Annotated in this window: 107 protein-coding genes and 1 pseudogene (2 of these 108 running past the window's edge); 55 read left to right on the forward strand and 53 right to left on the reverse strand. The window is 72.3% G+C overall.

Annotation, left to right across the window (positions count from 1 at the left end; translation table 11 throughout):
- The 4 genes from OO68_RS06570 to OO68_RS06585 form a co-directional block, all read left to right on the forward strand.
- A protein-coding gene (locus OO68_RS06570) for a cytochrome P450 (protein WP_078625211.1) crosses the window boundary here: on the forward strand, window positions 1-1088 show its 3' portion. Its footprint begins 397 nt before the window's first position; the window shows 1088 of its 1485 coding nt (coding positions 398-1485); the start codon falls outside the window, past its left edge; its stop codon occupies window positions 1086-1088.
- A complete protein-coding gene (locus OO68_RS06575) occupies window positions 1072-2079 on the forward strand; it encodes a (-)-alpha-amorphene synthase (protein WP_033307174.1) in 1008 nt (335 codons plus the stop codon). Before OO68_RS06570 ends, OO68_RS06575 begins: the two co-directional genes overlap by 17 nt.
- Window positions 2080-2285: 206 nt before the next feature.
- A complete protein-coding gene (locus OO68_RS06580) occupies window positions 2286-5189 on the forward strand; it encodes an ATP-binding protein (protein ID WP_033307175.1) in 2904 nt (967 codons plus the stop codon).
- Between the two features lie 200 nt (window positions 5190-5389).
- A complete protein-coding gene (locus OO68_RS06585) occupies window positions 5390-6457 on the forward strand; it encodes an SGNH/GDSL hydrolase family protein (protein ID WP_245236915.1) in 1068 nt (355 codons plus the stop codon).
- Window positions 6458-6475: 18 nt separating this feature from the next.
- On the opposite strand, the gene OO68_RS06590 is transcribed toward OO68_RS06585, so the two are convergent.
- Together OO68_RS06590 and OO68_RS47480 are read right to left on the reverse strand one after the other, a co-directional pair.
- The gene (locus OO68_RS06590) at window positions 6476-7957 is read right to left on the reverse strand and encodes an MFS transporter (RefSeq protein WP_033307176.1); all 1482 of its coding nucleotides are present in this window, start codon (window positions 7955-7957) and stop codon (window positions 6476-6478) included.
- A 124-nt stretch (window positions 7958-8081) separates the two neighbouring features.
- Window positions 8082-8387: a hypothetical protein gene (locus tag OO68_RS47480; RefSeq protein ID WP_245236916.1), complete on the reverse strand. Its 306-nt coding sequence runs from the start codon at window positions 8385-8387 to the stop codon at window positions 8082-8084.
- Between the two features lie 21 nt (window positions 8388-8408).
- On the opposite strand from OO68_RS47480, the gene OO68_RS42160 reads away from it, so the two are divergent.
- Window positions 8409-8783: a response regulator transcription factor gene (locus tag OO68_RS42160; protein ID WP_245236917.1), complete on the forward strand. Its 375-nt coding sequence runs from the start codon at window positions 8409-8411 to the stop codon at window positions 8781-8783.
- Window positions 8784-9034: 251 nt separating this feature from the next.
- On the opposite strand, the gene OO68_RS06600 is transcribed toward OO68_RS42160, so the two are convergent.
- The 7 genes from OO68_RS06600 to OO68_RS06630 form a co-directional block, all read right to left on the reverse strand.
- The gene (locus tag OO68_RS06600) at window positions 9035-10438 is read right to left on the reverse strand and encodes a cytochrome P450 (protein WP_033307177.1); all 1404 of its coding nucleotides are present in this window, start codon (window positions 10436-10438) and stop codon (window positions 9035-9037) included.
- Between the two features lie 134 nt (window positions 10439-10572).
- On the reverse strand, window positions 10573-11679 hold the full coding sequence (locus tag OO68_RS06605) for an NAD(P)/FAD-dependent oxidoreductase (protein WP_033307178.1): 1107 nt from the start codon (window positions 11677-11679) through the stop codon (window positions 10573-10575).
- A gap of 164 nt (window positions 11680-11843) precedes the next feature.
- Entirely contained in the window at window positions 11844-13007 is a 1164-nt protein-coding gene (locus OO68_RS06610; protein WP_033307179.1) for a substrate-binding domain-containing protein, read from the reverse strand.
- Between the two features lie 46 nt (window positions 13008-13053).
- A complete protein-coding gene (locus tag OO68_RS06615; RefSeq protein ID WP_033307180.1) occupies window positions 13054-14109 on the reverse strand; it encodes an ABC transporter permease in 1056 nt (351 codons plus the stop codon).
- Window positions 14106-15656 carry a sugar ABC transporter ATP-binding protein gene (locus tag OO68_RS06620; protein ID WP_033307181.1) on the reverse strand — a complete coding sequence of 517 codons (1551 nt, stop codon included), beginning with the start codon at window positions 15654-15656 and terminating at the stop codon, window positions 14106-14108. Before OO68_RS06620 ends, OO68_RS06615 begins: the two co-directional genes overlap by 4 nt.
- A gap of 79 nt (window positions 15657-15735) precedes the next feature.
- A complete protein-coding gene (locus OO68_RS06625; RefSeq protein ID WP_033307182.1) occupies window positions 15736-18777 on the reverse strand; it encodes a SpoIIE family protein phosphatase in 3042 nt (1013 codons plus the stop codon).
- A gap of 145 nt (window positions 18778-18922) precedes the next feature.
- Window positions 18923-19345, reverse strand: a complete 423-nt coding sequence (locus OO68_RS06630; protein ID WP_033307183.1) for a YjbQ family protein — start codon at window positions 19343-19345, stop codon at window positions 18923-18925.
- A 90-nt stretch (window positions 19346-19435) separates the two neighbouring features.
- On the opposite strand from OO68_RS06630, the gene OO68_RS06635 reads away from it, so the two are divergent.
- Complete coding sequence (locus tag OO68_RS06635) at window positions 19436-20512, forward strand: NAD(P)-binding domain-containing protein (RefSeq protein ID WP_033307184.1); 1077 nt, start codon at window positions 19436-19438, stop codon at window positions 20510-20512.
- Between the two features lie 72 nt (window positions 20513-20584).
- Here the strand turns inward: OO68_RS06635 and mltG are convergent, their stop codons facing one another.
- Window positions 20585-21436: an endolytic transglycosylase MltG gene (gene mltG / locus OO68_RS06640; protein WP_033307185.1), complete on the reverse strand. Its 852-nt coding sequence runs from the start codon at window positions 21434-21436 to the stop codon at window positions 20585-20587.
- Window positions 21437-21479: 43 nt separating this feature from the next.
- Complete coding sequence (locus tag OO68_RS06645; RefSeq protein WP_033307186.1) at window positions 21480-23282, reverse strand: ABC transporter ATP-binding protein; 1803 nt, start codon at window positions 23280-23282, stop codon at window positions 21480-21482.
- Window positions 23283-23368: 86 nt separating this feature from the next.
- On the opposite strand from OO68_RS06645, the gene OO68_RS06650 reads away from it, so the two are divergent.
- Entirely contained in the window at window positions 23369-23818 is a 450-nt protein-coding gene (locus OO68_RS06650) for a MarR family winged helix-turn-helix transcriptional regulator (RefSeq protein WP_033307187.1), read from the forward strand.
- 76 nt (window positions 23819-23894) lie between these two features.
- On the opposite strand, the gene OO68_RS06655 is transcribed toward OO68_RS06650, so the two are convergent.
- Together OO68_RS06655 and OO68_RS06660 are read right to left on the reverse strand one after the other, a co-directional pair.
- Window positions 23895-25307 (reverse strand): cation:dicarboxylate symporter family transporter, encoded by a 1413-nt coding sequence (locus OO68_RS06655; protein ID WP_033307188.1) that lies wholly within the window; start codon window positions 25305-25307, stop codon window positions 23895-23897.
- 174 nt (window positions 25308-25481) lie between these two features.
- Window positions 25482-27086: a peptide-N4-asparagine amidase gene (locus OO68_RS06660; protein WP_209442551.1), complete on the reverse strand. Its 1605-nt coding sequence runs from the start codon at window positions 27084-27086 to the stop codon at window positions 25482-25484.
- Between the two features lie 198 nt (window positions 27087-27284).
- Here OO68_RS06660 and OO68_RS06665 point away from each other — a divergent pair, with 198 nt between their 5' ends.
- The 4 genes from OO68_RS06665 to OO68_RS06680 all read left to right on the forward strand — a co-directional run bounded on the left by OO68_RS06665 (window position 27285) and on the right by OO68_RS06680 (window position 31847).
- Window positions 27285-29105, forward strand: a complete 1821-nt coding sequence (locus tag OO68_RS06665) for an ABC transporter ATP-binding protein (protein WP_033307189.1) — start codon at window positions 27285-27287, stop codon at window positions 29103-29105.
- On the forward strand, window positions 29102-30883 hold the full coding sequence (locus OO68_RS06670) for an ABC transporter ATP-binding protein (RefSeq protein ID WP_033307190.1): 1782 nt from the start codon (window positions 29102-29104) through the stop codon (window positions 30881-30883). Before OO68_RS06665 ends, OO68_RS06670 begins: the two co-directional genes overlap by 4 nt.
- 212 nt (window positions 30884-31095) lie before the next feature.
- The gene (locus tag OO68_RS06675; protein ID WP_033307191.1) at window positions 31096-31566 is read left to right on the forward strand and encodes a DUF5709 domain-containing protein; all 471 of its coding nucleotides are present in this window, start codon (window positions 31096-31098) and stop codon (window positions 31564-31566) included.
- A gap of 35 nt (window positions 31567-31601) precedes the next feature.
- Window positions 31602-31847 (forward strand): type B 50S ribosomal protein L31, encoded by a 246-nt coding sequence (locus OO68_RS06680; RefSeq protein WP_033307192.1) that lies wholly within the window; start codon window positions 31602-31604, stop codon window positions 31845-31847.
- Between the two features lie 23 nt (window positions 31848-31870).
- Here OO68_RS06680 and OO68_RS06685 read toward each other — a convergent pair whose 3' ends face one another.
- Window positions 31871-32665: a metal-dependent hydrolase gene (locus OO68_RS06685; RefSeq protein ID WP_033307193.1), complete on the reverse strand. Its 795-nt coding sequence runs from the start codon at window positions 32663-32665 to the stop codon at window positions 31871-31873.
- Window positions 32666-32811: 146 nt separating this feature from the next.
- Here OO68_RS06685 and OO68_RS06690 point away from each other — a divergent pair, with 146 nt between their 5' ends.
- The 4 genes from OO68_RS06690 (at window position 32812) to OO68_RS42165 (ending at window position 38049) form a co-directional block, all read left to right on the forward strand.
- A complete protein-coding gene (locus OO68_RS06690) occupies window positions 32812-35325 on the forward strand; it encodes a DEAD/DEAH box helicase (protein WP_033307194.1) in 2514 nt (837 codons plus the stop codon).
- Between the two features lie 37 nt (window positions 35326-35362).
- Window positions 35363-36235 carry an acyl-CoA thioesterase gene (locus tag OO68_RS06695; RefSeq protein WP_033307195.1) on the forward strand — a complete coding sequence of 291 codons (873 nt, stop codon included), beginning with the start codon at window positions 35363-35365 and terminating at the stop codon, window positions 36233-36235.
- A 109-nt stretch (window positions 36236-36344) separates the two neighbouring features.
- A complete protein-coding gene (locus OO68_RS06700) occupies window positions 36345-37298 on the forward strand; it encodes a DMT family transporter (protein ID WP_245236918.1) in 954 nt (317 codons plus the stop codon).
- Window positions 37299-37314: 16 nt separating this feature from the next.
- The gene (locus OO68_RS42165; RefSeq protein ID WP_329503448.1) at window positions 37315-38049 is read left to right on the forward strand and encodes an SDR family NAD(P)-dependent oxidoreductase; all 735 of its coding nucleotides are present in this window, start codon (window positions 37315-37317) and stop codon (window positions 38047-38049) included.
- 121 nt (window positions 38050-38170) lie between these two features.
- Here OO68_RS42165 and OO68_RS06710 read toward each other — a convergent pair whose 3' ends face one another.
- The 4 genes from OO68_RS06710 to OO68_RS06725 all read right to left on the reverse strand — a co-directional run bounded on the left by OO68_RS06710 (window position 38171) and on the right by OO68_RS06725 (window position 40972).
- Complete coding sequence (locus OO68_RS06710; protein WP_033307196.1) at window positions 38171-38956, reverse strand: Fpg/Nei family DNA glycosylase; 786 nt, start codon at window positions 38954-38956, stop codon at window positions 38171-38173.
- A 10-nt stretch (window positions 38957-38966) separates the two neighbouring features.
- The gene (locus OO68_RS06715; protein ID WP_033307197.1) at window positions 38967-39338 is read right to left on the reverse strand and encodes a VOC family protein; all 372 of its coding nucleotides are present in this window, start codon (window positions 39336-39338) and stop codon (window positions 38967-38969) included.
- A gap of 99 nt (window positions 39339-39437) precedes the next feature.
- On the reverse strand, window positions 39438-40376 hold the full coding sequence (locus OO68_RS06720; protein WP_051814516.1) for a DUF6397 family protein: 939 nt from the start codon (window positions 40374-40376) through the stop codon (window positions 39438-39440).
- A 182-nt stretch (window positions 40377-40558) separates the two neighbouring features.
- Window positions 40559-40972, reverse strand: a complete 414-nt coding sequence (locus OO68_RS06725; RefSeq protein WP_033307198.1) for a roadblock/LC7 domain-containing protein — start codon at window positions 40970-40972, stop codon at window positions 40559-40561.
- A gap of 104 nt (window positions 40973-41076) precedes the next feature.
- Here OO68_RS06725 and OO68_RS06730 point away from each other — a divergent pair, with 104 nt between their 5' ends.
- Window positions 41077-41505 (forward strand): PPOX class F420-dependent oxidoreductase, encoded by a 429-nt coding sequence (locus OO68_RS06730; protein WP_033307199.1) that lies wholly within the window; start codon window positions 41077-41079, stop codon window positions 41503-41505.
- A gap of 24 nt (window positions 41506-41529) precedes the next feature.
- Here OO68_RS06730 and OO68_RS06735 read toward each other — a convergent pair whose 3' ends face one another.
- From OO68_RS06735 to OO68_RS06755, 5 genes are all read right to left on the reverse strand, one after another.
- The gene (locus OO68_RS06735) at window positions 41530-42135 is read right to left on the reverse strand and encodes a GTP-binding protein (protein WP_033307200.1); all 606 of its coding nucleotides are present in this window, start codon (window positions 42133-42135) and stop codon (window positions 41530-41532) included.
- 126 nt (window positions 42136-42261) lie between these two features.
- Window positions 42262-42672: a DUF742 domain-containing protein gene (locus OO68_RS06740; protein WP_033307201.1), complete on the reverse strand. Its 411-nt coding sequence runs from the start codon at window positions 42670-42672 to the stop codon at window positions 42262-42264.
- 22 nt (window positions 42673-42694) lie between these two features.
- A complete protein-coding gene (locus OO68_RS06745; protein ID WP_033307202.1) occupies window positions 42695-43132 on the reverse strand; it encodes a roadblock/LC7 domain-containing protein in 438 nt (145 codons plus the stop codon).
- On the reverse strand, window positions 43129-45741 hold the full coding sequence (locus tag OO68_RS06750; RefSeq protein WP_033307203.1) for a sensor histidine kinase: 2613 nt from the start codon (window positions 45739-45741) through the stop codon (window positions 43129-43131). Before OO68_RS06750 ends, OO68_RS06745 begins: the two co-directional genes overlap by 4 nt.
- Window positions 45742-46102: 361 nt before the next feature.
- Window positions 46103-46876: an MHYT domain-containing protein gene (locus OO68_RS06755; RefSeq protein WP_033307204.1), complete on the reverse strand. Its 774-nt coding sequence runs from the start codon at window positions 46874-46876 to the stop codon at window positions 46103-46105.
- A gap of 152 nt (window positions 46877-47028) precedes the next feature.
- Between OO68_RS06755 and OO68_RS06760 the strand changes: the two genes are divergently transcribed.
- Window positions 47029-47628, forward strand: coding sequence for a class I SAM-dependent methyltransferase (locus tag OO68_RS06760; RefSeq protein WP_033307518.1), 600 nt, complete (start codon window positions 47029-47031; stop codon window positions 47626-47628).
- A 9-nt stretch (window positions 47629-47637) separates the two neighbouring features.
- Here OO68_RS06760 and OO68_RS47485 read toward each other — a convergent pair.
- Window positions 47638-48538 (reverse strand): annotated as a pseudogene (locus tag OO68_RS47485) (oxygenase MpaB family protein).
- Between the two features lie 99 nt (window positions 48539-48637).
- Here OO68_RS47485 and OO68_RS06770 point away from each other — a divergent pair.
- Together OO68_RS06770 and OO68_RS06775 are read left to right on the forward strand one after the other, a co-directional pair.
- Window positions 48638-48934, forward strand: coding sequence for a hypothetical protein (locus OO68_RS06770; protein WP_033307519.1), 297 nt, complete (start codon window positions 48638-48640; stop codon window positions 48932-48934).
- A 135-nt stretch (window positions 48935-49069) separates the two neighbouring features.
- The gene (locus tag OO68_RS06775) at window positions 49070-49933 is read left to right on the forward strand and encodes a hypothetical protein (protein ID WP_033307205.1); all 864 of its coding nucleotides are present in this window, start codon (window positions 49070-49072) and stop codon (window positions 49931-49933) included.
- Between the two features lie 91 nt (window positions 49934-50024).
- Here OO68_RS06775 and OO68_RS06780 read toward each other — a convergent pair whose 3' ends face one another.
- Window positions 50025-50207 (reverse strand): tail-anchor membrane protein, encoded by a 183-nt coding sequence (locus OO68_RS06780; protein ID WP_010040978.1) that lies wholly within the window; start codon window positions 50205-50207, stop codon window positions 50025-50027.
- Between the two features lie 158 nt (window positions 50208-50365).
- Here OO68_RS06780 and OO68_RS06785 point away from each other — a divergent pair, with 158 nt between their 5' ends.
- Genes OO68_RS06785 through OO68_RS06795 form a run of 3 tightly spaced genes read left to right on the forward strand, consistent with a single transcriptional unit; the run spans window position 50366 to window position 55109 of the window.
- The gene (locus OO68_RS06785) at window positions 50366-53296 is read left to right on the forward strand and encodes an SCO1167/SCO6262 family helicase (protein ID WP_245236919.1); all 2931 of its coding nucleotides are present in this window, start codon (window positions 50366-50368) and stop codon (window positions 53294-53296) included.
- Window positions 53293-54567, forward strand: coding sequence for an SWIM zinc finger family protein (locus tag OO68_RS06790; RefSeq protein WP_033307206.1), 1275 nt, complete (start codon window positions 53293-53295; stop codon window positions 54565-54567). Before OO68_RS06785 ends, OO68_RS06790 begins: the two co-directional genes overlap by 4 nt.
- Window positions 54564-55109, forward strand: a complete 546-nt coding sequence (locus OO68_RS06795; RefSeq protein WP_033307207.1) for a GNAT family N-acetyltransferase — start codon at window positions 54564-54566, stop codon at window positions 55107-55109. Before OO68_RS06790 ends, OO68_RS06795 begins: the two co-directional genes overlap by 4 nt.
- A gap of 27 nt (window positions 55110-55136) precedes the next feature.
- Here the strand turns inward: OO68_RS06795 and OO68_RS06800 are convergent, their stop codons facing one another.
- Window positions 55137-55487: a hypothetical protein gene (locus OO68_RS06800; protein ID WP_033307208.1), complete on the reverse strand. Its 351-nt coding sequence runs from the start codon at window positions 55485-55487 to the stop codon at window positions 55137-55139.
- Window positions 55488-55677: 190 nt separating this feature from the next.
- Window positions 55678-56844, reverse strand: coding sequence for a xylose isomerase (gene xylA / locus OO68_RS06805; protein WP_033307209.1), 1167 nt, complete (start codon window positions 56842-56844; stop codon window positions 55678-55680).
- A 131-nt stretch (window positions 56845-56975) separates the two neighbouring features.
- Here xylA and xylB point away from each other — a divergent pair, with 131 nt between their 5' ends.
- The 6 genes from xylB (at window position 56976) to OO68_RS06835 (ending at window position 63597) form a co-directional block, all read left to right on the forward strand.
- Window positions 56976-58421, forward strand: coding sequence for a xylulokinase (gene xylB / locus OO68_RS06810; RefSeq protein WP_033307210.1), 1446 nt, complete (start codon window positions 56976-56978; stop codon window positions 58419-58421).
- A gap of 15 nt (window positions 58422-58436) precedes the next feature.
- Entirely contained in the window at window positions 58437-59645 is a 1209-nt protein-coding gene (locus OO68_RS06815; protein WP_033307211.1) for an ROK family transcriptional regulator, read from the forward strand.
- Window positions 59646-59914: 269 nt separating this feature from the next.
- Entirely contained in the window at window positions 59915-60565 is a 651-nt protein-coding gene (locus OO68_RS06820) for an N-acetylmuramoyl-L-alanine amidase (protein ID WP_033307521.1), read from the forward strand.
- A gap of 94 nt (window positions 60566-60659) precedes the next feature.
- On the forward strand, window positions 60660-61058 hold the full coding sequence (locus tag OO68_RS06825) for a luciferase domain-containing protein (protein WP_033307212.1): 399 nt from the start codon (window positions 60660-60662) through the stop codon (window positions 61056-61058).
- Between the two features lie 3 nt (window positions 61059-61061).
- On the forward strand, window positions 61062-62234 hold the full coding sequence (locus OO68_RS06830) for a bifunctional class I SAM-dependent methyltransferase/NUDIX hydrolase (protein WP_033307213.1): 1173 nt from the start codon (window positions 61062-61064) through the stop codon (window positions 62232-62234).
- 127 nt (window positions 62235-62361) lie between these two features.
- Window positions 62362-63597, forward strand: a complete 1236-nt coding sequence (locus OO68_RS06835) for a phosphodiester glycosidase family protein (protein ID WP_033307214.1) — start codon at window positions 62362-62364, stop codon at window positions 63595-63597.
- Between the two features lie 3 nt (window positions 63598-63600).
- On the opposite strand, the gene OO68_RS06840 is transcribed toward OO68_RS06835, so the two are convergent.
- The 6 genes from OO68_RS06840 to OO68_RS06865 all read right to left on the reverse strand — a co-directional run bounded on the left by OO68_RS06840 (window position 63601) and on the right by OO68_RS06865 (window position 68917).
- Window positions 63601-63795, reverse strand: coding sequence for a hypothetical protein (locus tag OO68_RS06840; RefSeq protein WP_033307215.1), 195 nt, complete (start codon window positions 63793-63795; stop codon window positions 63601-63603).
- 123 nt (window positions 63796-63918) lie between these two features.
- On the reverse strand, window positions 63919-64803 hold the full coding sequence (locus OO68_RS06845) for a phosphatidylinositol-specific phospholipase C/glycerophosphodiester phosphodiesterase family protein (protein WP_033307216.1): 885 nt from the start codon (window positions 64801-64803) through the stop codon (window positions 63919-63921).
- A gap of 198 nt (window positions 64804-65001) precedes the next feature.
- The gene (locus tag OO68_RS06850) at window positions 65002-66075 is read right to left on the reverse strand and encodes an acyl-CoA dehydrogenase family protein (RefSeq protein WP_033307217.1); all 1074 of its coding nucleotides are present in this window, start codon (window positions 66073-66075) and stop codon (window positions 65002-65004) included.
- The gene (locus OO68_RS06855) at window positions 66072-67253 is read right to left on the reverse strand and encodes an acyl-CoA dehydrogenase family protein (RefSeq protein WP_033307218.1); all 1182 of its coding nucleotides are present in this window, start codon (window positions 67251-67253) and stop codon (window positions 66072-66074) included. Before OO68_RS06855 ends, OO68_RS06850 begins: the two co-directional genes overlap by 4 nt.
- Entirely contained in the window at window positions 67250-68215 is a 966-nt protein-coding gene (locus OO68_RS06860; protein ID WP_033307219.1) for an NADPH:quinone oxidoreductase family protein, read from the reverse strand. The genes OO68_RS06855 and OO68_RS06860 overlap by 4 nt, the downstream gene beginning before the upstream one ends.
- Window positions 68216-68344: 129 nt before the next feature.
- On the reverse strand, window positions 68345-68917 hold the full coding sequence (locus tag OO68_RS06865; RefSeq protein WP_033307220.1) for a helix-turn-helix domain-containing protein: 573 nt from the start codon (window positions 68915-68917) through the stop codon (window positions 68345-68347).
- A 77-nt stretch (window positions 68918-68994) separates the two neighbouring features.
- Here OO68_RS06865 and OO68_RS06870 point away from each other — a divergent pair, with 77 nt between their 5' ends.
- Window positions 68995-69936, forward strand: a complete 942-nt coding sequence (locus tag OO68_RS06870) for an NAD(P)/FAD-dependent oxidoreductase (RefSeq protein WP_033307221.1) — start codon at window positions 68995-68997, stop codon at window positions 69934-69936.
- Between the two features lie 31 nt (window positions 69937-69967).
- Here OO68_RS06870 and OO68_RS06875 read toward each other — a convergent pair whose 3' ends face one another.
- A complete protein-coding gene (locus tag OO68_RS06875; protein ID WP_033307222.1) occupies window positions 69968-70408 on the reverse strand; it encodes a GNAT family N-acetyltransferase in 441 nt (146 codons plus the stop codon).
- A gap of 161 nt (window positions 70409-70569) precedes the next feature.
- On the opposite strand from OO68_RS06875, the gene OO68_RS06880 reads away from it, so the two are divergent.
- The 4 genes from OO68_RS06880 (at window position 70570) to OO68_RS06895 (ending at window position 74287) form a co-directional block, all read left to right on the forward strand.
- Window positions 70570-72108, forward strand: coding sequence for an ATP-dependent DNA ligase (locus tag OO68_RS06880; RefSeq protein WP_033307223.1), 1539 nt, complete (start codon window positions 70570-70572; stop codon window positions 72106-72108).
- On the forward strand, window positions 72105-72563 hold the full coding sequence (locus OO68_RS06885) for an NUDIX hydrolase (protein ID WP_033307224.1): 459 nt from the start codon (window positions 72105-72107) through the stop codon (window positions 72561-72563). The genes OO68_RS06880 and OO68_RS06885 overlap by 4 nt, the downstream gene beginning before the upstream one ends.
- Window positions 72564-72639: 76 nt before the next feature.
- A complete protein-coding gene (locus OO68_RS06890) occupies window positions 72640-74025 on the forward strand; it encodes an NADP-dependent succinic semialdehyde dehydrogenase (RefSeq protein WP_033307225.1) in 1386 nt (461 codons plus the stop codon).
- A 25-nt stretch (window positions 74026-74050) separates the two neighbouring features.
- On the forward strand, window positions 74051-74287 hold the full coding sequence (locus OO68_RS06895) for a DUF6213 family protein (RefSeq protein ID WP_033307522.1): 237 nt from the start codon (window positions 74051-74053) through the stop codon (window positions 74285-74287).
- 25 nt (window positions 74288-74312) lie between these two features.
- On the opposite strand, the gene OO68_RS06900 is transcribed toward OO68_RS06895, so the two are convergent.
- Window positions 74313-74969 (reverse strand): TenA family protein, encoded by a 657-nt coding sequence (locus OO68_RS06900; protein WP_033307226.1) that lies wholly within the window; start codon window positions 74967-74969, stop codon window positions 74313-74315.
- A gap of 133 nt (window positions 74970-75102) precedes the next feature.
- Window positions 75103-76329: an acyl-CoA dehydrogenase family protein gene (locus tag OO68_RS06905; protein WP_033307227.1), complete on the reverse strand. Its 1227-nt coding sequence runs from the start codon at window positions 76327-76329 to the stop codon at window positions 75103-75105.
- A 172-nt stretch (window positions 76330-76501) separates the two neighbouring features.
- Here OO68_RS06905 and OO68_RS06910 point away from each other — a divergent pair, with 172 nt between their 5' ends.
- Window positions 76502-77146, forward strand: coding sequence for a TetR/AcrR family transcriptional regulator (locus OO68_RS06910; RefSeq protein WP_033307228.1), 645 nt, complete (start codon window positions 76502-76504; stop codon window positions 77144-77146).
- A 70-nt stretch (window positions 77147-77216) separates the two neighbouring features.
- Here OO68_RS06910 and def read toward each other — a convergent pair whose 3' ends face one another.
- The gene (gene def / locus OO68_RS06915; protein ID WP_033307229.1) at window positions 77217-77756 is read right to left on the reverse strand and encodes a peptide deformylase; all 540 of its coding nucleotides are present in this window, start codon (window positions 77754-77756) and stop codon (window positions 77217-77219) included.
- Between the two features lie 158 nt (window positions 77757-77914).
- Here def and OO68_RS06920 point away from each other — a divergent pair, with 158 nt between their 5' ends.
- The 5 genes from OO68_RS06920 (at window position 77915) to OO68_RS06940 (ending at window position 82532) form a co-directional block, all read left to right on the forward strand.
- Complete coding sequence (locus OO68_RS06920) at window positions 77915-79153, forward strand: MurT ligase domain-containing protein (protein WP_033307230.1); 1239 nt, start codon at window positions 77915-77917, stop codon at window positions 79151-79153.
- Window positions 79154-79176: 23 nt separating this feature from the next.
- Window positions 79177-79905, forward strand: coding sequence for a type 1 glutamine amidotransferase (locus OO68_RS06925; RefSeq protein WP_033307231.1), 729 nt, complete (start codon window positions 79177-79179; stop codon window positions 79903-79905).
- 202 nt (window positions 79906-80107) lie between these two features.
- On the forward strand, window positions 80108-81133 hold the full coding sequence (locus tag OO68_RS06930) for a 6-phosphofructokinase (protein ID WP_033307232.1): 1026 nt from the start codon (window positions 80108-80110) through the stop codon (window positions 81131-81133).
- 189 nt (window positions 81134-81322) lie between these two features.
- Window positions 81323-82273: a cytochrome c oxidase assembly protein gene (locus tag OO68_RS06935; RefSeq protein WP_033307233.1), complete on the forward strand. Its 951-nt coding sequence runs from the start codon at window positions 81323-81325 to the stop codon at window positions 82271-82273.
- 79 nt (window positions 82274-82352) lie between these two features.
- On the forward strand, window positions 82353-82532 hold the full coding sequence (locus OO68_RS06940) for a hypothetical protein (protein WP_033307234.1): 180 nt from the start codon (window positions 82353-82355) through the stop codon (window positions 82530-82532).
- A 4-nt stretch (window positions 82533-82536) separates the two neighbouring features.
- On the opposite strand, the gene OO68_RS06945 is transcribed toward OO68_RS06940, so the two are convergent.
- From OO68_RS06945 to OO68_RS06960, 4 genes are read right to left on the reverse strand one after another with little or no spacing between them, the layout of a single operon-like run.
- Entirely contained in the window at window positions 82537-83751 is a 1215-nt protein-coding gene (locus OO68_RS06945; RefSeq protein ID WP_033307235.1) for a sensor histidine kinase, read from the reverse strand.
- Complete coding sequence (locus OO68_RS06950) at window positions 83748-85463, reverse strand: sodium/solute symporter (RefSeq protein WP_033307236.1); 1716 nt, start codon at window positions 85461-85463, stop codon at window positions 83748-83750. The genes OO68_RS06945 and OO68_RS06950 overlap by 4 nt, the downstream gene beginning before the upstream one ends.
- A 10-nt stretch (window positions 85464-85473) precedes the next feature.
- Window positions 85474-85839 carry a hypothetical protein gene (locus OO68_RS06955; protein ID WP_033307523.1) on the reverse strand — a complete coding sequence of 122 codons (366 nt, stop codon included), beginning with the start codon at window positions 85837-85839 and terminating at the stop codon, window positions 85474-85476.
- 2 nt (window positions 85840-85841) lie between these two features.
- Complete coding sequence (locus OO68_RS06960) at window positions 85842-86591, reverse strand: LytR/AlgR family response regulator transcription factor (protein ID WP_033307237.1); 750 nt, start codon at window positions 86589-86591, stop codon at window positions 85842-85844.
- A gap of 56 nt (window positions 86592-86647) precedes the next feature.
- Here OO68_RS06960 and OO68_RS06965 point away from each other — a divergent pair, with 56 nt between their 5' ends.
- The 5 genes from OO68_RS06965 to OO68_RS06985 all read left to right on the forward strand — a co-directional run bounded on the left by OO68_RS06965 (window position 86648) and on the right by OO68_RS06985 (window position 93287).
- Window positions 86648-87166, forward strand: coding sequence for an Lrp/AsnC family transcriptional regulator (locus OO68_RS06965; RefSeq protein WP_033307238.1), 519 nt, complete (start codon window positions 86648-86650; stop codon window positions 87164-87166).
- A 126-nt stretch (window positions 87167-87292) separates the two neighbouring features.
- The gene (gene ddaH / locus OO68_RS06970; protein ID WP_033307239.1) at window positions 87293-88123 is read left to right on the forward strand and encodes a dimethylargininase; all 831 of its coding nucleotides are present in this window, start codon (window positions 87293-87295) and stop codon (window positions 88121-88123) included.
- Window positions 88120-89373, forward strand: a complete 1254-nt coding sequence (rocD, locus tag OO68_RS06975) for an ornithine--oxo-acid transaminase (RefSeq protein WP_033307240.1) — start codon at window positions 88120-88122, stop codon at window positions 89371-89373. Before ddaH ends, rocD begins: the two co-directional genes overlap by 4 nt.
- Before the next feature lie 149 nt (window positions 89374-89522).
- Window positions 89523-91982, forward strand: a complete 2460-nt coding sequence (locus OO68_RS06980) for a SpoIIE family protein phosphatase (RefSeq protein ID WP_033307241.1) — start codon at window positions 89523-89525, stop codon at window positions 91980-91982.
- 66 nt (window positions 91983-92048) lie between these two features.
- Complete coding sequence (locus OO68_RS06985; RefSeq protein ID WP_033307242.1) at window positions 92049-93287, forward strand: PP2C family protein-serine/threonine phosphatase; 1239 nt, start codon at window positions 92049-92051, stop codon at window positions 93285-93287.
- Window position 93288: 1 nt separating this feature from the next.
- Here the strand turns inward: OO68_RS06985 and OO68_RS06990 are convergent, their stop codons facing one another.
- Entirely contained in the window at window positions 93289-93744 is a 456-nt protein-coding gene (locus tag OO68_RS06990) for an RpiB/LacA/LacB family sugar-phosphate isomerase (RefSeq protein WP_033307243.1), read from the reverse strand.
- A 354-nt stretch (window positions 93745-94098) separates the two neighbouring features.
- Here OO68_RS06990 and OO68_RS06995 point away from each other — a divergent pair, with 354 nt between their 5' ends.
- Together OO68_RS06995 and OO68_RS07000 are read left to right on the forward strand one after the other, a co-directional pair.
- Window positions 94099-94818, forward strand: coding sequence for a lysophospholipid acyltransferase family protein (locus OO68_RS06995; protein ID WP_033307244.1), 720 nt, complete (start codon window positions 94099-94101; stop codon window positions 94816-94818).
- A gap of 59 nt (window positions 94819-94877) precedes the next feature.
- The gene (locus tag OO68_RS07000; protein WP_209442552.1) at window positions 94878-95909 is read left to right on the forward strand and encodes an NAD-dependent epimerase/dehydratase family protein; all 1032 of its coding nucleotides are present in this window, start codon (window positions 94878-94880) and stop codon (window positions 95907-95909) included.
- Between the two features lie 50 nt (window positions 95910-95959).
- Here OO68_RS07000 and OO68_RS07005 read toward each other — a convergent pair whose 3' ends face one another.
- From OO68_RS07005 to OO68_RS07040, 8 genes are all read right to left on the reverse strand, one after another.
- Window positions 95960-97561 (reverse strand): alpha/beta hydrolase, encoded by a 1602-nt coding sequence (locus OO68_RS07005; RefSeq protein ID WP_033307246.1) that lies wholly within the window; start codon window positions 97559-97561, stop codon window positions 95960-95962.
- Window positions 97562-97691: 130 nt separating this feature from the next.
- A complete protein-coding gene (locus OO68_RS07010) occupies window positions 97692-98465 on the reverse strand; it encodes an urease accessory protein UreD (RefSeq protein WP_403548409.1) in 774 nt (257 codons plus the stop codon).
- A complete protein-coding gene (gene ureG / locus OO68_RS07015; RefSeq protein ID WP_033307247.1) occupies window positions 98462-99139 on the reverse strand; it encodes an urease accessory protein UreG in 678 nt (225 codons plus the stop codon). Before ureG ends, OO68_RS07010 begins: the two co-directional genes overlap by 4 nt.
- A gap of 112 nt (window positions 99140-99251) precedes the next feature.
- Window positions 99252-99926, reverse strand: a complete 675-nt coding sequence (locus tag OO68_RS07020) for an urease accessory protein UreF (RefSeq protein WP_033307248.1) — start codon at window positions 99924-99926, stop codon at window positions 99252-99254.
- A 10-nt stretch (window positions 99927-99936) separates the two neighbouring features.
- Window positions 99937-101658: an urease subunit alpha gene (locus OO68_RS07025; protein WP_033307249.1), complete on the reverse strand. Its 1722-nt coding sequence runs from the start codon at window positions 101656-101658 to the stop codon at window positions 99937-99939.
- Window positions 101651-101962: an urease subunit beta gene (locus tag OO68_RS07030; protein ID WP_033307250.1), complete on the reverse strand. Its 312-nt coding sequence runs from the start codon at window positions 101960-101962 to the stop codon at window positions 101651-101653. Before OO68_RS07030 ends, OO68_RS07025 begins: the two co-directional genes overlap by 8 nt.
- A 13-nt stretch (window positions 101963-101975) precedes the next feature.
- On the reverse strand, window positions 101976-102278 hold the full coding sequence (locus OO68_RS07035; RefSeq protein WP_033307525.1) for an urease subunit gamma: 303 nt from the start codon (window positions 102276-102278) through the stop codon (window positions 101976-101978).
- A 113-nt stretch (window positions 102279-102391) separates the two neighbouring features.
- Entirely contained in the window at window positions 102392-103039 is a 648-nt protein-coding gene (locus OO68_RS07040; protein ID WP_033307251.1) for a TetR/AcrR family transcriptional regulator, read from the reverse strand.
- A 123-nt stretch (window positions 103040-103162) separates the two neighbouring features.
- On the opposite strand from OO68_RS07040, the gene OO68_RS07045 reads away from it, so the two are divergent.
- Complete coding sequence (locus OO68_RS07045) at window positions 103163-104155, forward strand: ABC transporter permease (RefSeq protein ID WP_033307252.1); 993 nt, start codon at window positions 103163-103165, stop codon at window positions 104153-104155.
- Between the two features lie 79 nt (window positions 104156-104234).
- On the opposite strand, the gene OO68_RS07050 is transcribed toward OO68_RS07045, so the two are convergent.
- Window positions 104235-104522, reverse strand: a complete 288-nt coding sequence (locus OO68_RS07050; protein WP_033307253.1) for a type II toxin-antitoxin system Phd/YefM family antitoxin — start codon at window positions 104520-104522, stop codon at window positions 104235-104237.
- Between the two features lie 89 nt (window positions 104523-104611).
- Between OO68_RS07050 and OO68_RS07055 the strand changes: the two genes are divergently transcribed.
- The 4 genes from OO68_RS07055 to OO68_RS07070 all read left to right on the forward strand — a co-directional run bounded on the left by OO68_RS07055 (window position 104612) and on the right by OO68_RS07070 (window position 107299).
- Window positions 104612-105247 carry an ATP-dependent Clp protease proteolytic subunit gene (locus OO68_RS07055; protein ID WP_033307254.1) on the forward strand — a complete coding sequence of 212 codons (636 nt, stop codon included), beginning with the start codon at window positions 104612-104614 and terminating at the stop codon, window positions 105245-105247.
- Window positions 105248-105253: 6 nt separating this feature from the next.
- Window positions 105254-105562: a hypothetical protein gene (locus OO68_RS07060; protein ID WP_033307255.1), complete on the forward strand. Its 309-nt coding sequence runs from the start codon at window positions 105254-105256 to the stop codon at window positions 105560-105562.
- A 552-nt stretch (window positions 105563-106114) separates the two neighbouring features.
- A complete protein-coding gene (locus OO68_RS07065) occupies window positions 106115-106588 on the forward strand; it encodes a C40 family peptidase (RefSeq protein ID WP_033307256.1) in 474 nt (157 codons plus the stop codon).
- Window positions 106589-106669: 81 nt separating this feature from the next.
- The gene (locus tag OO68_RS07070) at window positions 106670-107299 is read left to right on the forward strand and encodes a DUF6328 family protein (RefSeq protein WP_033307257.1); all 630 of its coding nucleotides are present in this window, start codon (window positions 106670-106672) and stop codon (window positions 107297-107299) included.
- A gap of 136 nt (window positions 107300-107435) precedes the next feature.
- Here OO68_RS07070 and OO68_RS07075 read toward each other — a convergent pair whose 3' ends face one another.
- On the reverse strand, window positions 107436-107894 hold the full coding sequence (locus OO68_RS07075; RefSeq protein ID WP_033307258.1) for an ATP-binding protein: 459 nt from the start codon (window positions 107892-107894) through the stop codon (window positions 107436-107438).
- Window positions 107895-108106: 212 nt separating this feature from the next.
- Between OO68_RS07075 and OO68_RS07080 the strand changes: the two genes are divergently transcribed.
- Both OO68_RS07080 and OO68_RS07085 read left to right on the forward strand, forming a co-directional pair.
- Window positions 108107-108967: a helix-turn-helix domain-containing protein gene (locus tag OO68_RS07080; RefSeq protein ID WP_033307259.1), complete on the forward strand. Its 861-nt coding sequence runs from the start codon at window positions 108107-108109 to the stop codon at window positions 108965-108967.
- 9 nt (window positions 108968-108976) lie between these two features.
- Window positions 108977-109207: a DUF397 domain-containing protein gene (locus OO68_RS07085; protein WP_033307260.1), complete on the forward strand. Its 231-nt coding sequence runs from the start codon at window positions 108977-108979 to the stop codon at window positions 109205-109207.
- 51 nt (window positions 109208-109258) lie between these two features.
- Here the strand turns inward: OO68_RS07085 and OO68_RS07090 are convergent, their stop codons facing one another.
- On the reverse strand, window positions 109259-110386 hold the full coding sequence (locus OO68_RS07090) for an 8-amino-7-oxononanoate synthase (protein ID WP_033307261.1): 1128 nt from the start codon (window positions 110384-110386) through the stop codon (window positions 109259-109261).
- Window positions 110387-110536: 150 nt separating this feature from the next.
- Here OO68_RS07090 and bioB point away from each other — a divergent pair, with 150 nt between their 5' ends.
- Both bioB and OO68_RS07100 read left to right on the forward strand, forming a co-directional pair.
- Window positions 110537-111712, forward strand: coding sequence for a biotin synthase BioB (gene bioB / locus OO68_RS07095; RefSeq protein ID WP_033307262.1), 1176 nt, complete (start codon window positions 110537-110539; stop codon window positions 111710-111712).
- A protein-coding gene (locus tag OO68_RS07100; protein WP_033307263.1) for an adenosylmethionine--8-amino-7-oxononanoate transaminase crosses the window boundary here: on the forward strand, window positions 111705-112126 show its beginning. It continues 859 nt past the right edge of the window; 422 of the gene's 1281 nt are visible here — the first part of the coding sequence; the start codon lies at window positions 111705-111707; the stop codon falls past the right edge of the window. The genes bioB and OO68_RS07100 overlap by 8 nt, the downstream gene beginning before the upstream one ends.

Below are 112126 nucleotides of genomic sequence, written 5' to 3' on the forward strand. Positions count from 1 at the left end.
GCCACGCGTGGCGGGCCGGGCAAGCGGTCGACATCAGCGCGACCATGCTGGACCTGTCCACACGCGTGGTCAGCCGCGTCCTCTTCTCCGACTCGCTCGGCGCCGCGACGGCCGCCGAGATGCGCAGCTGCCTGGCCACCGTGGTCCGCGGCATGTTCGTCCGGACGGTGATGCCGGTCGACGCCCTGTTCCGTGTTCCCACGTCGGCGAACCGGCGTTACCGGCATGCTTCCGACCGACTGCGCGCGATCGTCGACGCCGCCATCGCCAAGCGTCGGCGAAACTCTCCCCACGACAACCGCGACGACCTGCTCGGCACCCTGCTGGCGGCCACGCGGGCCGACGGCGGCGGAACGCCGATCACGGACCGGGAAGTCCACGGCCAGGTGATGACTCTCCTGTTCGCCGGCGCCGAGAGCACCGCACTGTGCCTCTCCTCCGCCCTGGAGCTCCTGGGGCGGCATCCCGAGGAGGAACGCCGCCTGCACTCCGAAGTCGACGCCGTGCTCGCATCAGGGCAGCCGCCCGGCTCCGACGACCTGCCACGCCTCGTCCGCACCCGCTGCATCCTCACCGAGACCCTTCGCCACCGCCCGCCCGGCTGGCTCTTCACCCGCGTCACCACTCAGGAGACGGAGCTCGCCGGATACCTTCTGCCGAAGGGCGCCACCGTCATGTTCAGCCCCTACCTCCTGCACCACGTCCCCACCCTTTTCCCCGATCCCGATCACTTCCTCCCAAACCGCTGGCTGCCCGGCCAGGCCGTCGCGGTTCCCCCCGGGGCGATGATTCCGTTCGGTGCGGGCAGCCGGAAATGCATCGGAGAGACACTCGCCCTCGCGGAGGCCACGGTGGCCGTCGCGTTCATCGCCCGCCACTGGCGGCTGCGCCATCTGCCCGGCCACACGGAACGGCTGCACCCCGCGGCGTCGTTGGGGCCGAGGCGACTGGTGATGGTCAGCGAACCGCGAGCGGGGCGCCCGGTGGGCACACCGCCTCGGGCGGACTCCCACGTTCCCGGGACAACAGCCGTACCCGTCGTCCACGACTCCCGAACGGCAGGTGGCAACGATGTCCGCGACACATGAGGAAGTCACGCTCGCCGCGCAGGACGGGGTACAGGTCGTCGATCTGAGGGAATTGATCGACGCGAACCTCTACATGCCCTTCCCCTTCCAGCGCAGCCCCCACGCGTCCGAAGCGGCGCTGGGCGTCGAGGAATGGCTGAGGACGTGGGGGCTGACCGACAACCCGGCGGTGGCGGCCATGATCTCCCGTACGCGCCCCGCCGAACTCGCGGCCTGCAACAGTCCGACCATGGACCTCGGGCTCCTCCAGATCGTGGCCAACCAGATCGCCTACCAGTTCATCTACGACGACCGCGCGGAGGACGTCGGCCGGTACACGCCGGGCCGGCTGCTGCCCATGCTGTGCGAGAGCATCGCGATCCTGCGGGACGACCAACCACCCACCACCTCGCTCGGGGCGGCCCTGGCCGACCTTCATCGACAGGTACGCGAGCGGTGCACACCCGCTCAGGCCGCACGGTGGGCCTGGAACAGCCGTGAGTACGTCCACGGCCTGCTGTACGAAGCGGTGGCCCAGAACCATGCCGCCCCCGTGGGAAGCGGGCTGTGCCGGTCCGTACGCTCCCTCATCGCGGGCGTCGAGCCGTTCTACCCGCTGTGCGAGGCCGCGCAGCCGTGCGAACTGACTCCGGAGGAGATCCATCACCCTGTCATGCGGCGCTTGAGCCGGCTGTCGGCCGACGCGGCGGTGTGGATACCCGACCTCTTCTCCGCGGTGAAGGAACAGCGGGCGGGCGGCCTGATCAACCTCGCCCTCGCCTACCAGCGGACACACCGGTGCTCTTTGCCGACGGCCGTCGCACTCGCCACACGGCACATCAACAGCACGATCCGCGAGTTCGAGCGGCTCTACGCTGAGTTCAGGCCGGAGTTGACCCCGTCCGGAGTCGGCTATGTCGAGGGCATGGCCGGCTGGATCCGCGGCTGCTACTTCTGGTCCCGCACCGTGCCCAGGTACGCGGACGCGTTGGCGGCACCGCCCTTGCTCTGATCCGCTCCGACCGGTCGTTTCCACCGCAGGGGCCCCCGAGAGGGGCGGAAATACAGCAGACTACCCGAAAGGCTGAGGCTCGAACCGCTCCTGCGGGAAATTCACCCGCTCTGTCTACCTCTACTTCCGACCCGGCCAAGGGGCGTGCACCAAGGCGTACGCTCGCCCCGTCCGGCGGGGAGCAACAACAGGAAGCGGTAGGCCACATGGCCCATGGGCTGCGGCAATCGATCAACGAACACCGGCCACTACTCGAACGTGACGAGGAACTCCGAGCCGCCGAGCACGCGTTGGCGCGGCTCCGCGACACGGTAGACGGCGTGCCCCAGGTACCGCACGGCGGGTTTCTCGCTTTCACCGGTGAGGCCGGGCTGGGCAAGACGACACTCATCGCGGCGGTCCGCGCCCGCGCCGTCGCCCTCGGGTTCACCGTGTTCTCCGGCAAGGGCGGCGAGAACGAGCAGGGGATGGCGTTCCGCGTCGTCCGCCAGGCCATGCAGCCCATCCTGGCCAGGATGAGCGAGACGGAGCGCCGGGCATTCCTGAGCAGCTGGTACGACATCGTCGGCGCCGCGCTCGGGCTCGAGGCGACGGACCCCGCCCGAATCCCGGACCCGACCGGAGTACGCGACGGCCTCGACTGGGTCATGACGCGCCTCACGATGTTGAACTCGCCTGTCGTGCTGCTCCTGGACGACCTGCACTGGGCCGATGCCGAATCCCTCGACTGGCTCGCCTCCTTCGCGCCCCGGGTCGCCAACCTGCCGTTGCTGATCGTCGTCGGCTACCGGCCCGACGAACTTCCTGCAGACGCAACCTCTTTCCGCACGCTCGTCGAGCGCCACGAGCAGCGCCCGCACGTGCTGTCTCCGCTCGGCGAGGCCGGTGTGGCGCGGATCATCAGGGACGAAGTGGGTGAGGAAGCCGAGGACGAGTTCTGCGGCGCATGCTGGACGGTCACCAACGGAAGCCCCTTCGAGGCCGTCGAACTCGCCATCCGGCTCCGTGAGCGGAAGGTGAGGGGCACCCAGGAGGAGTTGCCCGTGATGCGGGACCTCGCCGCCGCTGTCAAAGGCCCTGGCCTGATCGAGCGCCTCAGACGCCTCGGCCCGGGCACCATCCGCTTCGCGTGGGCCGGCGCCGTCCTGGGTGGGACCTTCTCCCCGGAGGTCGCCGCCGACCTCGCGGTGGTCGGCAGGGAGGAGGCCTTCGAGGCGGCCGAGCAGCTGCGCGCCCGCCGCATCCTCGCGGACGCCGACGAGCCCGCGGGCAACCTGGAGTTCGTCCACCCGCAGATCGCCACGACGATCTACCGCGACATCCCACCGGCCCTGCGCGTCGGCATGCACAACGCGGCCGCCCATGCCGCCCAGGCGGTCGGGGCCGACCCCACTGTCGCCGCCAGGCACCTGCTGGAGGTTCCCTGCGACGGTCGGCCCGATGCGGTCGCGTGCCTGCGCGGCGCAGCGCGTGAGTACCTGCGCGCCGGGGCCCCGGAGGCCGCCCGACGCGTGCTGACCCGGGCGCTGCGGGAACCACCCCCTGCCGAGGACCGCGCCGCCCTTCTCCACGAACTGGCCTGCTCCACTTTCCTGATCGAGCCCACGGCCACGGTCAGCCATCTCCGGGAGGCGCTGACAGAGCCGGGAATCGATCCCGACCTGCGCGCCGCCATCGTCTACCGGCTGACCCAGGCGCTGGCCCACACCGACCGGATGACCGAGGCCGCGACCGTTGCCGCCGACGAGGCACGGCGCGCCACCAACGCGCGCGTCAAACTGCGCATGCAGGCCGATCACTTCGTGTGGAGCGCGTTCCGCGCCGACGAGCCCGACTCGTCCGCCCGCTCGCGGCGGCTGGCGCGGCTGGCCGACAAGCTTCCCGGCCGCAGTCTGGAGGAGCGCTACATCCTCGGACTGCGGGCGTGGGACGCCCTCGTGCGCGGCGAGCCGCGGCAGACCGCCCTCGGGTATGCCGAGGAGGCCCTGCGCGGCGGGATGAGCTGGACCGACGAGAACCGCGGCTTCGAGGTACCCGCGGCGGTCGCCCTGCTGTTCATGTACTGCGACCAGCCACGGCGGGCCGAGGAACTCTTCGCCGAAGGCATGGCCGAATGCGAGCACATGGGGTGGCGCGGCTCCCATCTGGCGCAGGGTCAGACGCTGCTGGGTTACATCCGCTACCGCCGCGGCTTCCTGCCCGAGGCGGAAGAACTCGTCCGGGCCGGGCTGCACACCGCCGAGCGCGTCGAAGGGGCGGTGCCCGCCCAGTGGTTCGCCATCGGCATTCTCATCCAGACCCTGCTGGCCCGTGGGCGCACCGGTGACGCGCGCCGACTCGCCGACAGCTACCACTACGGCGACGTGGTCCCCAACGCCGTCATCTTCCCCGATCCCCGCACGGTGTACGCCGACCTGCTCCTGGCGGAGGGGCGACTCGCGCAGTCGGCACGGCTGTTGTCCAAGGTCGGGGACTGGCTGGAGGGACGGGACTGGCGCAACCCCGCGTGGTGCCCCTGGCAGCTGGGACTGGCCTCGGCCCTTGCCCGCACCGCCCCTGACGAGGCGGCCCGCCATGCCCGGGAGGCCGTCAAGCGCGCCCGGGATTTCGGTGCAGCGTCCGCGATCGGCCAGGCGCTGCACGTCCAGGCGGAGGTGACGGGCGGGCAGGCCGCACTCGATCTCCACACGCAGGCCGTGGACCATCTGGAGCGGTCACCCGCCGCGTACGAACTGGCCCGTGCCCTGGTGGGCCACGGCACCGCTCTGGCCCGCAACGGTCGTCTGCACGACGCCGCCGACCGGCTCTACCAGGGCCTGGAGGGTGCGGTGCACTGTGGCGCCGAGGGTCTGGCCGCCCGGGCAAGGCGGGAGCTCTCCGCGGCGGGACTGCGTCCGCTGCCCCTGCGTTACGCGCAGACGGACATGCTGACGGCCCAGGAGCGCAGGGCCGCCGAGATGACGGCCCTGGGCCACCCGGTATCGGTGGTGGCGAAGGATCTGCGGCTCACCGAGCAGGGCGTACGCCAACTGATGTCCGCCGTGTACCGAAAACTCGGCACGGACGCATCCGGACTACCCGAGGCCCTGTCGAACCATCCCCGACGATGACGGCCGGGAGCCCGGCCACCCACCCCGGCCGGCAGCCATGGGCGGGTTCGCGGCGTCACCCGGCCGTGCGGCGATCGGAGCACTCAGCGGGCCTTCCCCTGCCGTACCGTCCGCTGTCTTGACGCTGAACCGTTTCACTGCTTCCCTCGAAACACTGCCGCTGGGAGCGCTCCCACTCCACCCCACGTGAAGGGAACCCCGTGCAGACCATCCCCCACACCTTCCCGAGACGCCTCCTGCCGACCTTGCTGGCGGCCTCGCTCATGGCCTGTCTGCCGTCCGGGGCCGACGGCTCGCCCGCGCAGGCCGCCCCCATGGCGAAGGCCGCCGCCCCCGGACAGCCCGGTGACCCGAACATCAAGTTCGTCGGCCGCTGGGACACCACCAGTTCCCCCACCGCCTACACGCCGTACTGGGCCGGCGCGTACTACCGGGCCGGCTTCACCGGCCGGACGGTCAAACTGAAGCAGCGCGGCACGATCGACCTGTGGGCGCGGATCGACAACGGGCCGGTGAAGTTCTACGACGACGTCAAGGGGACGGTGAACCTGACCCCGACGGCCCTCTCCCCCGGCAACCACACACTCCAGGTCAATTACCAGGTGGTGGCCGGGTCGTACAAGGGCGACGCGGTCTTCCAGGGGCTGGTCCTGGACAGCGGCGCGACGACGTTCGCACCGCCGGCCCCGGCCAGGACGGTCGAGTTCGTCGGCGACTCGATCACCGTGGGCACGACGAGCTCGCAGAACGCCCGTACCGCGTACGGCTGGCTGATCGGGGAGCGGCTGGGCGTCGAGCACACGCAGATCGCGCAGGGCGGGGCGTGCCTGGTGGCCGCGGCAGACGGATGCGTGGGGCTGGAGCGGCAGTTCACCAAACTCAACCCGAACGCGGCCACGCCCGACTGGAACTTCTCCCGTTACCGGGCCGACGCGGTCGTCATCAACCTCGGCACCAACGACGTCGGGCACGGGGTGAGTACGGCGCAGTTCCAGTCGGCGTACAGCAGTCTGCTGCGCAAGGTGCGGGCCGCGTACCCGCAGGCGTGGATCTTCGCGCTGGAGACGTTCCGCGGGCGGTTCGTCCCGCAGACCGAGGCCGCCGTGAAGGCAGCCGTCGCCGGCGGTGACGCGCGGGTGTCCTTCGTCGACACGACCGGCTGGCTGGGGTCGGGCGATCTGTCGGACTCGGTGCATCCCAACGACCGGGGGCACCGGGTCATAGCCGACCGGCTGGCACCGATGATAGCGGCGAGGATCGGGGCGTAGCGGCTCCGGGGGCGTGCCTCACATCGGGCCGGGACCCGCTCCTCCCTTGAGACGTTCGAGGTCAGAGGGCCGGACCTGGATGACGAGCAGGGCGATCAGCGCGGCCACGGCGGTGAAGATCGCCGCCATGATGAACGCGGCCGAGACACCGGCGGTGAGGATCTCGTCGGACCAGGGTTTGGGCAGTTGGCCGGTGCGTTCGAACCGTATGCGCTCGGCCGGGGTCGCCTGCCGGAGGAAGTCCGGAACCTGCTTCTCGGCCTCGTTGGTGCTGGCCGTGCCGTACATCGTGACCAGGATGGACAGTCCGAGCGAGCCGCCGACCTGCTGGGTCGCGTTGAGGAGTCCGGAGGCCGCGCCGGTCTCCGGCGTGGGCACGTTGGACAGTGCCATGAGGGTCAGGGACACGAACTCCATGCCCATGCCCAGGCTGAAGACGAGCATCGGTCCGAGGACGCTGCCCGCGTAGGTGGAGTGGACGTCGGTGAGGGTCAGCCAGGCCAGGCCCGCCGCCGCCAGGATCGCGCCCACCACCATGAACGGCTTGGGCCCGTAGACGGGCAGGAACCGCGAGGCCAGACCGGCGCCGACGGCGATGACCGCGCTGACCGGCAGGAAGGCGAGGCCGGCCGCGAGCGGGCTGAACCCGAGCACGTTCTGCACGAAGAGCGTGAGGAAGAAGAACATGCCGAAGATGGCGGCGGCCAGGCACAGCATGATGCCGTAGGTGCCCGCACGGTTGCGGTCGGCGAACATGTGCAGCGGCGTGATGGGCTGTTTCGAACGGCGCTCGATCAGGATGAAGGCCGCCAGGACGATGACCGCTCCGGCGAACGAGGCGAGGGTGAGCGGGTCCCGCCAGCCGTCCTGAGCGGCTCTGATGAAGCCGTAGACGAGCAGCACCATGCCCGCGGTGGAGGTGAGCGCGCCGGTGATGTCGAAGCGCCCGGGGTGGCGTTCGGACTCCCTGATGTAGCGCGGGGTGGCGAGCACGATGAGCAGGCCGATGGGCACGTTGACGAACAGCACCCACCGCCAGTTCAGCCACTCCACCAGCATGCCGCCGGCGAGCAGGCCGATCGCGCCGCCGCCCGCCGAGACCGCGGCGAAGACACCGAAGGCGCGGTTGCGTTCCGGTCCCTCGCGGAAGGTGGTGCTGATCAGGGCGAGGGAGGTCGGAGAGGCGATGGCGCCGCCGACGCCCTGCAGGGCGCGGGCGCCGAGGAGTTGGCCGGCGTTCTGGGCGAATCCGCCGAGCAGCGAGGCGAACACGAAGAGCAGCACGCCGAAGACGAAGACGCGCCGCCGGCCCAGGATGTCTCCGGCCCGGCCGCCGAGCAGCAGCAGGCCGCCGAAGGTGAGGGTGTAGGCGTTCACCACCCAGGACAGGCTCGTGGTGGAGAACTCCAGGTCGCTCTGGATGTGCGGCAGCGCGATGTTCACGATGGTGATGTCGAGGACCACCATCAACTGGCAGGAGGCGATGACCAGCAGCGCCATCGCGTTTCCACCACCACCACCGGGTTCCCTGGTGGTGGTCGCCTGTGGTGAAGCCGGCTGCGGGCTGCTGCCTGCGGTGTCCACCGTTCGACGGTACGCCCGGCTCCCGGACCTCACCACTCGATCAGCCGTGCCGTGGCCCGACCTGAAAATCCCGCGGTGGGGCGGCGATAATCCGTTCAACGTGGCCCGGCGGGCCGCGTACGGCGGAGAGGGAGCGACCGTGAACCGCGTTCTTCTCGTCGAGCACACCCGTCTCGTGCGGGGAGCGTTCGCCGCTCTGCTGTCGCGATAGGACGACATTGAGGTCGTCGCGGAGGCCGACGGCGACGGCGACGTGGTCGCGCGCGCCGTTGCGTGCCGGCCGGACGTGGCGGTGATCGGCGTGGACTCCCGGCAGGGCGAGGAGATCGCTGTCCGCGGTGAGCAAGCGCGGCTCCCGGAGTGCCGGATGCTGCTGATGGTGGCCTCGGCGACGCCGGAGCGGCTGCACCGCCTGCTCGATCTGCACGCCGCAGGTGTCATCAGCACCAACGCCCCGCCGGACCGGCTGGTCCACGGTGTCCGCAAGCTGGTGCGGGGGCAGCGGTTCCTCGACCCCGAGTTCGCGCCGGCCGCACTGGACGCGGGCGCGAACCCGCCGGCCCCGCGCGAGGTGGAGGTGCTGCAACTGACGGCCGACGGTACGCCCACGCGGGAGATCGCCGAGCGGCTGTGCCTGTCCGCCGCCACGGTCCGCAACCATCTGTCGGCGATCACCCGGAAGACGGGCGGCCGCAGCCGGATCGACGCGGTCCGGATCGCCACGGAGTCGGGCTGGGTGTGAGCCCCGCACCCCGCGTCCCCGCCCTGTTCCGCCCCGTCCGGCGCCCCTGACAGCAGAACGGCCGGGCAGGTCATCGAGGTGTACCTGCCCGGCCTCCGCGGGCCCTCGCGCCCTGTCCCGGGATCTGTCCAGCATCGCAGAGCGGACGCCCCGTGGACCAGCACCCTTTGTCACGTGTGCGGCGTGAAAGCGTCATCCCGGGATCGTGACGAACGCCGGTGCGGGACGGGCGTTCGACTCGGCCTTCGAGGTCAGCGGCCGCCGCGGATGAGGCCCGTCAGATAGCGCCACAGCGAGGAGCGCTGCCGTGCGGCCGGGTCCGGCAGGATCTCCTCGGCCACGCCCGGGGCGGGTGCGTCCGCCCACGGTCGCGGGGGCGGCACGGAGGCGAGTTCGTACCGCACCGGCAGGGACCGCAGGCCCCGCATGAACGGCGAAGAGCGCCACGGCAGTTGGTCGGCGGGCAGGGCGAGGTCGAGGTGGTCGAACCGCTCGAACAGGCGCCCCACACCGGCCGCCGCGACGGCCGAGGCGAGCTCCCGCGCCGGGCACTGGCGCGGTCCGGCTCCCCAGGAGAGGTGGGCCCGGGTGCTGATGGTGGTGCCCGAGGCGACGTGGTCGGCGAAGAGCGGGTCGGCGTGCGCGGCGCCCGGGGAGACCCACACGGGGTCGCCGGCCCGGATGGTGTAGTTGCCGAGCGGGGTGTCCCGGGCGGCGAAGCGCGGGACGAAGTTGACCAGGGGCGGCTTGCGCATGACCACCCGGTTCATGCTCTCCCTGACCATGCCGGCGGACAGGCTGGCGCGCACGCTGCCCTCGCCGGAGATGACCTCCACGACGGTGTTGGAGATGAGGATGCCGACGTGGTCGGAGGTCATGCCGAGCAGCATGAACAGCTCGCGGGCGAGCTGGTCGAGCGACAGGTCCGGGTGGGCGGCCAGCAGGTACGAGGGGAAGTCGTCGCCCGGCTTCTCCAGCTTCAGCGCGGCCAGTTCGGCCAGCGTCGCCAGCAGGCGTTCCAGTGCGGCCTCGGCATCCGGGCCGGCGTCGAGCACCCGCCACATGTCCATCAGCGCGTCGTCGCCCTGCGAGCCGGGGAAGCCCAGCAGATGACTGGCCACCATCAGCGGCAGCGGCCGGGAGAACTGCGCGGACAGGTCCGCCACGCCGGTCGCGCCGCCCTGCCCGACGAGGGTGATCAGTTCGTCGGCGTAGGCGGTGACGGCGGCCTTCAGACGCTTGGCCTGCGGGTGGCGGGGGTCCTGGAAGGGCTTGAGGGCGACGTCCCACGCGGTGCGCAGCGGCCGGTAGCCGGGGCCGCCCTGGATGAGGATGTGGTTGACCTCCAGGGAGGGCCAGAGCGGCCAGTCGGACGGCACCCTGCCCTCGGTGCGGGCCCGCCAGTTCTCCAGGCCCTTGGGCCAGCCTTCGTCGTCCTGGAGCACCTGGAGCGACTCGCGGTAGCCGAGGACCAGCCAGGCCGGCACCCCCAGCAGGTCGACCGGGGCGACCGGGCCGTGCTGCTGGCGCAGCCGCTCGTACACGAGCGCGGGGCGCACCTCGTAGTCCCTGGTCAGCAGCGGTTCGGGAGCCAGAGTCTCCAGGCTCGTGCCGTCCAGGTCCACGGATCCGCCGTCACCCCGCTGGGATTCCATCGTCTTGCCACCCTCCGACACGCCCTGTACCGGCACACCATCAGCCGGTAGCCGGAAACGGTGGGGACCCTACCCCAGGCCGAACTCACGGGTAACGACGGGGGTGGCGTGGTGGGGAGGGCCGGACCCGCGCTTCAGGCGGCCGTGTAACCGAGTTGACGGCGCATGTAGGGCGTCATGAGGCTCTTCGCCTTGGCCAGGGTGGTGGTGCGGCTGCCGAGGACGGCGGACTCCCCGCCCGGTACGGGCAGCACGGTCAGTCCGTCGGCGGGGCCGAACGGCACGATGAGCGGGGTGCGCTGGGTCGGGCGGTAGAAGCGCGGTTCCTTGCGGTGCTTGCCGGAACTGTGCAGATAGCCGCGGATGTTGTGGGCGGCGATGTCCGCCTGGGCGAGGGCGGCGGGGGTGATCTTGAGTTCGCTGACGTCGTTCACGTCGCCGACGGCGAACACGTCCAGCCGGCCCTCGACCCGGAGCGTCCGGTCGACCTTGACGTGCCCGGATCCGTCGAGCCAGTCGCCGTGGCCGGCCAGGCGCAGCCAGAGGGTGTTGGGGGTGGTGCCGGTCGCCCAGAAGGACAGGTCGGCCTCGATGACCGTGCCGCGGGCGTCGCGGTAGGTGCCGAAGTCGTTCCCGGGAGACATGAAGGAGTCGAGCCGTACCTCCACGTCGTGGGACTCCAGCCAGGCCAGGGCCTTGCGTCCCGGACGGGCACTGCCCGTGGAGTCCAGCAGGGCGGGCCCGGAGTGGGCGAGGGTGACCCGGGCGTCCGGGCGGGCGAGGCGGATCTCGGCGCTGAGTTCGACGCCGCCGGGGCCGCCGCCGACGACCAGGACGTGTTCGGCCGTGGCGATGTTGCGCTGGTGCTCGGCGAACGACTTGGCCGCTTCCTCGGTCGTGGTGCCGGTGAAGCGGGCCGGCTCGGGGTAGTCGGCGCCGGTGGCGATCACGACCACGTCGTACGGCAGCCGCTCGCCGGTGGCGAGGACGACCTGCCGCTCGGTGGTGTCGATGCGGACGGCCTTGCCGGTGGCGACCCGGCCGTGGCGCAGCAGCCGGTTGTAGGGGATGAAGGGCGTGTGCGTCCACTCGGGGTGCACGCCCGCGCGCAGCGAGGCGATGCGGTGGAAGAAGACCTCCTTGCGGTCCACCAGCGTGACCCGGGCCGTGCCGTCCAGCCGTCTGGCCAGCCGGACACCGGCGTAGCCGCCGCCGATCACCACTACGTCGCCGTCGTACACAACAGGGTCTCCTGTGCTGTGGGGGGAGCGAGGGCCGCCGCGGACGGGCCCCGCTCGGATCGACCCTCGGCGGCCACTCGACTGACGCGACAGTAGCCCTTGAAAGTTAAAGAGATCCCGGGGTTCCGTGCATGTTCCGTGAAGGATCGGCACCTGACCGGCCGTCATCTCCCCCAGATCTCCCGGTAGGCCTCGCGGTAGCCCGACGGGTCCCAGCTGGTGGCGCCCTCGCTGTTGCCGGCCGTGGCGATGTGCACGGGGGCCACGTATCCGCTGTCGGGACGCCCGGCGAAGGCACGGTTGAACTCGTCGACGATCTGCCAGCCCTGCAGGGACAGCGGCTCGGGCACGGTGGCGGCCTGGTACTGCCTGCTGTTGACGCGCTGGAAGGCGGACGGGTCGCCGTCACCGGCCCCGATGTTGAACGGCGGCCCGGAGCCCTTCTCACCGGCGGCGCGGAAAGCGGGGGCGGCGTCGGCGAAGTAGAGGTCGTTGATGGCCACGGAGTGGGTCCAGCGGTCCTGGAAGCGGGAGAGCAGGGAGGAGATCTCCCGGGGGGTGCGGGTGCTGGCGTCGGGGATCGGGATGTTCTCCACCGAGAGCAGCCGCACCCCCTGGCAGCTCGTCAGCTCCTTGCGGATCAGGTCGGACTTGTTGCGCGCGAAGGGGATCGACGCGTCGGTGATGAGCACGACCCCGGCACGGCCGTTGGAGTCGGAGATGATCCACTGCGCACTGATGCGGGCGACGTCCTCGACGCGGGTGGTGACGTTGGTGAAGAGGTCGGGCTGCCGGCTCGGGCCGGGGTCGGGGACGGCGTGCCAGCCGATGAGCGGGATGCGCTGCTCGTTGGCCCGGGCGGCCTGCTGGGCCGTCGAGTCGGGGTCGAACCCGCCGATGACGATGCCCGAGGGCCGCAGGGCGACCGCTTCGCTCATGGCGGCCTGGATGCCGGCCGGGGTGCCGCCGCCGTCGATCACCCGGACGTTCCAGCCGATGGCCCGCGCGGCCTCCCGCACCCCGTTCGCGGCGCCGGCGACACCGGGATTCGTCATGGTCTGGGCGACGTAGACGATGTTCTTGCCGGACACCGCCTCGGGGCCGCTGGTGGGTCCTCCCCAGGGGATGTCGGCCCGCTCGGCCCGGGTGACGGCCTCCGTGGCCCGGGCCTGGACGGTCGGGCAGCCGCTCGGGCCCGTCGCGGTCTCGTCCGCGCCGTCGGAGGAACCGCGTTCGCAGCCGGTGAGGGCGGCGGCCGTGGCCAGCAGGACGCAGGAGGCGAGCCGCGCGGCGCGGACTGCGGGGGCGGCCTTGCGGGTGCGGTGCACGGGGACTCCAGTGAGGGGATCGACGCGGCGGGGCGCGCCGGGAGGGTCAGGGCGGGGCCGTGCCGTCCGCCCCCGCCGGGGAGGGCGGGGGCGGCGCGGCGGGCGCGTCGCGGGCCGCGCCGCCGCGCAGCCGGCGGCGGGCGGCGTATCCGGCCAGGCCGACGGCGATGAGCAGGGTGCCGCCGTTGAACAGCGGGACCGTCCAGAACTCGGCGCCCAGCTGGGCGATGCCGGTGAGGCCGACCGCGAGGACGGCGACGGCGACGACCGTGCCGAGGGCGTTGGGCCGGCCGGGCTTGATCGCCGTGGAGCCGAGGAGAGCGCCGACGAAGGCGGGCAGCAGGTAGTCGAGGCCCACGCTCGGGTTGCCGATCTGCTGCTGGGCGGCGAGCAGCACACCGGCGAAACCGACGATCAGGCCCGAGGCGGCGAACGCGTAGACGGTGTACCTGCGGGTCGGGATGCCCACGAGGTCGGCCGCGCGCGGGTTCGACCCGACGACGTACAGGTACCGGCCCAGCGGCAGCCGCTCCAGCACCAGCCAGAGGACGGCCGCGAGGGCGAGCACGTAGAAGGCGGGGACCGGGAGGCCGAGGAACGAGGAGTCGTAGAGGTCGGTGAACGCGGGCGGCAGGCCCTGCGGGCCGGGGACGATCCGGCCGCCGTCGGTGATCCAGCCGGTCACGGCGTACATCATGCTGCCGGTGCCGAGGGTGGCGATGAAGGAGTCGATCCGGCCGAACTCGACGATGACGCCGTTGAGGACGCCCACCACCAGCCCTCCGGCGAGCACGGCGAGGCAGGCGAGCGGCCAGGGCCACCCCGCGTTGACGACGAGCTGGAGCACCATCACATGGGCCAGGCCGAGGCCGTAGCCGATGGAGAGGTCGAAGGCGCCCGTGACGATGGGGACCATGGCGGCGAGCGCGAGGACGGCCGGGATCGACTGGGTGGACAGGATCGAGTCGACCGTGTCCAGCGTGGGGAAGGTGTCCGGCAGGGCGAGGGAGAAGACCAGGTAGAGCAGGGCGGTGAGGGCGAGCAGGCCGTAGGCGCCGATGTGGTGGCCGCCGGGGCGGTGGCGCGGCCGGGGCGGCGTCACGGGTGACCGGCCGGGGACGGGGGCATGGCCGAGGCCGCCCGGGTCAGTCCGGCGACGGTGAGGGCGGGGCCGCTCAGCTCGGCCGTCACCGTTCCGCGCACGAAGACCAGCGTGCGCCGGCACACGCTCGCCACCTCCTCGAAGTCGGTGGACAGCAGCAGGACGGCGAGGCCCGCCTCCAGCGCCTCGTTCAGGAGGCGGTGGATGGCGGCCTTGGCGCCGACGTCGACGCTCGCGGTGGGCTCCTCCAGGATCAGCAGCCGCAGGTCCGTCCGCAGCCAGCGGCCGATCATGACCTTCTGCTGGTTCCCGCCGGACAGCGTGGCGATGGGGGTCTCGCTGTCGCGGGGCCGCACCGAGAAGCGGTCCATCAGTGCGGCGGCCCGGGCCCGTTCACCGCGGGGGCCGATCCAGCGCGCGGGCGGCGCGCCGCCCGCCCGGGGGTTCGCCAGGAGGTTCTCCCGTACGGTCAGCTCGGCGAGGCAGCCCTCCCGCAGCCGGTCGCCCGGCACCAGGCCCACCCCGAGGGCGACGGCCTCCGCGACCGTGCGCGGCCCGTACGGCCGCCCGTCCAGGAGGACCCGCCCGTCCAGGAGGGGCCGGGCGCCGGCGAGGGCGCGGCCGAGGTCCATGTGCCCGGCGTCGGAGAGGCCGACCAGGCCGAGGACCTCCCCGGCCGCGAGCTCGAAACGGACGGGTCCGGCCCGGGCGGTGCGCACGCCGTCGAGGGCCAGGACGGGCGCTGTGCCGGCCGGGGCTGTGGCCGGGCGGTGGACGGCCGGTTCGTCCGCCTCGCCGACGATGTCGCGGACCAGCCGCGCGGGGCTGTGGTCGGCGAGCCGGCCGTGGCTGACGACCCGGCCGTCCCGCAGGACGGCGAAGAGGTCGGCGACCCGGTACACCTCGTCCAGGCGGTGGCTGACGTAGAGGACGGCGTGCCCGCTGTCGCGCAGCCCGTGCAGGACGCGGAAGAGCCGGTCGCAGTCCGCGGCGGGCAGGCGGGCGGTCGGCTCGTCGAGGACGATGAGCCGCGCGCGGGCCGCGAGGGCCCGGGCGATGGCGACCAGCGAGCGGTCGGCCGGTGCGAGGCCGGAGACCGGCGTGTCCGGGTCGAGGTGGGCGGCGACGAGCCCCAGCGCCTCGACACAGCGCGCCCGGGTGCGCCGCCAGGAGATCAGCCCGGTCCGGCGCCCGTACCCGGCGGTCAGGGCGATGTTCTCGGCGACCGTCATCCACTCCACGAGGCCGAGGTCCTGGTGGATGAACGACATGCTCCGGGTGGCGGTCGGGCTGCCCAGGGGTTCCCCGGCGACGGTGACCTGCCCCGCGTCGGCCTGATGGACCCCGGCGAGGATCTTGATGAGGGTGGACTTCCCGGCACCGTTGGGCCCGAGCAGGGCGAGGACGCTGCCGGGGTGCACGTCGAGGTCGGCTCCGGCCAGCGCGACGGTGCCGCCGAACCGCTTGCCGAGCCCGCGGATCCGGACCAGGGGTTCGGGCCCGAAGGGTGAAGCCGCCGCCGGGGGCGTGTCGGGAGCGTCGCGCACGCGATCAAATTACAGCATTTCGGGCATTTTTCGGCTTGCTGCGACGCCGACGGGCTCTCTCCGGGGCGAGCATGCGGTGTCACGCGGCGTCGAGATCGCATTCGGCCCAGATGACCTTGCCCTCGGGCAGGTAGCGGGTACCCCAGCTCTGCGAGAGCTGGGCGACGAGGAACAGACCGCGTCCCCCCTCGTCCGTGCTGGCCGCCCGCCGCAGGTGCGGTGCGGTGTTGCTGGCGTCGGAGACCTCGCAGATCAGCGTCCTGCCGTAGAGCAGCCGCACCCGGATCGGCGCGGCGCCGTGCCGGATGGCGTTGGTGATCAGCTCGCTGAGGATCAGCTCCGCGGCGAACCCGGTCTCGTCGAGTCCCCAGCCGGACAGCCACCGCATGGCGGACGCCCGGACCTCGCCGACGCGGGCCGGGTCGGCGGACAGCTCCCAGGTGGCGACCCGGCCGGGGTCCATGGCGTGGACTCGGGCGACGAGCAGGGCGATGTCGTCGTGCGGATGCGCGGGCGCCACGGTGTCCAGGACCGCCTGGCAGGTCTCCTCGGGGGCGCGCTCGGGATGGGCCAGAGCCTCGCGCAACTGCTCCAGGACCGCGTCGACGTCGCGGTTGCGGTCCTCGATGAGCCCGTCGGTGTAGAGGACCAGCTGACTGCCCTCGGGAAGGCCGACCTCCACGGCGTCGAAGGGCAGGCCGCCGAGGCCGAGCGGGGGCCCGGCGGGCAGGTCGGGGTAGGTCACGCTGCCGTCGGGGTGGACGACGGCGGGCGGCGGGTGACCGGCGCGGGCCATCAGGCACCGCTGCGCGGTCGGGTCGTAGACGGCGTAGAGGCAGGTCGCGCCGATGACGCCCGCGCCCTTGCCGTCGGGGTCCTCCCGGTCCAGGCGGCCCACCAGGTTGTCCAGGTGGGTGAGGACCTCGTCGGGCGGGAAGTCCAGCTCGGCGAAGCTGCGGGCGGCGGTGCGCAGCCGGCCCATGGTGGCCGCGGAGAGCATGCCGTGGCCGACGACATCGCCCACAAGGAGCCCGACGCGGGCGCCGGACAGCGGGATGACGTCGTACCAGTCGCCGCCCACGTCGGACTCGGCGGGCAGGTAGCGATGGGCGACCTCGACGGCCTCCTGGTCGGGCAGGCCGTGCGGGAGGAGCCGGCGCTGGAGGGCCAGGACCATGGTGCGCTCATGGGTGTAGCGCCGGGCGTTGTCGATGGACAGGGCGGCGCGGGAGGCGAGTTCCTGGGCCAGGGAGCGGTCGTCGTCCCCGAAGGGGCCGCCCGCCCGGTAGAAGGAGGCGACACCCAGGACGACACCGCGGGCGAGCAGCGGTACCGCGATGAGGGACTGGACGTGGGCCAGCAGGCTCGCGGTGTGCTCGGGGTCCTGGGCGAGCCAGCCGGCGGCGGCCTTCAGGTCCGGTTCCAGCACGGCCTCGCCGCTGCTGAGGCAGCGCAGCTGGGGCGTGGTCGGGCCGAAGTCGACACGCTTGCCGGGGGGTGTGAAGGGCAGGCCTTCACGGATGCCGTGGACGATCGTGCGGCGCAGGTCGGCGATGGGGTCGGCGGATTCCTCGCCGCGCAGCACGGCGTCGGGCAGGTCGATGGTGACGAAGTCGGCCAGTCCGGGGGCCGCGGTCTCGGCCAGTTCCTCGGCCGTGCGGCGCACGTCCAGGGTGGTGCCGATGCGGGTGCTTGCCTCGGACAGCAGCTCCAGACGGCGGCGCGCGGCCAGGGCGTAGGCCCCGACCTGCGGCTCCCCCAGCATCACCAGCCCCCGGGCCGGGAACGCCGCCTCGGAGTGCTCCCCGGCGGGGCCCCGCCCGTCCCCGTCGGCGGCGGCGGGCTCGGAGGGGGTTCGGTCACTGTCGGCCGGGGCGGGCTCGGAGAGGCTCCGATCACCGTCCGTCGTCGGCTGCGTGGTGGTCCGGTCGCCGTCCGCCACGACGGGTCCGGCAGGGGTGCGCGCCGAGCCGGGCTCGGCGGGTGCGGGGGGCTCGGCGGGCGTGACCGGTCCGGCCGTCCCGTCCGACCCCGATGTACCGCCGTCTCCGTCCGTCGTGACGAGCGGGCCGGAGGACGCGGCGAGGTGCCCGGACGGCAGGGTGATCGCCGGACGGGCCGCGGAGAGCGGGACGGCGGGGGCGGTGACAGCGGACAGCTCGTCCGTCTGGTGCGGTATGGCGAGCGGCCCGCCCGCAGGGGGGCCGGGCAGCACAGCCTCGATGGCGATGCCCTGCACACCGGAGCCGCTGGTCACCGGACGGCTCACGAGCGTCACGCGCCGCCCGTCGGGCAGGGTCACCTCCACGGCTCCCCGCTGCGCACCCGAGATCAGCTCGGCCGCCTTCTCCCGCAGTGTCGCCTGGTCGCGGGCAGGGAACTCGTTCGCCAGCGCGTCCAGCGCCACACCTCGGTGCAGACCGGCGGTGCCTGCCCCGGCCGCCAGGTACGTCCGCAGCAGGGCGCGCTCACGTGCGGAGCTCTGCCCGAGCAGCCGTCGTTCGATGCCCTCGGCCGCCCTGCGGATCGCGACGCCCAGTGCGGGCCTCTCGAAGCCGCGCGGATAGCCGAGGCACAGGACACCCTCGATGCGCCCGCTGAGCGGGTCACGGACGGGCAGCGCGACGCAGGCGTTCTGCTGGGAGCGCTCCGCGAAGTGCTCGGCACCGTAGACGCGGATGAGCTGCCGTTCCGCCAGGGCCAGCCCGATGCCGTTGGTGCCGGCGACCTGCTCGGCGAAGACGAACCCCGGGACGACCTGGATGTCGGGGAGGCTCCTGGCCATCGACGGATCCCCGAAGCGGCGCAGCAGCACCGTCCCGTTCGCGTCGGCGACGGAGATGTTGACCTGGCTGCCGGCGAACGTGGCCTGCAGCCGGTCGAGGACGGGCACGGCCGCCCGGACGATACGGCCGCCCGGGTCGAAGTCCTCCCGGTAGGGCAGGTCGAGCGCGTCCGGCGACAGGCCCAGGTTCCGGCAGCGCTGCCAGGAGTCCAGGATGGACGTCCGCACGCCCGTCTCGACCGGCTCGCCCTGGAGGAACAGCTCGCGGAGGCTGGCGGGCCCCGTGCCGTCCGTCGCACGCCCCGCCGGCCTGGGTTCCTCGCCGGACCGAACCACGCTTCGCCTCACTTGCGCCCGCGACAATCCGCTGCTCGGAAGAGAATCTGGCATTGATGAGGATACGGGCATTACGGGCGGCCGTCACGGCACGCCAGGGCCATGCGGGGCCCACGACCGCCGGGCCGGAGCCGTGGGACCGCGCTCACCCCAGGAAACTCAGGCGTACCTTCCGTTCCGGGTTGTCCCTGTTGGTGTCCACCAGGCACACCGACTGCCAGGTGCCGAGCTCCAGCCGGCCGGCGAGCACCGGCAGGGTCGCGTGCGGCGGGACCAGGGCGGGCAGGACGTGGTCGCGGCCGTGGCCGGGACTGCCGTGCCGGTGCTGCCAGCGGTCGTCGGCGGGCAGCAGGGTGTGGAGTGCCGCCAGGAGGTCGTCGTCGCTGCCGGCGCCGGTCTCCAGGACGGCGATGCCGGCCGTCGCGTGCGGGACGAAGACGTTGAGGAGGCCGTCGCGGCCGGCCGCCGCCTCGCGCAGGAAGGACTCGCAGTCGCCGGTGATGTCGAGGACCCGCTCCGCGGCGCCGGTGCTGAGGTTCAGAACTCGGGTGGTGAAGACATCTGACATGCCTCCATCCTGACGCACGAGGCCACTTACCCGGAGCCGCGCGAGCCGCCCCTCGGGAAGATCCACGGCTCCGCGCCGGTTAGTAGAAGCGTGAACAACACACGTGAGGTCGAGGTGGTCGTCATCGGCGCGGGGCAGGCCGGGCTGGCCGGCGCCTATCACCTGCGGCGGTCCGGTTTCGAGCCGGACCGCGACTTCGTCGTGCTGGACCACTCCCCCGCCCCCGGCGGCGCCTGGCAGTTCCGGTGGCCGTCGCTGACGTACGGCAAGGTGCACGGGATGCACGCCCTGCCGGGCATGGAGCTCACCGACGCGGACCCGGCGCGGCCGTCCGCCGAGGTGATCGGCGCGTACTTCGACCGCTACGAGCGGACCTTCGACCTGCGCGTCAGGCGGCCGGTGGACGTACGGGCCGTGCGCGAGGGGCCCGGCGGGCGGCTGCTCGTGGAGACCTCGGAGGGCGTCTGGTCGACGAGGGCGCTGATCAACGCGACCGGCACCTGGGACCGGCCGTTCTGGCCCCGCTATCCGGGCCAGGAGACCTTCCGGGGGCGGCAGTTGCACACCGCGCAGTACCCCGGGCCCGAAGAGTTCGCCGGGCAGCGGGCCGTGGTGGTGGGCGGCGGCGCCTCGGGCACCCAGCACCTGCTGGAGATCGCCTCGCACGCGGCGGCCACCACGTGGGTGACGCGGCGCCCGCCCGTCTTCCGCGAGGGTCCCTTCGACGAGGGCGCGGGCCGGGCCACGGTCGCACTCGTCGAGGAACGGGTCCGGCAGGGGCTGCCGCCCCGCAGTGTCGTGTCGGTCACCGGGCTGCCGCTGAACGACGCGGTCCGGCAGGGCATCAAGGACGGAGTGCTCGACCGGCAGCCGATGTTCGACCGCATCACGCCGACAGGTGTGGACTGGAACGACGGCCGCCATGTCGACGCCGACGTCATCCTCTGGGCCACCGGCTTCCGCGCCGCCATCGACCATCTCGCCCCGCTCCGGCTGCGCTCCCCCGGCGGCGGCATCCGCATGGAGGGCACGCACGCGGCCGCGGACCCCCGCATCCACCTCGTCGGCTACGGCCCGTCGGCCAGCACGATCGGAGCCAACCGGGCCGGCCGCGCGGCGGTACGGGACATCAGGCGGCTGCTGGAGCAGGAGCCGGCGGCGGCATGACCGGGGCAGGGGGACCCACCGGGCCCTCGCCCGAACGCGGCGTGGGACGGGGCGGGGTCCACCGGACCGCCCTCACCCGGCCGCCTGAGCCCCGCTCTTCTTCCGCTGCGCGTTGAACTCCGCGACGTTGCGCTGGTGTTCCTGGTAGTCCGCCGTGAAGCGGGTGTCGCCCTGGCGGACCGTGACGAAGTACAGCCAGTCTCCCTGGGCCGGGTTGACGGCGGCGCGCATCGCCTCTTCGCCGGGGTTGGCGATGGGCGTGGGCGGCAGGCCCATGCGCTGGTAAGAGTTGTAGGGGCTGTCGATCCGGGTGTCGGCCTCCGTCGTACGGACGGTGGAGCGGTTCAGGGCGTAGTTGATGGTGGAGTCCATCTGCAGCGGCATGCCGCGTTCGAGGCGGTTGAAGATGACCCGGGCCACCTTGCCCATGTCGGCCTTGGTCGCCGCCTCCGCCTGGACGATGCTCGCGATGGTGACGGCCTGGTACACGTTCATGGCGTTTCGCTGTGCCCCGGCGGCGATGGGCGCGCCGTTGAACCTGTCGTTGGCGGTGTCGACCATCAGTGCGAGGAGCTGGTCCGGCGTGGTCTTCTCCTGGAGCGCATAGGTGGCCGGGAAGAGGTAGCCCTCCGGGTTGCCCTCGGCGTCGTTCGGCAGTTTCAGCGCGGCCTTGTCCAGGGACTTCTTGGTGCTGCCGGCGGGCAGAGCGAGGGCCTTGTCGACAGCGGCGTAGACCTGGCTCGCGCGCCAGCCCTCGGGGACGGCCAGGGTCGTGGGCCGGCTCTCCTCCTCGGTCCCGGCCCCCAGGGTCAGCAGCGGCACCGCCACGGCGGTACCGACCACGACGGCTCCGGCCGCGACGAGGACGATGCGGCCCCGGCGCGTCAGTCGAATCGTGCTCCGTGGCGGAGTGTTCTTCTCCATGCGGGCACGGTAACCCGCATATCGTCATAAACCCGGCATATTTTCATCTTGTCGGCTCCAGTTGGGCGTCCCGGCGTACGAGCGCCGCGTACCGCCCGCCCTCCTCCAGAAGCTCCTCGTGCGTACCGCGTTCGACCGCGCGGCCCCCGTCGAGGACCACGATCTGGTCGGCGCCGCGCACGGTGGACAGCCGGTGGGCGATGGTGAGGGTGGTGCGGTTCGCCGAGAGGGCGTCGATGGCGTCCTGGACGGCGGCTTCGGTCCGGGTGTCCAGCGCGCTGGTGGCCTCGTCGAGGATGAGGACCGGCGGGTCGCGCAGGATGGTGCGGGCGATGGCCAGGCGCTGCTTCTCACCGCCGGAGAAACGGTGGCCGCGCTCGCCGACGACGGTGTCGTAGCCGTCGGGCAGGGCGGCGATGTGGTCGTGGATCTGCGCCGCCTCGGCCGCCTTGCGGAGTTCCTCGTCAGTGGCGTCGGGCTTGGCGAAGCGCAGGTTGTCGGCGACCGACGCGTGGAAGAGGTACGTCTCCTGCGAGACGACGCCGACCGCGCGGGCCAGGGTGTCGAAGTCGAGGTCGCGGACGTCGACCCCGTCGAGGGTGACGCGGCCGCCGGTGACGTCGTACAGACGCGGCACCAGATAGCCCAGGGTGGACTTGCCGGCGCCGGTGGGGCCGACGATCGCGAGGCTGCCGCCGGCCGGGACGGTGAGGTCGATGCCGTCGAGTACCGGGCCGTCCTTGCCGTCGTAGCCGAAGGAGACGTCGTCGAAGCGGATTTCACCCTTGATCCGGTCGAGGCGTACCGGGTCGGGGCGCTCGGTGATGTCGATTGGCAGGTCGAGGTACTCGAAGATGCGCTGGAAGAGGGCGAGGGAACTCTGGATCTGCACACCGGTCGACAGCAGGCTCACGGCCGGGCGGAACAGGCCCTGCTGGAGCGAGACGAAGGCGACGATCGTGCCGATGGAGACCTCGGGGCCGCCGAGCTGGAGGGCCATGCCGGCGGTCCAGTAGATGACGGCGGGCAGGGCGGCCATGACGATCGTGATGACGGCCATGCGCCAGCGCCCGGCCATGTTCGACCGGACCTCCAGGTCGACGAGTTGCTCGGACTCATCGGAGAAGGAGCTGGTCAGCGAGTCGGAGCGGCCCATCGTGCGGCCCAGCAGGATGCCGCTGACGGAGAGCGACTCGGTGACCGTGGCGGCCATGGCGGCCATCTGCTTCTGGCGCTGGGTGGTGATCTTCCGGCGTTCGTCGCCGACGCGGCGGCTGATCCACACGAACACCGGCAGCAACAGCAGGGAGACGACCGTCAGGCGCCAGTCGAGGGCCAGCATCGCGACGATCGTGGCGACCACGCTGGTGACGTTGGAGACCAGGGAGGTCGCGGTGGAGGTGACGGTGGCCTGCATGCCGCCGATGTCGTTGGCGATGCGGGACTGCACCTCGCCCGTGCGCGTGCGCGTGAAGAAGGCGAGGGACATGCGCTGGAGCCGGCCGTAGACGGCGGTGCGCAGGTCGTGCATGACGCGCTGGCCGACCGTCGTGGAGATCAGAGTCTGGAGGACCCCGAAGACGCTGGTGAGCACCGCGCTGAGGATCATGCCGAGGGCGAGCAGGCTGAGCAGGCCCGTGCGCCCCTGGGGGATCGCGACGTCGAGGATCTCCTTCAGCAGGAAGGGCGTGGCGACCGAGACCAGCGACGCGGCGGCGACCAGCAGCCCGACGATCGCCAGACGGCCCCGGTAGGGGCGGAAGAGGCCGAGGATGCGGCGGACCTGCCGGGGCTGCTCCTTGGCGTCGGCCGGCGGGGTCCAGGGGGCTTCACGGTCGGGATGCATGGGCTCCTACGAGGGACGCGGCGGATCGGATCACAGCTCATTGTTACCTATACTCACAATGAACTGCATCCTGATATTGTTCCCGCATGACCACGCCTGACCCCGACGGCCTTCTCGCCGAGCAGTTGCTGCGGCTCACCCGCCGGGTGCACCGCATCCAGAAGCGCCATCTGGAGCAGCGTGAGCTGGGCATCACACCTGCCCAGTCCCGGCTGCTGCGCACACTGGCGCACTGGGGGTCGCCGCCGCGCATGGCCGACGTCGCCGAGCGCCTGGAGGTGGTGCCGCGGGCCGTGACGACGCTGGTCGACGCCCTGGAGGCGAGTGGCAAAGTGCGCCGGGTCCCGGACCCGGCCAACCGGCGGGTGATCCGCATCGAGCTCACGGACGACGGCCGGGGCGCGTTGCGCGAATTGCGGGCGGCGCGCAGGTCGGCCGCGGAGGAGATCCTCGCGCCGCTGACGGGGGATCAGCGGGACGCGCTCGGGGGGTTGCTGGACACGCTGATCGACGGGACGCCGGCGGGGACCTGCTGACGGACCGGGACACGACAGCGGGCCGCGGCCTCCGCTCGTCCTGCCGGAGCGGAGGCCGCGGCCCACTCGGTTCCGGTCAACCGGCCTCGGGAGCGGGCTCCTTGAGTTCCTTCGGCTTCTGGGCCGGGATCCCCGGGACCGGCTCGACGGCACCGATCCCGCTGTCGGCGCCCTCGCCGCCCTCGTCCGGCTCGGAGGTGTCCTCCCCGTCGAGCGCCCTCTTCGCCCGGGCGGTGTCCAGGGCCCCCTCCCAGCGGGACACCGCGAAGACGGCGACGCAGTTGCCGAGCAGGTTGGTGACGACGCGCATCGAGTCCATGATGCGGTCCACGCCCAGCAGCAGCGCGACGGCCCCGGCGGGGATCGCCCCCAGGGAGGAGGCGGTCGCGGACAGGGCGAGGAACGCCGAACCGGGGATGCCCGCCATGCCCTTGCTGGTCAGCATCAGCACCAGGACGACGGTGACCTGCTGCCCGAGGCTCAGGTCCACACCCACCGCCTGGGCGATGAACAGCGTGCCGATGGACAGGTAGAGCGAGGCGCCGTCGAGGTTGAAGGAGTAGCCGGTGGGGAGCACCAGCCCCACGGCGTCGTCGCGCGCACCGGCCCGGCGCAGTTTCTGCATCACCCGCGGCATGACCGACTCGGTGGACGCGGTACCGAGCGCGAGCAGCATCTCCTCGCGGATGTAGCACAGGAACTTCCACAGACTGAGGCCGGTCACGGCCTTCAGGGCGATGGCCAGCAGCGCGATGAACAGCGCCGCCGCCACGTAACAGAGCACGATGAGCTTGGCGTACGTCCGCATCACGCCCAGGCCGTAGTTGCCGACCAGGTGGGCCATCGCGCCGAACACCGCGATCGGGGCCAGTCGCATGATGAAGCCGACGACCGCGAAGATGATCTCCTGGGCCTGCTCGATCGAGGGCAGGATCTTCGGCACCTTGGTGTGCCCGAGATGCAGCAGGGCGGCGCCCACCAGGCAGGCCAGGATGAGGACTTGGAGGAGCTCGTTCTCGGCGAAGGCGCCGATGAAACTCTGCGGCAGCGCGTTGAGGACGAACTCGGTCGTCGTGGGCAGGTGCCCCCCGCCCGTCGTCTCGTCCACCGCCGCCGCGTTCAGCGAGGAGGGGTCGACGTTCATGCCTCTTCCGGGGCCGAAGACGTTGGCGGCGACGAGACCGATGACCAGGGCGGCCGTCGAGGCGATCTCGAACCAGACGAGGGCCTTGACCCCGATCCGGCCGAACGCCTTCAGGTCACCGGCCTTGGCGATGCCGACGACGACCACGCAGAACACCAGGGGCGAGATCACGGTCTTGATGAGCCGGGTGAAACCGTCGCCCAGCGGCTGGAGAGCCGTGGCCGTGTCCGGCCACAGCTTTCCGACGACGATTCCGAGGACGAGCGCGCAGGTAACCTGCGCGAAAAGCGAGGTACGTAGAGTGCGTGCGACGCGTCGCGGGAGGGACGGTACGGACGGGGGCACGAAGCCTCCTCAGGGGACGGGACGCACAGAAGCCGGAGGGGTCTTCTGTGATGCGGAAGGCGGATTCCGTTTCCGACACTCTGGAGGCTGTCTTGATCGCGCACAAGACCGCGCCGTTTCAGCCATGTAAAAGCGTCATAAGTGATGCACGTCACACTCACCCCACTGCTCACCTCAGCACCGGTTGCGGTCCTCCGTGAGCACTCCCTGCACGGCGGTCAGAGTCCGGTCGTAGCAACCGTGTAGGCCGCGGAGCCGGTAGCGCTCATTCGTGGTGCCGACCGCGTGGCGCTGGTCACGCGGCACGTTCGCCGTGTAGGTCGCGTCGCCCGTATACGAGTTGTCGAGCCGCGACCACGCGGTGCGCCGTCCGCCGTGCGTGCCGACGACCGTGGCGCGGTCGCCGAGGGTCAGCACGGTGCGCAGGCGGTCGCCCGCACCCAGGGTGGTCGTGCCGTCCATCGTGTAGGCGCGGTGGGTCCGCGTCATACGCCCGCCGACGGTCACCGACTCGTCGTCCGTCCAGGCGGCTTCGAGGGCGTCACGCGTCTCGCCGTCGGTCCAGCGGTGCGTGGACGTGTGGGCGAGCGAGCGGCTGACGGTGGTCGTGACGCGGCCGTGCGAGGTGTCGACGTAGCCGCCGACGGTCAGCCCGTGGGCACCCTCGGTGGCCACCACGTGCTCCGGACCGGGCGTGTACACCGACGAGTTCGTCAGGTCTCCCACCTTGTGCACGGTGAGCTTCCCGGTGACCCGTGCGCGCTGCTCGTCCTGCCAGACCAGGACGTTGACGGGCGTGCTCCAGCCGGTCTGCCCCTCGGGCACGCCGACGACCGAGACCTCGACGCGGTGCGGGCGGCCGTCGTTGAGGATCCCGGCGAAGGGGGTGAGGTCGTAGGTGATGGGCTTGATGTCGAAGGCGCGCGGGCCCGGGATGACGTACCAGAGGAACGGGTTGGACCAGCCTCCGGTCCACACGGTCGGGAACGGTGCGGCGATGCCGGCGAGCCGTCCGTCCACGCTGATCTGCACCTCCCGATAAGGGCCTTGACCGGCCTTGCAGGAGTACGGGGCCGGCTCGGGCACGGTCAGGTACCAGTACTCCTCGCAGCCGCCGCCGGAGCCGGTCGCGTACACCTCGGCGACGATCCGCTCGCTGTTGCGAGGGGCGGTGAGGGCCGAGTCGTCGTCGAGCGTGAGGACCCGGTCGGGGCTCTTGCCGTCGGGGCGGCCCTGGTAGAACGTCAGCGTGACCTCGACGTCGAGGACGCCCGTGTAGGTGTCGTCGACGACGTTCCCGATGAGCATCTCGACGTCCCGGCCCGTGCGGAAGGTGTCGCTGTAGCGCGTGACGTCCTTCTCAACGGACCACTCGATGCCGTCCGGCGAGGGCTGCGGCGTCGACGTGCGGAAGATCTCGACCCCGCCGACGTGCAGGTAGCCGAGCCGGTCGTACTGGCGGCCCTTGACCTTGCCGTCGAGCCGGAGCACCACCTTGCTCCAGCGGTCGCCGCAGCCGTCGGGCGGGGTGTAGGTGCCGCGATACGGGGTGAAGTCACGGAACTGCGCCCGGGCGAGGGTGACTTCGCAGGACTTCCCGGAGGGCCTTTCCACCGGCGGGGCGGCCGTGACCGGGTCGTGCCAGTCGGTGCCGAACTCGGCGGGGACACCGGCCGCCGGGGCGGGGACGTCCACCGCACCGGCGGGTCCGGTGCCGAGGAGGGTGCCCGCCAGGAGGCTGACTCCGGCAAGCATGAACATGACGATCCGTCTCTTCATGGGCGGTGTTCTACGGCGCCCCGGCCGCCTCCGCAACGCGCACCGGCCCGCCGGGACAGCCCTGTTCCCGCCTCGGTCGGCCGGTTCCGTTCGGTGAACGGAAAACCTGTTGCCCGCGACCACGCGGCGAGGCGAACCTGTCACGGTTTGCTGCCTTCGGCCGGACCCCATCCCCCTGACACGAGCCACTGGGACGTCATGCAGATTCAAGACCTTCCGTATCCCGACCCGGGCGTGCCGGACGCGCGTTCGGGCCCCCGATTCCTGTGGTGGCTCTTCCGCAATCAGCTGGGCGGCCAGCTCAAGTCGCTGGCCTGGGGGCTGCTGCACTTCGCCTCCGTCGCCGCCCTGCCGTTCTGTGTCGGTGTCGCCGTGCAGGCCGTCGTCGACCGCTCCGGCTCCGGGCTCGCCCTGGCGGGCGGGCTGCTGGCGCTGGCCTGCGTCGGCAACGCGGTCGGCGACACCTTCCTGCACCGCACAGCGATCACCAACTGGATCACGGCGGCCGCCCGCGTCCAGCAACTGCTCGCCCGCAAGGCCGCCCATCTGGGCTCGGCGCTGACCCGGCGCGTCGCGGCCGGTGAGGTGGTCGCGGTGTCCACGGGTGACGTCGAGAAGATCGGCTGGTTCGTCGAGGCCCTGTCCCGCTTCACCGCGGCCCTGGTCACCATCGTGCTGGTCTGCGTCGGCCTGCTCGTCTACCAGCCCGCGCTCGGCGTGGTCGTCGCCGTGGGGCTGCCCGCACTGGCGCTTGCCGTGCTGCCGCTGCTCCCCCGCGCCACCCGGCGCGCCGACACCCAGCGCGAGAAGGCCGGACGCGCCACCGAACTCGCCTCGGACACCGTCGCCGGCCTGCGCGTGCTGCGCGGCATCGGCGGCGAGGACCTGTTCCTCGACCGCTACCGCAGCGCCTCCCAGGAGGTCCGCCACGCAGCCGTGCGCAGCGCCCGGATGTGGGCCCTGATCTCCGCGATCCAGGTCCTGCTGCCGGGGCTGCTGCTCATCGCCGTCGTCTGGTACGGCGTGGGGCTGGCCCGCGACGGCCGGATCACCGTCGGTGAACTGGTCACCGTCTACAGCTCGGTCATGGTCCTCACCTATCCGCTGCGGCACTTCGAGGAGATCGCCATGGCGTACTCCTTCTCCCGGCCCTCCGCCAAGCGGGCCGCGGGAGTGCTGTCGCTCCAGCGGCCCACGGACATCGCGGGATCGCGCGCGGCCGAGGTTCCGTCGGGTGACCTGTACGACCCGGACACCGGGCTGCTCGCGCCCGCCGGGCGGCTCACGGCCGTGGTGTGCGGCGACCCGGACGCGGCGGGCCTGCTGGCGGAGCGGCTGGGCGGACACCCCTCCCAGGAGGGCGCCTCGGTGCTGCTGGGCGGTGTGCCGCTCGACGAACTCCCGCTGGACAGCGCCCGAACGGCCGTGCTGGTCCAGGACAAGGACCCGGTGCTGCTGTCCGGCACGCTGCGCGAGCTGCTCGACGTACCCGCGTCGGGCGCCGTCCGGCCGGAAGAGGCGCTCGCGGCCGCGCAGTGCGACGACGTGCTGGCGGCGCTGGTGCAGGGCTCGCTGGACGCGGGCGACCCGATGGACGCCCGGATCACCGAGCGCGGCCGGTCCCTGTCCGGCGGTCAGCGCCAGCGGCTCGCGCTCGCCCGGTCGCTGATCACGGACCCGGAGGCGCTCGTCCTGGACGAGCCGACCTCGGCCGTCGACTCGCACACCGAGGCCCGGATCGCGCAGGGCGTGCGGGAGTTGCGCGACGGGCGCACGACCGTGGTGTTCACCTCCTCCCCGCTGCTGCTGGACCGCGCCGACCGGGTCGTGTTCCTGCACGACGGCGAGGCCGTGGCGGTCGGCGCCCATCGCGAGCTGGTGCGGACCGACCCCCGCTACCGGGCGGTGGTCACCCGCGAGACGGACGACGAGGCCGCACTCAGCGGCTCCGTCGCCCTGGACGACGCACTGCAGGAAGACGTTCTTCAGGAACTGGAAGAGATCGAGGAGAAGGCATGATCGGCGTCGCGCCACCGGCCTACGACCCGGCGGCCCCGACGACGGCGAACACCCTGCCGGTCGGTGCCCCCGAGACCGTCCGCGCCTACGTGGCCGAACTGCTGCGCCGGCACCGGCGGGCGTTCCTGCTGCTGGTGGCCGTCAACACGGCCGCCGTGATCGCCTCGATGGCCGGTCCCTGGCTGCTGGGCGGACTGGTGGAGCGGGTGTCCGACGGGGCGCGGGACCTGCGGCTGGAACTCACCGCCGGGCTCTTCGTGGCCGCGCTGGCCGTACAGGCCGTGTTCGTCCGTCAGGTACGGCTGCGCGGCGCGATGCTGGGCGAGCGGATGCTGGCCGACCTGCGCGAGGACTTCCTCGTCCGGTCGGTCGGGCTGCCGCCCGGGGTGCTGGAGCGGGCCGGGACCGGCGACCTGCTGTCGCGCATCACGACCGACATCGACCGGCTGGGCAACGCAATGCGCGAGGCCGTTCCGCAGCTGTCGATCGGCGTGGTGTGGGTGTTCCTGCTGATGAGCGGGCTGGTGATCACGGCGCCGCCGCTGGCGCTCGCCGTACTGCTCGCCCTGCCGCTGCTGATCGCCGGCTGCCGCTGGTACTTCCGGCGGGCGCCCTCGGCCTACCGTTCCGAGGCCGCCGGGTACGCCGCCGTGGCCGCCGCGCTCGCCGAGACCGTGGACGCCGGGCGCACCGTCGAGGCCCACCGCCTCGGCGAGCGCCGTGTCGCGCTGTCGGAGCGCCGCATCCGGGAGTGGACGGCGTGGGAGCGGTACACGCTCTGGCTGCGGTCGGTGCTCTTCCCGGTCATCAACACCACCCACGTGACCGTGCTCGCCTCGGTCCTGATGATCGGCGGTGTGTTCGCCCTGCAGGGGTGGATCGACGTCGGCCAGCTGACGACCGGTGCGCTGATCGCTCAGATGCTGGTCGACCCAGTGGGCATGATCCTGCGCTGGTACGACGAGCTCCAGGTGGCGCAGGTGTCGCTGGCCCGCCTCGTCGGGGTCCGGGACATCGAGCCGGACGCCGGGGACCCCACCGTGGCACCCGAGGGACGCCATGTACACGCCGACCGGGTGCACTTCGGTTACCTGGAGGGCGTGGACGTCCTGCGCAAGGTGTCCCTGGATGTCGCCCCCGGCACCCGGCTCGCCCTGGTCGGCCCGTCGGGCGCGGGCAAGTCCACGCTGGGGCGGCTGCTCGCCGGGATCTACGCGCCCCGGGACGGCCGGATCACGCTGGGCAGCGCCGAGCTGTCCCGGATGCCCGCCGAACGCGTCCGCTCCCACGTGGCCCTGGTCAACCAGGAGCACCACGTCTTCGTGGGCTCCCTGCGCGACAACCTCCGGCTCGCGCGGACCGGGGCCGTCGACGCCGAGCTGTGGGCGGCGCTGGGCGCGGTCGACGCGGACGGCTGGGCCCGTGCGCTCGACGAGGGCCTGGACACCGAGGTCGGCTCGGGCGGCTTGGCGCTCACCCCGGCCCAGGCTCAGCAGATCGCGCTGGCCCGCCTGGTGCTGGCCGACCCGCACACGCTGGTCCTGGACGAGGCGACGTCGCTGCTCGACCCGCGCGTGGCCCGCAACCTGGAGCGCTCCCTGGCCCGGGTCCTCGACGGCCGCACCGTCGTCGCCATCGCCCACCGGCTGCACACCGCCCACGACGCGGACGTCATCGCCGTCGTCGAGAACGGCAGGATCAGCGAGCTGGGCAGCCACGATGAGCTGGTCGCCGCGGACGGGGCGTATGCGGCGCTGTGGAGGTCGTGGCACGGCTGAGCACCTTGTCGTGCCACGGACGGCCGCCCGCCTCCCGGGGGCGGCCGTGTCCTTGGCGTTGCGCGGGCACAAGCCTGGGTGGAAGGCTGGAATCAGGCACCGGCTCGGGGGACGCCCGGGAACCAGAGGTCCGGGCGGCGTCAGTGCTCCGCGGCGGCGGCCCGGCACCGGCCCCGTGGATACGGGACCGTCCCCACCCCCTGGAGGTACCCGTGAACAGCTCCGACGGCTGGGGAGACGACGTCTACCAGCCGGACCAAGACGAGCAGAGGGAGGACACGGGGCTGCTCGACGCCGAGGACACCCTGGAGAACGACGGCGTCGACGATCCCCTGGACCGGGGCTGGTCCCCTCCCGAGCGGCCCTGGGCCGTCGAGCACCTCGGTGTGACGGCGGCCGAGCGGCAGCGGGGCGAGACGCTGGACCAGCGCCTCTCCGAGGAGCTGCCGGAAGCCACCGCCCCGGACGGTGACGGCCTCGGTGACTGCGACGGCACCGACGGGGAACTCCTGGACAACGAGGTCGGCGCCGCGCGCTCCGGCCGGCTCGTGGCACCCGACGAGGGCGCCCACGAGGACGAGGAGGAGGCACTGGTCGCCATGGACGTGGGCATCGACGGCGCCGCGGCCTCGGCCGAGGAGGCCGCCGTGCACATCGTCGACGAGGACACCCTGTCCGGCTGACCGCGAGCCCGTCCCGAGCCGTTGGAGGAGCATCCATGCAGCAGGACAAGCACCCCGACTACCAGCCCGTCGTCTTCCGTGACCGCGCCGCCGGGTACGCGTTCCTCACCCGGTCCACCGCGACCAGCGACCAGACCATCGAGTGGGACGACGGCGAGACCTACCCGGTCGTGGACGTGGAGATCTCCTCCGAGAGCCACCCCTTCTACACGGGCAAGGCCCGCACGGTGGACTCGGAGGGCCGGGTCGCCGCCTTCGAGCGGCGCTTCGGCGGCGGCTGAGGCATCTGCGGCACCGGCCGCGCTCAGATGACGTTGAGCGCGGCCGCGCAGCCCACCCCGCCGAGCAGCATGAACACCGGCATCAGCACCTTGAGCTCGACCCAGCTGCCCGCCCGGAACCGCATGGCCTTGGGCGGCCCGATCGGGTACCAGCGCTTACGGCCGACCGGGATGGGCCACAGGATCGGGCAGCCGGACACCGTGAGCGCGTCCCCGATGTCGTGCACGATCGCGCCCAGCACCACCGGCAGTCCCAGCCACAGGTACTCCTGGCCCGGCGCCGTGAACAGCCAGTCCGCGCCGTTGCCGGGCTTGTCCAGCACGCCCGCGAGGATCCACGCGGTGGTCGCCGCCAGCAGCCACACCAGGACCTCGCTGCTGGAGCCGCGCGTCGCCCGCCACAGCAGGCCCTCGATGGCCAGGACCATGTGCACGAAGAGGATCGCGAGCACGCCCCAGCGGTCGCTGGTGATCGCCACCGCCGAGGTGCCCGCTCCGATCAGCACCGCCCACAGCCAGGTGTGCGTGAGAGTGCGGTGCCCGCCGGAGCGGCGCGGGTCGCCCTGCTTCTTGGTGGCCTTGTAGACGGCGTACGACAGCTTGTCGACGATCTCGCACAGCCAGCGTGACAGCGGTCCGAAGGACCGGGAGATGGTGGCCGCCTTGTGGTCGAGGTCGGGGGCGAGGGCGGCTCCGGCGCAGATCAGGGCGCCGACGAAGAGGACCGGCCAGGGCATCGGGTGTCCGGCCGCCGCGGCGGCCGCACCGACGCCGAGCCAGGCGGCGGCTCCCGACAGTGAGTGTGCTGGTCCCATCATGGCCGCTGCCCGCCCCATTCGTCCTGTGCCGCTGTCCAGTTGACCGGGCGCGCTGACGTCCCGTCGGCGCCCCAGCGTAGCGTTCGTGATCTTCGAGCCCGCAGCCGATTCCCGCATCGGGCAACGGGCCAGGCAAGATGGGGGGCGTGACCCTCATCGATCAGCTGCCGCGGACCCCCGACCCCGATGCCTTGTACGAAGCCTTCGAGTCGTGGGCCGGCGAGCGGGGTCTCACGCTCTACCCCCACCAGGAGGAGGCGCTGATCGAGGTGGTCTCCGGCGCGAACGTGATCGTCTCGACGCCCACCGGCTCCGGCAAGAGCATGATCGCGGCGGGCGCGCACTTCGCGGCCCTGGCCCGGGACGAGGTCACCTTCTACACGGCCCCGATCAAGGCGCTGGTGTCGGAGAAGTTCTTCGAGCTGTGCAAGATCTTCGGCACCGAGAACGTCGGCATGCTCACCGGCGACGCCTCCGTCAACGCCGACGCCCCCGTCATCTGCTGCACCGCCGAGGTGCTGGCGTCGATCGCGCTGCGCGACGGCAAGGACGCCGACGTCGGCCAGGTCGTGATGGACGAGTTCCACTTCTACGCGGAGGGCGACCGCGGCTGGGCCTGGCAGATCCCGATCCTGGAACTGCCGCAGGCGCAGTTCGTACTGATGTCGGCGACGCTCGGCGACGTCTCCTTCTTCGAGAAGGACCTCACCCGCCGCACGAACCGCCCGACCGCGGTGGTCCGCTCGGCGACCCGGCCGGTGCCGCTCTCCTACGAGTACCGGTACACCCCGCTCACCGAGACGCTCACCGACCTGCTGGCAGCGCGGCAGGCGCCCGTCTACATTGTGCACTTCACCCAGGCGCAGGCCGTGGAGCGGGCGCAGGCGCTGATGAGCATCAACATGTGCTCGAAGGACGAGAAGGAGCAGATCGCCGAGCTGATCGGCAACTTCCGCTTCACCACCAAGTTCGGCCGCAACCTCTCCCGTTACGTCCGGCACGGCATCGGCGTCCACCACGCCGGCATGCTGCCCAAGTACCGGCGTCTGGTGGAGAAGCTCGCGCAGGCCGGTCTGCTGAAGGTCATCTGCGGCACGGACACCCTCGGCGTGGGTGTCAACGTCCCCATCCGCACCGTGCTGTTCACCGCCCTCACCAAGTACGACGGCACCCGTGTACGCACCCTGCGCGCCCGGGAGTTCCATCAGATCGCGGGTAGGGCCGGACGGGCCGGTTACGACACGGAGGGCTTCGTCGTCGCGCAGGCGCCCGAGCACGTCGTGGAGAACGAGAAGGCCCTCGCCAAGGCCGGCGACGACCCGAAGAAGCGCCGCAAGGTCGTCCGCAAGAAGGCCCCGGAGGGCTTCGTCGCCTGGTCGGAGCAGACCTTCGAGAAGCTCATCGGCTCCGAGCCGGAGCCGCTGACCTCCCGGTTCCGGGTGACACACACGATGCTGCTGTCGGTGATCGCCCGCCCCGGCAACGCCTTCGAGGCGATGCGGCGGCTGCTGGAGGACAACCACGAGCCGCGCAAGCAGCAGTTGCGGCACATCCGCCGGGCCATCGCTATCTACCGGTCCCTGCTGGACGGCGGCATCGTCGAGAAGCTCGACGAGCCGGACGCAACCGGCCGCATCGTCCGCCTCACCGTCGATCTCCAGCAGGACTTCGCGCTCAACCAGCCGCTGTCCACCTTCGCGCTCGCCGCGTTCGAACTGCTCGACCCCGAATCGCCTTCGTACGCGCTCGACATGGTGTCCGTGGTGGAGTCCACGCTCGACGACCCCCGGCAGATCCTCGCCGCCCAGCAGAACAAGGCGCGCGGCGAGGCCGTGGCCCAGATGAAGGCCGACGGCGTCGAGTACGAGGAGCGCATGGAGCGCCTCCAGGACATCACGTACCCCAAGCCGCTGGAGGAGCTGCTCTTCCACGCGTACAACACGTACCGCAAGAGCCACCCCTGGGTCGGCGACCATCCGCTCTCGCCGAAGTCGGTCATCCGCGACATGTACGAGCGGGCGCTGTCCTTCACCGAGCTGGTGTCCCACTACGAACTGGCGCGCACCGAGGGCATCGTGCTGCGCTATCTCGCCAGCGCCTACAAGGCCCTGGACCACACCGTCCCGGACGACCTCAAGTCCGAGGACCTCCAGGATCTGATCGCCTGGCTGGGCGAGATGGTGCGCCAGGTCGACTCCAGCCTGCTGGACGAGTGGGAGCAGCTGGCCAACCCGGCGGAGATGACCGCTGAGGAGGCCCAGGAGAAGGCCGACGAGGTCAAGCCGGTCACCGCCAACGCCCGTGCCTTCCGCGTCCTGGTCCGCAACGCCATGTTCCGCCGCGTGGAACTGGCCGCCCTCGACCAGGTCGGCGAACTGGGCGAGATGGACGGGGAGTCCGGCTGGGACGCCGACGCCTGGGGCGAGGCGATGGACAAGTACTGGGACGAGTACGAGGATCTCGGCACCGGACCCGACGCCCGCGGCCCCAAGCTGCTGCTCATCGAGGAGGAGCCGGAGAACGCCCTGTGGCGGGTCCGGCAGATCTTCCACGACCCGAACGGCGACCACGACTGGGGCATCAGCGCGGAGGTCGACCTCACGGCCTCGGACGCGGAGGGCCGCGCGATCGTCCGCGTCACCGACGTCGGCCAGCTGTGACGGGCCGGGCAGCAGCGAGCACAGGAGAATCCCACCCATGACGACGAACCCGGCCGAGAGGCTCGTCGACCTGCTCGACCTGGAGCAGATCGAGGTCAACATCTTCCGCGGCCGCAGCCCGCAGGAGTCCCTGCAGCGGGTCTTCGGCGGGCAGGTGGCCGGGCAGGCCCTGGTCGCCGCCGGCCGCACCACGGAGGGCGACCGTCCCGTGCACTCGCTGCACGCGTACTTCCTGCGCCCCGGCCGGCCGGGCGTGCCGATCGTGTACCAGGTCGAGCATGTGCGCGACGGACGGTCGTTCACCACCCGCCGGGTCACGGCCGTGCAGCAGGGCCGCACGATCTTCAATCTCACCGCCTCCTTCCACAAGCCGGAGGAGGGCAGCTTCGAGCACCAGCTGCCGCCCGCCCGCAAGGTCCCGGACCCGGAGTCCCTTCCCACCGTCACGGACGAGATCCGCGAGCACCTGGGCGCGCTGCCCGAGCAGCTGGAGCGGATGGCCCGCCGCCAGCCCTTCGACATCCGTTACGTCGACCGCCTGCGCTGGACCGCCGAGGAGGCCCGGGACGCCGAGCCGCGCAGCGCCGTGTGGATGCGCGCGGTGGGGCCGCTCGGCGACGACCCGCTCGTGCACACCTGCGCCCTCACCTACGCCAGCGACATGACCCTCCTGGACGCCGTCCGCATCCCCGTCGAGCCGCTGTGGGGCCCGCGCGGCTTCGACATGGCGTCGCTCGACCACGCGATGTGGTTCCACCGTCCCTTCCGGGCGGACGACTGGCTCCTCTACGACCAGGAGTCGCCGATCGCGGTCGGCGGCCGGGGTCTGGCCCGGGGCCGGATCTACGACCGTGAGGGCCGGCTGGTCGTGTCCGTGGTGCAGGAGGGCCTCTTCCGGAAGCTGGGCTGACCCGGCTGTCCGCCGACCGGGGCGGTGACCGGGGCGACGATCGGGGGCCGCTGGCTGGGGGCCCGGTGCGCCGGGGTTCCGATCGCGCCTCCGACCGGATCCGGCGACCATGGCAGAAGCAGGCACTGCCGACGCCGCACGCCCGCCGATCCGGGAGGTGGCCACGCTGCACACCGTGCTCCCCGTTGTGTTCGCGATCTGCGCGGCCTTCAGCAACGCCGTGGCGACCGTGCTGCAGCGCAAGGCGGCGCTCACCGTGCCCGCGTCCCAGGGGCTGCGGGCCGGTCTGATCGTCGATCTGCTGCGCCGCCCCGTCTGGCTGGCCGGCATCCTCGCCGTGATCGGTGCCGCCGTCTGCCAGGCGCTGGCGCTGGCCACCGGCCCGCTGACGATCGTGCAGCCGTTGTTCGTGCTGGAGCTGCCGCTCACCCTCATCGTGGCGTCCCTGTTGATGCACCGGCACCTGCCGGGCACGGGCTGGCTGGCCGTGACCGTGGTGGTGGCAGGCCTGGCGGTCGCGCTCGCCGCTGCCGCCCCCGCCGGGAACCGTACGCATGTGGCACTGGACCGCTGGATCCCCGCGCTCGCCGTGTGCGCGGGGGCGGTCGTCGCCCTGGCTCTCGCCGCCCTCCGGCGCCCGGAGGGCCGGGCCCGGGCCGCCTGCCTGGGAGCCGCGACGGCGATCAGCTATGCGGTGACCGCCGCACTGATGAAGGCCGCCACCCACATCCTCGACGATCAGGGCCTGGTGGGCTTTCTCACCGCCTGGCAGACCTACGCCTTCGCCGCCACCGGCGTGTGCGCCCTGTTCCTGCTGGAGAACGCCATGCAGGCCGGTCCGCTCGTCGCCTCGCAGCCCGCGCTCACCCTCGGCGACGCCCTGGTGAGCCTCGCCCTCGGCATCACCCTGTACGAGGAGACCATCCGCTCCGGGTGGTGGCTGGTGCCCCAGTTGTTCGGTGTCGCGCTGATCGCCGCGGGGGTTCTCGCACTGGCGCGGATTCCGTTCACGCAGTCGCTGGTGGCCCCGGACGAGGAACGCGAGGCCGCGGCGGCACCCTGAGCGAAGGAGGTCCGCCATGGGACGTCTCGGCGAGCGGGTGGCGATCGTCACCGGAGGGGCCGGAGGCATCGGAAGCGCGGTGGCACGGGCCCTGGCGGCCGAGGGTGCCTCCGTCGTGATCGCCGACGTCCGGGACGCCGAGGGGACGGGCCTCGCCGCTGACCTCGGGCACCCGGCCCGCTTCGTACACCTGGACGTCACCAGCGAGGACGACTGGCAGCGGGTACTGGCTGACACGGAGCGGGAGCTGGGCCCGGTCTCGGTCCTCGCCAACATCGCGGGCATCATCGACTGGGGCCCGATGGAGGAGCAGGGCCCCGCGGCCTTCCGGCGGGTCGTCGACGTCAACCTGACGGGTGTCTGGCTGGGCATGCGCGCGGTCGCACCGTCGCTGCGCCGGGCGGGGGGCGGCGTCATCGTCAACATGTCCTCTCTGGCAGGGCTGACCGCCTACGCCGGTGTCGGCGCGTACGCGGCGAGCAAGTGGGGGTTGCGCGGACTGACCAGGGCCGCCGCGCTGGAACCGGCGCCCGACGGGGTCCGGGTCTGCTCCGTCCATCCCGGTGCCATCCGCACCCGGATGACGGCCGGCTTCGGCGACGCCTACACGGCGGGGCAGCCCATCCCCCGGTTCGGGGAACCGGAGGAGGTCGCCCGCATGGTCCTCTTCATCGTCATGGACGCGACTTCTCGACGGGCAGTGCGTTCATCGTGGACGGCGGCATCCTGGCCGGGGCGCCGGCCGTCCTGACTCCGGACGAATGAGCCGCCGGAAGGCCCTGTGACCGGGCCGTCCCGGCGACGGGGCCGCCCGGCGACCGGGCCGCCGAGTCTCCGGCGGGCGGCCCAGTTGTCCGGCCGGTCCGCTCCGGTCATCCGTCCGGCTGGCACCGGGGGCACCACACCGTGCCCCGACCGGCCATACGGGACCTGCGCAGACCGGTGCCGCAGCGCGGGCACCTCGGGTCCCGGTCGTCCCGGTGGCCGGTGAGCCAGGTGTCACGCGGGGGCACGCAGCCGGCGGTGACGGAGGAGCGCAAAGTGCGCCGCATCTCGCTGAAGAGACGCCGGCGGTCCTCCAGGGTCAGGTCCTGCGCCCCTAGGTCGGGGCGCAGCCGGGCCCGCCACAGGATCTCGTCGGCGAGCAGATTGCCGAGGCCGGCGAGAACGGACTGGTCGGTGAGGGCGGTCTTGAGATGCCCGCGGCGCGATGAGAGCACCTCCTCGAACTCCGCACGGTCCACCGCCAGGGCGTCGGGCCCCTGCCGCCGCAGCAGCCGCTCCACATCGGACTCGTCGTGGGCCAGCCAGAGTCCCTGCAGCTTGCGCTGGTCACGGAAGCGCAACTGGCGACCGGCACCCAGGGTGAAGAGGGCTCGGTCGTGAGCCTCGACGGGGTCATCGGCCTGCCCGCACACCAGCCGCCCCGTCATGCCGAAGTGCAGTACGAGGATGGGGCCGCCGGTGCGGGCCAGCAACCACTTGCCGTGCCGCTGCGGCGCGCCGAACCGCCGCCCCTCCAGCGCGTCCCGCAGTCCCCCGGCGTCGACCCCGTGCAGGACGCCCGGGTCCCGCACATCGACGCGCCGGATGACACGTCCCTGCGCACAGGACTGGAGCACCTGCCGGAAGCCCTCGACGTCGGGGAGCTCGGGCACGGTCGGTGGGTCAGGATTCCTGGAGGACGGACAGCACGTTCCCCGCGGGGTCGGTGAACCAGGCGATCAGCGGGCCGCCGCCGCGGAAGATGCCCTTGTCGTCCGTCTTGAGGTGCTCGTAGCGCTCGAAGCGCACCCCTTTCCCTGCCAGCTCGTCGACCGCGGCCTCGATGTCGTCGACCGGGAAGTTGAGGATGGTGAACGTGGCCGGCGTGTGGTCCGGCTTGGGGTAGACCAGGGTGTCCCGGTCACCCGCGAGGTGCAGGATCAGCATCCCGTTCTCCTCCGACACCCGGAGCCCGAGCGTGTCCGCGTAGAACGCCCTGGCCGCCTCGATGTCGTCCACCGAGAACCCGCTGAACGCCTTCGTCGTACCGAACATGATCGCCTCCCGGGGACAGTCTCCTCAGGGGAGGACCCGGGCGCATCCGGAAACTCATCGGTCAGCGGGCCCACCAGCGGTGATGCCGTGCCGCGGGGGTCACCCGGCCGGCCGACGGCCTCTGCGGCGGAGCCGGCTCAGCAGGCCGTGGGGAGGGGTGAGCTCGGGGGGTGCGGGCCGCTCCGCCACCGGAGCCGGGTCCGGAGCCGGGTCGGGCGCGGACGGACGGGGTCCGGGCGGAGGTGTCAGGGGGAGCCCTGCCGCCACGGGGTGCCGGCGGCGGGCCTCCTCCATCGTATGCACCAGGTCCGCGCGGAACCAGGACACTTCGTCCGGGTCGCTCGCCGTCATCAGCTTCTCCGCCAGCTCGGCGGTGGCCGAACCCGGTGCGCCGTGCGCCGGAAGCCGGGGGCGGCGGTCGTCGAGGAGGGCACGCTCGTAGGGGTCCGGGACGACGTCCGCCACGTCGGCCGGGTCGAGGAGACAGGCGACCGCTGCCGCGCGGGCCCAGGGGTCGTCCCCCGCGTCCCGGGTCAGGAATCCGACGTGACGCCCCCGCCAGTTGCGCGGCCGCCGGTCCATTCCGGCCTTCAGCCCTACCCGGATCTCGACAGGCGTGCGACGGGCCCTCAGCAGCGGGGCGTTGCTCCTCTCAGCCGCGAACTGCCGTAGCTCTTCGGCCAGGTACAGCCAGACGACGGTCCGGTAGCGGTTGAGGTAGAAGGTCACCGGCACGAGCAGGCCATAGCGCGCGAGGCTCGTGAACCTGGTGGGTGCCACCTCCATGAGCCGGGCGCCCTCGGTGGTACCGACGGTCGCGACGCGCCGGCGCAGGGTTTCCGGAAAACCCTCCCCGGAGCACAGCCGGTCGATCTCGCCCCGGGCGACGCGCCGGCCCCCGCCTCCTTCGTCGGGAACGGTCCGGATGAGCCCCAGGTTCACCGCGAGGTCGAACTCGCCCCGCTTCAGGTCCAGTTCCCGGGCGGCCCGGCTCGGGGCGCAGGTGAGGCGGTCTGTAGTCGTGCCGGTACGTGACATGGTCGGTCTCCCCCGTGGAGTCAGAGTCAGCGGCTCACTGCCGTGTGCGGTCGGTGTGCGATCGCTGTGTGCGATCGCCGTCCGCATTCGCCGTCCGCGATCGCCGTGAAAAAACCGTAGCCGGTTCGGCGGATCTCGGCGCGAGCCTGTGGATAACTCCACGGAGGTGACGAACGTGCAGCTCAGAGGTCCGTGATCGGTTTCGGCTCGGGCTGGCGTGCGTCCACGTCGAGGTGCTCGCCGACCCGGTTGACCAGCAGTGTCATCTCGTAGGCGATCTGGCCGATGTCGGCTTCCGCGCCGCTGAGTACGCACAGACAGCTGCCCGTCCCGGCCGCGGTGACGAAAAGCACCGCGTCGTCGAACTCGATCATCGTCTGGCGGACGTTGCCCGCGCCGAAGTGCCGTCCGGAGCCCTTGGCCAGGCTGTGCAGCCCGGACGACACGGCCGCGAGGTGCTCGGCGTCCTCGCGGCGCAGTCCGGTGCTCGCGCCGGTCACCAGGCCGTCGTTGGACAGGACGAGTGCGTGCCGCACTTCGTGGACGCGCTCGGTCAAGTCGTCCAGCAGCCAGTCGAGTCCCTGGTTCTGCGCCATCTTCCGGTCTCCCCGTTTTCTCCCCGTGTGATTCCCCTCCTGGCCGGAGGATCTCCATCTCAGACTTCCCCACGACCGCGGCCGGGGCAAGGAGGATGAGAGCCATGGCAGAGAAGATGACCGACGCGCAATGGCGGGAGTTCGTCTCCCACGGCACCCGCACCGCGAAGCTGTCCACGGTCCGGGCGGACGGCAGCCCGCACGTGACCCCGATCTGGTTCCTGCTGGACGGGGACGAGGTGGTGTTCAACACCGGCAAGGACAGCGTGAAGGGGCGCAACATCCTCCGGGACGGCCGGATCGCCCTGTGCGTGGACGACGACCGGCCGCCGTACTCGTTCGTGGTGCTGCGGGGCCGTGCCCGGGTCTCGGACGACCTCGACGAGATCCGGTACTGGGCCACCCGGATCGGTGCGCGGTACATGGGCGAGGAGCGCGCCGAGGAGTTCGGCGCGCGCAACGGCGTGCCCGGCGAACTCCTCGTCCGTGTCGCCGTCGACAGGGTGCTGGCGGAGCGGGACGTCGCGAACTGACCGCGGGACGGCCCTGGTTTGCGGTCAGCCGACCGAGTCGAGCAGCCGGGCGGTGTGCATCCGCCCGGCGTACTCGACGAGCCGGATCAGCACCTCCTTCCCCGAGTCGCGGTCCCGGGCGTCGCACAGCACCACGGGTGTGCCCCTGTCGAGGTCGAGTGCGCGCGAGACGTCCGGGGCGCCGTGCCGCCTGGCGCCCGCGAAGCAGTTGACCGCCACGACGAAGGGGATGCGCCGGTGCTCGAAGTAGTCGACCGCGGGGAAGCAGTCCTCAAGGCGACGGGTGTCCGCGAGGACGACAGCTCCGAGCGCCCCCTGTGACAACTCGTCCCACAGGAACCAGAACCGGTCCTGGCCCGGGGTGCCGAACAGGTACAGGGACAGACCGGATCGGATGGTGATGCGTCCGAAGTCCATGGCGACGGTCGTGGTCGTCTTGTGGTCCACGCCGTCGGTGTCGTCCACCGACTGGCCCGCTTCGCTGAGGAGTTCCTCGGTCCGCAGCGGCCGGATCTCGCTGACGGCGCCCACCAGGGTGGTCTTGCCCACGCCGAATCCGCCGGCGACCAGAATCTTCAGCGCCAGTGCGGCGCTCTCGCCGCCCGGGGCGTCGGAGTGCTCGGAGACCATTGATCACTTCTCTCAGGAGTGCCGGTGTGGTGAATGCGCGAGTGCTGTGGGTGCTCTGGGTCGTCTGGTCCGGTGGGGCGTCGGGGCTTCGGGGGCGTGGAGCGTTGCGGCGTGGGACGTCGGGGGCTACAGCGCTCTCAGGCCCTCGATCACCTCGCGCAGGATCCGTTCGTCGGGCAGCTGCGCCGGTGGTACGGGACGGCTGACGGTGACGCAGCCGAGCTCCAGGAGATCGCCGAGGAGCACCCTGACCACGCCGACGGGCAGGTCCGCGCCGGCGGCGAGTTCGGCGACCGACTGGGTCTCCGGGCGGCACAGGTCGAGGAGGTTGCGGTGTTCCGGGCCGAGCGGTGCGTCGTCCACTCCGGGTGCGCCCGGGTCCAGGGTGACCAGGGCGATCAGGTCGAACCGGACGCCGGTGGGGCCGGGCCGGGTGCGTCCGCCCGTCATCGCGTAGGGGCGGACGAGCGGGCCGGCCTCGTTGTCGTACCACTGGCTGCCCTGCTCGCGCGGGGCGCCCGTCATGTCCTCGGTCATCTGCGCGGACCGTTCTCCCGGTTCATCCTGCGGCGGGGGGCTGCGCGGCCGTGCGGGGCGCCGTGCCGAGGTGCTCGCCGACGCGTTTGACCAGGCGGGCCATCTCATAGGCCACGAGGCCGATGTCGGCGGTGACGGCGGTGAGGAGGGCGAGGCAGGATCCGTCGCCCGCGGCGGCCACGAACAGGAAGCCCTCGTCCATCTCCACCATGGTCTGGCGGACCCCGCCGGCGCCGAAGTGCCGTCCCGCACCCTTGGCGAGGCTGTGGAAACCCGAGGCGACGGCGGCGAGGTGCTCGGCGTCCTCGCGGCGCAGGCCGGTCGAGGCGCCCACGGCGAGGCCGTCGTTGGACAGCACCACCGCGTGCCGGACGTCGCTCACGCGGAGCACCAGATCGTCCAGCAGCCAGTCGAGTTCGCCGGAGTGCCGGGCGGACTGTGTGCTCGGATCCTGGATCATGCGGGGTCTCCTTCGCTGCTGTCGCTGCCCGTCACGGGGCCCGGGGTGGTACCGCGGCCGGGTTGCCTGCCGCCGCCGCGCGCCCATCCGGAGCGGTAGGCCGCCATGCGGTCCCGTACGAGTTCGGGGGTGCGCTCGTCGTCCCGGGGAGGGGGCGCCGACGGCTGCTCCTCGGGACGCTTGTCGCGCAGTTGGGGAGCGAGGCTGGCCTGTCGTACGCGGCGCGGGAGGTCGTCGGAGTCTTCGGGCTGCTGCGGCTCGCGGTGCAGTCGCAAGGTGGCGACTCCTGGGGGTGGGGTCTGGCTCGGGGTCTCCTGGTGACGCGGCCCGTCCGCGTGACGCGAGTTGTCCGCGTGACGCGAGTTGTCCGCGGTGTACGGGCTGTCCGGGTGGCGCAGGGGCCCGCGCTCCGCGGGGGCCGGTACGGGGGCCACGAGGGCGCGCAGGTCGGCCTGGGCCGGGACGGCGTCCTGGAGGGCGGTGTCGTCGGGCACACGCGCGTAGGCGCGTTCTCCGGGCTGCCGCGCGGGTTGCGCCGCTTCGGGGGCCCGTTCCGCCGCGCCGGTGTGGAGCAGAGCGGTGGGCAGCAGGACGACCGCGGTGGTGCCGCCGTACGGGGAGGTCCTCAGGTGGACCTTGACGTCGTGCCGGGCGGCGAGCCTGCTGACCACGAAGAGGCCGAGCCGGTCACTGTCGAACAGGTCGAGCGCCTCGGACTGGGCGATGCGGCGGTTGGCTTCGGCGAGGGTCTCCTTGCCCATGCCGAGGCCACGGTCCTCGACCTCCACGGCGTAGCCGTTGCCGACCGGCTCTCCGGTGACGCGCACGCGCGTGTGGGGCGGTGAGAACTGGGCGGCGTTCTCGATGATCTCGGCCAGCAGGTGCGTGAGGTCGGCGACGGCCGCGCCGGCCACGGCGGCCTCGGGTAGTTGACGCACCTCCACGCGCGCGTAGTCCTCCACTTCGGATACGGCCGCGCGGACCACGTTCGTGAGGGAGACCGGCATGCGCCAGGCCCGGCCGGGGGCGGCTCCGGAGAGGATGATCAGGCTCTCCGCGTGGCGCCGCATGCGGGTGGTGAGGTGGTCGAGGCGGAAGAGGTCGCTCAGCTCGTTCGGGTCGTCGGAGCGGCGTTCCATGCTGTCGAGGAGGGCCAGCTGCCGGTGGACGAGGATCTGGCTGCGGCGGGCGAGGTTGACGAAGACACCGGAGATGCCGCTGGCGAGTTCGGCGCGTTCCACGGCGGCCCGCAACGCGGCGCGGTGCACTGTGCCGAGGGCCTCGGCGACCTGCCCGGTCTCGTCCTCGGCGGGCGCTCCCGGCGGGGCCTCGGCGCGGATGTCGATCTCCTCGCCCGCGCGCAGTTTCCGCATGGCGTCGGGGAGTTTGCGCCGGGCGATCTCCAGGGCGCTGTTGCGCAGGCTGACCAGTTCGATCACGAGGCCGCGTCCGATGCGTACGGAGATGACGAGCGAGGCGGCGACGGCGGCGAGTCCGAGCAGCACGGCGGCGCCGGCCGGGGTGAGCAGTCCCCGGGTGAACGGGTCGGCCCGTTCCGCGACCCCGCGTGCCGCGTCGTCCTCGATGACGCGCATGCCGTTCTGCACGCGCGCGTGGGCCGTGTTCCAGGTGCTCTCGGGTGCCGCGTCGACCGCCTTGGAGCCGGGCCCGCCGGCGAGGACTCCGTTCTCGGCGTCGCTCAGGCTGGTGTAAGCGCTGCTGTCGGCGAGGGCGTCCCATGCGGAGCGCTCGGTGCCGCTCAGGTCCGCCACGGCCGACTCGGTGAGCGTGCGGCGCAGGCCGACGGCACCGGTGAAGAGCCGGAGCCGCTCCCCGGTCAGGGTTCCGTCCAGGCGGGCGCTCGCCAGCACCGCGTCCTCCTGGGCCAGTGCCTCGCCCGCCCGGGCGAATTCGAGGAGCACACGTGCGTCGGAGCCGAGGTCGGCGTCCCGGATGCCGGTGAGGGCGCCGCCGACGCCGAAGGCGGCCGAGATGGTCCGGGTGTAGCGGTCGTGGGTCTCGGCCCAGCCCGCGCGCCGGTCCTGAACCGCGGTGCGCAGTGCCGGCAGTTGCCCGGCACCGGCGACGAAGTCCTTCAGCCGCTGGGCGACTCCGGCGGGCAGTTCCCCGCTGTCGGCGACGGTGGCGTTCTTGCCGAGCCGCAGTTTTGCGACGGCCCGGTCGGTGCGCCGGGCGAGCTCGTCCAGTTCGCCGGTTCGGACGGCGGACGGGTCGGTGGCGTGGCGTACGGCGGCGGCGCGTTCGGCCTGGAGGGCGGCGACGGCGGCCGAGACGGGGGCGCGGACCGTGGCGTCGACGCGCTGTACCTGCCGTAGCCCGGAGACGTCCTGGGCGGTGGTGACGGTGGCGTAGGCCCACAGAGCCAGGAGGGAGACGACCGGCACCATCAGCAGGCACACGATCTTGGCGCGGACGGTGCGGGGGCGTATGTGCCAGCGCTCCGCGCGCGGGGGTGGCGCTTCCGGCGTGCCGCCCGAGGCTGTCTCGGGGCCCTCGTCGGCCGGTGGTCCGGCATGCGCACGGCGACCGCGCACGGGAGGGGACGGCGCCTCGGCGCCGGCTGTGGGGGTCCTACGGGGTGTTCGCATGGACTCCTCGCTCGGAGTGGGTCGGGGCGTTGGGGCCGGCGGCTGGGCAGGACGGGGGGGGCGGGGTGGCGCAGTCTCGTACTAGGGCCCCTCGGGAGCGTCGTCGGGCGCAGAGCTCAGCGCCGGGCTCGGAGCGGCCGGGCTGGGGCCGGCCGTTCAAGCCGTGGCCGGGCGCGCAACCGGGCCGCTGGGTCGGCCCGGACATCGCCTCTGTTGCCCCTCGCCCTGCCCGCCACTGGCCCCGGAGGGCCGGCCCTCACAACCGTCGGCGCTTCCGAGGGCCTGGTGCACCGTCCCTTGACCGCAAGGTGCCGGGCCCGTATCGCCCGGCCCGTCACGCGGCCGGTGGCAGGCTGCGCGGCTAGGGGGCGGCGCTCTGCACCGGCCGCTGGGCCGAGGCGGACGCCGCGCGTTCGCCCGCCGTCGGCGACAGTGCGACGAAGGCCGAGGTCAGGAAGAGATAGGAGCCGAGGCCGACGGCGAGGGGGAAGATGAACTGCATCGCCGTGGCCCCGGGCAGGGCCTCCGCGGAGGGCGAGACGCGCACGCCCACCGCGAACATCCCGGTGTAGTGCATGCTGCTGACCGCCGCGCCCATGATCAGGGACGCGATGGTGACCGCCACGGGCGACTTGATGTTGAGGGCCGCCCACAGGGCCGCCGTCGCCGCGACGACGGCGATCAGGACGGAGAGTCCGACGAGCAGCGGGTCGTAGGTCACGTCGCCGTGCAGCCGGACGGCCGCCATACCCAGGTAGTGCATGCTGGCCACCCCGAGGCCGGTGGTGAGCCCGCCGACGAGCAGGGCCCGGCCGCGGTCCCTGCCGTAGCCGACGGCGAAGACGCCGGCGCAGACGACGACCATGGCGACGAGCAGGCTCAGCAGAGTGAGCGGCACGTCGTAGCGGATGTCGGTACCGGCGACGGCGAAGCCGAGCATGGCCACGAAGTGCATGGTCCAGATGCCGGTGCCGATCGCCGAGGCGGCGGTGACGAGCCAGTTGCGGCGCGAGCGTCCGGTGGTGGCGAGCGCGCGGACGGTGCAGCGCAGACCGAGCGCGGCGCCTATGCAGGCCATCACGTACGACAGTGCGGGGGTCAGCCACCCCAGGGCTGCGTGGTCCAGGTGTCCCATGGCCCCGGGACGCTAGACCCGGCAGGGGCGCACGAACGGGGTGCATTTCGAAAGGTGTTGGAATATGACCCAAGGATGTACCGGAACGATCGGGTCACGCTCGAACATGTGCACTGAAGCGTCAGCCGTGCCGGTGCGCAATCATGCAGGACATGAGCGACGAGCAGACGCGTCTTCAGGAGTTCTTCACCGCCCGCGCCGCCGACTGGGACAGCCGGTTCCCGGATGACGGTCCGGCCTACGCCGCCGCCGTCGCCGAGCTCGGGCTGCGGGCGGGTGACCGGGTGCTCGACGCGGGGTGCGGCACCGGCCGTGCCCTGCCGCCGTTGCGCGCCGCCGTAGGTGCCTCGGGAGTGGTTCTCGGGGCCGACCTCACGCCCGCCATGCTGCGGGAGGCCGCGCGAGCCGGCCGGGACCGTGACGGGCAGTTGCTGCTGACGGATGTCGCCGCGCTGCCCCTGCGCTCGCGGTCGCTGGACGCCGTGTTCGGGGCGGGCCTCATCTCGCACCTCGAAAGCCCGGCCGAGAACCTTCGGGAGCTGGCGCGCGTGGTACGCCCGGGTGGGGTGCTGGCGCTGTTCCACCCGATCGGCAGGGCGGCCCTCGCGGCACGCCACGGCCGCTCGATCACCTCGGACGACCTGCGCGCGGAGCCCAACCTCCGTCCGCTGCTGGCGTGTTCCGGGTGGCGCCTGACGTCCTACGTCGACGAGGACGCCCGTTTCCTGGCGCTCGCCGTGCGCGAGGACTGAGGCACCGCGTCACCCGGCCTCGGCGTCCGCGGCCGCGCGCCGCACGGGGCAGCCCCGGACCCCCCGGGACCGGGCGGGTGCCCAGGTCGGCGATCCGGTAGCCGTACGGGTAGCCCTTGATCTCCCAGTTCTGGCGGGCGAAGTGCGGGGCGCGCCGGGGCGGCAGCAGGCGGACGGCGCGGCCCCGCAGCCGCACCGCACGACGCACCCACGCGCGCGTGATGGCATGCGGCGGGGTGTAGCGGAAGGTGCGCAGCAGCGAGTCGTCGAGCAGGGCGAGGGTCGTGGTGCGCAGCAGGGGTGCGAGCGGGCCGGGGTACCAGGAGGCCATCAGCTCGAGTGTGGCGTCCGAGACGCGCCGGGCGTCCTCGTCCCAGGCGAAGTGGGCGGCCTCGTAGCTGTCGAGGCAGGTCTCGAATTCCTCGTAGGACTCGGGGATGCCCTTGATCCCCATGTGCCGGCCCAGGGTGCGGTAGTGGACGGCGCTCGCGACGGTCTCGTGGCGTGACATCCTGCGCCAGCCGTAGGCGTCGATCCACCGTTTGGGCATCACGACGAAGGTGCACAGCACGTAGCGCATGTCGTCGTCGCTGATGTCGTAGCTGCGGTGCATCTGGTTGATGCGGCGGATCGCCGTCCTGCCCTCGTCGCTGCCGAAGCCGTGCTCGACGATGGTGTCCAGGAGCAGCGCGGTGTCGTCGTAGCGCTTCTGCGTCCGGTCCGTGAGCTCCGCCGTGCGCGCCAGCAGCCGGCCGATGCCCGGGACGGCGTAGGTGCGGTACAGGGCGAGCTCCAGGGCCCGGGCGAAGTCCCAGGGGAACTCGTACGCCACGCTGAGCCGGTAGATCTCGGTGGCCTCCTCGTACGGGTCCATCCGGCGGATCTGTTCGAGCCGCGAGAAGCGCTTCACCGTGCCGTCCCCCTTCTGCCACAGGTTCTCCAACTTTACGTTGGAGGCGAGGAGATGAACGACGAGGCACGGCAGGTGCGCAGGGGGCAGGTGATCAGCATGTGGAGCAGGTTCCGCAAAGCCGGGGGAAGGGTCGCCGATGTCTTGCGAACGGAGCAGAAGGCCAGTGAGGGCAAGCGTCCGCGCAATCTTTTCGAGGCCGCGGCGGCCTATGTCACGGCCTGCGCGGACGACGACCGGGCGCGGGCCGACGAGGCGGCGGGCTGGGTGTCGCCGGAGGCGCTGTCGTTCGGCGTGAACGAGCTGGCCTGCCGCGCCGTGATCGCGCTCGCCCGGGAACGCGGCGAGTCGCCGGAGACCGTGGCCCGCGACGTGCTGGGGCTGCCGGCGGCCTGATGCGCACCGAGCGGAAGGCCGATTCGCCCCGTCCGCCGGAAAACTGCAGGTCCGCGTGCGCATGCGAGGCCGTGACAAGGGGCTTGCAGGCGCACTAGGGTGCGCGCCGGTGGACGAACCGATGGGGAGGCTGGGATGGCCGGGACGGACGAGGAAGCCGTCGCCGCCGAGGACGATGCGCTCTATGTGCTGACGGCGGTGCTGCTGACGCCGGCGAAGTTCCCGAGCGTGCTGGGCGACGACTACCCAGAGGCATGCGCGGCGCTCGGTCTGGCACCGCTCGCCGACGGGTACGGCCTGGTACTCGGCCAGGACGGCGAGGGCGCCCGGTGGACGGTGGCCATCGACGACGTCTCGCTGGTGGCCGTCGCGATCGCGTCCTGGGACTGCGGCATGGAGTACGAGCTGTCGCCCGACGAGCGCACGGTCGTCGCGGCCCTGCCCGGCTGGCCTCTCGCGGTCGCCGTCGCGGCCCCTGGGGTGCCCGCGCCGCACGATCCCGACCCGGAGGCCGACGACCGGCCCCCGCTGGCTCCGCCGGACACCACCGTGTGGGGCCCGGCCCAGCGGCGCCTGGGCGCCGACGAGATCGCGCTGCAGTGGTCGACGTGGCGGGAGCAGATCGACGACGCCGAGTTCCCGACGGGGGCGGCGGCGGGGACGACCTCCGACGACCAGGGCGGGGCTGCCGACGGTCCGGACGGGCGCGGGGAGAGCGGGCAGAAGGGTGGCCACAGCGGCATCCGGCGCGTGCTCGCGGAGGTACGCACCTACATCGACTCACCGCCGCCGCTGGGCCGGGTCCGGTCGTCCTTCGCGCCGGGCGACGCCCGGACCCTGCGAGCCGACGGTCCGGGCTGGTCGCTCGTCGCCAGGACCGACGACATCGCTTTCGTGCTGCTCGACGAGGAACCCGGCGAGGTCCTGCCGGTGGGCCGGGGGCCGGAACTGCCGGGTCTCCTCGAGGCACTGGACAAGATGGCGGTACGGCCGAACTGAGCGGGGTCGGCCGAACCGAGCGGGTTGGGCCGAGCCGAGCCTGTTCGGCCGGGTCGCTGCGGTGCGGGCCGGGCAGCACCGGGTCAGCGCCTCAGCGGCCGAGCTCCTTGCGGGTGGCTCGGCGCAGCCTGCGCCGCTGCGATGGGTCCAGCGTGAGGTACGCGGCGGCCGGGACTCCCAGGATGATCAGGAGCGATGCCCACCAGGGCAGCCAGATCAGCAGGATGAGCCCGACCGCCACACCGCCCGCGGCGATCTTGGCGTTCTTCGACATGACTGTCGCCTCCTTCGCGGCCAGTGCCGCTCTCTGTCTCGAAAACGGACCCGCGTTCACGGCGGTTCCGGACCGCGACCCTGAGACATCCCTGAGGTGCATCCCTGACGCACCCCTGAGACCTCCATGGTGACCCAGCTCACACATCTGCCATACCCATGTGCGCCGGAAGTGCTGTACTCTCGGCGACTCCGCTGCCACTAGTCAAATTTGAGGAATCAGCCATAGCCGAGCATCCGACTCCCCCGGCACCCTCCTCCGACATCTCCGAACTGGCCCTCTGCCGCTCCGTGTTCCTGCCCGGCGACCCCGCACGCACCGGGAGTGTCGCCTTCTGGCGGCCCGACGGCGGTGCCCCTCCGCTGGTGTCCTCCTCGTCCGCCGCCGACCTGACCGTCGTCGTGCCGTATGACGGCGGGGTCGGGGAAGCGAGCATGCCCGCCGTCCTGGTGCCGGTGCGCACGGCCCTGCCCGTCCTCACGCGCGCGCGTGCCGCCGGGCCGGGGCACCGCTCCACCGTCTTCTGGGGCGCCGCGGCGTTGCACGCCCTGCGCCTCGTGGCGCGCGGACTGCTGCTGCCCGGCCTGTCCCCGGCTGAACACGACGCCTGGCGCGCGGGCCCGCTGAGCGCCCAGGACATCGAGGAGCTGCGCCGCCTGGCCGCCGCGATGCCGCCCGAGGCGCACGCCGCGCCCCTGGCAGGTGACGGGCCGCTGCGGCTGCCGGACCCGGAGCAGCTCCTGCGCGCCTTCCTCGACGCGGTCGCCGACACGCTGCCCCGCTCCCCCGCCGCGCCGCTGGTCACGGGCGGTCCCGCCTACGCGTCGCCGGAGCCGGTGCGGCTGCCCGAGCAGCGCGCCTGGACGGCCGACGTCGCGGCGGGCCACGACGCGGGCGTACGGCTGTCGCTGCGGATCGAGGCGGACGGCTTGACGGACGCGGCGGAGGACGGCACGGACGTGACGTTCCGGGCCGTGCTGCAGGTGCACAGCGTCAGCGATCCGGCACTCGTCGCGGACGCCGCGGACGTCTGGGCCGGCACCGGGGGCGAGGCCTTCGGTCCGCGGGCGCGGATGGACGCACTGCTCGCCCTGCGCCGGGCGGCCCGGGCCTGGACCCCGCTCACCCCCCTGCTGTCGGCGACCGTGCCGGACGCGGCCGAACTGGCCGACGAGGAGGTCACCGAGCTGCTCGGGGCGGGTGCCCTCGCACTGAGCGCGGCCGGGGTCGAGGTGCACTGGCCGAAGGGGCTGTCCCGTGAGCTCAGCACGCGCGCGGACGTGGGGCCTTCCGACGACGAGCGGGAACACGGGGCGACCGTCGCGGCCATGCCGTCGTTCCTGTCCGCCGACGCACTGCTCGCCTTCACGTGGTCGTTCGCCCTGGGTGACAGACGGCTGGACCGTGAGGAGCTGGACCGCCTGGCCGAGGCGAAGCGCCCGGTGGTACGACTGCGCGACCAGTGGGTCCTGATCGACCCTCAGGAGGCGCGCCTGGCCCGCTCCCGGCAGGACCGCAAGGTGACTCCGGTGGACGCCCTGGGCGCGGCCCTGACGGGCTGGGCGGAGGTGGACGGCAGCCGGGTCGAGGTGCGGCCCACCGGGTGGCTGGCGGCCCTCCGGGAGCGGCTCGCGGACCCGGAGGCGCAGCAGCCCGTCGAGCAGCCGGCCGCCCTCGCCGCCACTCTGCGGGACTACCAGCGGCGAGGCTTGAACTGGCTCGCCGGTATGACATCGCTCGGCCTTGGCTGCTGTCTCGCCGACGACATGGGACTCGGCAAGACGATCACCCTGATCGCCCTGCACCTGCACCGGCAGACCGACGCCGCCTCCGCCGGACCGACCCTGGTGGTCTGCCCGACGTCCCTGATGGGCAACTGGCAGCGGGAGATCGAACGGTTCGCGCCCGGCACGCCCGTGCGGCGCTTCCACGGAGCGCGGCGCGGCCTGGACGGCCTGGCGGACGGGGAGTTCGTGCTCACCACGTACGGCACAATGCGCCTGGACGCGCCCCGGCTCGCCGGGGTGCCGTGGGGCATGCTCGTGGCGGACGAGGCCCAGCACGTGAAGAACCCGTTCTCCTCGACCGCGCGACAGCTGCGCTCCATCGGCGCACGCGCGCGTGTGGCGCTCACCGGCACCCCGGTGGAGAACAACCTGTCGGAGTTGTGGGCGATCCTCGACTGGACGACCCCGGGGCTGCTGGGCCGGCTCGGCACCTTCCGCAGGCGGTACGCGGAAGCCGTCGAGGGCGGTCAGGACCCGGCCGCGGCCGACCGGCTGGCCAGGCTCGTACGGCCGTTCCTGCTGCGCCGCCGCAAGTCGGACCCCGGTATCGCGCCCGAGCTGCCGCCGAAGACGGAGACCGACCACGCCGTGTCGCTCACCCAGGAGCAGGCGGCGCTGTACGAAGCCGTGGTGCGTGAGGCGCTCGCGGAGATCTCCGGCGCCGGCAGCATGGCCCGGCGGGGCCTGATCGTGAAGCTGCTGACCGGTCTCAAGCAGATCTGCAACCACCCGGCGCAGTACCTCAAGGAGGAGCGGCCCGTGATCTCGGGGCGCTCCGGGAAACTGGAGCTGCTGGACGAGCTGCTCGGCACGATCCTCGCCGAGGAGGCGGGGGTGCTGGTGTTCACGCAGTACGTGCAGATGGCCCGCCTCCTCCAACGGCACCTTGCCGCCCGCGGCACACCCTCCCAGTTCCTGCACGGGGGGACGCCCGTCGCCGAGCGCGAGGCCATGGTGCGGCGCTTCCAGGACGGCGAAGTGCCGGTGTTCCTGTTGTCGTTGAAGGCGGCGGGCACCGGGCTGAACCTCACCCGGGCCGAGCATGTCGTGCACTACGACCGCTGGTGGAACCCGGCCGTCGAGGCACAGGCGACCGACCGCGCGTACCGCATCGGCCAGACCCGGCCCGTACAGGTGCACCGGATCATCGCGGAGGGAACGATCGAGGACCGCATCGCCGAACTGCTGCTGCGCAAGCGGGAACTGGCGGACGCGGTCCTGGGCGCCGGCGAGGCGGCGCTCACGGAACTGACGGACGCGGAACTGGCTGACCTGGTCGAACTGCGAGGGGGCCTGCGATGACTCGGCACGATGGCGACATGGAACGCACCTTCGCCGCGCTGCCGCCCGCGCACGGGCGGGGCTTCGCCGAGACCTGGTGGGGCCAGGCCTGGCTGAAGGCCCTGGAGGGCACGGCGCTGGACTCCCAGCAGCTCAAGACGGGCCGCCGGCTTGCCCGCGCGGGCGCTGTCGGAGCGGTGTCGGTGCGTCCGGGGCGGCTGACAGCCGTCGTCCAGGACCCCGACGGTTCGGCGCACCGGGCCGACGTGCTGCTGGAGGAGCTCTCGTCCGGGCAGTGGGACCACTTCCTGGACATGACGGCGGAACGGGCCGGTCATGTGGCGGCGCTGCTCGACCGGGAGATGCCGCCGCACCTGGTCGAGGACGCGGCCGACGCGGGCGTCGAACTGCTGCCGGGTCTGGGCGACCTGGAGCCGGAGTGCGACTGCGAGGCCTGGGACCACTGCGGGCACACGGCGGCCCTCTGCTACCAGGTGGCACGGCTGCTGGACCAGGATCCCTTCGTGCTGCTGCTGATGCGCGGACGCGACGAAACCGCCCTGCTGGAGGACCTTCAGGCGCGCAATGGGGCCGCTGCGGCGAGCTCCTCCGGGCCGGAGGGCGTCGACGCGGCCGAGGCTTACGCCGCCGGCGCCATCCTGCCCCCGCTCCCGGATCTGCCCGGACTCCCCGCTGAACCCGGTCTTCCGCCGTCCCTGGACACCGAGACACCCCCCGCCCCCGGTATCGACCCGGCCGCGCTGGCGTTCCTGGCCGCGCGGACGGCCGTAGCGGCGCACCGCCTGCTCGGGGAGGCGCTCCGGGGCACCGGTCACGAGGAGTTGACGGCGGCGCAGGACGCCGTGCGGCTGGCCGCGGGTGACCCCGGCCGGGAGATGAGCGACCGGCTCGCCGACGGGTCGGGACGCGGGCGGGAGGGGCTGGCGACGGCCGTGCGCGCCTGGCGTCACGGCGGGACGGCCGCACTCGCCGTCCTCGACGAGGAGTGGCGTGTGGAGGGCGAGACGCTCGCACGCGCGCGTGCCGCCCTTGAGTCGGCCTGGGACGCCGCAGAACGACCGGAGCTGCGGCAGCGGGGCAACCGGTGGACGGTCACCGGCGGGCCGGTCCAGCTGCGCCTCGGCCGGGACGGCCGCTGGTGGCCCTACCGCAAGGAGCGCGGCCGCTGGCTGCCCGCGGCAGGCCCCGCCCAGGATCCGGCGACGGCACTGGCCTCCGTGACGGGCACGGCGTCGGCCGACCCCGCCCCCGCAGAAGGGAATTTGCTGTGACACTCACGTGGTACGGCCCGGACGTCCTCACCGTCGCCGACGAGCTCACCGAGGCGTACGCCGAGGTCTTCACGGCACCGCCCTGGCAGCCCCGGGACGCCGAGGAGACCCGGGTGGAGTTCCGTCAGCGGCTGGAGACGGACGTGGGTCGTCCGGGGTTCCGGGCGGTGCTGGCGCTGTCCGAGGACGGCGGGGTGGACGGTTTCGCCACGGGCTGGACCACCCAGGCGCCCTTCCGGACCGACCGCGCTTACGGAAAGGTGACGCGGCGGCTCGGCGCCGAGCGGGTCGACGAGCTCCTCGTGGGCCGCTTCGAGATCGACGAACTGGGCGTGCGCTCCCGGGCCCGCGGTACCGGTCTGGGGCGGCGGCTGCTGTCCGCTCTCAGCTCCCGCGCACCCGGCGGCCGGGCCTGGCTGATGACCTGGAACGGCGCCCCGGACGCGCTGGCCTTCTACCGCCGGGCCGGATGGCAGGAGCCCGAACCCCTGCCGGGCGAGGAGACGGACATGGTGGTGTTCGTAGCCCCAGAGCCCGCTTGACGGCGACACCTCTTCGGGGCGCAGGCGTCAGGGCACCGACTCGCCCCCGTCCAGGGAGGGCAGGAGCGATGCCCAGCCGCTCGGCAGATCGCTGGGCAGATCGCTCGGGAGCCGAGTCGGGAAGCCCGACGGCAGCCGGGTCGGCAGCCCGCTCGGCAGTCCGGTCGGCAGCTGCGTGGGGATTCCGAAGGACGGTTCCGGAGAGCGGCTCGTGCTCCCGCCGGACGGTTCGGCGTCCGGCGAGTCGCCCCTGCCCGAGGCCATCAGCACCACGATGGCTACGGCTGCCACGGCCGCGAGCACGGCGAGCAGGATCAGCAGCGGATTCCGGCGCCGGGAAGGCCGGGGCGGATGCGGCGGTACAGGCGGCAGGGCCATACCGACAGAGTCGCCGCGCACCGCTCGGACCGGGAGGGGCGCACGGAAGCTGATACGGACTCATGGCATGGATCGCATGATTCCGCGGCATGACCAGCGGATCGCATGATTCCGGGGCATGCCGGGCCCGTCGGCGACCCGGATGATCGGCGGGCCCGGCAGGACACCGGGCCCGCACGCGCGCGTGGACTCAGCCACGTGCCCCCAGCAGATGGTCCATCGCCAGCTGGTCCAGGTGCTCGAAGGCCATGCCGCGCGCGGCAGCCGCCTCCACGTCGAACGCCTCGAACGCCGACCGGTCGGCGAGCAGTGCCTGGAGGCCGTCCGCGGCGGTGGGCTGGGCCAGCTCGTCGAGACGGGCCGCGCGCAGGGCTTCCTGCACCTCCGGGTCGGCACGGAAGGCGGCGGCGCGCTCCTTGAGGATGAGGTAGTTGCGCATGCAGCCGGCCGCCGAGGCCCACACGCCGTCGAGGTCCTCGGTCCGCGGCGGCTTGAAGTCGAAGTGCCGCGGACCGGCGTATCCGGCCGACTCCAGCAGGTCGACCAGCCAGAACGCGGCACGCAGGTCGCCGGCGCCGAAGCGCAGGTCCTGGTCGTACTTGATGCCGGACTGGCCGTTGAGGTCGATGTGGAAGAGCTTGCCCGCCCACAGCGCCTGCGCGATGCCGTGCGGGAAGTTCAGCCCGGCCATCTGCTCGTGCCCGACCTCGGGGTTGACGCCGTACAGCTCCGGCCGCTCCAGACGCTCGATGAACGCCAGGGCGTGGCCGACGGTCGGCAGCAGGATGTCGCCGCGCGGCTCGTTCGGCTTGGGCTCGATCGCGAAGCGCAGGTCGTAGCCCTGGGAGGTGACGTACTCGCCGAGCAGGTCGAAGGCCTCCTTCATCCGGTCCAGGGCCGCGCGGACGTCCTTGGCGGCACCGGACTCGGCCCCCTCACGGCCGCCCCAGGCCACGTACACCTGGGCGCCGAGCTCGGCGGCGAGGTCGATGTTGCGGATGGTCTTGCGCAGGGCGTAGCGGCGCACGTCGCGGTCGTTGGCGGTGAACGCGCCGTCCTTGAAGACCGGGTGCGTGAAGAGGTTGGTGGTGGCCATCGGGACCTTCATGCCCGTGGCGTCCAGCGCCTGCCGGAAGCGCTTGATGTGCGCCTCGCGCTCGGTGTCGCCCGAGCCGAACGGGATCAGGTCGTCGTCGTGGAAGGTCACGCCGTGGGCGCCCAGCTCGGCCAGCCGCTGCACCGTCTCGACCGGGTCGAGGGCGCGCCGCGTGGCGTCGCCGAAGGGATCCCGTCCCTGCCAGCCGACGGTCCACAGGCCGAAGGTGAACCTGTCCTCGGGGGTGGGCTGGAAGCTCATGCCGCGGCTCCTTGCTCGCTGAGGCTATTTCGTCATGCCGATTTACAAATTAGTATGCGGGCACCTCTCTGGGAAGAGACAAGGTGCCTCCGAAACGGAGACACGTGCCGCGCGCAGTAGGGAGAAGACCGATGTCAGCAGCCGAGGGTCCGCTCGTCGTCGGTGTGGACTCGTCCACCCAGTCCACCAAGGCGCTGGTGGTCGACGCGTCCACCGGCCGGGTGGTCGCGAGCGGCCAGGCGCCGCACTCGGTCTCCTCGGGCGCGGGACGCGAGACCGATCCGCGCCAGTGGTGGGACGCGCTGTGCGAGGCCCTGCGCCAGTGCGGTGATGCGGCGCACGAGGCCGCCGCCGTGTCGGTCGGCGGGCAGCAGCACGGCCTGGTCACCCTGGACGGCCAGGGCGAGCCGGTGCGGCCAGCCCTGCTGTGGAACGACGTCCGCTCGGCACCGCAGGCCCGTCGGCTGACCGAGGAACTGGGCGGCGCGAAGTTCTGGGCCGACCGCACCGGAAGCGTGCCCGCGGCCTCGTTCACGGTCACGAAGTGGGCGTGGCTGGCCGAGCACGAACCGGAGGCGGTGCGTGCCACGAAGGCCGTGCGCCTCCCCCACGACTACCTCACCGAGCGGCTCACCGGGCAGGGCACGACCGACCGCGGCGACGTCTCGGGGACGGGCTGGTGGGCCTCCGGGACCGAGTCGTACGACGAGGAGATCCTCGGGCACGTGGGGCTCGACCCCGCCCTGCTGCCGCGGGTGGTCCGGCCCGGCGAGGTGGCGGGCACGGTGCGCGACGGCCACGACCTGCCGTTCTCCCGGGGCACCCTGGTCGCGCCCGGCACGGGCGACAACGCCGCCGCCGCGCTGGGCCTCGGAGTGCGGCCGGGCGTACCGGTGATGAGCCTCGGCACCTCGGGCACGGTGTATGCCGTGTCGCGGCACCGGCCCGCCGATCCGAGCGGCACGGTGGCGGGCTTCGCGGACGCCCGCGGCGACTGGCTGCCGCTGGCCTGCACCCTGAACTGCACGCTCGCCGTCGACCGTGTCGCGGCGCTGCTGGGTCTGGACCGTGAGGCCGTGGAGCCCGGCACGGCCGTGACGCTCCTGCCCTACCTGGACGGCGAACGCACCCCGAACCTGCCCAACGCCTCCGGCCTGCTGCACGGCCTGCGCCACGACACGACCGCCGGCCAGTTGCTCCAGGCCGCCTACGACGGTGCCGTGCACTCCCTGCTCGGTGCGCTCGACCTGGTCCTCGACGAGGACGCAAACCGTTCGGATCCCCTGCTGCTGATCGGCGGCGGGGCCCGGGGCGCCGCCTGGCAGCAGACCGTGCGGCGGCTGTCGGGGCGTCCCGTTCAGGTACCGGAGGCCAGGGAGCTGGTCGCGCTGGGCGCCGCCGCGCAGGCGGCCGGGCTGCTCACCGGGGAGGACCCGGCTGCGGTCGCACGACGCTGGGACACGGCGGCCGGGCCGGTGCTCGACGCCGTCGAGCGGGACGAGGAGACGCTGGCCAGGATCGCCGGGGTACTCTCCGACGCGGCTCCGCTGCTGGAGCGGCCCACGGACACCCACTGAGGACTGGCGTCAGTCATGACCGCACCGCTGCACGAGGCCCGCCCCTCGGGACCGGGACGCGCGCTGCCCGACACCCAGCAGGGCATGCGCCGCCGCAACCTCGCCCGGGTCCTGCACGCCCTCCGCGCCGAGGGACCGCTGTCCCGGGCCGCCGTCGCCTCACGGATCGGCCTGACCCGGGCGGCGGTCTCGACGCTCGTCGACGAGCTCATCCGCTCGGGGCTCCTCGAAGAGCTGGGGCCGGAGCGGCCCGGCCGGGTGGGCCGGCCCGGTTCCGCGCTCGCCGTCAGCGGCCGCGGCCCGGCGGGCATCGGCGCGGAGGTCGGCGTCGACCATCTCGCGGTCTGCGCCGTCGACCTGCGCGGCACGACCCGGGCGCGGGCGATACGGCAGGGGGCGAACCGCGACCGCTCCCCTGAGCCCGTGCTCGCGGAGCTCACCGAGCTGATCCGGCAGGTCGTCGCCGAGGCGGAGGGCGAGGGCCTGTGGCCGGCCGGACTCGCCGTGGCCGTGCCGGGCCTGGTGGCGCGCGACGCCCGGACCGTCGTGCGCGCCCCCAACCTCGGCTGGCACGACACGGACCTCGGCACACTGCTGCCGGCCGGCCTCCCGCTGACGGTGGACAACGAGGCCAACTTCGGCGCCCTCGCCGAACTCTGGCTGGGTGAGGACACGCCCCGCGACTTCCTGCACGTCTCGGCGGAGATCGGTATCGGTGCGGCGGTCGTGGTGGACGGCGGGCTGCTGCGCGGAACCCGCGGCTTCGCAGGCGAGCTGGGTCACGTGCCGGTGCGGCCGGACGGACCGGAGTGCCCCTGCGGCGGCCGGGGCTGCCTGGAGCAGTACGCGGGTGAGGAGGCCGTGCTGCGCGCGGCCGGCCTGGAACCCGGCGAGGACCGGGTCGGCCTGCTCGCGGGGCGCGCCGCGCAGGGCGACGAGAACGTGCGCCGTGCCCTGCGCGACGCGGGTACGGCCTTCGGCGTGGCCCTGACCGGGGCGGTCAACCTGCTCGACCCGGAGAGCGTGGTCCTGGGCGGGGAACTGTCGGGTCTTGCGCCGTGGCTGCTGCCCTCGCTGCGGGACGAGCTGGCGCGGCGTACGGCAGGTCCGGTCTGCCCCGTGTCCGTGTCCGGACTGGGCCCTGAGGGCCCGCTGCTGGGGGCCGCGCACTCGGTGGTCCGGGCGGTGCTGGACGATCCGGCGGCCGTCGCCGGGCAGGCCTGAAACGGGCTGTCGCCCACAGTCGCCGGCAGGTCCGGTTCGGTTCCCTCCGCCCCGCCCTCCGCCTCGTCCTTCCGTCCCAATCACCCCACCGGGTGAGGGAGTTGTCCACAGTCGCGGCCCCGTCCACCGCATCGTGCCGCGTCCTGCTGACCGGCCCGCAGGCGCCGTAACTTGCTCACACGGGCCGCGGCCGCAACGGCCGCCGCTCCGCAGCTGAGCAAGAGACTCCCTCCGCCGAGCCCGGAAGGCACACACCCATGGAACGGAACATGAAGCGGAACACGGCCCGGCACACGGCCCGGAACACCGAAGAGACCACCCCCTCCCCCAGCAGGCGAGTCCCCAGCAGGCGTGGCATTCTCGTGGGCGCCGCCCTCACCGCCGTCCCCGCCGTCCTGGCCTCCGGCACCCGGGCCGGTGCCCGTCCCCGGGCCGTCGACCACCCCGGAGCGGCGTGGCACCCCGCGAGCCGCAGGAACTACACGCCGTCGAACCGCCCGCGCGCCCACCCACTGCGCTACGTGGTCATCCACGTGGCGCAGACGACCTACTCCGGCACCCTGTCCGTCTTCAGGAACCCCAGGACGAAGGTGTCCGCGCACTACGTGGTGCGCTCCTCCGACGGGCATGTCGCGCAGTGCGTGCGCGATTCCGACATCGCCTGGCACGCGGGGAACTGGGACTACAACACCCGCAGCATCGGCATCGAGCACGAAGGCTGGGTGGACCGGCCCGGGTACTTCACCGACGTCATGTACGAGCGGTCGGCCCGGCTCACCGCGGCGATCTGCGAGAGGTACGACATCCCGAGGAACCGGGCCCACATCATCGGCCATCACGAGGTACCGGGCAGCGACCACACCGACCCGGGCCGGCACTGGGACTGGAAGCGCTACCTCAGACTCGTCAAATCCGCCTGAGAACCAGGTCGGAGGCCCTACGATCCACCTCACGTCCCGGTTACAAATCGCTCAACCCCTGGTTGCGGACCGGTAAGCAGGCGACGATGGGGGCATGACTCTGGCCCAGCGCGCCATGGAGCGCCTGCAGGCCTGGCCCGACCTCATGGCGGGCCCGGCGAGTTGCGGTACCGGAAAGGCGCTCCGTTCCGTCCGTGACGAGATCGTTCACTTCCACTCCTCACGGGACGTGGACCTCCACCTCACTCGCCGGGCCATCCAGCGCATCCATTCCGACCTCGCTGGTTCGAGCGCGATCCACCTGCTGCCCGGATCGGGCTGGGTGACCATCCACCTCGACTGCGAGGCGGACATCGACCTGCTGCTGAGTCTGGTGAGCATCGCCCTCAAGGCCCACCAGGCGCCCCCCGCCGATGACGACGGGCGGCGGCCCGCCGGGTGCAACTTCCGCCGGGTCACCGTGCTTCCGCGTGACGCCGTGGCGGGCGGCTGAACCTTGGCGGACGAACCGGAGGCGGTCAACGCCGAGGCCTGGGACGCGTACGGGGCGCACCATCTGCGACGGGGCACGGTCCTGCCCGAAGTGACGGACATCGGCTGGGGGTTCGCGGGCGGCGGGCCGGGGAGCGAGGTGCTCGGGGAGCTGACGGGCCGACGGGTGCTGGACCTCGGGTGCGGTACGGCCCGGCACGCCGCCCACCTGGTCCGGGCCCACGGCGCGCTGGTGGACGCCGTCGACGCCTCGGCCGGGCAGTACGAGCGGGCCCGGGCACGCTACGGCGAACTGCCCGGGCTGCGGCTGGTGCTCGGCGACGCCGTGGAGCATCTGCGAACGGCGGAGCCGTACGACGTCGTCTACTCCGTCAACGCCGTCCCGTACGTCGACCCGCACCGGCTGCTGCCCGCCCTCGCCGGGGCGCTGAGGCCGGGAGGCAGGCTCTGCTTCACGGTGCTGCACAGCAACAGCCGGGGTGACGGACCGTCGGACCGGGTCGCCGCCCGGCCCGAGGTGCTGCGGCTGGCGGGTGGCGGTGAGGTCACCGTCCGGATGTGGGTGCTCACGCCGGAGCTCTGGACGGCGCTGCTCACCGAGTACGGGCTCCGCGTGGAGGGGATCGACGTCCTCGACACGCCGGAGGAGGGCAACCGGGCCTCCTACCGGCTCTTCCGGGTGACCCGGCCCGTCCGGGTCTCCTCCCGGCCGCGCGTCGACAAGGCGCCGCCGCCGCACGCGGCGATCGGGGTGGGTGCGGTCCTGTACGGTCCGCGCGGGCTGCTTCTGGGCCGGCACCGGCGCGGGACGTGGGAGCTGCCCGGCGGGACGGTCGAGCCCGGCGAGTCGTTGCAGGAGACGGTCGTGCGGGAGCTCGGCGAGGAGACGGGCCTCGCGGCACGGCCCGAGGACGTCCGGCTGCTCGGGACGCTCCTGGACGACGCCGGCGGTGTCGTCCGTGTGACCGTGCCCGCCCTGGTCACCGGCTGGCGCGGGGAGCCGTCGGACCAGCCCGGGGAGAGCGTGGGCCGCTGGCGCTGGTTCGCCCTGGGCCGGCTGCCGGAGCAGCTGTTCGTGTGCAGTGCGCAGGCCCTCACCGCCTGGCGGCCCGGACTGCCGATCGACCACACGCCCGCGCACTACACGCCGTACGCCACCGGAACGGGGGACAGCTGAAGCACCCAGAGGGGTGCGATTTTTCAGCCGTTCCCGCGTGTGGGGTGCTCAGCCGCCCTGCCGGCCCCCGTGGTCTGGTGCACTGCCCCTGAGGGTCCCGACAGTTGACGAGGCATCAGGGGGCACGATGGCAGGTCGTCGCAGGCGACGGGGTGCAGGCAGAGCGGTACTGGCGTTCCTCACGGCGTTCGGCGCGCTGACCGGTGCGGCCCTGGCGGGGGCGGCCCCGGCCGGTGCCGTCCAGAAGGGCGTGCGGGTCGCACCGGGCGTGACGTACGAGGAGTTCGACATCACGGCGGCCAAGGGGGTGACGCACGCACATGTCCTGAGGGTCGACCTGGGCAACCCGCAGGTACGGGTCGATCTGCTGTACCCGGGGGCGGTGGCCGCACGGGGGCGGGTCTCGGCGATGGCGAACAGCCAGGGCGCGGTGGCCGGTGTCAACGGTGACTTCTTCAACATCACCGAGACGCAGCACCCGGGTGTGGAAGCGACCGGCGCGAGTGTGGGTCCGGCGATCGCGGACGGGCGGACCCTCAAGGCGGCGGTGCCGAACGGCCAGCGGTTCGGGCCGGCGCTGCCGCCCGGGACGACCACCGAGGACGTGTTCGGCGTCGGCACCGACGGGCGGGCCCGGCTGGACCGGCTGACCCTGAAGGGGTCGGTGAGTACGGCCGAGGCGCAGCTGCCTCTCGGCGGGCTCAACCAGTACGCGCTGCCGGTGGGTTCGGTCGGGGCGTTCACCTCCGAGTGGGGCAGCGTCTCCCGGGTGCGCGCCACGTGTGGCACGGACACCGACCGTGCCGCTCCGTGCAGCACGGATACCTATGAGGTGACGGTCCGTGACGGCCGGGTCGTCTCGGCCGCCGACACCCCGGGCAGCGGTCCCATCGCCGCGGGGACCACCGTGCTGGTCGGCCGGGAGGCGGGCGCCCAGCAGCTGCGCAAGTTCTCCACCGGCGAGTCGGTCGAGGTCGAGCACGGCCTCGTGGCGGCCGGGGACGGCGTCGCCTACCGGCTCGCCGTCGGCGGCTACCCGGTGCTCTCCGGCGGGCAGCCGCTGCCGGGGCTCGACGACACGACGTCGGCCGTCCGTACCGCCGTGGGAATCGCCGACGGCGGGCGGCGCCTGCTGCTGCTCGCGCTGGACGGCGCCGCCGCCTACCGCAGCGGCCTGACGATCGCCGAGGTCGCCGGCACCCTGCGGAAGCTGGGCGCGGAGGACGCCTTCAGCCTGGACGGCGGCGGGTCGTCGACCCTGGTCGCGCGCAGTCCCGGCGCGAGCGCGGTCTCCGTGCGCAACCATCCCAGCGGCGGCTCCGAACGCCCCGTGCCGAACGGCATCGGCGTGTTCTCGGGGTGACGTTCAGGGCCGCAGGCCGCTGACGATCTCGGCCGTAGCGGTGAGGCCGCTGTGGATGGTGGGGGCGACGCTGGTGCTGGCCAGTGAGAAGCCGAGCAGCAGGCAGACCAGCGCGTGGGAGATCTTCAGTCCGCCGTTGCGCAGGAAGATCACCGCAAGGATCGCGAGCAGCAGCACCACAGAGATGGAAATGGCCATCGTCAACTCCTCCGCCACGCCGCCACGTCCGGTTCACGGCGTTCGGCCGTAAGTGTGGCGTAGCGGAGGGTTCGTCCGGGCGGCTGGGCTGTCCGCCGAACGTGTGGTGTCCCGCTGCCGCCCCTAGGGCCCGTCGTTTGGATCAGGCCGCAGACGCGGGGCGTCGAGGAACGCCGCCAGTCCGGCAAGGTCGTCGGTGTTGAGGTGGTCGACGCCGGCGGCGAGCAGTTCGCCCCAGAGTGCGTCGCGGGCGGGTCCGGCCAGGTCCGGGGTCGCCCAGAACCGCACCTTCTGCCCCCGCTGGTGGGCGGTCCTGACGATGCCCCGCAGCTTCTGCCGCTCGGCGTCCGGGAAGGCGCCAATTCCCCGCCAGGTGAAGTTGAGCGTCCAGTTGTCGCTGATCAGCGGGATGAGGGAGGCGGGTGCCGGGCTGCCGAGGTCGGCGAGGCGCCCGTCGTAGAAGGCGCGCCGGACGGTCTGGGCCTCCATGGGCGCGCGGGCCGCGCGGTCGCCGGAGACCACGGCGGTGACCGGGCCGCGGCGGACGCGGCCATGGGTGTACGTCGTGAACAGGTGCCGGTGGCGCCTGAGGTGGCGGTCGAGTTCGCGGTACGTCGAGGAGCCCTCGGTCTTGATGTCGATGAGCAGTTGCAGTGAGCCGCGGTGGCCCCGGTACACCGTGCCGCGGTTGGCGCGGACGCGGGCGGCGAGCGGGTCGAGGTAGAGGGACTCCAGGGTGCGGGAGGGGTCGAGGTCCTCCGGATCGTGGGCGACGAGGAGCTGGTCGCCCACGAGGTAGATGTCCGCCTCGACGCTGCCGAAGCGGTGGTCGAGGGCGTCGAACAGGGGGCGCGGGTGCTCGTAGTCGTTGTGGGCGTGGGCGCGCCACAACGGGCGGGGCCTGTGCGTGCGTTCACCGGCCTGTGCGGGGGCGGCGGGGAGGGCGATCGAGCCCGCGAGGGCCGCGCCGAGGGTGGTGAGGGCCGTGCGACGGGTGGTGAGGGCCATGCTCTGCCTCCCTGGGGATGCCGTACGGGGACCCTGCGAGTATGGGGTCCCGACAGCTCAAGGAGCAGGCCTGGGGGCGGAGTTGGCCGGACCGCCGCCACGCGTTCACTTCACCGGGCCGGGCGCCCGGAAAGGCCCGCCCCTGGTGGGACGGGCCTTTCGGGGATCCAGCCGTTCAACGGCCTCGGCGGACGGACGTCAGGGGGCCTGGAGGTCGGCCAGTGCCGTCAGTGCCTCCCGGTGGGCGCCCGGCGTGCCGTAGGCGATCGAGTCGGCCTTGGCGCGCTTGAGGTAGAGATGCACGGGGTGCTCCCACGTCATGCCGATGCCGCCGTGCAGTTGCAGGGCTTCCTCGGCGGCGTGCACGGCCACGGGCGCCGCATAGGCCTGGGAGACGGTGACGGCCATGTCCACGTCGTGGCCGTTCGCCAGGGCGTCGGCAGCGTTGCGGGCGGCCGCACGGGTGTTGACGACTTCCAGCCACAGCTGGGCCAGCCGGTGCTTGATCGCCTGGAAGCCGCCGACGGGCCGGTTGAACTGCTTGCGTTCCTTCAGGTAGCGGACGGTCTCCGTCAGCGTCCACTCGGCGAGCCCGAACTGCTCGGAGGCGAGCAGTCCGGCGCCGGCCCGCAGTGCTCGGCGCACGGCGGGTTCGGCGTCGCCCAGCAGCCGGCCCCGCACCCCGTCGAGGGTGACGGTCGCGAGCGGCCGGGTCAGGTCCAGGGAGGTCTGGGGCGTGACGGTCGCGGTGGTGGCGTCGACGGCGTACAGACCGCCGTCGTCGGCGGGAACGAGCAGCACGTCGGCGACGGCCGCGTCGGCGATGCCGGTCAGTTCGCCGTGCAGCAGCCCGTCCTCGTGCCGGACGACCCGGTAGGCGGCGCCCGGCGCGACGTTGAGGGCGACCGCGAGCGCGCCGATCGTCGTGCCGGTCGCGAGGTCGCGCAGGAGGTCGTCGGTGCCGCAGGCCAGCAGGGCCTCGGTGGCGACGACCGCGCTCGTCAGGTAGGGCACGGGCGCGACCGCGCGTCCCAGTTCCTCCAGCACGACGGCGGCTTCGCGGTGCGTGGCGCCCTGGCCGTCCAGTTCCTCGGGGACGAGCAGGCCGGCGAGGCCCATGCCGTCGGTGAGCGCCTTCCACAGGGCCAGGTGGTGCGGGGTGCCCGACTCGGTGCGGGCGATGACGCCGGGGGCGTCGCAGTGGTCGGTGAGCAGGTCGCGTACGGCCGCGCGCAGCGCCTCTTCCTCTTCCGAGTACAACAGGTCGCTCATCGGGCGAGGTCCTTCCAGGCGACGTCCTTGTCGGTGCGCGGCTCGGGGGGCAGGCCCAGGACGCGCTCGGCGACGATGTTCAGCAGGACCTCGCTGGTCCCGCCCTCGATGCTGTTGCCCTTGGAGCGCAGGTAGCGGTATCCCGCTTCGCGGCCGGTGAAGTCGACCAGCTCCGGGCGCCGCATGGTCCAGTCGTCGTACAGCAGGCCCTCCTCGCCGAGGAGTTCCACCTCCAGGCCGCTGATCTCCTGGTTGAGGCGGGCGAAGGCCAGCTTCATGCCGGCGCCCTCGGGGCCGGGCTGGCCCGCGACGAGCTGCTGGCGCAGCCGCTCGGCGGTGAGGCGGGAGACCTCGGACTCCACCCACAGCTTCAGCAGCCGCTGGTGCAGGTCGTGGGTGCGCAGTTCGGGCCGCTCGCGCCAGGTCTTCGAGATCGGGCCGATCATGCCGCCCTCGCGGGGCAGCCGCATCCCGCCGATGGCCACGCGCTCGTTGTTGAGCGTGGTCTGGGCGACCTTCCAGCCGTCACCGATCTCGCCGAGGCGGCGCGTGTCGGGGATGCGGACGCCGGTGAGGAACACCTCGTTGAACTCGGCCTCGCCGGTGACCTGCCGCAACGGGCGCACCTCGACGCCCGGGTCGGTCATGTCGCAGACGAAGTACGTGATGCCCCGGTGCTTGGGCACGTCCGGGTCGGTGCGGGCGATGAGGATCGCCCAGCGCGCCACATGGGCGCTGGACGTCCACACCTTCTGCCCGTTGACGACCCAGTCCTCGCCCTCCCGCACGGCCCGGGTGCCCAGGGCGGCGAGGTCGGATCCGGCGCCCGGCTCGCTGAACAGCTGGCACCAGACCTCCTCACCCGTCCACAACGGCCTGAGGAACCGCCGCTTCTGCTCCTCGGTACCGAACTGGAGGATCGTCGGCGCGGCCATGCCCAGGCCGATGCCGATGCGCCGCGGGTCGTTGTCGGGCGCCCCGGCGGCCTCCAGCTCGGCGTCCACGACGGCCTGGAGGGAGCGGGGAGCACCGAGTCCGCCGAGGCCCTCCGGGTAGTGCACCCAGGCGAGTCCGGCGTCGAAGCGGGCCCGCAGGAAGTCCAGGCGGTCGGTGGAGGCCGGCGGATGGGCCGCCAGCAACTCCCGGGTACGGCTGCGCAGTTCCTCGGAGCCGGTCATGCTGCCTCCTCCATGACGACCGCGATCCTGCCGGTGGTCAGACCGTCCGCCACCTTCTGCACGGCGTCGGCGGCGCCGCCGAGCGGGACGCGCTCGCTCACCAGCGGCTTGATCGCGCCCCGGGCGGCCAGATCGGTGAGCTGCTCGTGGCAGTGCTGGACCAGCTTGGGGTTCTTGGTGTTGTACAGGCCCCAGTGCAGGCCGAGGATCGAGTAGTTCTTCACCAGGGCGTGGTTCAGGCCGGGGCTGGGGATCGTGCCGCTGGCGAAGCCGACGACCACGATGCGCCCCTCGAAGGCGACGGCCTTGGCGGACTGGGTGTAGGCCTCGCCGCCGACCGGGTCGTAGATCACGTCGGCGCCCCGGCCGCCGGTGGCCTCCTTGACGGCGGCGACGACGTCCTCGGAACGCCGGTCGATCACGACGTCACAACCCAGCTCGCGGGCGACGGCCGCCTTCCCGGAGCCGCCGACGACACCGATGACGGTGGCGCCGGCGGCCTTCCCGAGCTGCACGGCCGCGCTGCCGACCCCTCCAGCGGCAGCGTGGACGAGCAGGGTCTCGCCGGCCTCCAGACCGGCCCGGCGGTGCAGACCGAACCAGCCGGTCTGGTAGCCGATGTGCAGGGCCGCGGCCTCGGCGTCGTCCAGGGCGTCCGGCGCGGGCAGCAGTGCGGCGGTGTCCGCGACGGCGTATTCGGCGAAGCCGCCGTGCGGCAGCGCCGGGTTGGCGATGACGCGGCGGCCGTCCTCGGTCTCGCCGCAGATCTCCACGCCCGGGGTGAACGGCAGCGGCGGCCGGACCTGGTAGTGGCCGCGGCAGAGCAGGGCGTCCGGGAAGTTGATGTTGGCCGCGCGCACCTTCAGCAGGACCTGGCCGTCACCGGGGGTGGGCGGTTCCACGTCCTGGAGCCGCATCACCTCGCCCGGCTCGCCGTTCTCGTGCACTTGCCATGCCTGCATGCGGGGCCTCCACGGGGGACTGCTGTGTCTGACCGGGGTCGGTTCGCATACTAAGCGGTCGCTTGCCCATCAGGGAACAGTCTCCGGGCAAAGTCCCGCGCAGAGGTTTCACCCTTGGGTCACCGTGGGTCACGCACCCTTCGGCCGCGCCCGCACGTGCATCCGCTCACCTTGCGGCCCGAACAGGCTGAGGAACTCCACCGGCCCCTCCCCCGTCGACCCGAACCAGTGCGGCACCCGGGTGTCGAACTCGGCGGCCTCCCCCGCCGTGAGCACCACGTCGTGCTCGCCCAGCACCAGGCGCAGCTTCCCGGACAGCACGTACAGCCACTCGTAGCCCTCGTGCGTCCGGGGATCCGGCTCCTGCCTGCGCTTCGGTTCGAGGACCTTGTAGGCCTGCAGGCCGCCGGGCTGGCGAGTGAGCGGCCAGTGGGTGCGGCCGCCCATCACGATCGGCTTGGACCGCACGCGCGGATCACCGGCCGGCGGGGCGCCGACCAGTTCGTCCAGCGCCACCTGGTGGGCGCGCGCGATCGGCAGCAGCAGTTCCAGACTGGGTTTACGCAGGCCGGACTCCAGCCGCGAGAGGGTGCTGACGGAGATGCCGGTGGTCTCGGAGAGCGCCGCCAGGGTCACCTCCCGGTCCTTGCGCATCTGCCGCAGCCGGGGGCCCACGCCCGCGAGTACCTCGTCCGTCGTCATGGCCGTATTGCAGTTTCGGCAACGTTGTTTGTCAATCCCGCAGCGCACGGGCGACGCTCGGCAGCGGAGGTGGTCACATGACCGAGAAGTACGCAGTGGTCGTCATCGGCGGGGGCGCGGCGGGCCTGTCCGCCGCGCTGGTGCTGGGGCGGGCCCGGCACCGCACGCTGGTGATCGACGCGGGTGAGCCGCGCAACGCGCCCGCCGCGCACATGCAGGGCTACCTGTCCCGGGACGGCATGCCGCCCGCCGAGTTCCTGGCCGCCGGCCGGGAGGAGACCGCGCGCTACGGCGTGGACCTCGTCCGGGACCGGGTGGTGGCGGTGGAGAAGGGCGGGGACTTCACCGTGGTGTCGGCCGGCGGCCGGAGCGTGCGCGCCCGGCGGCTCGTCGTCGCGACCGGGCTGAAGGACGAGCTGCCCGCGGTGCCCGGGGTCGCCGAGCGGTTCGGCCGGGACGTGCTGCACTGCCCCTTCTGCCACGGCTGGGAGGTGCGCGACCAGCCGTTCGGGGTGCTCGCCAGGAGCCCGGCGAGCGTGCACCAGGCGCTGATGGTGTCCCAGTGGTCGAAGGACGTGCGGTTCTTCCTGCACACCGTCGCCGAGGAGGAGCTCTCCGACGAGGATCTGCGCCGGCTCGCCGCGGCCGGGGTGGACGTGGTGCCCGGGGAGGTCGCGGAGCTGGTGACCGAGGACGACCGGCTCACCGGCGTCCGGCTCGCGGACGGTACGACGCACCCCCGCTCGGTGCTGTTCACCGCCCCGCGGGCCGTGCCGCAGACCGGCCTGCTGGAGCGGCTCGGGGCCGAGCTGCACGAGACGCCGTTCGGCGCGTACCCGGTGGTCGACGCGACCGGCCTGACGACCGTGCCCGGCGTGTGGGCCGCGGGCAACGCCATCGGCTTCTCCGAGCAGGTCGTGCACGCGGCGAGCGGCGGGTACCGGGCGGCCTCCGCGATCGTCGCCGACCTGCTGATGACGGACCTCGATGCGGCAGTGCGGCGGCACAGCCCGGCGTGATCACGCGCCGCTCAGCGGGCCACGGCCGGGGTCAGGAGAGGCGCAGGTCGACCCAGGGAACGGTCTCGCCCGGCAGCACGTACCGCTCGATCTCGACGAAGCCGTGCGCGCGGGCGAACCGCAGCCCGTCCTCGTTGGAGGACAGGACCACCGTTTCGATGACCTCGGCACCCGCCTTCCGCGCGCGGGCCAGCCCGCGCGCGTAGAGCTCCCCGCCGAATCCCCGCCCGCGGTGGGGGCCGAGCACGCGGGCGATCACCGTGGCCGTCGCGGTGTCGTCCGCCGGCGGGCGTACGGTGCTGCTGCCCACGAGCACCTCCCCGAGGTAGGCGACCTCCAGGTGATGGCGCTCCGCGCGGTCACGGGCGTCGTCCATCGAGAGATGGTGCGTGGGGATGACCGTGTTGTGGACGTGCTGCCAGTCCCTGAGCGCGCTGTCGTCGTCAGGGCGGCGGATGCGGAGTTCGGACATCGCAGCAGAAGAACCCGCGTGCTCCGCGTGCGTCAACCGGTTTGCCGCCGCGCCTCCGCAGCGGGGCGGGGACCGGTGCCGTACGCCCGGTCAAGCCGCGCCGGGCCGCCGGACCCGGTCGCCCAGGTGTAGAGGCCCCCTCTGAGGTGCACCATGGCTGCATGCTGCTGCACCGGCTGGCCCGAGTATCCCAGGAGGTGGCCGCCACCTCGGCGCGGTCCCGCAAGACGGCCCTGCTCGCGGAGCTGTTCCGGGACGCCGAGGCGGAGGACGTGCCCGTCGTCATCCCGTACCTCGCGGGACGGCTGCCGCAGGGCCGGATCGGCGTCGGCTGGAAGGTGCTGAGCCGGTCGGTCGAACCGGCCGCCGAGCCGAGTCTGACCGTGCGGGACGTGGACGCCCGGCTCGCGGAGCTCGCCGCGGTGTCCGGCCCCGGCTCCCAGGCGGAACGGACCCGGCTGGTCGCGGAGTTGATGGGCGCGGCCACCGAGACCGAGCAGCGGTTCCTGCTGGGCCTGCTCACCGGCGAGGTCCGGCAGGGGGCCCTGGACGCGGTGGCCGTCGAGGGACTGGCCCAGGCGACCGGGGCCCCCGCCGCGGACGTCCGGCGGGCCGTGATGCTCGCGGGTTCCCTCCAGACGGTCGCCGAGGCGCTGCTGGCGGACGGCCCCGCCTCCCTCGACCGCTTCCGTCTCACCGTGGGCCGCCCGGTGCTGCCGATGCTGGCGCACAGCGCCTCCTCGGTGGCCGAGGCCGTCGACAAGCTGGGCGGCTGCGCGGTGGAGGAGAAGCTGGACGGCATCCGCGTCCAGGTGCACCGCGACGGCGACACCGTGCGGCTCTACACCCGCACCCTCGACGACATCACGGACCGTCTGCCCGAAGTGACGGCCGCCGCGCTTCAGTTGCGGGGCGAGCGGTTCATCCTGGACGGCGAGGTGATCTCCTTCGACGAGGGCGGGCGCCCCCGCTCGTTCCAGGAGACCGCCGGCCGGGTCGGCTCCCGCACGGACGTGGCGACGGCCGCCCGCGCGGTGCCGGTCTCCCCCGTCTTCTTCGACGCGCTGTCCGTCGACGGCCACGACCTGCTCGACCTGCCCTTCGCCGAGCGGCACGCCGAGCTGGCCCGCCTGGTGCCCGAGCCGATGCGGGTGCGGCGCACGCTGGTGTCGGGGCCGGACGAAACGCCCGCGGCGGAGGAGTTCCTCGCCGAGACGCTGAAGCGCGGCCACGAGGGCGTCGTGGCCAAGGCGCTCGACGCCCCCTACAGCGCGGGGCGGCGCGGTGCCTCCTGGCTGAAGGTCAAGCCCGTCCACACCCTCGACCTGGTCGTGCTGGCCGCCGAGTGGGGCCACGGCCGCCGCACCGGCAAGCTCTCCAACCTCCACCTGGGCGCCCGCACCGCCGACGGCGGCCTCGCCATGCTCGGCAAGACCTTCAAGGGCATGACCGACGCGATGCTCACCTGGCAGACCGAACGGCTCCAGAAGCTCGCCGTCGACACCGACGACCACGTGGTGACCGTCCGCCCGGAACTCGTCGTCGAGATCGCCTACGACGGGCTGCAGCGCTCCACCCGCTACCCGGCCGGCGTGACCCTCCGCTTCGCCCGGGTGGTCCGCTACCGGGAGGACAAGCGCCCGGAGGACGCCGACACGGTCGAGACGCTGCTGGCCGCCCATCCGGGGGTGAAGCCGTGAAGCGCAGTGCGGGTCTGCTGCTCTTCCACACCACGGACAACGGCCTCGAAGTGCTGCTCGGCCACATGGGCGGCCCGTTCTTCACCCGGCGCGACGCCGGGGCATGGACCGTGATCAAGGGCGAGTACGAGCCTGACGAGCCCGCCTGGGAGGCCGCCCGGCGTGAGTTCCGGGAGGAACTGGGGCTGCCCCCGCCCGACGGCGAGGCCATCGACCTCGGCGAGGTCCGGCAGACGGGCGGCAAGATCGTCACGGCGTGGGCGGTCCGGGCGGATCTCGATCCGGCGACGATCACGCCCGGCACCTTCCGGATGGAGTGGCCGCCGCACTCCGGACGGCTCCAGGAGTTCCCCGAACTGGACCGGGTGGCGTGGTTCGGGCTCGACCGGGCCCGCTCGGTGATCGTCAAGGCCCAGGCGGCGTTTCTCGACCGGCTGGCGGAGCACTCGCCCTGAGGAGACGCTCCCGCGTTGCGCTCCCCTGCGCCGCGCGGGAAGGTCGAGACACAGCCCGCTCCGAGGGAGGTCAGCCATGCCCATCGCAACGGTGAACCCGGCGAACGGCGAGACGCTCAAGACGTACGAGGCCATGGGCGAGCAGGAGATCGAGCGCCGGCTCCAGCTCGCCGAGGCCACGTTCCGCACGTACCGGACGACGACCTTCGACGAGCGCGCCCGGCTGCTGCACCGGGCCGCCGACCTCCTCGAAGAGGACCAGCAGGACATCGCCCGCGTCATGACCACCGAGATGGGCAAGCCGATCCAGCAGGCCCGGGCCGAGGCGGCGAAGTGCGCCAAGGCGATGCGCTGGTACGCCGACCACGCCGGGGAACTGCTCGCCGATGAGGAGCCCGCCGACTCCGACGTGAAGGACTCCGGAGCCTCCCGTGTCCGGGTGCGCTACCGCCCGCTCGGGCCGGTGCTCGCGGTGATGCCGTGGAACTTCCCGCTGTGGCAGGTGGTCCGGTTCGCCGCTCCCGCGCTGATGGCGGGCAACGTGGGCCTGCTGAAGCACGCCTCGAACGTCCCCCAGACCGCCCTCTACCTGGAGGATCTCTTCCACCGTGCGGGCTTCACGGAGGGCACCTTCCAGACCCTGCTGATCGGCTCCGCCGCGGTCGACGAGATCCTGCGCGACGAGCGGGTCAAGGCCGCCACCCTCACGGGCAGCGAGCCCGCGGGACGCGCGGTCGCCTCCACGGCCGGAGAAATGATCAAGAAGACGGTGCTGGAGCTGGGCGGGAGCGACCCGTTCGTCGTGATGCCCTCCGCCGACATCGACCGCGCCGCGAAGACCGCGGTGACCGCACGGGTGCAGAACACCGGGCAGTCGTGCATCGCCGCGAAGCGTTTCATCGTGCACACGGACGTCTACGACGCCTTCGCTGAGCGTTTCGCCGAGGGCATGAAGGCGCTGAAGGTCGGCGACCCCATGGCCGACGACACCCAGGTGGGCCCGCTCTCCAGCGAGCAGGGACTGCGCGATCTGGAAGAGCTGGTCGACGACGCGGTGCGCAGCGGGGCGCAGGTGCTGTGCGGTGGCGAACGGCCGGACGGGCCGGGGTGGTACTACACGCCGACGATCCTCGCCGGCATCACCCGCGAGATGCGGATCCACCGGGAGGAGGCCTTCGGGCCGGTCGCCACGCTATACCGGGCGGCCGACCTGGACGAGGCCGTGCTGATCGCGAACGATTCACCGTTCGGACTGAGTTCGAACGTGTGGACGCGGGACGAGGACGAGGTCGACCGGTTCGTGCGGGATCTGGAGGCCGGCGGGGTGTTCTTCAATGGCATGACGGCGTCCCATCCGGCGTTCCCGTTCGGCGGTGTGAAGCGGTCCGGGTACGGGCGTGAGCTGTCCGGGCACGGAATCCGGGAGTTCTGCAACATCACCACTGTTTGGCATGGTGCGTGAGTGTTGCGGGGCTACGATCCCGTCTGTGAACCGCGAAGTGACTCTGCCTCTGATCGTCGACGACCGCGGGACCTTGCAGGTGGCTGCGGCGGATGTCAGCAAGCTGTTGCGGACCGTGGGGGGTCGGTGGGTGCGGCTGGTGGAGGGCGGGGAGTCGGGGCTGGACGAGGACACGGTTGCCGAGTTGGCCATCGAGCTGGCGAAACTGGCCGATCGGATCGATGTGGCCTGCATCGCACACAGCAGTGGGACCGCGACCTGAGCCGTGCGGCACAGTCCCGCCGCCCCTAGGGAGTCGCACTCAGCGCGTCCCAGAACATCGCCTCGTACGTCTGGAGCAGCCGGCCGTAGGTGCCTGCTCGCTTCTCGTCGAGGCGCCCCGCGTCCAGAGCCGCCTGCACCGCCGCCGTCGCCAGCCGGTCCAGGTCGGGTGACGGCTCGGCGAAGAAGTCGAAGAAGGCGCAGGCCTCGTCGGTGAAGCCGTAGTGCTCGCGCAGGGCGGTGGCGATGGTCGCGCAATAGCCGCCCCACGCCGAGAAGTTGGCCGTCAGGGCCAGGACCACGTCCGCCGGTGCGGCGTTGAGCGCCAGCCAGGCCACGTACGCGGGGTACGCCTGGCAGCCGGGAAGCGGCTCGTTCGACACCCCCTGTGCGCTGCACGCCCGTGCGAAGGCGGCCAGGTGCTCGCCCGCCAGCGCCTCGCCCTGCGCGAGGGTCGTGAAGAAGGCCGCGGCCTCCGGATCGGCCGCTGCGGAGCGGACGGCGAGGTGCTCGAACGCGCGGCGGTCCGCGGGGATCACCCAGGTCTGTTCCAGGGCGAGCGCGGCGAGGGTGGCGCGGGGTGCCGTGCCGGCGGCGATCCGGGGGACCAAGGGGTTGGCCTCCGGGTCCGGGGCGAGGGCCGCCGTGGTCGTCCGCAACAGGTCCCTGGCCGGGTGCGTCATCGCTTCCTCCGTCGTCGAGGGGTCGGCACGAGCCTGGCACGGCGTCCCCGATGCCAGCAGTCCCTCGCGGAGCCGACGTGCCCGCACGGGTTCGCAACCCGACGGGCACGCCGACGACGGCCTTCGGGCCGTGCTAGCGGATCGGCACGCCGGCGAGGGTCCGGGCGATCACCAGGCGCTGGATCTCGCTCGTGCCCTCGAAGATGGTGTAGATGGCCGCGTCCCGGTGCATGCGCTCGACCGGATACTCGCGGGTGTAGCCGTTGCCGCCGAGGATCTGGATCGCCTGGGCCGTGACCTTCTTGGCCGTCTCGCTCGCGAACAGCTTGGACATCGAGCCCTCGGCCGCCGTGAACGGCTTGCCGTTGACCGCCATCCAGGAGGCCCGCCAGACGAGGAGCCGGGCGGCGTCGATGGACGTGCGCATGTCCGCGAGCTGGAACGCCACGCCCTGGTTGTCGACGATCGGCCGTCCGAACTGCTCCCGGGTGGTGGCGTAGTCGAGGGCGACCTCGTAGGCGGCGCGGGCGGTGCCGACGGCCATGGCGCCGACGGCCGGGCGCGAGGCCTCGAACGTGGCCATCGCCGCGTTCTTCACGCGCTCCCCGCCCTGCCGGGCCTTCTCCCGGGCACGGGCGAGCCGCTCGTCGAGCTTCTCCTTGCCGCCGAGCAGACAGGAGCCGGGCACCCGCACGTTGTCCAGGACGACCTCGGCGGTGTGCGACGCGCGGATGCCGTGCTTCTTGAACTTCTGGCCCTGGGACAGCCCCTCGGTGCCCGGCGGGATGATGAAGGAGGCGTGGCCCTTGGAGCCGAGCTCGGGGTCGACGACCGCGACCACGACATGGACGTTGGCGATGCCGCCGTTGGTCGCCCAGGTCTTGGTGCCGTTGAGCACCCACTCGTCCTTGGCCTCGTCGTACACGGCCCGGGTGCGCATGGAGGCCACGTCGGAGCCGGCGTCGGGCTCGGAGGAGCAGAAGGCGGCGACCTTGACGTCGTTGGCGTCGCCGTACATCTGGGGGATCCAGGTGCCGATCTGCTCCTCGGTGCCGTTGGCGAGGACGCCGACGGCGGCGAGGCCGGTGCCGACGATGGACAGGGCTATGCCCGCGTCGCCCCAGAACAGCTCCTCCATCGCCATGGGGATACCGAGGCCGGTGGGGTCGAAGTACTGCTGGGCGTAGAAGTCCAGGGAGTAGATGCCGACCTTGGCGGCCTCCTGGATGACCGGCCAGGGAGTCTCCTCACGCTCGTCCCATTCGGCGGCCGCGGGGCGGATCACATCGGCCGCGAAGCCGTGGAGCCAGTCCCGGACCTCCTTCTGTTCGTCGTTGAGCTCCATGGTGAACTCGGCCATGTCGTCCCCTCCAGCGGCACACATGCATGTTACTTGCGGTAACAGCAGTCTGTTACCGGTGGGTAGTCGAAGTCAACTCCTACCGACCGGTCGGCACCCGTTCGGTGTCCTGAGCATGCTTCAGTGTTAGTTTGCGCAGGCGTCATCGAAACAGCACGGGTGGGGAGAGACCATGGACACCACACAGCGGACCGATCAGCAACGGTCCGCCGATCGCCGTCGGCGTGAGCTGCTGGAAGCCGCCGACCGAGTGGTGCTGCGCGACGGCCCGCAGGCCTCGATGAACGCGATCGCGGCGGAAGCCGGCATCACGAAACCCATTCTCTACCGGCACTTCGGCGACAAGGGCGGACTTTACGCGGCCCTTGCCATGCGGCACACGGACGCGCTGCTGGACTCGCTGCGGGCGGCGCTGGACGCGCCGGCGGACCGGCGGGAGCGGGTCGAGGCGACGCTGGACACCTACCTCGCGGCGATCGAGGCGCGGCCCCAGGTGTACCGGTTCCTGATGCATCCGGCGGAGGGGAGCCAGCCGGGCGATTCGGGCTTCGACGTCGGCAAGCACAGTGCGCCGTTGCTGCGGCGGATGGGTGAGGAGCTGGCGCAGGTCATCGAGGAGCGGCTGGATCTCGGGCCGGGCGGACAGCAGCTGGCGCGGGTGTGGGGGCACGGGATCGTCGGCATGATGCATGCGGCCGGGGACTGGTGGCTGGGGGAACGGCCGTGTTCTCGTGCGGAGTTGGTGCGGAGTCTGGCGGATCTGCTGTGGGGGCGGCTTGCTGCTGCGGGGGATCGGGTCGGGGGTCCGGGGTTCTGACCGTTGTGGTTCGGCTGACCGCCCGTGGGGGTTGTTCGCGCAGTTCCCCGCGCCCCTGAGGGACATAGACTCACCGGCGCCAAGAAGCCCGGGACACCTGGCGCATCAGCTTGCGGTGGCGCCAGCCCGTGAGATGGTCCGCGTAGATGCGGCCCTCCACGTGGTCGCACTCGTGCTGGAGGCAGCGGGCGAAGAAGCCCGTGCCGTGGACGGTGACGGGTTCTCCCGTCACCGTGAAACCCTCCACCACCGCGTGGTCGTAGCGCTCCGTGCCCGCTTCCAGGCCCGGCAGGGACAGACAGCCCTCCGGGCCCCGGATCACCACACCGTCCGCCTCGGTCAGGCGGGGGTTGATCACATGGCCCACATGGCGGACGTCCTCGTCGTCGGGGCAGTCGTAGACGAAGACCCGCAGGGGCACGCCGATCTGGTTGGCGGCGAGGCCGACGCCCTGGGCGGCGTACATCGTCGCGAACAAGTCCTCGACCAGGCGGGCCAGTTCGGGGCCGAAGTCGGTGACCTCCGTGCAGGGCGTGTGCAGGGTGGGGTCGCCGTGCAGGGTGAGGGGTCTCACGCGGCCGTGGGTGCCGGGGATGGGGCTCTGTCGCATGGCGGCAAGAGTAAGGTCCTGTCGGTCCGCGCCTCCCACACGAGTTCGCCACAGTGCCGCGGTTCGGGAGTGCGAATGGATCTCGATAGGCTGAGGTCCACACCACGTGGCCGTCAGGCTTCAAGGCGCGGCGCGTACGCAAGGAGGATCGAGAACTGATGGCAGGCAACTCGGACCCGCTCTCGCCGCGGGCCAAGCTGGCCGTGACCGCGGGCAAGGCGGTCGCGGCGGCATCGCGCGCCGCAGGGCGCGGCAGCGGTTCGGTGATCGGCGGCCGGGTCGCGCTGAAACTCGACCCCGACCTCCTGGCCCGGCTCGCCCAGAACCTGGACGTGATCCTGGTCTCCGCGACGAACGGCAAGACCACCACCACCCGGCTCATCGCCGAGGCCCTGCGCGCGGCGGGACCGGTCGTCTCCAACGCGCTCGGCGCCAACATGCCGGCCGGCATCACCTCGGCCCTCGCCGGCAGCTCCGACGCCCGCTACGGCGTCATCGAGGTCGACGAGAAGTACCTCGCCGGCGTCGCCCGGGACACCGCCCCGAAGTGCATCGCCCTGCTCAACCTCTCGCGCGACCAGCTCGACCGGGCCGCCGAGACCCGCATGCTCGCCGAGAACTGGCGGGAGGGTCTCGCGGGTTCCAAGGCCGTGGTCGTGGCCAACTGCGACGACCCGCTGGTGGTGTGGGCGGCGTCGTCCTCCCCCAACGTGATCTGGGTCGCCGCGGGGCAGATGTGGAAGGACGACGCCTGGTCCTGCCCGTCGTGCGGCGGCGTGATGCAGCGCCCGGGCGACGACTGGTTCTGCGGCGAGTGCGGCTTCCGACGTCCGACGCCGAGCTGGGCGCTCTCCGGCGACCACGTGCTCGACCCGCACGGCTCGGCCTGGCCGATCCACCTCCAGCTGCCCGGCCGCGCCAACAAGGCCAACGCCGCCTCCTCGGCCGCGGTGGCCGCCGTGTTCGGGGTGCCGCCGCAGGTCGCGCTGGAGCGCATGTACCAGGTGCAGGCCGTGGCAGGGCGCTACGACGTCGTCCAGTTCCAGGGCCGGGACCTGCGGCTGCTGCTCGCGAAGAACCCGGCCGGCTGGCTGGAGACGTTCTCCCTGATCGACCCGCCGCCCACCCCGGTCATCCTGTCGGTGAACGCGCGCTCCGCCGACGGCACCGACACCTCCTGGCTGTGGGACGTCGACTACTCGCGCCTGACCGGTCACCCGATCTGCGTCGTCGGCGACCGGCGGCTGGACCTGGCGGTGCGTCTGGAGGTCGCCGACCAGCACTTCCAGGTCTACGAGAACCTCGACCAGGCGGTGGCGGCGTGCCCACCGGGCCGGATCGAGGTCATCGCCAACTACACGGCGTTCCAGGACCTGCGCCGCCGCGTCGGCAACTGAGCACGAGACGTCAGGGGACTTTTGTGAGCGACAACCAACTGCGCATCGTCTGGATCTATCCCGACCTGCTCAGCACCTACGGCGACCAGGGCAACGTCCTCGTCGTCGAGCGCCGGGCCCAGCAGCGCGGCCTGGACGTGGCGCGGCTGGACGTGCGCAGCGACCAGCCGATCCCGACCTCCGGCGACATCTATCTGATCGGCGGCGGCGAGGACCGGCCGCAGCGGCTCGCCGCCGAGCGGCTGCGCCGGGACGGGGGCCTGACCCGGGCCGTGGAGAACGGCGCCATCGTGTTCTCCGTCTGCGCCGGCTACCAGATCCTCGGCCACGAGTTCATCAACGACCTCGGCCAGCGCGAGCCCGGCCTCGGGCTGCTGGACGTGGTGTCGGTGCGCGGCGAGGGCGCGCGGTGCGTCGGTGACGTGCTGGGCGACGTCGACCAGCGGCTCGGCCTGCCCCCGCTGACCGGCTTCGAGAACCACCAGGGCGTCACCCACCTGGGCCCCACCGCCCGCCCCCTCGCCCAGGTGCGGTTCGGCAACGGCAACGGCACGGGCGACGGCACGGAGGGCGCGTACAACGACACCGTCTTCGGCACGTACATGCACGGGCCGGTGCTCGCGCGCAACCCGCTGATCGCGGACCTGCTGCTGAAGCTGGCCCTGGACGTCAACGCGCTGCCGCCGACCGACGACCGCTGGTACGAGGCGCTGCGCAACGAGCGGATCGCCGCTGCTCAGCAGCCCGCGTAGGCACTGCGCCGCAGCGTGCCCGAGGTACGCGTCAACCTGCTGGTCAACAGCCCGTATGACGGCCCATCCGCACAGGTGAGCGGGGTCGTCCAGCAGGCGGACGCGTGCTTCGGTCCGGCCCCTCGATGCCGCTAGGGTGGCGGGGATTCCAGCCGGACAACGTGGTCCGGTCCCCGGCCCACGTTGAGAAGGTATTCGGGCTATGCGCATTGGTGTCCTCACGTCCGGCGGCGACTGCCCCGGCCTGAACGCCGTCATCCGGTCCGTCGTGCACCGCGCCGTCGTCGACCACGGCGACGAGGTCATCGGCTTCCGGGACGGCTGGAAGGGCCTCCTGGAGTGCGACTACCTCAAGCTCGACCTCGACGCGGTGGGCGGCATCCTCGCCCGCGGCGGCACCATTCTCGGCTCCTCCCGGGTCCAGCCCTCCCATCTGCGGGACGGTGTGGAGCGGGCCAGGGGCCATGTCGAGGAGCTCGGGCTCGACGCGATCATCCCCATCGGCGGCGAGGGCACCCTCAAGGCCGCCCGGCTGATGTCGGACAGCGGTCTGCCCATCGTGGGCGTGCCGAAGACCATCGACAACGACATCGCCGTGACGGACGTCACCTTCGGCTTCGACACGGCCGTGGGGGTGGCGACCGAGGCCCTGGACCGGCTGAAGACCACCGCCGAATCGCACCAGCGGGTCCTGGTGGTCGAGGTCATGGGCCGGCACACCGGCTGGATCGCCCTGCACTCCGGCATGGCGGCCGGCGCGCACGCCATCGTCGTCCCCGAGCGGCCCTTCGACATAGAGGAACTGGCCCGCCGGGTGGGCGAGCGGTTCGAGGCGGGCAAGCGGTTCGCGATCGTCGTCGCGGCAGAGGGGGCCAAGCCCCGGGCCGGGACCATGGAGTTCGACGAGGGCGGCAAGGACATCTACGGACACGAGCGGTTCGCCGGGATCGCCCGGCAGCTGTCCGTGGAGCTGGAGGGACGGCTGGGGAAGGAAGCCCGGCCGGTGATCCTCGGGCACGTGCAGCGGGGCGGTACGCCGACCGCCTACGACCGGGTGCTGGCCACGCGGTTCGGGTGGCATGCGGTGGAGGCGGTGCACCGGGGGGAGTTCGGGCAGATGACGGCACTGCGCGGGACCGACATCGTGATGGTGCCGCTCGCGGAGGCCGTGGAGACGCTGAAGACCGTTCCCGACGACCGGTACGACGAGGCGGAGACCGTTCTCTGAGGTTGCTGTAGTCGGCCGGGTGCGGGCCGGTCGTGGCTTGTCGCGCCCACGCGGCGGAGCCGCATATCAAACACAGTCCCGCGCCCCTGAGGCGTCGTACCGCCCCCGGTCGTAACGGTGACCGGGGGCGGTTCTACTCTTGTGGGCGGACAACTAGCTGCACACCCCCACGAAACAGGAGCCGGCGGAATGGATCACAGCGGGCACGGCATGACCATGGATCTGCCGCCGTTCACGCTGGGACGAGGGCTGGAGTGGTCGGCCGACCCGTTCTTCCTCGTCGCCTGCCTGGCCGGGCTGGCCCTGTACGGGTGGGGTGTCGTACGGCTCGTCCGCCGCGGGGACAAGTGGCCCGTGGGACGGACGGTCGCCTTCGTCCCGGGTGTGCTGAGCATCATGCTCATGATGTGCACGCAGCTGAACGACTACGGCATGGTCATGTTCAGCGTGCACATGGTGCAGCACATGGTCATCAGCATGGTGTCGCCCATCCTCATCCTGCTCGGGGCGCCGATCACGCTGGCGCTGCGGGCGCTGCCGACCGCCGGACGGGGCCGCAAGGGGCCGCGTGAGCTGCTGCTGATGTTCCTGCACAGCCGGTACATGCGGATCATCACGCACCCGGCGTTCACGATCCCGCTGTTCATCGCGAGCCTGTACGGGCTGTACTTCACGCCGCTCTTCGACACTCTGATGGGCTCCAAGCCGGGGCACATCGCCATGATGGTGCACTTCCTCGCCGTCGGTCTGGTGTTCTTCTGGCCGATCATGGGCGTGGACCCGGGCCCGCACCGCCCGGGCTATCTGATGCGCATGCTGGAGCTGTTCGCCGGCATGCCGTTCCACGCGTTCTTCGGGATCGCGCTGATGATGGCGTCCGAGCCGATGGTCGGGACGTTCGAGAATCCGCCCGCCTCGCTCGGCATCGAGGCGCTCTCGGACCAGAACACGGCGGGCGGCATCGCCTGGGCGTTCAGCGAGATCCCCTCCGTGCTGGTGCTGGTGGCCCTGCTGTTCCAGTGGTACGCCTCGGACCAGCGGCAGGCCAGGCGCACGGACCGGGCCGCGGACCGCGACGGGGACAAGGAACTCGAGGCGTACAACGCCTATCTGGCCTCGCTGAACGCGCAGGGGCGCTGAAGACTTCTTCCGTACGGGCCGTGCGCGCCGGGCGTCCGCCGGGCACCATGGAGGGACCGAACCCGAGGAGGGTGTTGCGATGCCCGGTTCCACGAACGGTTCCAACTCGACCAGGACCATGGGAGCGCTCACGTTGGGCGGGCTGGTCGTGGTGACGGCCTACACGGTGGCGCTCGGGAGCAACGGCTGGCTGTGGTTCGGCTGGGTCGTCCTGGGTCTGATCACGCTGGGGCTGGTGGTGACCACGCGCAGCACCTGACGGCTCACTCGCGGGGCAGCCGGCCGGCCGGGTGCACCCCCGGCTGGTACTTCGGGAGCCGGACGCTGATCTTCATGCCCGCGCCCGCGGCGGTCTCGATGACGAGGCCGTAGTCGTCGCCGTAGACCTGGCGGAGCCGGTCGTCGACGTTGGAGAGGCCGATGCCGCCCGAGGGGCTGACCTCGCGGGCGAGGATGCGGCGCAGCAGGCCGGGGTCCATGCCGGCGCCGTCGTCCTCGATGACGACGAGGGCCTCGGCGCCCGCGTCCTGGGCGGTGATCTGGATGTGGCACTTGCCCGGGGAGACGGCCTTGCCCTCCAGTCCGTGCTTGACGGCGTTCTCGACGAGCGGCTGCAGGCACAGGAAGGGCAGGGTCACCGGCAGCACCTCCGGGGCTATCTGGAGGGTGACGGAGAGGCGGTCGCCGAAGCGTGCCCGCACCAGGGCCAGGTAGTGGTCGATGGCGTGAAGTTCCTCGGCGAGGGTGGTGAAGTCGCCGTGCCGCCGGAACGAGTAGCGGGTGAAGTCGGCGAACTCCAGCAGCAGCTCGCGGGCGCGCTCGGGGTCGGTGCGGACGAACGAGGCGATCACCGCGAGCGAGTTGAAGATGAAGTGCGGGGAGATCTGGGCCCGCAGCGCCTTGATCTCGGCCTCGATGAGGCGGGTGCGGGACTGGTCGAGATCGGCCAGTTCCAGCTGGACCGACACCCAGCGGGCGACCTCGCCGGCGGCCCGGACCAGGACCGCCGACTCGCGCGGCGCGCAGGCGACGAGGGCGCCGTGCACCCGGTCGTCGACGGTGAGCGGGGCGACGACCGCCCAGCGCACCGAGCAGTCGAGGCTGTCGCAGGTGAGCCGGAAGGCTTCCCCGCGGCCGGTCTCCAGGGGGCCCGCGAGGCGTTCCATGATCTCGCTGCGGTGGTGGCCGCCGTCGCCGTCCCAGACCAGGACCTGCCTCTGATCGGTGAGGCAGAGGGCGTCCGTGCCGAGCAGGGAGCGCAGTTTGCGGGCGGATTTGCGGGCGGTCTCCTCCGTCAGGCCGGCCCGCAGCGGGGGCGCGGCCAGGGAGGCGGTGTGCAGGGTCTCGAAGGTGGCGTGCTCGACGGGAGTGCCGAGGCCGGCGAGGCTCTTGGCGCGTGCGGTGCGGCGGCCGATCCAGACCCCCAGGGCGAGTACCGGGAGCACGGCGACGCACAGACCTGCCAGGAAACCGCTCATGCCGGCACCTCCGTGCGCAGTTCCTCGGGCAGGTGGAAGCGGGCCAGGACCGCGGCGGTGCCGGGCGGGACCCGGCCGGGTGTGGCCAGGGAGACCAGGATCATGGTGAGGAAGCCCAGCGGCACCGACCACAGCGCGGGCCAGGCGAGCAGGGCGTGCAGGGGAGCGCCCTCGCCCGGGTAGCCCGCCATGGTCGCGGCGACGGCGAGCAGTGCGCAACCGCCGCCGACGAGCATCCCGGCGGCGGCGCCGGGCGGGGTCAGCCGCCGCCACCAGATACCGAGGACGAGCAGCGGGCAGAACGAGGACGCCGAGACGGCGAAGGCGAGCCCGACGGCGTCGGCGACCGGCAGCCCGCCGACCAGGACGCTCGCCGCGAGGGGCACGGCCATGGCGAGGACCGTGCCGAGCCGGAAGTGCCGTACGCCCCGGGACGGGAGGACGTCCTGGGTGAGGACGCCCGCGACCGCCATGGCCAGCCCGGAGGCCGTGGAGAGGAACGCGGCGAAGGCGCCCCCGGCGACCAGCGCGCCCAGCAGGTCGCCGCCCACTCCCCCGATCATGCGGTCGGGCAGCAGGAGGACCGCGGCGTCCGGGTCTCCGGTGAGGGTGAGTTCGGGGGCGTAGAGGCGGCCGAGGGCGCCGTAGACCGGGGGCAGGAGGTAGAAGGCGCCGATCAGGCCGAGGACCGCGACGGTGGTGCGGCGGGCGGCGACGCCATGCGGGCTGGTGTAGAAGCGGACCACGACGTGCGGCAGGCCCATGGTGCCGAGGAACGTGGCGAGGATCAGCCCGTACGTGGCGTAGAGCGGGCGTTCCTCGCGGCTGGCGGCCTGGGACGGGGAGAGGTCTCCGCCGCCGCCGCGCTCGGCCCGGGGCACGGGGGCGCCCGCGGCGAAGGTGAGGCGGGTGCCGCTGTCGATGCGGTGGGTGCCGGCGGGGAGCTCCAGGCGGGTGCCGTTGTGCGTCCGGCCGTCGACGGTGCCGGTGACCGTGACGGTCAGGGGCCGGTCGAGGGTGAGGTCGACGGTGTCGTCGACCCGGACGACGCGCTGCTCGCGGAAGGTGGCCGGTTCGTCGAAGGCGTGCCGGGGTGCTCCGTCGCTCTGCCAGGTGAGGACCAGGAAGAGGGCGGGGACGAGCAGGGCGGTGAGTTTCAGCCAGTACTGGAAGGCCTGCACGAAGGTGATGCTGCGCATGCCGCCGGCGGCGACGGTGGCGGTGACGACGACGGCGACGATCACCCCGCCGAGCCAGTCGGGCGCACCGGTCAGCACGGTCAGGGTCAGACCGGCGCCCTGGAGCTGGGGCAGCAGGTACAGCCAGCCGACCCCAACGACGAACGCACCGGCCAGGCGCCGCACGGCCTGGGAGGCGAGGCGGGCCTCGGCGAAGTCGGGGAGCGTGTAGGCGCCGGAGCGGCGCAGCGGGGCGGCGACGAAGAGCAGCAGGACCAGGTAGCCGGCGGTGTAGCCGACCGGGTACCAGAGCATGTCGGGGCCCTGGACCAGGACGAGGCCCGCTATGCCCAGGAAGGAGGCGGCGGAGAGGTACTCGCCGCTGATGGCGGCGGCGTTGAGGCGGGGTCCGACGGTGCGGGAGGCGACGTAGAAGTCCGAGGTGGTGCGGGAGATGCGCAGGCCGAAGGCGCCCACCAGGACCGTGGCGACGACGACCAGGGCGACGGCGGGGATGGCGTAGCTGGAGTTCATGGGTGGGGCTTCAGCGGTCTTCGACGAGGCGTACGAAGTCGCGCTCGTTGCGCTCCGCGCGGCGGACGTACCAGCGGGCGAGGAGGACCAGGGGGACGTAGAGGCCGAAGCCGAGGACGGCCCACTCCAGGCGGCGGGCGTCGGGCATCGCCGCGAACAGCAGCGGAAGGGGGCCGACGAGCAGTCCGAGGACGGCGAACACGGCGAGGCCGGCGCGCAGCTGGGTGCGCATCAGGGAGCGGACGTAGGTGTGGCCGAGGGTGGTCTGCTCGTCGATCTCGGTGCGCGGGCGGTAGTAGCCGGAGGAGGAGGTCCGGCGAGCCTGCCGGGGCGGGCCGGTGACGACGACGCGGCGTTCGGTGTGGTCCTGGGGCACCGTCACGGCCTCCTCATGAGCAGGTCGCGCAGTTCGCGCGTGTGGCGCCGGCTGACCTGGAGCTCCTCGGAGCCGATGAGGACGCTGACGGTGCCCGCGTCGAGGCGGAGTTCGCCGATGTGGCGCAGGGCGACGAGGTGGCGGCGGTGGATGCGGACGAAGCCGCGGGTGCGCCAGCGCTCCTCCAGGGTCGACAGCGGGATGCGCACCAGGTGGCTGCCCTTGTCGGTGTACAGGCGTGCGTAGTCGCCCTGGGCCTCGACGTGGGTGATGTCCTCGACGGCGACGAAGCGGGTCACGCCGCCGAGTTCGACGGGTATGTGGTCCGGGTCGGGTTCGTGCACGGGGATGTGGGGGGCGGCGCCGCGCAGCTCGGCGGCCCGGCGGACGGCCTCGGCGAGGCGCTCCTTGCGCACGGGTTTGAGGACGTAGTCGACGGCCTTGAGGTCGAAGGCCTGCACGGCGAAGTCCTCGTGGGCGGTGACGAACACGACGAGCGGCGGCCGGGCGAAGCCGGTGAGCAGCCGGGCGAGGTCGAGGCCGTCGAGGCCGGGCATCTGGATGTCGAGGAAGACGACGTCGATGGCCTCGGGGCCGCCCGGGCCGGACTCCAGGGCGCGGTTGATGCGGCGCAGCGCCTCGGTCGCGTCGCCTGCGCCCTCCGCGCTGCCGATGCGGGGGTCGGCGTGCAGGAGGTAGAGCAGCTCCTCCAGGGAGGGGCGTTCGTCGTCGACAGCGAGGGCGCGCAGCATGAACGTGGAGTGTAGGGGCGATCCCCGCTGTTCGGACACGTGGATACAGTGCCCGCATGAACAGCAGGTCGTCCACGCCGTTCGACGAACTGGACCGGAAGATCATCACAGCGTTGATGGCGAACGCGAGGACGTCGTTCGCCGAGATCGGCACGGCGATCGGGCTGTCGGCGACGGCCGTCAAGCGGCGGGTCGACCGGCTGCGTGAGACGGGCGTGATCACCGGGTTCTCGGCGACGGTGAAGCCGTCGGCGCTGGGCTGGCGCACGGAGGCCTACGTCGAGGTGTACTGCGAGGGCGCCGCCCCGCCGCGGCGGCTGGCCGAGGTCGTGCGCGACTACCCGGAGATCGCCGCGGCGATGACCGTGACCGGCGGCGCGGACGCGTTGCTGCACGTCCGGGCGCGGGACGTGGAGCACTTCGAGGAAGTGCTGGAGCGGATCAGGCAGGAGCCGTTCATCCGGAAGACGATCAGTGTGATGGTGCTGTCCCATCTGCTGCCGGAGAGCCCGGAGGCGGGTGCGAGCCATCCGGCCCCGGAGGGTGCTCCGGGCGGCGCAGCAGACGTGCGCTGAGCGGCCGGAAGACGCAGCGTTCCTGCGCGAACGCGCAATCTTTGTTTCTTGTCGCGCACCTCCGTCAGTTCCTACCGTTGTGTCAATCCCCAGTCACACACCGTGAGGAAGCGGAGGGACCCCTCTGTGCCCGACTCCCGTGTGCCGCGCCGGCGGCGCTACCTCGTCTGCGAACCCAGACACTTCGCCGTGCAGTACGCGATCAACCCGTGGATGCATCCCGACGAACCCGTCGATGTGCTCCGCGCCCTGGACCAGTGGCAGGCGCTGGTCGACACCTACCGTGCCCACGGCCATACCGTGGACAGTGTGAAACCCGTTCCCGGCCTGCCCGACATGGTTTTCGCCGCGAACGCGGCGGTCGTCGTCGACGGCCGCGTCTTCGGCTCGCTCTTCCACGCGCCCGAGCGCCGTCCCGAGTCCGTGCCGTTCGAGGCGTGGTTCAAGGCGGAGGGCTACGAGGTGTACCACCCCGAGTCGGTGTGCGAGGGCGAGGGCGACCTGGTCCCCGCCGGCCGCTGGATTCTGGCCGGGACGGGCTTCCGTACGACCCGTCAGGCCCACAGCGAGGTGCAGGAGTACTTCGGTACGCCGGTGATCAGCCTGACGCTGGTGGATCCGTACTTCTACCACCTGGACACGGCGCTGTTCGTCCTCGACGACGGACCCGACGGCAACATCGTCTACTACCCCGAGGCGTTCTCGCCGGGCAGCCGTGAGGTGCTGGCCCGGCTGTACCCGGACGCGGTGCTCGCCACCCGCGAGGACGCGATGGCGTTCGGGCTCAACTCCGTCTCCGACGGGCGCCACGTGTTCATCTCACCGGGGGCCACGGGCCTGGCCGAACAGCTGGCCGGCCGTGGCTACGTCCCCGTCCCCGTCGACCTGTCCGAGTTCCAGAAGGCGGGTGGCGGCATCAAGTGCTGCACCCAGGAGATCCGGGAGATCCGCTCATGACCGCACCCGTCCGCACCGAGGACTCTCAGGGGGCCCGCGGCTCGCGGGAGACCCGTGGCTCGCAGGAGCTGATCCGCGCGGAGGAGCCGGTCCTCGCGCACAACTACCACCCGCTGCCGGTGGTCGTCGCGCGTGCCGAGGGCACCTGGGTGGAGGACGTGGAGGGGCGGCGCTACCTCGACATGCTCGCCGGCTACTCGGCCCTCAACTTCGGCCACCGGCACCCGGCGCTGATCGAGGCGGCGCACCGTCAGCTGGACCGGCTGACGCTCACCTCGCGCGCCTTCCACAACGACCGGCTCGCCGAATTCGCGGAGCGGCTGGCCGCGCTGACCGGCATGGACATGGTGCTGCCCATGAACACCGGTGCGGAGGCGGTGGAGAGCGGGGTGAAGGTGGCCCGCAAGTGGGCCTACGACGTCAAGGGCGTCCCGGACGGCCGGGCCACGATCGTGGTCGCGGCGGACAACTTCCACGGCCGTACGACGACGATCGTCAGCTTCTCCACCGACGAGACGGCCCGGGCGGGCTTCGGGCCCTTCACCCCGGGTTTCCGGGTGGTGCCGTACAACGACCTGGCCGCGATGGAGGCCGCGGTCGACGAGACGACGGCCGCGGTGCTGATCGAGCCGATCCAGGGCGAGGCGGGGGTGATCATCCCCGACGACGGCTATCTGGCCGGGGTGCGGGAGCTGACCCGCCGCAAGGGCTGCCTGTTCATCGCCGACGAGATCCAGTCCGGGCTCGGCCGCACGGGCCGCACGCTGGCGGTCGAGCACGAGCCGGTGGTGCCGGACGTGCTGCTGCTGGGCAAGGCGCTGGGCGGCGGCATCGTGCCGGTGTCGGCGGTGGTCGGGCGCCGGGAGGTGCTCGGGGTGCTGCACCCGGGTGAGCACGGCTCGACGTTCGGCGGGAATCCGCTGGCGGCCGCCGTCGGTACGGCGGTGGTGGAGCTGCTGGAGACGGGCGAGTTCCAGCGCCGGGCGGCGGAGCTGGGCGTGATCCTGCGTGACGGTCTGACGGGGCTGGTCGGCAAGGGCGTCGTCGGCTTCCGCTCGCGCGGCCTGTGGGCGGGCGTCGACGTCGACCCCGCGCTCGGCACCGGCCGCGAGATCAGCGAACGCCTGATGCGCGAGGGAGTCCTGGCGAAGGACACCCACGGCTCCACGATCCGCCTGGCACCTCCGCTCACCATCACGGGCGAGGAGCTGACCGGAGCTCTCGCGGCGCTGGAGAAGGCACTGGGGTAAGGGCACCCGGTCGCGGGGGCGGCGGGCTCGACGTGGGCCGGCCGCCCCCTTCTCCCCGACCGGCCCTGCACAAGCCGCCCGCTCTCGCCGGAAGGGTGAAGATTGGGGCAAGAGGTGGTAGACCACTCTCAGCGACAGAGAGGTCGGCCGTGGGCGCAGACGAGGTGTACGACGTGGCCCGGCAGCGGTTCGATGTGGCCGACGCGGCGCCCCTGTTGCTCGATCCGCAGGGCGTGGTGACGGGCTGGACCCGCGGTGCCCGGCGGCTGCTGGCGTACCCCGCTTCGGAGGCGGTCGGCAGGAAGCTGGCCGATCTGCTGGTCGCCGAGGACGCGCAGCGCGTGCCCGACCTGGTCGAGCGGTGCCGCAGGGACGGCGGCTGGACGGGGCTGCTGACGGTCCGCCGCAGGGACGGGCAGCCGGTGAAGGTGGCGGCCCGGATCGCCTCGGCCGAGGAGGCGCACGGCGGGTCGCGCTGGCTGATGCTCCTGTCGGAGCTGACCGGCGCCCCCGGCTGGGACATGAGCCGCACGGTCCTGGAGCAGATGGCGGCGGGCGCCCCCGTCGGTATCGCGATCGTGGACACGGACCTGCGCTTCGTGTGGTCGAACGCCGCTCTGGAGCAGTTCGGCGGCGGTCCGGCCGCGCGCCGGCTCGGTCTGCGCTTCGCGGACGTGCAGCCCGGCATGGACGCGCAGGCCGTCGAGGCTCAGATGCGGCACGTGCTGGAGACCGGCGAGCCGGTGGTCGGCTACGAGCATGTGGGCCGTGTCCGTTCGGCCCCGTTGCGGGAGACGGCCCACATGCTGTCGTTCACCCGGCTCGAGGACGACCAGGGCCATCCGCTCGGCGTGTACTACACCGTCGTGGACATGACCGAGCGGCACAGGGCGCGGCAGCGGCTGGCGCTGCTCGACCGGGCCGGTGAGAGCATCGGCCGCAGCCTGGACCTCACGCGCACGGCGCAGGAGCTGGCCGACGTGGCCGTGCCGGGGCTGGCCGATTTCGTCACCGTGGACCTGCTGGAGTCGGTGCTGCGGGGCGCCGAGCCGGCTCCCGGGCCGCTCGCGGAGTCGGAGGAGCCGGTGGAGTTGCGCCGTGCCGGCTACCGGTCCGCGCAGGACGACCTCACCGAGGCGGTCATCGAGATCGGCGAGACGGTGGCCTTCCGGGCCGGAACGCCGCCCTTCCGCTGTCTGGCCACGGGACGCTCGTGGCGGGAGGAGCGGCTCGACCCGCTGACCCGGGACTGGACCACGGACACCCCGAGCGGCCTCCGGGCCACCTTCCTGGAGCTGGGCCTGCACAGCGTGATGACGGTGCCGATCCGCTCGCGCGGCACCACACTGGGCATCACGACCTTCTACCGGCGCCATCACCGGGAGGCCTTCGACGAGGAGGACCTGCGGCTGGCCGAGGACATCGTCGCCCGCGCGGGCGTCTGCGTGGACAACGCCCGCCGCTACACCCGCGAGCGGGACGCCGCACTCGTCCTGCAGCGCAGCCTGCTCCCCCACCGGCTGCCCGAGCAGGACGCCGTCGAGGTGGCCGCGTGCTACCGGCCGGCCGACGAGCTGACCGGTCTCGGCGGCGACTGGTACGACCTCATCCCGCTGTCCGGGGCGCGGGTCGCGCTGGTCGTGGGCGAGGTGCCCGGGCACGGCATCGACGCCGCGGCTGCCATGGGGCAGCTGCGGACGGCCGTACGGACCCTGGCGGCGCTGGATCTGCCGCCCGAGGAGGTGCTGGCGCACCTCGACGACCTGGTGGGGCGGTCGGCGCGGGAGGAAGGCGGGGAGCCCGGCGCGATGGGGTCGGCCGGGGCGCGGGTCGCGGGTTCCGGGTGTCTGTACGTGGTCTACGACCCGGTCGACGGCGGATGTGCGATGGCCGCGGCGGGGCATCCCGCTCCGGCCGTGGTGCTGCCCGACGGCTCGGTCGTCTTCGTGGACCTGCCCCAAGGGCCGCCGCTCGGTGTGGGCGGGCCGCCCTTCGAATCGGTGGAGCTGCCGCTCGCGGAGGGCAGCACGCTCGCGCTGCACACCGACGGGCTGCTGGCCCGGGGCGAGACCTGGGCCGTCGACGCGGGCCGGGAGCGGCTGCGCCGGGCGCTGGAGCGGTCGGGCCCGCTCGATACGTACTGCAGGGCCGTGGTCGACGCGCTGGTCCCGGCCCGCCCCTACGACGACGTGGCCCTGCTGATGGCCCGGACGAGACGTCTCGGCAGCGAGCAGGTGGCGGACTGGGAGCTGCCCTCGGACCCGGCCGTGGTCGCCGACGCCCGCCGCACGGCCACCCGGCAGCTGGCGCGCTGGGGCCTGGACGAGCTGTCCTTCACCACGGAGCTGGTGGTCAGCGAGCTCGTCACCAACGCCATGCGGTACGCCACCGGGTCCATCCGGCTCCGGCTGATCCGGGAGCGGGCGCTGGTGTGCGAGGTGCTCGACGGCGGCGCGACCGCGCCGCATCTGCGCCATCCCCGTACGACGGACGAGGGCGGGCGCGGGCTGCTGCTGGTCTCCCAGCTCACGCAGCGGTGGGGCACGCGGTTTCTTCCCGAGGGGAAGATCATCTGGGCCGAGCAGTCCCTGACGGACCTCCCGGAGTGAAGCCGGTTGAGGTTCGCCCATACCGTGCGAAACTGGTGTGATCCCGGCGACGGTGAGGCGGCAGCCATGGCGGAGACGGCGATCGACTACGGCGCGGTTTTCAAGGCCCTGCCCGGCATGGTGGCGCTCCTGACGCCCGAGCTCGTGTACGCGGACGCCAACGACGAGTTCGTCCGCGTCTCCGGCCGCTCGCGGGAGCAGCTGATCGGCAAGTACCTGTTCGACGTCTTCCCGGACAACCCGAACGACCCGGCCGCGACGGGGATGCGCAATCTGGAGGCCTCGCTGTACCGCGTCCTGGCCACCGGGGAGCGCGACACCATGGCCCTGCAGCGCTACGACGTCGAGGACCCGGAGCGGCCCGGCGAGTGGCAGAAGCGCTACTGGAGCCCGGTGAACGCTCCGCTGCTCGGCCCGGACGGCAAAGTCGTGCTGATCGTGCACCGGGTGGAGGAGGTCACGGAGCTGATCCGGGCCCGGGGCGGCTCGCCGGGGAACCGGGGCAGCCGGGCCCGGGTGCTGGAGGCCGAGCTGTACACCCGAGCCCGTGAGCTGCAGGAGCTCAACGAGCGGCTGCGCCAGGCGCACTCACGGGAGCGGGAGGTGGCGCTGGCGTTGCAGGAGGCGATGCTTCCCGCGCCCCGGCAGGTCCGCAATCACCCGGCCGCCGTCCGGTACCGCCCCGCCGTGGGCGCGCTCAACGTGTGCGGGGACTGGTACGACCTGGTCGACCTGGTGGGCGGCGACCGGATCGGCGTGGCCGTGGGCGACGTGGTCGGGCACGGGCTGGCGGCCGCCGGGGTGATGGGCCAGTTGCGCAGTGCGCTCAGTGCGGCCTCCCGGGTGGCCGCGGGGCCGGCCCAGGCCCTTGACGTGCTGGGGCGCTACGCCCACGTGATCAACGGGGCCGAATCGGCGACCGCCGTGACGACCTTCATCGACTGCGACCGCCACGTCATCACGTACAGCAGCGCCGGCCACCCCCCGCCCGTGCTCGTCCACCCGGACGGCCGTACGGAGTTCCTCGACCAGGCCACGGACACGCCGCTGGACGCCCGTCCGGACCCGATCCCACGGCCGCAGGCCGAGACCACGTTCCAGCGGGGCGCCACGCTCGTGCTCTACACCGACGGTCTGATCGAACGGCGCACCGAGGACATCTACACCGGTCTGGACCGGCTCGCCGAGGCCCTGCACGAGCACAAGGACCAGGCCCCGGAGACGCTCGCCGACACCGTCCTGACGGAGTTGCTGCCGCCGGGCGGCGCCACCGACGACACGGCGCTGATCATCGTGCGACTGTGACCTACAGGCGGGACTTGCCGTGGTCGAGCAGCCGGACGCGGTCGACGTTCTGCCGGTCCTCGGCGTCCGCGCTGGGCTCACCGGCGAACCACGCGTCGAGGATCTCCGTCAGCAGGGGCTGCGACGTCAGCCGCAGGCTGAGCGCGAGCACGTTGGCGTCGTTCCAGCGGCGGGCCCCGTCGGCCGTGTAGGCGTCGGTGCACAGGGCGGCCCGTACGCCGGGCACCTTGTTCGCCGCGATCGAGGCGCCCGTGCCGGTCCAGCAGCACACCACCGCCTGGTCCGCCGTACCCTCGGCGACCTCGCGGGCCGCGGCCTCGGAGCACACCGCCCACTGCGGGTCGTCGCCCGGGCGCAGCGCGCCGTGCGGGCGCACGTCGTGCCCCCGCTCGCGCAGGGCGGCGACGAGGGAGCGGGCGACGGGTTCGTCCATGTCCGAGGAAACAGCGATCCGCATGTCTGGCAGGTTACTCGGCGGAGCGGCGAAGGCCACCGGCCCACAGCGGCCGTCCGCCCGCAAGAGCCACCGCCCCGCCACGCACCCCCGGCTATCGCGCCAGGCCACCCGTTCGGCTTGCCCGTCGCCCGGGCTGCGCAGCACGCTGGTCCCGCGGTTCTCCCCAGCCGCATGAGCACCATCGGAAGCACCCGCCTGACTGACCATCAGTCAAATGGCGAAGGATCTGTGCGGCCCGCCCGCACGAGGTGCCCGGTGGCCGTGCCTGCACCTACACTGGCACCCCACGACATGCCGGTTGACCTGCTGGAACGCGGCGGTTGAGTCCACCGCGAGAGTCGAGGAGCGCCCGCTTTGTTCTACTACCTGCTGAAATACGTGCTGCTGGGTCCGCTGCTGCGACTGGTCTTCCGGCCTCGAATAGAGGGTCTGGAGCACGTGCCCGCGGAGGGCGCCGCGATCATCGCCGGCAACCACCTGTCGTTCTCGGACCACTTTCTGATGCCCGCCATCCTCAAACGGCGCATCACCTTCCTCGCGAAGGCCGAGTACTTCACGGGCCCCGGGGTCAAGGGCCGCCTGACGGCGTTCTTCTTCCGCAGCGCGGGGCAGATTCCGGTCGACCGCTCCGGCAAGGACGCGGGCCAGGCCGCCATCCGCGAGGGCCTCGGCGTGCTGAGCAAGGACGAGCTGCTCGGCATCTACCCCGAGGGCACCCGCTCGCACGACGGCCGGCTCTACAAGGGCAAGGTCGGAGTGGCGGTGATGGCCCTCAAGGCCGGCGTGCCGGTGATCCCCTGCGCGATGATCGGCACCTTCGAGGCCCAGCCGCCCGGCAAGGTCATCCCCAGCATCCACCCCGTCGTGATCCGCTTCGGCAAGCCCCTCGACTTCTCCCGCTACGAGGGCATGGAGAACGAGAAGGCCGTCCTGCGCGCCATCACCGACGAGATCATGTACGCGATCCTCTCGCTGTCCGAGCAGGAGTACGTCGACCGGTACGCGGCCGTGGTGAAGGCCGAGGAGGCCGCCGCCGCGAAGGAGCGCAAGTTCCGGCGCATGCACCTCAGTTGAGTTCTGCTGTCGGCAGAGGCCGGTTCCCCGGCCGCCCTGCGGCGATCTACGGTCGCGGCATGGGACGTGCAGTGGTGATCGGGGCCGGCGGTCAGATCGGGAGGCCGGCGGTGCAGGCGCTGGCGCGGGACGGCTGGGAGGTGACGGCCGTGTCACGCGGCGGCGGCCGGGACGAGGACTGGCCCGGTGAGGTGCGGACGCGGCGGCTGGACCGCGAGGACGACGCGGCGCTCGGCGCGCTGATCGGCGACGGCTGCGACCTCGTGGTCGACCTGGTCGCCTACGGGGCCCGGCACGCACGGCAGTTGACGGGCCTGGCCGGCCGGATCGGCGCGGCCGTGGTGGTGTCGAGCGTGTCGGTGTACGAGGACGGCGAGGGCCGCGGCTTCGACACCATGGGCGAGCCGGACGGCCTCCCGAGGTACCCGGTGCCGATCGGGGAGGACCAGGTGACGGCCCCGCCGGGGGACACCTCGTACAGCACCGGCAAGGTCGCCCTGGAGCGTGAACTCCTGACGGCGGCAGACCGGTTGCCCGTCACCGTGCTGCGCCCGGGCGCGATCCACGGACCGTACAGCCCGCTCCCCCGCGAGCTGTACTTCGTCAAGCGCAACCTCGACGGCCGGCGAAGGCGAGTGCTCGCCTTCCGGGGTGAGAGCCTCTTCCACACGTCGGCGGCACGCAACATCGCCGAACTGATCCGGCTGGCCGCGGCCCGGCCGGGCTCCCGGGTGCTCAACGCCTGCGATCCGCTGCCACCGGCCGTGTCGGAGATCGGGGCCGCCGTGGACGCGGTCATGGGGGTGGCGACGGAGACCGTTCTGCTGGACGGGCCGGCGCAGGGGTCCGTGGGCAGTTCCCCTTGGTCGGTGGAGCTGCCGGTGGTGTGCGACATGTCGGCCGCGGAGCGGGAGCTGGGGTACCGGCCGGTCGTGTCCTACCCGGAGAGCCTGCCCGGGACGGTCGAGTGGCTCGTCCGCCGGTTGTCCGGGCAGGACTGGCGGGAGGCGTTCCCCACCCTCGCCCGCACCTACCCGGACCTCTTCGACTACGCAGCGGAGGACGCCTGGTTCGCGGCCGGGCAGGCATGAGCAAGGGGCGGCCGGTGTCACGGCCGCCCCTCGTCACCGTCGGACGACGGCTAAGGCTTCGGCGTGGCGTGCGGCGCGCACGTCACGTCGGCGGCGTCCAGCTTGCCGGTGAGCAGGTAGCTGTCCACCCGGGGGTTGATGCACGGGTTGACCAGGCTCGTCACACCGTGGGAGCCCGCGTCCTTCTCCGTGATCAGGCGGGAGCCCTTGAACCGCTTGTGCAGCTCCACGGCGCCCTCGTACGGGGTGGCCGCGTCCCGCTCGGACTGGACGATGAGCACACCGGGCAGGCCCTTGCCGGTCTTGACGTTCACCGGTGTCTGCTGTTTGGCCGGCCAGGTGGCGCACGGCAGGTTCATCCAGGCGTTGGCCCAGGTCATGAACGGGTGATCCTGGTGGAGCCGGGTGTTGTCGCGGTCCCACCGCTGCCAGCTGGTGGGCCACTTGGCGTCGGCGCACTCCACGGCCGTGTAGACGGCGTTGCCGTTCTCCGAGGCGGCGTTGCCCGCCGTGTCGGACAGGTCGGGAGCGGCGGCGTCGACGAGTGCCTGGGTGTCGCCGGCGACGTACTTGCTGAAGACCGACGCGGCCGGCGCCCAGGCGGAGTCGTAGTACGGGGCGCTCTGGAAGAAGGAGATGAGCTCGGCCGGGCCGACGATCCCGCCGAGCGGGCTCTTCTTGGCGGTGGCGCGCAGCTGCAGCCACTGCTGCTGGACCTCGGCGCGGGTGTCGCCCAGGTGGTAGGTCGCGTCGTTCTTCGCGACCCAGTCCTGCCAGTCCTTCCAACGGCCCTCGAAGGCGACGTCCTGATCCAGGTTGGCCTGGTACCAGATCTTCTCGCGGGAGGGGTTGACGACGCTGTCGAGGACCATGCGGCGCACGTGGCCCGGGAAGAGCGTGCCGTAGACGGCGCCCAGGTAGGTGCCGTAGGAGACGCCGAGGAAGTTGAGCTTCTTCTCGCCGAGCGCGGCGCGGATGACGTCGAGATCGCGCGCGGTGTTCGGCGTGGTCATGTGCGGCAGCATCCAGCCGCTGCGCTCCTGGCAGCCCTCGGCGTACTCGCGGGCCAGCTTGCGCTGGGCGAGCTTGTCCGCCTCCGAGTCGGGCACCGGGTCCATCTTGGGTGCCTTGACGAACTCCTGCGGGTCCACACAGGAGATGGGCGTCGACTTGCCGACGCCGCGCGGGTCGAAGCCCACGAAGTCGTAGGCCTTGGCCGCGTTGGCCCAGACGGCGTTCTTGTTGGTGACCCGGGCCGGGAAACGCAGTCCGGAGCCGCCGGGGCCGCCGGGGTTGTAGATGAGCGCGCCCTGCCGCTCGGCCTTGGTGCCCGTGTTGCCGATGCGGTCGACGGCGAGCTTGATCTGCTTGCCGTAGGGCTTGGCGTAGTCGAGCGGCACGGTGACGTATCCGCACTGGATCGGCTTGGCCAGATTCCAGTCGGCGGGGCAGTCCTGCCAGTCGATGCCGGCCTTCGCGGCCCGGGCTGCGGCGATCGCGGTGCCTCGGGCCTCCCGGTCCTGGCCGTGGCCACCGCTCGCGTTCGCGTTCGCCGTGGGCGCCGCGACGGCACCGGCTATCAGCGTGGCCGTGACGAGCGCGCCGGCCGAACCGAGCGCCGCCACCCGCCTCTTCGGTCTCGAACCCCTCAAGGGGGACCTCCCCGTACCTCGTTGCGATCAGTACGGGGGATCCTCCCGTTTGTGAGGTCCCTGACAACAGAGGCGGACGTCCTTCTTTGCCAATCCGATAAACGGAGAGCTGGTTCTGCTCTACGGACGTCTACGTCCGCGGGAGTGACGCGAGGGCCTCGTCGAGCAGCCGCCGCAGGCCGAGGGCGTCCGGCGCCACCGCCGTCACCAGCGCGGCGGGCCCGGCGAGCGGCACCACCGAGGCCCCCTCCCCCAGGACCCCGGCGGTTACCGGCGCGGCGGCGAACTCCGGCCGTACGACGATGAGTTGACCGACCGCCCGGCGCCCCGCCAGCACGGCGGGCCCGTCCCAGCCGCCCGGGGCGCCGGGCCCGCAGGCCAGTTCCTGGTCGAGTACGGCCTGCCCGGCCACCCGCACGCTCAGACGGCTCGTGAGCCGCCCGGGTTCCTCACCCACGCGTCCGAGTATCTGCTCCTCGCGCAGCACCAGCCGGGCGGTCGCGGCGAGCTCGACCCGTGTGGCGACATGCAGGTCACTGCCCTGGGCGGAGATCAACTGTTCGGGCAGCCAGTGTAGTTCAGCACCGTCGGCGACTTCGAGCCGGACGTCGTAGCGGGCGTCGCCCTTGGCCTGCCCGGGCAGCGCGATGGTGGCGGCGGCGGATCCGACGGACAGGCACGCTCCCTCCTCCACCCGTGCCTCCACGGTGAAGTGGTCACCGCCGAGCGGTCCGCTCATCGCCCCGACCAGCATGACCCGCGTCTCGGAGCCGGTGGCCCGGGTGCGCCGCAGCGCCAGGGGCCCGTCGCTCTCCAGCACGGGCAGCGAGGTCCCGCCGCGCCCGTCGGCACGGGCGACGATCCGCGCCACGGACCGCACGCCGGCCCCGGAACGCACGCTCACGCGGTCCACGCGGCGAGCTGCGCACGCACCCACGCGGCGACGTCCGCCACTCCGGCCTCGCTCCGCAACGACTGGAAGACGACCGGCAGTTCGGCGCGCTGCGCCTTGGCGTCGGCGGCCATCCGGGCGAGATCGGAGCCGACGTACGGGGCGAGGTCGGTCTTGTTGACGACGAGCAGGTCGGCGGTGGTCACGCCGGGGCCGCCCTTGCGCGGGATGTCGTCGCCCCCGGCCACGTCGATCACGAAGATCTGCGCGTCGACGAGCCCCTTGGAGAAGGTGGCGGTGAGGTTGTCCCCGCCGGACTCCACGAGCACCAGGTCCAGCGGCCCGGCCGCGTCCTCCAGGTCCTCCACCGCTTCCAGGTTCGCGGAGATGTCGTCCCTGATCGCGGTGTGCGGGCAGGCGCCCGTCTCCACGGCGGTGATCCGCTCGGGCGGCAGCACGGCCTCGCGGAGCAGGAACTCGGCGTCCTCCCGGGTGTAGATGTCGTTGGTGACGACGGCGAGCGCCAGTTCGTCCCGCAGCGCCCGGCAGAGCGCGGCGACGGTGGCGGTCTTCCCGGAGCCCACGGGGCCGCCGAGCCCGATGCGGAGCGCTCTGCGGGTGCCGTCGGGGCGGTGGGCGTCCGCGCTGAGGGCGGTGGGGCCGTGGTTGGTGTGGTCGAGGTGCATGTGCGGCTCCTTGGGGGTGGGGGGCGCTGGTGTGAGTGCGGGTGGGTGGGGGCTGGTCGCGCAGTTCCCCGCGCCCCTGAGGGGGTTGGTCTGCACGGCGTTCGGAGGGCGGCTATGAGGCGAACAGCCGTACAGGCCACCCCGCGTGCGCCTCCGCACCGATCTCCAGCAACGGTGCCGATCCCGCCGGCAGGGCGTCGACCCCCTCGTCGACCACCTGCCGGGCCGCCTCCACCGCCCGGTCCGCGACGCGGTCCAGCTCCGGGGCCAGCCTGGCCAGCGCCCGTGTCGCGTCGAAGGGGTCCAGACTGAGCAACCGCACGGTCGCCGACGCGGGCCCGCTCACGCTCTCGTACGCCACGCAGTACGCCGCGTCCACCGGCCCAAGACCCGCCGCCCGGGCCGCCAGCCCCAGCACCACCGGCTGGTGTGCGCCCTTGGGGAACTCCCGCCCGAGCGCGTCCAGTTCGGCGGAGGGCCAGGTGGCCCGCGCGGCGCGCAGCAGCTGACGTCCCAGTTTCCGGGCGGCGACCCGCAGTGCGGGCGACGGGGTTCGCGCGTCCGCGGCGCGGTCCAGCGCGACGGGATCGATCCCGAGCGCCGCGGCGGCGGACAGTCCCGCCGCCGTCAGCCCCGCCGTGTGCAACCGCCCCCGGCAGAATTCCTCCAGGCTGGCCGCCCCACTGATCCGTCCGGCCTTGACCGCCGCCTCGGCCCCGCCGGAGTGCGCGTGCCCTCCGGCGGGGAACCGGCCGTCGGCCAGGACGAGAAGCGCTGCACGCGACATCAGACCACCCTCAGAACAGGAAGTACCGCTGGGCCATGGGGAGTTCGGCGGCCGGCTCCGCCTCGACCAGCTCCCCGTCGATGTGCACGGCGAAGCTGTCGGGGTCGACCCGCACGTCGGGCCGTGCGTCGTTCTCCCGCATGTCGGCCTTGGTCACGCCGCGCGTCGACTCGATCGCCACGAACCGCTTCCCGAGCCCCAGCCGCTCCGGCAGCCCGTGCTCGACGGCCAGTGCGGCGACGAAGTTGAGGGAGTTGGAAGCCGGCGCCCGCCCGATCGCCCCGTACATCGGGCGCGGGAGGATCGGCTGCGGTGTGGGGATCGAGGCGTTCGCGTCGCCCATCTGCGCGTAGGCGATCTGCCCGCCCTTGATGACGAGCTGCGGCTTGACGCCGAAGAACGCCGGTTCCCACAGGACCAGGTCGGCCAGCTTGCCGCTCTCGACGGATCCGATCTCGCGGGCCAGGCCCTGGGCGAGCGCGGGGTTGATCGTGTACTTGGCGACGTAGCGACGCACCCGGCGGTTGTCGGCGCGTCCGTCGCCGGGCAGCGCGCCCCGCCGTCGCTTCATCACGTGCGCGGTCTGCCAGGTGCGCATGACGACCTCGCCGACACGCCCCATGGCCTGGGAGTCGGAGGAGATGATCGAGATCGCGCCCAGGTCGTGCAGGACGTCCTCCGCGCCGATCGTGGAGGGGCGGATCCGGGATTCGGCGAAGGCCAGGTCCTCCGGCACCGCCGGGTTGAGGTGGTGGCACACCATCAGCATGTCGAGGTGCTCCTCGGCGGTGTTGACGGTGAACGGCCTGGTCGGGTTGGTGGAGCTGGGCAGCACGTACGACTCGGAGACCACGGTCATGATGTCCGGCGCGTGCCCGCCGCCCGCACCCTCGGTGTGGTACGCGTGGATGCCCCGCCCGGCGATGGCGGCGAGTGTGTCGCCCACGAAACCGGCCTCGTTGAGGGTGTCGGTGTGGATGGCGACCTGGATGCCGGTCCGCTCGGCGACGGTCAGCGAGGCGTCGATGACGGCCGGCGTCGACCCCCAGTCCTCGTGCAGCTTCAGGCCGAGGGCACCGCCGCGGATCTGGGACAGCATCGCCTCGTGGGAGACGGTGTTGCCCTTGCCGAGCAGGCCGATGTTGAGGGGGTGGGCCTCCATCGCCTCCAGCATGCGCGCGAGGTGCCAGGGGCCGGGGGTCACGGTGGTGGCCTTGGAGCCTTCGGCGGGGCCCGTGCCGCCGCCGACGAGGGTCGTGATGCCGGAGGACAGCGCCTCGTCGGCGATCTGCGGGCAGATGAAGTGGACGTGCGCGTCGATCGCTCCGGCCGTGAGGATCCGCCCGTTGCCGGCGATGATCTCGGTCTCGGGGCCGATGACCAGGTCCGGGTGGACGCCGTCCATGGTGTCGGGGTTGCCTGCCTTGCCGATGCCGGTGATCCGGCCGTCGCGGATGCCGACGTCGGCCTTGACGATTCCCCAGTGGTCGATGATCACCGCGCCGGTGATGACGGTGTCGGGGGTGCCGTCCGCCCGTGTGGCACGGGCCTGGCCCATCGACTCGCGGATGACCTTGCCGCCGCCGAACACGGCCTCGTCACCGGCGCGTCCCGGGCCGCCGGAACGGTCATCCTCGATCTCGACCAGCAGGTCGGTGTCGGCGAGGCGGATCCGGTCGCCGGTGGTCGGGCCGAACAGGTCGGCGTAGGCGGCACGCGAGATCTCAGGCATCGAGGGCACCTCCGGTCTCCCCGCGCAGACCGGGCACCACGCGGGCGCCCGCCAGCGGAACGAGTTCGACCTCGACGGGGATCCCGGGCTCGAAGCGCACGGCCGTGCCGGCGGCGACGTTCAGCCGCCTGCCGTGCGCGGCGGCACGGTCGAACTCCAGGCCGGGGTTGGCCTCGGCGAAGTGGTAGTGGGAGCCGACCTGCACGGGCCGGTCGGCTGCGTTGAGGACGGTGATCCGGACGGCGTCGCGGCCCTCGTTGTAGGCAATCGGCCCGTCGGCGAACAGGATCTCTCCGGGAATCACGGCGGCCTCCCCGTCAGACGATCGGCTCATGGACGGTGACGAGCTTGGTGCCGTCGGGGAAGGTGGCCTCGACCTGGACGTCGTGGATCATCTCCGGGATGCCGTCCATGACGTCGTCCCTGGTGAGGATCTTGCGTCCGGAGGACATGAGCTCCGCGACGGTCCGGCCGTCCCGCGCGCCTTCGAGGATGTGCGACGTGATGAGCGCGACCGCCTCGGGGTGGTTGAGCTTCAGTCCCCGGGCGCGGCGCTTCTCGGCCACGTCGGCCGCCACGTGGATCAGCAGTCGTTCTTGCTCGTGCGGGGTCAGTTGCACGTCCCACCTCACAGTCCTCGCTCCGGGCCGTGCGGGGCCCGGCTGCCGCGGCCACGGGGCAAAGTGCCAGGTGGCGTGGAGCGGCAGGCTAGTTGGACCGCGTTTCGGGCACGTTAACCGAGCTGTGATCCACCGGTAGCGGTGCCCTCGGCCCGCATGGTGGTCAGCGCCCGCAGACCGTCCTGGAGGACCTCGACCGGTGCCGGTCCGAAGAGGGACTGCTGGGCGATGAAGCCGAGGACGCAGGCGATCATCGTGCGGGCCACATGGTCCGGAGTCACGTCGGTGCGCATCATCCCGGCCCGCTGGTAACCCTCGACGATCTCCCCCCAGGCAGCGCGGACCGAGCCGTAGCCCTCCCGCAGGATGAGCGCCAGCTCTTCGTTGCGCAGGGTCTCCGTCCACACCTGGATGACGAGCCGCGGAAAGGCGGGGCGGCCGTCGACGACCAGGGACTCACGGGCGGCGAGCGTCTTGCCGAGGACCGAGGCGACGAGTTCGTCCGGCGGCGGGGGCGGACTCAGGCGCACCGCCTCCTCGAAGGCCTCGCGGACCGAGCCGAGCACCTCGGCGACGATCGCGCCGATCAGCTCCTCCTTGCCGCTGAAGTAGCGGTACACCGCACCCGCCGAGAGGTCGACCTCCTTCAGCACGTCCTGCATGGACGTGGCGTGGAAGCCGTTGCGGGCGAAGCACAGCGCGGCGCCGTCGAGGATCTGGCGGCGGCGGGCGTCGAGATGTTCCTGGGACACGCGAGCCATGGTCACAACGTAAAACGAATATTCATTCTTGACAAGGCGCCGCGAGCGGAGCACGGTGAGAGCAGAGCAAAACGAACGATCCTTCTTTTTAGCTCTCCGGTCCGCTCACCCCAGGAGATCCTCATGCCTTCCCGCAACCGCCATGCGATCGCGGTCGTCGTCCTCGTGCCCGTCCTGACCGCCCTCGCCCTGTGGGCGTTCGCCTGGCCGGCCTCCCGTATCGCGCCCCGCGACCTGCCGCTCGGCGTGGCCGGACCGCCGACCGCGGCGGCCCAGGTCGAGAAGCAGCTGGAGCAGCACGAGGGCGCCTTCGAGATCTACCGCTACGCCGACGAGGCCGCCGCCCGGGACGCCATCGAGGACCGGAGCGTGTACGGCGCGATCGTGGTCACGCCGCAGGGGCCCGAACTCCTCACGGCGTCCGCGGCCGGCCCGGCCGTCGCGCAGTTCCTCCAGCAGGCCGTGGGGCAGCAGGCCGCCGCCGGGGGCGCACAGGTCAAGACGGTCGATGTCGTGCCCGCTCCGGCCAGTGATCCGCGTGGCGCGGTGCTGAACGCCTCCGCACTGCCGCTCGCCCTGGCCGGCATCGCGGCGGGCGCGCTGGTCACCCTGCTGGGGCTGCGCGGCATCCGGGCCGGGCTCGCACTGCTCGGCGCGTCCGCCCTGGTCGGCATGGTGGCGGCCGGAATCGCCCACAGCTGGCTCGACGCACTCGGAGGCGACTGGTGGGCGGAAGCGGGTGTGCTCGGCCTGTGCACGCTGGCCATCGGCAGCGCCGTCGCCGGGCTTGCCGCCCTGCTCGGCACCGCCGGCATCGGCATCGGCGCCGCCACGGTGATGCTGCTGGGCAACCCCTTCTCCGGCGCCACCTCGGCCCCGCAGATGCTGCCGGAGCCGGCCGGCGCGATCGGACAGTGGCTGCCGCCCGGCGCGGGCACGACGCTGCTGCGATCGGTGTCCTTCTTCGACGGTGCGGCGGCGACCGGACCCGCGCTGACCCTGGCGTGGTGGGCGGCGCTGGGCCTGGGCGCCGTACTGCTCGGCAGCTCGCTCAAGGCACGGAAGACGGGCACCGAGCCCGCGGCCGACCACCGGGAGCTCTCGGCCGTCGGCTGACCGGCACCCTCCTGGAACGACCGTGCGTCCCCGCCGTAGCGGACGGGGACGCACGGTCTTCCGTGTGTGCGGTCCGGCCCTAAGCCGGGCCGGCCCTGCGGTGCTCCGCCGCGATGCCGAACCGCTGGGGTTCTCCAGGAGCGGACGCGACCTCACGGACCGCGGAGACCGCACTGATCACCTGCTCCTCCGCGGACTCCGCGAGCTCCCGGGCCTCTTCGAGTCGCCGCAGGTCATCGGCCGAGACGAGGGCGACGAGGGGCTTGCCGTGCCGGGTGACGACGACGCGTTCGCCGCCGTACACCACGCGGTTGATCAGGTCGGCGAGCTCAGCCCTGGCTTGCGTCACCGGAATCTCGTAGGCCATGCCCCCATCCTACCGTGACGTACGTCCTGTACATTTTTTACAGAGACGGCCGTCGCCGGAGACGGCTGCGCCGCGAGGAGGGGTTCGTCATGACCCGACCGTCCGCCCGCCACGTGCTGCCCGGGTTCACCGAACGCACGACGTCCGGGCAGCGCACGATGGATCCGTACTCGAAGCTCCTGGAGGAGCGGATCGTCTTCCTCGGGGCGCCCGTGGACGAGACCTCGGCGAACGACGTCATGGCCCAGTTCATGCACCTGGAGCACCAGGCACCGGAGCGGGACATCTCGCTCTACATCAACTCCCCCGGCGGCACCTTCCACGCGCTGACGGCGATCTACGACACCATGCAGTACGTCTCCTGCGACGTGGAGACGATCTGCCTGGGCCAGGCCGGTGCCGCCGCCTCGGTGCTGCTGGCGGCGGGCACGCCCGGCAAGCGATTCGCCCTTCCCGACGCCCGTCTGGTGATCCATCAGCCCGCACTGCCCGAGCCGGTCCGGGGGCAGGCCGGTGATCTGGCGATCCAGGCCGACGAGTTGACACGCATCCGGGGCCGGATGGAGGAGCTGCTCGCGCTGCACACGAGGCGCACCCGGGAGCAGGTGAGCGAGGACATCGAGCGGGACAAGATCCTCACCGCCCGGGAAGCGGTGGAATACGGCCTGGTGGACGGGATCATCCCCAGCCGCAAGGCCACCCTCGCCCCTCCGACCGGACGGTGAGGCCCCGTGCTCCCGCCCGAACTGCCGCCACTGCCCGCCCTGACGCGCGCCGAGGCGGAACTCATCGACCGTTACCTCGACGTCGTCGACCTGCTCGGCCGTATCAACCCGGCCCAGGACGGCGACACCTACCGAGGACTGCGCGCCGCCCAGGCCCTGGTCGGCAAGGCGGCAGCGCTGCGCGACGCGTTGACCCTGATGCATCAGCGGGGCGAGACGGAACTGCACGCCGGCACGCTGGCCCGGGCGCTGCGGGTCCTGGACGGCGAGCGGCGCACGGCCCGGCTCACCCTGCCCCCGGAGTCCGTCAGTTGACGCGAAACCGTCGGTCCGGCCAACCGCTCTGTCGCCGGAGCGTCCGGACCTGAGTTGAAACGGACCAAAAGACGTACCCCTGTTCGGAGTAGGCAGGAGACCAATTTTGGGACCGTTCCGGTTGCGCAACGCGTGTAGCCCCCGGACGGAATGGGGCATTCCACCGCTGGTCCGGGGGTCCGCGAATGCATGGACAGTGGCTCGAACGCACACGTGTCCACCCGAACGGGTGAGTGGTGAGTAACAACACAAATCCCCGGTTCCGTTGGGAAATCCGGACAGGCATGCGCCAAGATCCCTGTCTGACGACAAGCCCCCGCCGCTGTGGCGGGGCGATCCGGGCGGACGCCGAGTCCTGCCGCCGCCCGGATGACCGGTCGACAGGAGTGGATCGGCAGGAGTGGAGGACCCAAGCACGACGGGTCGCCGGGACGGTCACGCCATGACCTGGCCCGAGCAGCCCTTGGGGTGAAGCCGCGTCAGCGGCCGGGCAACTTCGCCAGCCCGAATCCGACAGGTCATCCTTCACAGGCGGCTGACGAAGGGTTGCGCATGACTGCGCTCAATCGTGTCCCGTCGCTCATGGTCCGGGCCGGCACGGCCTCGGCGCTCACCATCGCCGCCGTGGGCGGCTCGATCGTGGCGCCCGGCTTCACCTCCGAGGCCGCGGCAGCCACGCCGGCGACCAAGGCACTCCAGATAGCGGCCTCCAAGAAGGGTTCGCCCTACAAGTACGGGGCCACCGGTCCGCACCGGTTCGACTGCTCCGGGCTCACGCTCTACTCGTTCAAGAAGGCCGGCAAGAAGCTCCCCCGCACGGCTGCCCAGCAGTACAACAAGACGCGCCACATCTCCGCCAAGAACCGCAAGGCGGGCGACCTCGTGTTCTTCCACTCGGGCAGCAACGTGTACCACGTCGGTATCTACGCGGGTAAGAACAAGCTCTGGCACTCCCCGAAGAGCGGGGACGTGGTGCGGCTGCAGAAGATCTGGACCAAGAGCGTCTGGTACGGGCGCGTGAAGTGATCCGCCCGGCGTGCGGCGGCGTCCTGACGCGCCGCCGCACGCCGGAGCGTGACACGGGCTCACGTGGATACCCGTGACCCCATGGCCGAGCACCGTCCCTGCACCGCGCGCAACGAGACTCCGCTGCAACGCGCCGACCGCAACTTCGTGGAGTTGCTCCAGGAACTCCGCGTCACCCAGACGGGCGTGCAGATCCTCTTCGCCTTCCTGCTGTCGCTGGCCTTCACCTCGCGCTTCGAGGACCTCGACACGGTCCAGCGCGTCACCTACGTCATCACCCTGCTGCTGGCGGTCCTGGCCGCCGCGCTCTTCACCGCACCGGCCGCGCTGCACCGCTCCCTCTTCCAGCAGGGCGCCAAGCCCCGCATCGTGCAGGTCTCCTCACGCCTGGCCACCACCGGCCTGAGCGTGCTGGTGTTCGCGTTCAGCGGTTCCGTGCTGCTGGTGGTCGACGTGACCACGGGCCGGGCCGGTGGTATCGCCGCGGGCGCCGCGACGTTCCTGGTCTGTGCCGGCCTGTGGGGGCTGCTCCCGCGGCTGGTGCGGCGGGCGGGGCTGCGCGAGGAGGCGGACGGTACCGGGGAGACCGCCGACGAAGAACCGGACCAGGGCGACGTGAAGGTCCCCGCGCCGCTGCGGCACACCGTCAGGCAGCCGTCGGGGCTTCGAGGGGCGGCAGCACACCGGGAGGCGTCGGCACGGCACCGGTGACGGGCTCACACTCCGGCGGGTCCAGGGGCTCGGAGCGGGGATCGCAGCCGTGGGGGTGGCCCGGATGCAGGTCGCGCGGGCCGGGGTGCGTGGAGGGCACCCGATGGGGAGGTGTTCGGGGCCTTGCCGGGAGCGGCTACGGCTCCTGCTGCACCGCGGTCGTCAGCGGCTGCGCCGGGACGGCCCACGGAAGTTCGATCGAGATGGTCTTGCCGCCCTCACGGGTGGGGCGGATGCGGAGTCTGCCGCCGCATTCCGCGGTCAGCCAGCGGATGATGACCAGGCCGCGGCCGTTGTCCTGCTGAACGGCGGCGGGCAGGCGTCTGGGGAAGCGCGGATGGCTGTCCGTGACACCGATGCGCAGGTGCTCGTCGCGGTCGAGCTCGACGTCCACGGTGAACGTGGGTGACTGGCCGAAGGTGTGCTGCACGGCGTTGGTGGCGAGTTCGGAGATGATGAGCCGGACGGTGTCGGACACTTCCGTGTCCGCCGGCAGGCCCCACTCCGCCAGCGTGCCCACCACGTAGGCGCGCGCTGCGGAGACCGAGGCTGGATCGCTCGGCAGAGTGACGGATGCTTCCAAATGGTCTGCCATGGCGACGTCGTCCCTTTCCCACGGGACCGCAGCCCGACACGGAGCGGATGGTTCGAGTACGGTCCCGGACTGGTGCTTCGTCGCCAGAGTGCCACCAGAACACCCGCGAAGGGCGGCGATCCACCAAGATATGCATATATCTGTCGCTCAAAGCGGTGAACTCTGCGACGCGAGACCGTATTTGGGTGGCCCTGAAGGAGTAAGGAGGAGCCATGCAGCACGGTCCCGCGGTGCGCCGACGGAAGCTGGGCGCCGAACTGCGTGCGCTGCGCACCTCTGCGGGGCTCACGAGCGGTGAGGCGGCCCGGCTGGTGGGCTGGCACCAGTCCAAGGTCAGCCGGATCGAGACGGGCACGAGCGGGGTGAAACCGGCCGACGTCCGGTTACTTCTCGACGCCTACGACGTGGCGGACCCCCAACTCCGCGAACTGCTCATGGCGTTGACGGGCGCGGAGGACAGCGGCGGCCGGCACCACTGGTGGCACGCCTACCGCGGGGTACTGCCGCCGACCTACCGCGACTTCATCAGCCTGGAGTCCCAGGCCGGCGCGATGCGCACGCTGGAGACCACGGTCGTGCCGGGACTGCTGCAGACGCCCGAGTACGCGCGTGCGGTGACGCGGGCGGCGGTGGAGGGGCTGCCGGAGGACCGGCTCGACACGCTGGTCGAAGTGCGGCTGGCCCGGCAGGACGTGCTGCGGGCCGACCCCCCGCTGAGACTCAGCGCCGTCCTGGACGAGGCCGTGCTGCGGCGGGAGGTGGGCGGGCCCGGGGTCATGGCCCGCCAGCTGGAACGGCTGGTCGAGGCGGCCCGGCTGCCCCAAGTGCGCCTCCAGGTGCTGCCGTTCGCCGCCGGGGCGCACATCGGTGTCACCGGCCCTTTCGTTATCTTCTCATTTTCGAGCACATCTGATCTGGATGTGGTTGTTCTCGACCACTTGACGAGTAGCCTCTACCTCGAACGGAAAGAAGACCTCCGGGCCTACACGGAGGCCTTCAACGCCCTTCAGATCCACGCCCTTTCGCCCGAGGACTCGTTGGATTTCATCGCCGGGACAGTCGCCGGCGCGTAAGGAGGCACCATGCGTGCACTGCCTCGTCACGTCCCCTCAAGCATCGAACTGCACAGTGTGCGGTGGTTGCGCAGCAGCTACAGCACCGGCGCGAACAACTGCGTCGAGACCGCGCGTCCGGACGCCCCGCCCTGGGCCGGACTGCTCGCCGTGCGCGATTCCAAGACCCCGTCCGGACCCGCACTGCTCTTCTCCCCGGGGAGCTGGGCCGCGTTCGCGGCCGGGGTGGACCGCATGTAACCGCGTCCGGTCAGACCGTCATCGTGCGACGCACGGCCGTGTCACGCCGACTCATGGCCGCGTCTCGCCGATCAGCCGTACAGCGCGTTCGATCTGCTGACCGGTCAGGTCGGCGCGTGCGGTCAGCCTGAGCCGTGAGATGCCGTCGGGCACGGAGGGAGGACGGAAGCACCCCACGGCCAGGCCCGCCACGCGGCACCGTGCCGCCCAGTTCACGGCGTCCTCGGGAGAGGGCGCGCGCACCGAGACCACCGCGGCGTCCGGACGCACCGCTTCCAGACCCGCGGCGGTCAGGCGTTCGTGCAGTTCGCCCGCCACCGCGCGGGCCCGTGCCGCCCGTTCCGGTTCCCGGCGCAGCAGCCGCAGGGCCGACAGGGCCGCCCCCGCGGCGGCGGGCGCGAGTCCCGTGTCGAAGATGAACGTCCGGGCCGCGTTGACCAGGTGGTCGACGACCCGGGCGGGGCCGAGGACGGCTCCGCCCTGGCTGCCCAGCGACTTGGACAGCGTGACGGTGGCGACGACGTCGCCGGCGCCCGCGATTCCCGCCGCATGCGGGGCGCCGCGACCGCCGTCGCCGAGGACGCCCAGGCCGTGGGCGTCGTCGACGACCAGCCCCGCGCCGTGCTCCCGGCAGGCCTCGGCCAGGGCGGTGAGGGGGGCCGCGTCCCCGTCCACCGAGAAGACCGTGTCGGACACGGTGATCGCCGTGCCCTCGTGGCCGGCCAGGGCCTTGCGCACGGCGTCCGGCTCGGCGTGCGCCACCACCTGGGTGGTGGCGCGGGCCAGCCGGCAGCCGTCGATGAGCGAGGCGTGGTTGCCCGCATCGGAGACGATCAGGGAGCCGTGCGGGGCCAGCGCGGTGACCGCGGCGAGGTTGGCGGCGTAGCCGGAGGAGAAGACGAGAGCCGCCTCGAAGCCGCAGAAATCGGCCAGTTCCCGCTCGAGTTCGGTGTGCAGTTCGGTGGTGCCGGTGACGAGCCGGGAGCCGGTCGAGCCGCCGCCCCAGTCCCGCGCGGCCCGGGCGGCGCCCTCGGTGACCTCGGGGTGGCGGGCCAGCCCGAGGTAGTCGTTGCTCGCCAGGTCGAGGAGCGGGGAATCGGCCGGACGGGGGCGCAGAGTCCGTACGAGTCCGGCGCGGGCGCGCAGCTCCGCCTGCTCGTCGATCCAGCCGAACGCCATGGGTGGTCCTCCGGGGAATTTGTAGGCAGTGCACAGACACTAGCGGGACGACCAGCAGGTCAGTGTGTGGCAATACCCACACCTCGAAGCGACTCTCTTGTGCGAACTCTCCTTGGCCCCGGACGCCTCCTTAGGACAGGATCGGCTTCCATGGACCTGCTGAACACGCTGGTGGACAAGGGGCTTCGGCGCGAGCTGCCGACCCGCGACGAGGCACTGGCCGTCCTCGCGACGTCCGACGACGACCTGCTCGATGTGGTGGCCGCGGCCGGAAAGGTGCGCCGGCACTGGTTCGGACGGCGGGTGAAACTGAACTATCTGGTCAACCTCAAGTCGGGCCTGTGCCCCGAGGACTGCTCGTACTGTTCGCAGCGGCTCGGCTCGACGGCCGGGATCCTGAAGTACACCTGGCTGAAGCCCGGCCAGGCGTCCGACGCGGCGGCGGCCGGTGTGGCCGGAGGGGCCAAGCGGGTGTGTCTGGTGGCGAGCGGACGCGGCCCGACGGACAAGGACGTGGACCGGGTCTCCGAGACGATCAAGGCGATCAAGGACAACAACGAGGGCGTCGAGGTGTGCGCCTGCCTCGGACTGCTCTCCGAGGGCCAGGCGGAGCGGCTGCGCGAGGCCGGGGCCGACGCCTACAACCACAACCTCAACACGTCCGAGGCGACGTACGGCGAGATCACCACCACGCACACCTACGAGGACCGCGTCGACACCGTGCAGAAGGCGCACGCGGCCGGCCTGTCCGCCTGCTCCGGGCTGATCGCCGGTATGGGCGAGACGGACGAGGACCTGGTCGACGTCGTCTTCTCGCTGCGCGAGCTGGACCCGGACTCGGTTCCGGTGAACTTCCTGATCCCCTTCGAGGGCACCCCGCTCGGCAAGGAGTGGAACCTGACCCCGCAGCGGTGTCTCAGGATCCTGGCCATGACGCGGTTCGTCTGCCCCGACGTCGAGGTGCGGATCGCCGGCGGGCGCGAGGTCCATCTGCGCACGATGCAGCCGCTCGCCCTGCACCTGGCCAACTCCATCTTCCTCGGCGACTACCTCACCAGCGAGGGCCAGGCCGGCAAGGCCGACCTGGAGATGATCGCGGACGCCGGGTTCGAGGTGGAGGGCACCGACCAGGTGACACTGCCGGAGCACCGGGCGTCCGGAGGCTGCGGCGGTGGCGGCGAGGGCGGCGGGTGCGGCTCGCAGGAGAGCGGCGGGGTCTGTGGTTCCGCCGGTACGGCGGCTCCTGCCCGGGCCGACGAAGCGCGGACCGACCTGGTCGCCGTGCGCCGCCGGGGCGCCGGGACGGACCTCGCTCCCAATGCCTGAGCCGTCCGTGACCGAGCTGCTGGAGCTCGACCGGCGGCACGTGTGGCATCCGTACGGCCCGATGCCCGGGCGGCAGGAACCGCTCGTCGTGGAGTCGGCGAGCGGGGTGCGGCTGCGGCTCGCCGACGGCTCGGGGGAACTGGTCGACGGGATGTCGTCCTGGTGGTCGGCGATCCACGGCTACAACCACCCGGTGCTCAACGAGGCCGCACACGAGCAGCTCGGGCGGATGAGCCACGTGATGTTCGGCGGGCTCACCCACGAGCCCGCCGTACGGCTGGCGAAGCTCCTTGTCGACATGTCGCCCGAGGGCCTGGAGCATGTGTTCCTCGCCGACTCGGGGTCGGTGTCGGTCGAGGTCGCGGTCAAGATGTGCCTCCAGTACTGGCGTTCGCTCGGCCGCCCCGGCAAGCA

The sequence above is a fragment of the Streptomyces iakyrus genome, assembly GCF_000717055.1.
Classification (GTDB): domain Bacteria; phylum Actinomycetota; class Actinomycetes; order Streptomycetales; family Streptomycetaceae; genus Streptomyces; species Streptomyces iakyrus.

Excerpts from the sequence above, each read along its gene's own strand:
- OO68_RS06575 (WP_033307174.1), top strand. The coding sequence starts at position 1,072 with ATGTCCGCGACACATGAGGAAGTCACGCTCGCCGCGCAGGACGGGGTA.
- OO68_RS06580 (WP_033307175.1), top strand. The coding sequence starts at position 2,286 with ATGGCCCATGGGCTGCGGCAATCGATCAACGAACACCGGCCACTACTC.
- OO68_RS06590 (WP_033307176.1), bottom strand. The coding sequence starts at position 7,957 with ATGGCGCTGCTGGTCATCGCCTCCTGCCAGTTGATGGTGGTCCTCGAC.
- OO68_RS42160 (WP_245236917.1), top strand. The coding sequence starts at position 8,409 with ATGCTGCTGATGGTGGCCTCGGCGACGCCGGAGCGGCTGCACCGCCTG.
- OO68_RS06600 (WP_033307177.1), bottom strand. The coding sequence starts at position 10,438 with ATGGAATCCCAGCGGGGTGACGGCGGATCCGTGGACCTGGACGGCACG.
- OO68_RS06630 (WP_033307183.1), bottom strand. The coding sequence starts at position 19,345 with ATGTCAGATGTCTTCACCACCCGAGTTCTGAACCTCAGCACCGGCGCC.
- mltG (WP_033307185.1), bottom strand. The coding sequence starts at position 21,436 with ATGGAGAAGAACACTCCGCCACGGAGCACGATTCGACTGACGCGCCGG.
- OO68_RS06645 (WP_033307186.1), bottom strand. The coding sequence starts at position 23,282 with ATGCATCCCGACCGTGAAGCCCCCTGGACCCCGCCGGCCGACGCCAAG.
- OO68_RS06650 (WP_033307187.1), top strand. The coding sequence starts at position 23,369 with ATGACCACGCCTGACCCCGACGGCCTTCTCGCCGAGCAGTTGCTGCGG.
- OO68_RS06660 (WP_209442551.1), bottom strand. The coding sequence starts at position 27,086 with ATGAAGAGACGGATCGTCATGTTCATGCTTGCCGGAGTCAGCCTCCTG.
- OO68_RS06665 (WP_033307189.1), top strand. The coding sequence starts at position 27,285 with ATGCAGATTCAAGACCTTCCGTATCCCGACCCGGGCGTGCCGGACGCG.
- OO68_RS06670 (WP_033307190.1), top strand. The coding sequence starts at position 29,102 with ATGATCGGCGTCGCGCCACCGGCCTACGACCCGGCGGCCCCGACGACG.
- OO68_RS06680 (WP_033307192.1), top strand. The coding sequence starts at position 31,602 with ATGCAGCAGGACAAGCACCCCGACTACCAGCCCGTCGTCTTCCGTGAC.
- OO68_RS06685 (WP_033307193.1), bottom strand. The coding sequence starts at position 32,665 with ATGATGGGACCAGCACACTCACTGTCGGGAGCCGCCGCCTGGCTCGGC.
- OO68_RS06695 (WP_033307195.1), top strand. The coding sequence starts at position 35,363 with ATGACGACGAACCCGGCCGAGAGGCTCGTCGACCTGCTCGACCTGGAG.
- OO68_RS06700 (WP_245236918.1), top strand. The coding sequence starts at position 36,345 with ATGGCAGAAGCAGGCACTGCCGACGCCGCACGCCCGCCGATCCGGGAG.
- OO68_RS42165 (WP_329503448.1), top strand. The coding sequence starts at position 37,315 with ATGGGACGTCTCGGCGAGCGGGTGGCGATCGTCACCGGAGGGGCCGGA.
- OO68_RS06715 (WP_033307197.1), bottom strand. The coding sequence starts at position 39,338 with ATGTTCGGTACGACGAAGGCGTTCAGCGGGTTCTCGGTGGACGACATC.
- OO68_RS06720 (WP_051814516.1), bottom strand. The coding sequence starts at position 40,376 with ATGTCACGTACCGGCACGACTACAGACCGCCTCACCTGCGCCCCGAGC.
- OO68_RS06725 (WP_033307198.1), bottom strand. The coding sequence starts at position 40,972 with ATGGCGCAGAACCAGGGACTCGACTGGCTGCTGGACGACTTGACCGAG.
- OO68_RS06730 (WP_033307199.1), top strand. The coding sequence starts at position 41,077 with ATGGCAGAGAAGATGACCGACGCGCAATGGCGGGAGTTCGTCTCCCAC.
- OO68_RS06735 (WP_033307200.1), bottom strand. The coding sequence starts at position 42,135 with ATGGTCTCCGAGCACTCCGACGCCCCGGGCGGCGAGAGCGCCGCACTG.
- OO68_RS06740 (WP_033307201.1), bottom strand. The coding sequence starts at position 42,672 with ATGACCGAGGACATGACGGGCGCCCCGCGCGAGCAGGGCAGCCAGTGG.
- OO68_RS06745 (WP_033307202.1), bottom strand. The coding sequence starts at position 43,132 with ATGATCCAGGATCCGAGCACACAGTCCGCCCGGCACTCCGGCGAACTC.
- OO68_RS06750 (WP_033307203.1), bottom strand. The coding sequence starts at position 45,741 with ATGCGAACACCCCGTAGGACCCCCACAGCCGGCGCCGAGGCGCCGTCC.
- OO68_RS06755 (WP_033307204.1), bottom strand. The coding sequence starts at position 46,876 with ATGGGACACCTGGACCACGCAGCCCTGGGGTGGCTGACCCCCGCACTG.
- OO68_RS06760 (WP_033307518.1), top strand. The coding sequence starts at position 47,029 with ATGAGCGACGAGCAGACGCGTCTTCAGGAGTTCTTCACCGCCCGCGCC.
- OO68_RS06770 (WP_033307519.1), top strand. The coding sequence starts at position 48,638 with ATGTGGAGCAGGTTCCGCAAAGCCGGGGGAAGGGTCGCCGATGTCTTG.
- OO68_RS06775 (WP_033307205.1), top strand. The coding sequence starts at position 49,070 with ATGGCCGGGACGGACGAGGAAGCCGTCGCCGCCGAGGACGATGCGCTC.
- OO68_RS06780 (WP_010040978.1), bottom strand. The coding sequence starts at position 50,207 with ATGTCGAAGAACGCCAAGATCGCCGCGGGCGGTGTGGCGGTCGGGCTC.
- OO68_RS06785 (WP_245236919.1), top strand. The coding sequence starts at position 50,366 with ATGTGCGCCGGAAGTGCTGTACTCTCGGCGACTCCGCTGCCACTAGTC.
- OO68_RS06790 (WP_033307206.1), top strand. The coding sequence starts at position 53,293 with ATGACTCGGCACGATGGCGACATGGAACGCACCTTCGCCGCGCTGCCG.
- OO68_RS06800 (WP_033307208.1), bottom strand. The coding sequence starts at position 55,487 with ATGGCCCTGCCGCCTGTACCGCCGCATCCGCCCCGGCCTTCCCGGCGC.
- xylA (WP_033307209.1), bottom strand. The coding sequence starts at position 56,844 with ATGAGCTTCCAGCCCACCCCCGAGGACAGGTTCACCTTCGGCCTGTGG.
- xylB (WP_033307210.1), top strand. The coding sequence starts at position 56,976 with ATGTCAGCAGCCGAGGGTCCGCTCGTCGTCGGTGTGGACTCGTCCACC.
- OO68_RS06815 (WP_033307211.1), top strand. The coding sequence starts at position 58,437 with ATGACCGCACCGCTGCACGAGGCCCGCCCCTCGGGACCGGGACGCGCG.
- OO68_RS06820 (WP_033307521.1), top strand. The coding sequence starts at position 59,915 with ATGAAGCGGAACACGGCCCGGCACACGGCCCGGAACACCGAAGAGACC.
- OO68_RS06825 (WP_033307212.1), top strand. The coding sequence starts at position 60,660 with ATGACTCTGGCCCAGCGCGCCATGGAGCGCCTGCAGGCCTGGCCCGAC.
- OO68_RS06835 (WP_033307214.1), top strand. The coding sequence starts at position 62,362 with ATGGCAGGTCGTCGCAGGCGACGGGGTGCAGGCAGAGCGGTACTGGCG.
- OO68_RS06840 (WP_033307215.1), bottom strand. The coding sequence starts at position 63,795 with ATGGCCATTTCCATCTCTGTGGTGCTGCTGCTCGCGATCCTTGCGGTG.
- OO68_RS06845 (WP_033307216.1), bottom strand. The coding sequence starts at position 64,803 with ATGGCCCTCACCACCCGTCGCACGGCCCTCACCACCCTCGGCGCGGCC.
- OO68_RS06850 (WP_033307217.1), bottom strand. The coding sequence starts at position 66,075 with ATGAGCGACCTGTTGTACTCGGAAGAGGAAGAGGCGCTGCGCGCGGCC.
- OO68_RS06855 (WP_033307218.1), bottom strand. The coding sequence starts at position 67,253 with ATGACCGGCTCCGAGGAACTGCGCAGCCGTACCCGGGAGTTGCTGGCG.
- OO68_RS06860 (WP_033307219.1), bottom strand. The coding sequence starts at position 68,215 with ATGCAGGCATGGCAAGTGCACGAGAACGGCGAGCCGGGCGAGGTGATG.
- OO68_RS06865 (WP_033307220.1), bottom strand. The coding sequence starts at position 68,917 with ATGACGACGGACGAGGTACTCGCGGGCGTGGGCCCCCGGCTGCGGCAG.
- OO68_RS06870 (WP_033307221.1), top strand. The coding sequence starts at position 68,995 with ATGACCGAGAAGTACGCAGTGGTCGTCATCGGCGGGGGCGCGGCGGGC.
- OO68_RS06875 (WP_033307222.1), bottom strand. The coding sequence starts at position 70,408 with ATGTCCGAACTCCGCATCCGCCGCCCTGACGACGACAGCGCGCTCAGG.
- OO68_RS06880 (WP_033307223.1), top strand. The coding sequence starts at position 70,570 with ATGCTGCTGCACCGGCTGGCCCGAGTATCCCAGGAGGTGGCCGCCACC.
- OO68_RS06890 (WP_033307225.1), top strand. The coding sequence starts at position 72,640 with ATGCCCATCGCAACGGTGAACCCGGCGAACGGCGAGACGCTCAAGACG.
- OO68_RS06900 (WP_033307226.1), bottom strand. The coding sequence starts at position 74,969 with ATGACGCACCCGGCCAGGGACCTGTTGCGGACGACCACGGCGGCCCTC.
- OO68_RS06905 (WP_033307227.1), bottom strand. The coding sequence starts at position 76,329 with ATGGCCGAGTTCACCATGGAGCTCAACGACGAACAGAAGGAGGTCCGG.
- OO68_RS06910 (WP_033307228.1), top strand. The coding sequence starts at position 76,502 with ATGGACACCACACAGCGGACCGATCAGCAACGGTCCGCCGATCGCCGT.
- def (WP_033307229.1), bottom strand. The coding sequence starts at position 77,756 with ATGCGACAGAGCCCCATCCCCGGCACCCACGGCCGCGTGAGACCCCTC.
- OO68_RS06920 (WP_033307230.1), top strand. The coding sequence starts at position 77,915 with ATGGCAGGCAACTCGGACCCGCTCTCGCCGCGGGCCAAGCTGGCCGTG.
- OO68_RS06930 (WP_033307232.1), top strand. The coding sequence starts at position 80,108 with ATGCGCATTGGTGTCCTCACGTCCGGCGGCGACTGCCCCGGCCTGAAC.
- OO68_RS06935 (WP_033307233.1), top strand. The coding sequence starts at position 81,323 with ATGGATCACAGCGGGCACGGCATGACCATGGATCTGCCGCCGTTCACG.
- OO68_RS06940 (WP_033307234.1), top strand. The coding sequence starts at position 82,353 with ATGCCCGGTTCCACGAACGGTTCCAACTCGACCAGGACCATGGGAGCG.
- OO68_RS06945 (WP_033307235.1), bottom strand. The coding sequence starts at position 83,751 with ATGAGCGGTTTCCTGGCAGGTCTGTGCGTCGCCGTGCTCCCGGTACTC.
- OO68_RS06950 (WP_033307236.1), bottom strand. The coding sequence starts at position 85,463 with ATGAACTCCAGCTACGCCATCCCCGCCGTCGCCCTGGTCGTCGTCGCC.
- OO68_RS06960 (WP_033307237.1), bottom strand. The coding sequence starts at position 86,591 with ATGCTGCGCGCCCTCGCTGTCGACGACGAACGCCCCTCCCTGGAGGAG.
- OO68_RS06965 (WP_033307238.1), top strand. The coding sequence starts at position 86,648 with ATGAACAGCAGGTCGTCCACGCCGTTCGACGAACTGGACCGGAAGATC.
- rocD (WP_033307240.1), top strand. The coding sequence starts at position 88,120 with ATGACCGCACCCGTCCGCACCGAGGACTCTCAGGGGGCCCGCGGCTCG.
- OO68_RS06985 (WP_033307242.1), top strand. The coding sequence starts at position 92,049 with ATGGCGGAGACGGCGATCGACTACGGCGCGGTTTTCAAGGCCCTGCCC.
- OO68_RS06990 (WP_033307243.1), bottom strand. The coding sequence starts at position 93,744 with ATGCGGATCGCTGTTTCCTCGGACATGGACGAACCCGTCGCCCGCTCC.
- OO68_RS07000 (WP_209442552.1), top strand. The coding sequence starts at position 94,878 with ATGGGACGTGCAGTGGTGATCGGGGCCGGCGGTCAGATCGGGAGGCCG.
- ureG (WP_033307247.1), bottom strand. The coding sequence starts at position 99,139 with ATGCACCTCGACCACACCAACCACGGCCCCACCGCCCTCAGCGCGGAC.
- OO68_RS07020 (WP_033307248.1), bottom strand. The coding sequence starts at position 99,926 with ATGTCGCGTGCAGCGCTTCTCGTCCTGGCCGACGGCCGGTTCCCCGCC.
- OO68_RS07025 (WP_033307249.1), bottom strand. The coding sequence starts at position 101,658 with ATGCCTGAGATCTCGCGTGCCGCCTACGCCGACCTGTTCGGCCCGACC.
- OO68_RS07040 (WP_033307251.1), bottom strand. The coding sequence starts at position 103,039 with ATGGCTCGCGTGTCCCAGGAACATCTCGACGCCCGCCGCCGCCAGATC.
- OO68_RS07045 (WP_033307252.1), top strand. The coding sequence starts at position 103,163 with ATGCCTTCCCGCAACCGCCATGCGATCGCGGTCGTCGTCCTCGTGCCC.
- OO68_RS07050 (WP_033307253.1), bottom strand. The coding sequence starts at position 104,522 with ATGGCCTACGAGATTCCGGTGACGCAAGCCAGGGCTGAGCTCGCCGAC.
- OO68_RS07055 (WP_033307254.1), top strand. The coding sequence starts at position 104,612 with ATGACCCGACCGTCCGCCCGCCACGTGCTGCCCGGGTTCACCGAACGC.
- OO68_RS07065 (WP_033307256.1), top strand. The coding sequence starts at position 106,115 with ATGACTGCGCTCAATCGTGTCCCGTCGCTCATGGTCCGGGCCGGCACG.
- OO68_RS07070 (WP_033307257.1), top strand. The coding sequence starts at position 106,670 with ATGGCCGAGCACCGTCCCTGCACCGCGCGCAACGAGACTCCGCTGCAA.
- OO68_RS07075 (WP_033307258.1), bottom strand. The coding sequence starts at position 107,894 with ATGGCAGACCATTTGGAAGCATCCGTCACTCTGCCGAGCGATCCAGCC.
- OO68_RS07080 (WP_033307259.1), top strand. The coding sequence starts at position 108,107 with ATGCAGCACGGTCCCGCGGTGCGCCGACGGAAGCTGGGCGCCGAACTG.
- OO68_RS07085 (WP_033307260.1), top strand. The coding sequence starts at position 108,977 with ATGCGTGCACTGCCTCGTCACGTCCCCTCAAGCATCGAACTGCACAGT.
- OO68_RS07090 (WP_033307261.1), bottom strand. The coding sequence starts at position 110,386 with ATGGCGTTCGGCTGGATCGACGAGCAGGCGGAGCTGCGCGCCCGCGCC.
- bioB (WP_033307262.1), top strand. The coding sequence starts at position 110,537 with ATGGACCTGCTGAACACGCTGGTGGACAAGGGGCTTCGGCGCGAGCTG.